Source organism: Polynucleobacter sp. TSB-Sco08W16 (genome assembly GCF_018687455.1).
GTDB lineage: Bacteria > Pseudomonadota > Gammaproteobacteria > Burkholderiales > Burkholderiaceae > Polynucleobacter.
Genome location: NZ_CP061291.1, coordinates 171744 through 287086, shown reverse-complemented (window position 1 = coordinate 287086; position 115343 = coordinate 171744). Strand labels below are relative to the sequence as shown.

Sequence of the window (115343 nt, the reverse complement as noted above, 5' to 3'; positions counted from 1 at the left end):
TCCTTTTTGGATCTTCATAGTTTGCTTGCGTTTATCGCTACCAATAGTCTCTTTTTTGTCATCTTTCAGATAACGAACATCCACGTTACGTTTGGCCATCTTGCCAAAAAGCACATCACGCACTTGACCCAATTTAAAGTCGTCGTCACCAAACAAGATAAGAGTTTCGTCTTTTTGCTCTACTCGGCTATCTGAACCCTTGAAATCAAAACGATTACTAATTTCTTTATTAGATTGCTCAATCGCATTTTTAAGCTCAACCATATCCGGTTCGCAAACTACGTCAAATGAGGGCATTTTTTACTCCTTGGTTAATCTCTTGGTTAATCTATTTAATATTGATTTAAGTTATCTTGCAATTATCTGCGCACTTGGCAGACATTCGAATAAGATTGTGGCATGAACTTTGCATCAAATGCCCATCCAAGCCCAAAATCGAGCCCAAACCTCGGTCTTAAGCATCGCAATACCTTTGGGTTTGAGGCAAGCGCAGAGCTCGCCTATGAAATTACCGCTCCCGATCAAATTCCAGCAGTGATGACGCAAATAGCCGAGAAGAAATTACCTTGGCGCGTTCTAGGCGGTGGCAGCAACGTCATTTTGCCAACGGTTTTACCCGGTGCAACCTTGTTGATGAATATCGCGGGGCAAGAAATTATTTCCTCCGATACCAATTCGACTCTGATAGCCGTTGGTGGTGGCGTAAATTGGCATAACTTTGTTGCATGGGCCTTAGAGAATAATTTGCCAGGTCTAGAGAACTTAGCTCTTATTCCAGGTACGGTAGGTGCCGCACCTATTCAGAATATTGGCGCTTATGGAGTTGAAATTGGTGAGTACATCGATTCTGTTGACGCCTACGATGCCAATAGCCATGCCTTTGTCACCCTTACAAATGAAGAATGTTGCTTTGCTTACCGCGATAGCTACTTTAAGAAAAATCCCCAACGCTTTATTGTGACAAAGGTCGTCTTTAGACTTCCTAAGCAATGGCAAGCACGTATTCATTATGTAGATTTGGCAAAACAGTTTTCCGAACAATCTAGTCCAAGCCCTGAAGAAATTTTTTTAGCGGTTTGTAAAATTCGCACTCATAAACTGCCAGATCCAAAAGTCATCGGTAATGCAGGTAGCTTCTTTCAGAATCCCATCGTACCTAATGAGCAATATGAAACCCTGCTTCATGAGTATCCAGGGCTTGCTTCTTACCCAGATGCCACCGGCAAGCGCAAGCTAGCTGCCGGCTGGTTAATTGACCAATGTGGCTTCAAAGGCCAACGTATGGGAAATGTTGGTGTCTATGAAAATCAAGCTCTAGTCCTGGTCAATCACGGTAATGGCACGGCCCAAGATATTTTGGGTCTTGCTAAATGCATCCAGGAGAAAGTTAAAAAAGAATTTGGCGTGCACTTAGAGATCGAGCCAAATATTTTGTAGTTTTGTCGTTCTTTAATTTTTTCTATTTGCATCTCTATTTTTTCAAGGCGCTGACTTTTTCAAACTGTACCGTTGCCGCGCCCTCTGCTAAGCGAATTTCATATTCGACCTGAGGATGCAAATCGCCTGGTTTGCGTGCTGCATGAAAACCTTCATTGACATTCAGTACTGCTGCATAGCCCCGCTCTAAAGTTCTTTGCGGGTTTAGCATCTCCAATTGTGATTGGTAATGAGTTTGATTGCGTTTCCAATTTTCCATTCGCACCGACCAAGCTTGATTGAGGCGCTGCTGCCAACTCGCAATTTGCTCACGCATGCGGTCTGGGTTCGGTAAAGCATGGCTTAGTCTTAAGGCAAGCTGGTCCAGGGTTTGCGCCTCACGCTCTACCCGTTGATTAATGCGCTGGAGTAGGGCCTGCATGATGGCATCGAGCTCCTGCAACATTTGATCTCTGCGAGGAGCGGCCAACTCTGCAGCCCCCGTTGGTGTTGGTGCACGCAGATCAGAAACAAAGTCAGCAATTGTGAAATCGGTTTCATGACCAACACCGCTTACCACTGGAATAAGGGAGCTTGCAATGGCATATGCCAATTGCTCATCATTAAATGCCCACAAATCTTCAATACTTCCCCCACCACGTACTAGCAAAATCACATCCACCGCTTGTTCTTTTGCTGCAGCTTTCAGTGCAGCAATGATTCCTGCAGGAGCATCAGGGCCTTGCACTAGGGTTGGATAAATCACAATTGGAATATGTGGCGCACGCCTGGCTAAAGTACTGAGCACATCTTTTAATGCTGCAGCTTGCGGTGAAGTGATGATGCCGATTGATCGCGGATGCGTTGGTATTGCTCTTTTACGATCTTCATCAAACAAACCTTCTTTTGCCAGCTTGGCTTTGAGCTTTAAAAAAGCTTCGTATAGGCCACCCATACCAGCGCGTCGTAAAGTTTGAATTGTGAGCTGAATATCCCCTCTTGGAACATACATTCCCAAGCTCGCGCTGACTTCAACCAAATCACCTGATTGCGGCATAAAACCAACCTGGCCATTGCGGCCACGGAACATCACACAGCGAATTTGACCCTCTTCATCCTTGAGCGAGAAATACCAGTGTCCACTCTCATAGGCCTTAAAGTTCGAAATCTCCCCGCTAACCCAGACAGTGTCAAAACGATCCTCCAAAGATTGAGCAATGGCGCGGTTTAGATCGCCGACAGACAGAATTTCTCTTGATATTTCCGACATTTTTTCTCTTTGCTCCCCAAGCCTTCTCGCTTAGACGGTAATAAATATCCACAGAAGCCTATTGGCCCTTGGTTTAATGCTCATAAGTAAGTAGTTACTGACCCGAAACGTCTCATAAATACTACAGTTAAAATGTAAGCCTTTGATTTATCTAATAAATTTATCCCGATATAAGACGGTGCTTTTCAGGGTTTTTCACTACTCCCACCATCAATCAAGGACTTAGAGCATCCCCAGAAAAAAGTTTTGCACAGAGTTATCCACAGGCAAGCTTTCTGAAAGAGGCTTCTTAATTCAGCTAAAGTACTGAGCTTATGTACTCCATCTTACTATCTGCCGGCTGGCCTATTTGGCCCCTTTTAATCATTTCGATCATTGGCTTAGCCATTGTTATAGAGCGCAGCTGGTATCTGCGCCAAGTTCATATTTTTCCTAAAGGTAGTCTAGAAGCGGTTTTTTCCTCTGCCAATCAGTTGCTGAGCCAAAAAACATTGCCCAATGAGCAAATGGCACAGCTAACTCAACTATCCCCGGCAAGCCCTTTGCTTGCCTGCGCTTTGCGTGAGAAATCTGCAGGCAATCATGCTCAATCGGCATTAGAAGAACTGCAAGCAGTGGCACAAGCAACTTGGCTCAAGTTTGATCGCTATCTAGGAGCGCTGGCGACGATTGCCACCATAGCCCCGTTGCTAGGTTTATTTGGCACTGTAGTGGGCATGATTGAAATCTTTGGTAGTCAAGGAGCCATCAATGGTGCTGGTAGCCCTCAACAACTTGCGCACGGCATCTCTGTTGCGCTTTACAACACTGCATTTGGTTTGATGATTGCGATTCCTGCGCTGGCCGCTTGGCGCGCATTACGTGCAATCGCAAACCAACGTCAGCGTGAGTGCGAAGAGTTCACGCGCCAGTTATTTAAAAAACTATACCCAACCGAATCAATGCAATGAGTTGGTTAGATACACACTCACAAGCAAAGGGAAGATTTTCTCTAGGAACTACAGCAGTTTCTGCTGAGCCAGAAATTAATCTCATTCCATTTATTGATGTCTTGTTGGTAGTGCTCATCTTTTTGATGATCTCCACTACCTTTACACGCTATCAAGAATTAGCAATTACTTTACCAACTGCTAATGGTAGTGAGACTCAGACAGAGAGCAAACAAGTACACGTTGCTGTGAGTCGTGATGGTCGCTTTGCAATTAACGGCAAGGTTACAGATCCATCTCAATTGAGTAATGCCTTAGCGCAACTGAGCAGCAAGGACAGCAGCCTTCAAGTCAATATCGATGCGGATGCTAAGGCTCCACATCAAGCGGTGATGACTGCCTTAGAGGCGGCACGTGATGCCAATCTGAGTAATATTGTTTTTAGTAGCCAAACAAAAAAATAGGCAACTGGAAAAGAATATGGCGCTATCTTTTTTTCGTAAAGCTCCTCAATTTTGGGAAAGACGTGGCCCAACCAGTCTCTTACTGTGGCCACTCTCATGGCTTTATGGTGTTGCCTTGCGTATTCGTAAACTGATTCATGATTTAGATCTCTCCAAGGTCAAGCCCGCTCCAGTACCCATCATTATTGTTGGCAATATTCGGGTTGGCGGCACAGGTAAAACGCCCATCGTGATTGCACTAGCAGAACAACTATCGCAACTGGGCTGGAAACCTGGAATTATTAGCAGGGGTTATGGAGCATCAAGCCAAACCTCTCCTCTGCAAGTAAGCAGTAGCTCAGACCCCGCTTTAGTAGGCGACGAACCTGCATTGATCGCAAAACGAACTGGGGATCAATTTCCGATTTGGGTTTTTCCCAAGCGTCAACAAAGCATTAAGGCTCTACTCAAACATACTCCTGAGGTCAACGTCATCATTAGCGATGATGGCCTTCAGCACCGCGGACTCATTCGCTGGCCCGCTCGTGAAGGTGGTCGCGATATTGAGTTTGTAGTCCGTGATGATCGAGGCGAAGGCAATCGCTTCCTACTTCCTGCGGGTCCACTCCGCGAGCCTGCCACACGTGAGCGCGATGCGACGCTATTTACTGGCACGCCTAAGAATCAAAAAAGCGGCATTCTGGATGAGTATTTCTTAGGTCGCCGATTGTTTAACTTAGTAAGTCGCCTAGGTACTCCATACCAACTCATCAACACCTCTAAAACGCAATCGTTCGAGCAAATTGCTGAGCAATTTTTGCCAAAGAACATGACTGCGATTGCAGGTCTTGGCAATCCAAAACGCTTTTTTAATGATTTAGCAAAGCAAGGTATTACTGGTAAACAAATTCCGCTTCCGGACCACGCCACTTACACACCAGAATTCTTTACTGCCATCAAAGCGCAATGCATCCTCATTACCGAGAAAGATGCGGTTAAATGCACAGGCATCCTAGATGAACGTATTTGGGTTGTGCCAATGTCACTGCATTTGCCAGATAATCTGATGGATTGGCTGCAATCCATTTTGCAAAGGCCAGACCCCCGTCGCTACACTTTATAAGCCTTGTAACTCTATTTAACTGTCCACTTAATACGTTAAGCGCTACACTCTTTTCTCATACCCTTTATTTGAAATAATTATGGACAGACGCCTACTTGATATCTTGGTTTGCCCTTTATGCAAAAGCCAACTGCATTTAGATGCAGAAAAACATGAACTGATTTGTAAGGCTGATCGTTTAGCCTATCCAATTCGGGATGATGTCCCAGTGATGCTGGTTGAAGAAGCGCGCAGTATGACTGCTGACGAAGTTCTCTAAGCAACTCCAAATGAGTGCAACCCAATCTCTAGACTTTTTGGTTGTCATACCAGCAAGGCTAGGCTCTACTCGGTTGCCGCGTAAACCGTTGGCTGATATTGGCGGTAAACCCATGGTAGTGCGTGTTGCAGAACAAGCTAAAAAATCTTTAGCCCAGAGCGTAATTGTTGCAACCGATTCAGCAGAAATTCAAGCAGCGTGTGATGAGCATCGTATTGAATGTTTGTTGACTAGTGAGATCCACCCGACCGGTACCGATCGCCTTGCGGAAGTAGCACAATTATTAAAACTCCCTAGCAATACTTTAGTGGTCAATGTTCAAGGTGATGAACCGCTCATACCCCCTGAATTAATTAATCAAGTGGCTCAAACTTTGGCTGATCATGTGGAATGCGCCATCTCGACAGTAGCCGTACCAATTCATGATGATGGTGAAATTCAAAATCCCAACGTCGTTAAAGTGGTCCTCAATAGAGCGGGTGAAGCCCTCTACTTTTCAAGAGCCCCCATTCCTTTTGTAAGAGATGCAAAGCCAGAGCAAAAGGTAATGCATTTGAGGCACCTGGGCATTTACGCTTATCGAGCTGATTTTTTACAGGCCTACTCTCGCTTAGAGCCTGCACCCCCAGAACAAGCAGAAGCCTTAGAGCAGCTTCGCGCCCTCTGGAATGGCTATCGTATTGCGGTTTATACAGCCACTGAGAGCCCACCAGCGGGGGTTGACACCCTCGAAGACCTCGAACGCGTTAGAAGCCTCCTGGCGAACTCCTAGCAATTGAAGGGTGGATTGCCGTTTCTCGGGGATAATCCTAGGCATTAGATATAAAGGATCCCGACAAAATACGGGACAATTACAAATCTTATAAGGGGAAAACAATGCGGTTAATTCTGCTCGGTGCACCTGGTGCTGGAAAAGGCACACAAGCTCAGTTCATTTGTGAAAAATTTGCTATTCCACAAATCTCCACTGGCGACATGTTGCGCGCTGCCGTGAAAGCTGGAACTGAACTGGGTGTTGCTGCTAAAAAAATTATGGATGCCGGCGGGCTAGTCTCTGACGACATCATTATTGGCTTGGTTAAAGATCGCTTGACTCAACCAGATTGCAGCAAGGGCTATTTGTTTGATGGTTTCCCTAGAACCATTCCTCAGGCACAAGCCATGAAAGATGCTGGCGTGCCAATCGATTACGTTTTAGAAATCGATGTTCCATTCGATGCCATCATCGATCGCATGAGCGGTCGTCGTGTTCACCCAGCCTCTGGCCGCACTTATCACATTAAGTTCAATCCCCCCAAGGTTGAAGGCAAGGATGATGTAACTGGCGATGCTTTAATCCAGCGTGATGACGATAAAGAAGAAACAGTTCGTAAGCGCCTGCAGGTATATAACGACCAAACTCGCCCTTTGGTAGAGTACTACTCCTCATGGGCAACGCAAGCTAGCTCAAGCGATAAAGTCAAGGCACCTGCTTACCGTAAGGTCAGCGGCACCGGAAACGTAGAGGACATCACTTCCTCAATCTTTGCTGCACTGAAGTAAATTGGCATCTAAAAAAGCACTCATTATTGGCATTACCGGGCAAGACGGTGCTTATTTAGCAAAGCACCTCCTATCCAAAGGGTATCAAGTAACGGGCTCTTCACGCGATGTGATGGCCTCATCTTTTAATAACCTCAATATTCTTGGCATTCGCTCACAAGTCAAATTAATTTCCGTATCGATTAATGACTTTAGAAGCGTCTTTAATGCCATCCAGGAATCCAACCCAGATGAGATCTATAACCTGGCTGGTCAAACTTCTGTAGGACTCTCGTTTGATCAACCAGTGGAAGCCATCGAAAGTATTGCAATTGGCACTTTGAATATTTTGGAAGTAATTCGCCTTCTCAACAAGCCTGTGCGTTTTTACAATGCAGGTTCAAGTGAGTGCTTTGGTGATACTGGCGATACACCAGCAAATGAACAAACGCCATTTGCACCACGTAGCCCTTATGCAGTCGCCAAATCTACCGCCAAATGGCTGATTAATAGTTACCGTGAATCTTATGGCCTATATGCCTGCACAGGTATCTTGTTTAACCATGAATCTCCCTTGCGTCCTGAGCGCTTTGTGACGCAAAAAATTATTGCCGGCGCCGCCAAGATCAAGGCTGGTCAACTTAATAAATTGCAACTGGGTAATTTAGATATATCGCGTGACTGGGGCTGGGCCCCTGAGTACGTTCAGGCAATGTGGCTCATGATGCAACTCGATCAGCCCGACGACTTTGTGATTGCCACTGGCAGAAAAGAATCCCTCAAATACTTTGTAGCTAAATCCTTTGAATACTTTGATCTGGATTGGCAAAAATATGTTGAGATCGAACCAAGCTTCTTTCGCCCTAATGAAATCGTTTCTAGTGTTGGCAACCCCGAGAAAGCCATTAAGAAATTGGGCTGGAACAAGCCAACCGATATTGATGGCGTTATTAAGATGATGTGCGCTGAACAAGCGAAGTTAATCTAAGTCTTACTTAGGCATGCACGCTTAGCTTCATGCCAAGCGCATGAACTACTTTTGCCACCGTCTCAAAACGCGGTCTAGCCTCTATCTTTAATGCCCTATACAAAGATTCGCGGGTGACACCACTTTTTTTGGCAATTTCAGTCATGCCCTTTGCTTTAGCAATATCACCAATTGCAGCAACAAATAAGGCAGGATCACCATCCTCAAGTACAGCGGAAAGATATCCTGCAATATCTTTTTCTGTTTTTAAATAATCCACTACATCAAACTTTGAAAAATTTTTATTTTTTATCTTTTTGCTAATTTTCATTTAATCCTCTAAGCTTAGAAGTAATTTCTTAACCCTCTTAATATCAGTAGCTTGGGCAGATTTACACCCTCCACCCAGCATCAAAATGATAGTTTTTCTATGTTGTACGTAATACATTCTCCAGCCAGCGCCAAAATGCTCACGCATCTCCCATACCCCAGCACCTACTGGCGCTATATCTCCCAGGCTACCAAGCGACACCTTACGAAGCCTTGAAGGCAATCGGCCGCGTGTTATGGGATCTCGAATACCACTAAACCACGCATCAAACTCATCTGTTTTATTGATTTCATACATGCATCAATTGTAATCAATTGGTTACAGTATATAACAAGTAACCTCAAGAATGGCGTGGACTTTGAAATACTTAAAAGGGGGTTTGAGAATTGCTACTACTTCAGCTCTTTGAGCGCGCTTTCAAAAGACTCGATATCTGCAAAGCTTCGGTAGACGGAGGCAAACCGAATGTAGGCCACCTTATCAAGACGCTTGAGTTCTCGCATCACCAGCTCACCTACGCGCTCACTAGGGATCTCTTTTTCGCCTAAGCTCAGAAGCTTTTCTTCGATACGCGCAATCGATTCATCCACTGAATCGGATGATACGGGGCGTTTACGAAGAGCCAATTTGAGTGAACTCGCCAACTTATCGTGACTGTATTCCACCCGGCTACCATTCTTTTTAACGATTGCAGGCAATACCAGCTCAACCCGCTCATAGGTTGTAAAACGCTTATCGCATTTGGCACAACGGCGACGACGACGAATCGTATCGCCCTCATCCGATACCCGGGTATCTAAAACCTGGGTATCGTCGTTATGGCAAAAAGGGCAGCGCAATGTGAGCTTCTTTCTCTACTGGCTTAACCGTAAACAGGAAAGCGCTTTGTTAACTCAGAAACTTGAGCACGAACCTTAGCGATATTTTCTGCATCATTTGGATTATCTAAAACATCCGCAATGAAGTTGCCCACTTGACGGGCCTCAGCCTCTTTAAAGCCACGCGTCGTCATTGCTGGTGAACCCAAACGAATACCGCTGGTCACCATTGGCTTTTCTGGATCATTCGGAATACCGTTCTTGTTACAAGTAATGTGGGCTTCACCCAAGACACGCTCAGCTTCTTTACCAGTCATCTTCTTCGCGCGCAGATCTACCAACATGACATGTGAGTCTGTACCACCAGAAACAATCCGTAGACCACGTGAGATTAAAGTCTCTGCTAATGCTTTAGCGTTGGCAACTACCTGCTTTTGATAATCAATAAAACCAGGCTCTTGCGCCTCTTTAAACGCTGCAGCCTTACCAGCGATCACATGCATCAAAGGTCCGCCCTGTAAGCCTGGGAAGACTGCAGAGTTAATGGCCCTCTCATGCTCAGCCTTCATCAAAATGATACCGCCACGTGGACCACGCAAACTCTTGTGTGTAGTGGAAGTAACAATGTCGGCATGCGGTACTGGATTTGGATAAACACCAGCCGCAATGAGACCAGCATAGTGCGCCATGTCGACCATAAAAATAGCGCCCACCTCTTTTGCTAATTTACCAATACGCTCAAAATCAATTTTCTTTGAGTAAGCAGAAGCACCAGCAATAATCAACTTTGGCTTGTGCTCGCGAGCTAAACGTTCCATTTGCTCGTAATCAATTTCTTCATTTTTGTCTAAACCGTAAGCAATCGGGTTGAACCATTTACCGCTCATGTTCAATGCCATGCCGTGGGTCAAGTGACCTCCTTCAGCCAAGCTCATACCCATAAAGGTATCGCCAGGTTTTAAGAAGGCCAAGAAAACCGCTTGGTTTGCAGATGCGCCGCAATGGGGCTGCACGTTAGCCGCCTCAGCACCAAACAAGGCTTTGACACGATCAATTGCGAGTTGCTCAGCAACATCAACAAATTCACAGCCGCCGTAATAACGCTTGCCTGGATAGCCTTCGGCATACTTATTCGTCAATTGGGAGCCCTGGGCCTGCATAACCGCTGGAGAGGTGTAGTTCTCAGAGGCAATGAGCTCAATATGGTCTTCTTGACGCTTGTTTTCGTTCTGAATGGCTGCCCATAACTGGGGATCGGTTTTGGCTAAGGTGTTCTGACGGTCAAACATGGTAATAATCCTGAAGAAGTTGGATTGCTGCGTTAATTAACTTAGTAAAATCAACCTACATCATACAAAATCCACCATGACCACCACACAAGACCTTTCATTCCTCTCCCTCGTCCTCAATGCCAGCCTATTAGTCCAGTTAGTAATGTTGTTATTACTAGGGATGTCCGTTGCCTCCTGGACCATTATTTTCAAGAAAACTGCTGTTTTGAGAGGGGTTAGGCAAGATACTGAGCGTTTTGAGCGAGATTTCTGGTCAGGCGGCGATCTCAACACCCTCCTAGAGGCTGCCCAGCGCAATACCCGCAGCGACGCTGTTCTAGAACACATCTTTGAGGCTGGAATGCAAGAGTTCATGAAAGTTCGTGAAATTGATGCCGCCCGCCGCGCCATGAAAGCAACCTACCAACGTGAAATGGATGCCCTAGAAGCCAATCTTCCATTCCTGGCATCCGTCGGATCTGTATCCCCCTATATTGGTCTTTTTGGAACTGTGTGGGGAATCATGCATTCCTTCCGCGGATTAGCCAACGTTCAGAACGCAACACTCTCTGCGGTTGCCCCTGGTATTGCTGAAGCATTAATCGCAACAGCGATTGGTTTGTTTGCAGCGATTCCTGCAGTAGTCGCTTATAACCGCGCAGCAACGGATGTTGATCGCCTCGCCATTCGTTTTGAAACTTTTATTGAAGAGTTCACGAATATTCTGCAACGTCAAACTGCAGGTCGTTAATTAGTCATGGCTGCCTCTTCTTTGCGTAAATCAAAACGTCGGGCAATGTCCGACATTAATGTTGTGCCATATATCGACGTGATGTTGGTGCTATTGGTCATCTTTATGGTTACCGCACCTATGGTGAATCCGGGCGTAGTCAATCTACCAACTGTTGGTGGAGCTAAAGTGCAATCCTTACCCCCTATCTTTTTAACCATCGATGCCAATGAAAATGTTATTGTTCGTAAAGATGGTGAGCCCACTCAAACCTTAACTCCGTTTGAGCTTGGTGCGTTTGCAAGAAGCCAAGCTGAAAAATCAGCCGATCAGCCAGTAGTAGTTGCGGCAGATAAATCAATCAAATATGAAACCGTGATGAATGTCATGTCTAAGCTCAAGGAAAATGGCGTCAAACGGGTTGGCCTAGCAGTCAAAAGTCAATAAACGCTGATGCAAGATACCGACGCAGTCTCTATTGATTAATGAATAGCGCATCTACCTTTCAATCTCCTCTCTCTCCTTTTAAGCGAGGACGCTTTACCAAACAGGAAAGCACTAAGCGAGCATTTACTTTTTCTTTAATTGCGCATTTAGGATTACTTGCCTTTTTAGTTATTGGTATTAGCTGGAATAACTCTACTCCTGCTGGAGTTGAAGTAGAGCTTTGGGATTCAACTCCTCAGGTTGAAGTGCCGCCCGAACCGGAACTCAAAACAGCCGTGAAAGAAGAGGCTGCTGATATTTCGGTTAAGAAAAAGAAAGTAGAAAAAGAGCCGCCTAAAAAGGAAGTAGTCAAAGAGGCCCCGAAAGCAGTGAAACCCCCTCCACCAAAAGAGAAGGAAAAGCCAAAGAAAGAAGAGCCTAAAAAAGTAGAGGCTCCTAAAGCGCTATCCCCAGCCGAAACAAAAGCAAATGCTGCGGCAGAAAAAGTACGCGCCGATCAATTAGCAAGACTACGAGCTGCCGCTGGTGCTGAGGGTGGCAGCGGGGGTACTGTTGGCAATGGTGTCGGTGGTGGTGGCAATGCGCCCCCAGGCTGGACAGATAAAGTAATTAAAAAAGTGAAGCCGCTTATCGTCTTTAATCCAGAATCCGTTAGCGGTAACCCTGCAGCAGTCATCCAAGTGAACCTTGCGCCAGACGGGGCTATTCTGAGTACCAGTGTCTTAACTTCTAGCGGCAACCCAAGCTGGGATCGAGCTGTGCTCTTAGCGCTTTCACGTGCAGAAAGTCTGCCTAAAGATGACAATGGCAAGATTCCACAACGCGAAGTGAAGTTGACCTTTAAACCCAAGGACTAAAGCATGTTGCAGTTAATGAAAAAAATGGTTTTTAAATTGCAATTCGTCAATATTGCACTTGCCGCTTTAGTCTTCAGTATTGCAAGTCCAGTATTTGCGCAGATGAATATTGAAATCACTGGTGTTGGTCAATCGCTTTATCCGATCGCAGTCATGCGTTTCAAAGATGAAAACAAACTACCCACTAGTGTTACTGAAATCATTCGACAAGACCTAGCGCGTAGCGGTTACTTTAAAAATACTGAGAATGGTAATGCCGTTGAGAGTGATGACGGTACGCCAAATTACAAATCATGGGCAGCACGTGGTGCAGATGCCTTAGCTGTTGGTTCGGTTGTTCAGACTGGCCCCAGCCAATTTGAAATTCATTACAAATTATTCGACATTCGTAAATCCCAAAGCCTTGGCGGCTTAAATCTCAACTCCAGCGCCGATAATTTGCGTGCAGTAGCCCATAAAATTGCCGATGACATCATCTTCAAACTCTTAGGTGAGCGCGGCGTCTTCTCTACCCGTCTATCTTATGTAATCAAGGATGGCAAGCGCTATCGCCTCGTGATCTCTGACGCTGATGGTCAAAATATTCGCAATGCGATGAATAGCGGAGAGCCGATCATCTCTCCATCATGGTCACCTGATGGCAAGAAAGTGGCTTACGTTTCATTTGAAGATCGCAAGCCTGTAATCTATGTTCATGAATTAGCAACTGGTCGTCGTATTTCTCTTTCCAACCAAAAAGGGAACAATAGTGCGCCAGCATGGTCACCCGATGGGAAACAGCTCGCCATCTCACTTTCGAAAGATGGCAATACTCAAATCTACGGCATTAATGCGGATGGGACTGGATTGCATCGCTTAACTCGTGGCAGCACGATTGATACAGAACCACAATACTCAGCTGATGGTCGTTACATTTACTTCACAAGTGATCGTGGGGGCAATCCACAGATCTATCGCATGAGTGCAGATGGCGAGCAGGTCGAAGGTGCAAAACGCGTTACCTTTAAGCAAGGCTTTGTGACATCGCCACGCATTTCTCCAGATGGGAAATATTTGGCCTACATCGCCAACATTGGTGGTGCATATCGACTCTACATCCTCAATCTCGCAACTGGTGATGCCCAAGCATTAACTGACGGTACAAGCGATGAATCACCCTCCTTTGCTGCTAATGGTCGCTATGTTCTCTACTCAACTAAAGTGAACGGGAAGCGTGTCTTAGCGGCAGTTTCCGTTGACGGCAACTCGAAGCAGGTGCTTAGCATCCCAGGATCCGATGTACGTCAGCCTTCTTGGGGCCCCTTCATGGACTAAACACCCTTTTTCAGGGTGAAATAAGCACTTTTGAGAAGCTTAGGGGCATAATATTGCTATGAGCCTAGGGCCTAATTCAATTACTTACAGAGTTTGCAGGAAAAGGAAAATCATGAAAGTTTCTATCGCACGTCGTGCCGCTACATTTGCCCTGATTGGTGCAACAGCATTTTTGATGGCGGCTTGTTCAAGCGTGAAATTAGATGACACTGACGGTGCCAATGGGAGCGGTAGTGGTAGTGGCAGCTTTGGCTCACAGCCATGGAATGATCCTAAGAGCCCACTCTTTGAGAAAAGTGTTTATTTCGGATTTGATGAATACACCGTTCAGACCAAATATCAAAAGATGTTGTCTGCCCATGCAAGCTACTTAAAAGCAAATCCAAAACAGAAGATCATCATTCAAGGTAACACCGACGAACGTGGCACTGCTGAATACAACTTGGCATTGGGTCAGCGTCGTTCAGATGCTGTGCGTAAATCATTGAACTTGATGGGCGTATCTGACGATCAAATGGAAGCAGTAAGTTTTGGCAAAGAAAAGCCAAAGGCTGAAGGTGATACAGAATCTGCTTGGGCAGAAAATCGCCGCGCTGATATTGTTTACATTACGAACTAAATGAAGAGCCCTTCTCACGCTTTCAAACAAACGCTCTCACGAGCGTTTTGTTTAAGTGCCGCACTCGTTTGCTTAAGTGCTTCCAATAGTGCTTGGGCTCTATTCTCAGATGACGAGGCGCGTAAGGCTATTTTGGATTTGCGTAAGTCTTTAGCTACCACCCAGCTTGAATTGCAGGGTGAAATTGAGAAGCTCAAAGCAGACAATGCTGAGCTACGCGGCAAGATTGAAAACCTGGAGAAACAAGGTGAAGATATTTCTTCTAGTCAGAAGACTTATTACCAAGATCTAGATACTCGTTTAGGTAATTTTGAACCTCGTACAGTAACGATTGAAGGCGTTAGTGGCACGGTGCAGCCTGGCGAGAAAAAAGCTTACGACGATGCACTTAAATCGTTCCAAGCTGGCAATCTGAAAAAGGCAGATGAAGGATTTTCTGCATTTACAGCAAAATATCCTAAGAGCCCCTACCTGCCTCTTGCGCTTTACTGGGGTGGCAATAGCAAATACGCCAACAAAGATTACGCTGGCGCTATCAACCAACTACAAAGTCTCATTAAAAAATATCCAACTCATCCACGCATTCCAGGAGCGATGTTGACATTGGGTAATTCACAGCTAGAGAGTGGTAATAAAGCGGCAGCTAAGAAAACATTTAGCGAGATCATTGCTAAATATCCAGATACTGATGCGGCTAAAGATGCGCAGCAATTCATCGCCGCTACTAAGTAATCTTCATGTCTAAGCTGTCTGCAGCCTTTCAGAATATCGCGCCACGCAAGTCTGGGGCACCTGCAGTCATTTTATTTTCGGGTGGCTTAGATTCCACTACCGTGCTTGCGCTAGCAAAAGACTTGGGCTACTCGCCTTATGCCCTATCAGTAGGCTATGGTCAACGCCACTCCTCTGAATTAGCTGCTGCGAAACATATTGCCAAACAAATTGGCGTCGCGCGTCATGAAGTTGTCAATCTCGATTTAACACGTTTTGGTGGCTCAGCATTAACGGACTCATCGATTGCTGTGCCTATCATTCCAGGCAAAGATCAAGAAATCCCGGTGACCTACGTCCCAGCACGCAACACGATTTTGCTATCTCTAGCCTTAGGTTGGGCTGAATCACTCGGTGGTTTAGATGTGTTCTATGGAGCGAACTCTGTAGACTACTCGGGCTACCCTGATTGCCGCCCAGAATACGTATCCTCTTTTGAAGCCATGGCTAACCTAGCCACTAAAGTTGGTGTAGAAGCAGTCAATAATGACCATCGCTTCCGTGTTCATGCGCCCATTATCCAACTCACCAAAGCTGAAATTATTCAGTTGGGTAGCACTCTTGGTGTGGATTACTCACAGACAGTGTCTTGCTATCAAGCTAATGATTTAGGTGAAGCCTGTGGCGAATGCGAATCTTGCCGCCTAAGACAAGCAGGCTTTAAGCAGGCTAATGTAAGCGATCCAACACGCTATCAAAAAAATAAATAAGGTAGTGAGTCAGCTCCTCTGACACTTATTTAACTTGTGTTTCAAGCATACGCGCTACATAACGCGCAATCAAATCAATCTCTAAATTTACGGCATCGCCCTGCTTGAGATTACCTAGCGTTGTATTTTGCAAGGTATGCGGGATGATATTGATATCAACGACACAGGCCTTATTACTATCCTCTGTTTTATTGACAGTCAGAGATACGCCATTGACCACGATTGAACCTTTATAGGCCAAGAATGGGGCTAATTCTTTAGGCGCCTCAATGCGTAATAGCCAAGATCCGTAGGCATCTTGAGCAATCTGGGAAAAGTGGGCAACCTTACCTACTCCATCAACGTGACCACTCACCAAGTGACCGCCAAGTCGATCGTTTAATCGAAGTGCTTTTTCTAGATTCACTGAGCCAACTTGATCTAAGCCAACAGTCTTATTTAAAGACTCACGAGAAATATCCAAAGCAAAGGTATTGCCATCAAAGTCAGTTGCTGTCATGCAGGCCCCCTGAATGGCAATACTGTCTCCAAGCGCCACATCATCCAAATAACCCGAAGGAACTTCAACAACTAAGTGCAAGCCATCGCCTTTTGCTTGAGCGCTTTTGATTTGACCTACGGCAGTGATGATTCCAGTGAACATAGCGTTAATTTTAATTCTTCTTGTTGAGATCTTTATGGGCGTTTAATTAGTCTGAGCCTGAAATCATTGCCAAGCAAGCTTTGGTCAATAATTTGCCAGTCATCTCGAGACTTTAAGGACGGCAATGCTGGTACATTTGCTATGCCAATACCTTCACCCATAAAAAATGGGGCGTAATAGAGCAAAAGCTCATCCACACAATCTTCTCTGAGCATTGAGCCATTGAGCTTAAAGCCTGACTCCACATGAATCTCATTCATCTCTCGCTCTTGCGCAAGATAAGCAAAGAGTCCCGGTAAATCCACCTTACCAGATACGTTAGCCATGGTAATTACTTCAATTCCTCTAGCCTCAAAGGCCTTGGCTTTTTCTTGTTGTTCTGCAGTATTCATGCTGGCACAAATAATCATAGCGCCAGACTGATCTAGATTATTCAAAATCTTGGCATTGGTCGGCGTCTCTAATTTAGAGTCCACAATAATTCGCCAAGGCTGACGTTGCGTTTCAACTTCTCGTACATTCAGAGAAGGATCATCCTCTTTAACAGTACCGACACCAGTCACAATTGCACAGGCTTGAGCGCGCCAATGATGCCCATCAGCCCTAGCAAGAGGGCCAGTAATCCACTGACTTTCACCATTTGGTAAAGCGGTTTTTCCATCAAGACTTGCGGCTATCTTCAAGCGTACCCACGGTAGACCTCGAGTCATTCTGGATATGAATCCACGATTGAATGCTTGCGCTTCCATTTCCATCAAGCCACATTGCACTTCAATACCCGCTGCTCTCAGTTTCTCCAGACCATTTCCCGAGACGAGCGGGTTTGGATCCTTCATTGCCGTAATGACTTTGGCTGGCTTTGCGGCAATGAGTCCATCTACACATGGTGGAGTGCGGCCGGTATGACTGCATGGCTCCAGAGTGACATAGATCGTAGAGCCAGCAGGATCTTTTCCATTTGCTTTAGCATCTGCAAGCGCTTGCACTTCTGCATGAGAACCGCCAGCGCGTTGAGTAAACCCTCGACCGATGACTTGCCCATCTTTAACGATGACGCAACCTACCCGCGGATTAGGGTTCGCCAAATAAAGTGCTTTTTGAGCCTGGGCCAAAGCCTCGCTCATCCATTGGTGATCAACAGCGGTATACATGGGTCTATTAAACCATTCAATGGCATCGCTTTGCATCCCTGGCAGGGTCACAGATGCGCCAGCGTCCACCGCTACCCAATATCAGCTGGCGCTCTAGGTCGGGAACCCTCTGATGACCAAGGACTAGGCGATTGGCTACAAATCCACCTTGGGCTGTTTTAGCTGCTCCAGCAGCATTAAAAAGAATGCCTGTCTTGCCTGTGTGAGGATCAATAAAGTGCCTAGCTCCACCTTTAAAGAAGATGGGGTCAGTCTTGCCCTGAGAAATCCATGTCTTGCTAACGCACGAGGGTTTGATAGTCTTACCAATACAAGCGCTATAGACAGCCCAACCACTTTCCCATTTGCCCAAGCTAGGCTCTAGCCTTACTGGCTCCCCCAGGTGTAATGCTTGCTGACGAGCAAAGTGAGCATGTGCAATAAATCTTCTGGCAACGAATTCAATTTCACGAATGGCAATCTGCTCTTGCAAAAGTGGCATGGTGATTATTGCTGAAATAGCCACTATCAAAATTACTGCCATCATCTCTAGCAAGCTAACGCCGGTATCAGGCTGAAAATTTTTATTCAAATGCTTGGCGCCAATTGAGGCGAGTAAGGAAACCAGATTTTTCATCTGCTAAGACATGGACCTGAATAGTTGGCTTCTCTTTACTAGATATGAGCCATTGGTTTTTTCCTGCCGGCTGAATAAAACAATCATTCTCTGTTAACGCAGATAGGTTAAGGATGTGGCTCTCGCATTTGATCACTGCAGTTTCTGCTGCCATAAATCGCTCTTGTGAAAATTCGATTGTTTTCACTTCAACTAAACGTAACACTGTCAATCGCTCTAGGTACACAATCAGAGATGAGCATAGAAGCAGTAAGGACATAACCCATGCCAAAATCATGGGAGATTTCTCGTAGTAAAAGTGCGCTCAAACGCTTTTTGAATGATGGCTCCATCAGTCATTTCTAAGGTAATCCTAAAGGACCGCTGCCCCAAGCTTGATTGGGCTCCCAGCCCCTCAATCCTCAAGGCGTTGATGCCGTTCATCAAGGTCGTATTTTGTATACGCCCCTGACGATCTAATGACTGACACATAAGCGAGCCTCCATTTACCTTAGCCCCTTTTGCTACGCCAGCCTGTTGGTTAACTAAAAACCCCTGGAGCGCTAAATCATTTTTAGTTCGTTCGCTAGTTAATACATTTCCAAGGCAATCAAAATCTATACCATCAGATAACTGATGCCTAATCACTAAGGAGTCTGATCTTTGATAACCATTTCCTTTTTGAATTTCGATTGGGGGATGTGAACTATTTCTACCGAAGCTTGAGTTATTAGATTTGATATTTTGGTAACCAGCCATTCGAATCGCGCGCCCAATTAGCTCTAATGCACGCTCTGCTTCTGTGGCTAAAGCTTGAGTTTTTTCATATTGGATTTGCTTAGCCATCAAATCACTACTTGTTTTTAAGAGCGGGTTTAATAACAGGACGCACAGAGTGATTCCGACTAGACATTCGAGAAGACTCATTCTTTAAACCTATAGATGAAGTATTAGGGGTATTACGAAGATGAGCTTGATTGCTATTGACCCTAAGTTGCTCAGCGAGTTCATAAGTATCAAAATCCAGCCTAAGTTCTGATCGTCTTCCTTCTTGCTGAGCTAGCCGCAGGGCTAGACCTTGATAAGCACCAACAGAAGTCATCCAAACGCCCAAAATGAGGCTCATTGCCACTAAAACCTCTAGCAAAATGAATCCATTCGGGGTTTCTGAGCGCATACGACATTTTCTAGGGCTTTGATAAGCTATAAAACAGGGGCTAGAGGCTCTTACCGTCAGAAAAAGAGAAGATTGCCTTAGGGGATCAACTACGAGGTTAACGACAATTGCCTGCTCAGCTTAAAATAGTAGGCTATGCCAAATACCCTTACCTCCACCGAAGAAATCATTGCCGAGCTCCGCGCTGGCCGGATGGTCATTCTTGTTGATGAAGAAGATCGTGAGAATGAAGGTGATTTAGTCTTGGCGGCAGATCACGTTAGTGCTGAGGCAGTCAATTTCATGGCCAAGCATGGTCGTGGACTTATTTGCCTGACCCTAACCCGTGAACGCTGTCAGCAACTAAATTTGCCATTGATGGTGCGCGATAACGGCACTTCAATGGGTACCAACTTCACAGTCTCTATTGAAGCTGCCAGCGGTGTGACCACTGGTATCTCTGCAGCAGATCGCGCCCTTACCATTAAAACTGCCGTAGCATCTAACGCCAAACCAAGCGACTTAGTTCAGCCAGGCCACGTGTTTCCTTTGATGGCTCAACCAGGCGGAGTATTGATTCGATCTGGCCACACTGAAGCAGGTTGTGATCTTGCTGCGATGGCAGGTTGCTCACCGACATCAGTGATTTGCGAAATCATGAAGGATGATGGCAGCATGGCGCGCTTGCCAGACTTGCTAGAGTTTGCCAAAGAGCATCAACTCAAAATTGGTAGCATCGCTGACCTCATTCAATATCGCAGCCAACATGAAAGTATTGTGGTGCGTGAAGGTGTTCGCGAATTCATCACTCCCTGGGGTAAGTTTGAAGGCATCATTTACCGTGATACCCCAAGCTCATGCATTCATATTGCGCTTGTCAATGGCAAACCATCAGAGGCTGAAGAAACGCTGGTGCGCGTACATGAGCCCGTTACAGTGCTCGACTTTTTAGATGCTAATGTCAGTACCCATTCATGGCCACTAGCTCAGGCTCTTCAACAGTTAGCAGCTGCTCCAGCAGGAGTTGCCGTTTTACTCAATGCCGCAGGCATTGCTGCCCCCAATGATGCTGATTGGTTGGCACAATTTCAAAAGCTCAATCAATCGAAAGAGGAAGTAATAAAGCCTTTGGCTCGTAAAACAGATTTCCGTAGCTACGGTATCGGCGCCCAGATCCTGAAAGATATTGGTGTGGGTAAGATGCGTTTGCTAGCCAACCCAAGCCCCGTACCAAGCCTATCCGGCTATAAGCTAGAAGTAACTGGCTACACCCCTTATCAGCCCAAGTAATTTTTACTTACCCCATCAGAAAAATATCATGACCGATTCAAGCAATGACTTTGTAGGCGTTTTAGAGGCAGACCTCAACGGCCAAGATTTACGCATTGGCATCGTACAAGCACGCTTTAATGAAGATTATTGTGTCGCACTCACACATGCCTGTATCAATGAATTGATTGCTTTAGGTGTATCGCAAGCAGACATCAAGTTAGTTACTGTTCCTGGCGCACTGGAAATTCCTTTTGCCCTTCAAAAACTTGCTGAAACAGGTGAATTTGATGGCCTTGTAGCATTGGGCGCAGTGATTCGTGGTGAGACTTATCACTTCGAGCTAGTCTCGAATGAATCTGCTGCAGGCATTACTCGCATCTCAATCGATTCTGGTTTGCCAATTGCTAATGGCGTACTTACTTGCGATACGGATGAGCAAGCGCATGAGCGTGTGAACGTAAAGGGTGCTGATTGCGCCAAAGCCGTTGTAGAAATGGCCAATCTTGCTTTAGCCCTCACTCCCGATATTGATATCCAAATGAACACTGGTGAAGAGTAAATTATTAATATGAGTAAATCCGGTATCAATCCCTCACAGTCACCAGCCTCCAAGGATGGGGCAGATGTTAAATCAGCCGCTCCAAAGCGCTCCCTGACACCACGTCGCCGCGCCCGTGAGTATGCCCTCCAAGGCGTGTATCAAAGCTTAGTAGTACGTCGTGCAGGAAGCCTGCCCAATAGCGCTGCGATTGCTAAGCAGCTCTCCGAAGATCCTGCCTTTAAGCGTTGCCAGCTGGATTTATTTACCGGAATTTTTGAGGGCGTCTTAGATCGCACGGATGAACTAGAAGCCATCATTACTCCTGCCCTTGACCGCCCCATTAATGAACTTTCTCCAGTAGAGCATGCCGCCCTTTTGATCGGTACTTACGAATTAGCTGTTGATCTTTCAGTGCCATATAAAGTTGCCATCAATGAAGCTGTTGAGCTTGCTAAGACCTTTGGCGGCACTGACGGGCACAAGTACGTTAATGGTGTTCTGGATTTGCTGGCGCAAAAATTACGTACCGTAGAAACACAGGCCAATTAAATAAACATCCCTTTATTTGGATGTCAAAGCCCCTGAGCAATTGCTTGTGGGGCTTTTTTATTTCTGAGGATAAAATCATCTAAAGCCAGACGCACCAACCCACACTCCTCAGATCGGCAAAGTTCATTATGGAAAAAATCGATATTCGTAGTTTTCTAAAAGATCACAAACTCTTCAAAGAACAGGCCTTTATTAACGGCAAATGGATTGACTCTAAAGAGCGCTTTAATATAACTAATCCAGCTACCGATGAAATCATTGCCTCCGTTAGTAACCTAGGCCCACATCAGGCTGAGCAAGCTATCGCTGCAGCCGAGAAGGCATTGCCAGCATGGCGCAATAAAACGGGCAAGGAGCGTGCTCAAATCATGCGCCAATGGTTTGATCTGATTATTGAACATACCCAAGACTTAGCGACTTTGATGACTTTAGAGCAAGGCAAGCCGCTAGCAGAAGCTGCCGGAGAGGTTGTTTATGGCGCATCATTTGTTGAGTGGTTTGCAGAAGAGGCCAAACGTGTAGCTGGATCGATTCCAGCTACAACTTGGGGCGATAAACGCATGATGGTGCTCAAGCAAGCTATTGGCGTTTGTGTAGCCATTACCCCCTGGAACTTTCCAATTGCAATGATTACTCGCAAAATTGCACCAGCTTTGGCTGCAGGCTGCACGATTGTTATTAAGCCTGCCGAGCTAACACCCTTATCTGCCCTAGCCCTGGCAGAACTTGCAATTCAAGCGGGCATTCCTGATGGCGTCATTAATATTTTGACTGCTGATGCGCAGCAATCTATCGCCATTGGTAAAACCCTATGTGCCTCACCAACTGTTCGCCATCTCTCCTTCACGGGTTCAACGGAAGTTGGGCGCATTTTGATGGAACAATGTGCACCTACTGTTAAGAAGCTCGCCTTGGAATTGGGTGGGCATGCACCCTTCATCGTATTTGAGGATGCGGATATTGACGCTGCGGTTAGTGGCGCAATCACGTCAAAATTTAGAAACTCTGGTCAGACCTGTGTGTGCGCTAATCGCTTTTATGTCCATAAAAAAGTTCAAGATCAATTTGTAGAAAAGTTTGTAGCAGCCCTCACCAAAATTAAAGTGGGCAATGGAATGGATCCAGGCGTTACCCAGGGGCCACTCATTGAAACGGCTGCCCTGGAAAAAGTAGAGAAACATGTGGCTGATGCCATTACAAAGGGCGCCAAATTGGTTGCTGGCGGCAAAAGAACTTTTGCCACAAAGAACTTCTATGAGCCCACCATCCTGTCTAACGTGACAAGTGAGATGCTGATTACCTATGAAGAGACTTTTGGCCCTGTTGCACCCATCATTCCCTTTGAAACAGACGAGGAAGTGATCGCGTCAGCCAATAACAGTCAATTTGGTCTTGCCTCCTACTTCTACAGTCGTGACATTGGGCGCATCTGGAAAGTAGCAGAAGCCCTGGACTACGGAATTGTGGGGGTCAATACAGGCCTGATTTCGAACGAGGTTGCCCCTTTTGGAGGCGTCAAGCAGTCTGGCCTGGGTCGCGAAGGCAGCATCTATGGAATGGATGAATACCTGGAAATGAAGTATGTCTGTGTTGGCTTGTAAAACTCAGTTCAACTTATTTCTTTGTATAGACTAAATCCCAGACGCCGTGGCCTAGCTTAATGCCACGGTTTTCAAACTTTGTCACTGGACGATAAGCTGGTCGCTCAACATAACCTAGATGCTGTGCACTCAATTGCTCAGCGCTGGGCTTGAATTCATTTAATTCCTTTTCAAGCTCTTGTGGCTTGGCGATATCTTCAGCGCCAAAGGTTTCTATACAGATGTGTTGGCTAGAAGTATTTTGCAGAGTTGGCTCTGCATTCAGCACCAATACCATTTGCTCTGCATAGTTATGCCAATCGGTTGCCAGATGCAAGTACCCACCCACCTTTAGGCGGGATACCAGTAATCTGACAAATTGAGCCTGTATCAGACGACGCTTGTGATGGCGCTTTTTGTGCCAAGGGTCAGCAAAGTAAATATGAATGCCATCCAGAGAATGAGGTGCAATCATATTCTGCAAGACTTCAACGGCATCATGACGAATGAGTCGTAAGTTGGTGAGATCATTTTCCCCAATCAACTTCAATAGGGCGCCTACTCCTGGGGTATGCACTTCAATTGCTAGAAAATCATCTTGGCTACGTAAGGCTGCAATCTTGGCAGTAGTCTCGCCCATACCAAAACCGATTTCTAAAATCTTGGGTTGCGTAGACCCGTCAAATGCATCCACTAAATCAAGTGGTTGATCTTGGTAAGAAATCAGAAATCGCGGGCCTAAATCATCAATAGCGCGCTGTTGCCCAGCGGTAGTTCTTCCTGCTCTGAGGACAAAAGAGCGAATTCGATCAAAACGCTTTACTTCTTTATCGCCTGCTTGATTGTGAGTCAAATTACGCTACAACCTTTTTAAAGTAGGCAATCGTTTCTTTCAGGCCATCCTCAAGATTCACCTTGGGCTGCCAACCTAACTTCGCTTTGGCTAATTCAATATTCGGTTGGCGCTGCTTTGGATCATCGGACGGCAAAGGTTGGTGAATGATTTTAGATTTGCTACCAGAGAGCCTGAGCACCGTTTCAGCCAACTGCAGCATAGTGAACTCACCTGGATTGCCAATATTGACTGGGCCAGTAAAGCCCTGCTCAGAATTCATCATTCTGACCATGGCATCAATCAAATCATCCACGTAGCAAAAGCTTCTGGTTTGCTGGCCATCACCATAAATGGTGATGTCTTTGCCTTGCAGGGCTTGCACAATAAAGTTGCTCACTACGCGCCCATCATTCGGATGCATGCGGGGACCATAGGTATTAAAGATGCGTACTACTTTGATATCGAGATTGTGTTGACGGTTGTAATCAAAAAAGAGGGTCTCAGCACAACGCTTACCCTCGTCATAGCAAGAACGAATACCAATCGGATTAACCTTACCCCAGTACTCCTCTGGTTGGGGATGCACCTCTGGGTCACCATAAACTTCACTAGTGGAGGCTTGCAAGATACGGGCCCGTGTTCTTTTAGCAAGGCCCAGCATATTAATCGCACCATGCACACTAGTCTTAGTCGTTTGCACTGGATCATATTGGTAATGCACTGGAGATGCTGGGCAAGCTAAGTTATAGATCTGATTAGTCTCTACATAGAGCGGAAAGGTCACATCGTGACGCATCAACTCTAAGTTGGGGTTGGGCAATAAATGCGCCAAGTTTGCCTTAGAGCCCGTAAAGTAGTTATCTACCACCAAGACATCATTGCCTTCTTTGAGCAGCTTTTCGGTTAGGTGTGAGCCTAAGAAACCAGCGCCACCAGTGATGAGAATTTTGTTCATATTTTTAAATGAGAGAGATGTATTAATAGTTTCTAGGGGCGCTCCAGCCGGCGGATCTATAGGCATAAACCACTTCAGCTAAAACAATCAATAGGGATGTCATGAAGGATATCAGACCCATAACAAAGGTCCAAATGACATAGCTTGTTTGCAAAGACCGTACCGCACCAGCCTGAAAGAAAAATAGCTCAAGAACTGTTAGGGAAATAAATACGCCACTTAACACGTCAAAAAAGATAGCGGCAGTACATAAGCGGCCACGGATCTTGGCTTCATTTGCCTCAACCTCCATATGCCTTAATGACTGCTCATCTTTGACGCCACCCTCATAAAGCATTTTTTGAATGGAGCGCATACGGTCTACTGTTCTGGCTAGACGGCCAGAAATTGCATTAATCAAAGTGGCAACGGCCGTTAATAAAAATACTGGTGCTAAGGCTAACTGGATATTGTTCGTGATTGCGTCAATTGATACATCCATACTGAACTTTCTAATCTATTAAATAATTAATGCGACCAGGCAATTAAGCCGGTATAGGATGTCAACAGCACCAGCAATCCAAAGGCGATTCGGTACCAGGCGAATGGGATGAAATTATGGTGTGCTACGTAATGAATCAACCAGCGCACACACACAAAGGCAGAAATAAATGCGGCGACAAAGCCAATGGCGATGGCAAGACTGAATTCACCAGAGATATTTACAGGATTTTTCCACAGCTTTAATAACTCATAAGCAGTGGCGCCTCCAATCACAGGAATTGCGAGGAAGAAAGAAAATTCAGTAGCAACAGCGCGTGGCAGGCCAAACAACATTCCACCGATGATTGTGGCTCCAGAGCGGGATGTGCCTGGAATTAATGCAGCACATTGCGCAATACCAACTTTCAGAGCATCTAAGTACGAGAGATCATCGACGGAATGGATATGACTATTAAGGTTATTGACTTTTCCCTGGCGACGTTCTGCCCAGAAAATAATTAATGCACCGACGATGAAAGCAGTTGCAACCGGTACCGGCGAAAACAATACTGCTTTAATGTGCTTTCCGAATAGGAAACCAAGACCCATCGCTGGAGCCGAAGCAATCAATAGATTCAAAACGAAACGGCGGGAATTTGCGCTAGCAAAAATAGAATGGGCAACCTTCAGGAGCTTTTCTCGAAACTCCCAGCACACTGCCAAAATTGCGCCGAATTGGATGATGACCTCGAAGGCTTTACCACGCTCATCATTGAAATCAAGCAAATCCCCAACCAAGATCAGGTGCCCAGTACTAGAGATCGGCAAAAACTCCGTGAAGCCCTCTACTACCCCCAGAATGACTGCTTTTAGCAACAATATTAGATCCATAGGGCAAATTTTATAGGTATATGAATACTCTGAGCATTTTTGGCAAAATTGAGCTCAAATACCCGTTTAAAGCAATTTAGCCTTAAACTTCATGCACTTTAAAAGTAGATGAATTTGATGACCCCAGCCCGCTTTCGCCTCTCTCGACTTGCCACCTTCGGCTTAGTCCTGACCCAGGCGCTCGGCCTAAGCTCTTGGAGCCCTGTGGTCATTGCGCAAAGCCCGAACAGTGCGACTAAGTCAGCTTTACCCACCCCAATCAGCGCCTCCTCATTGATAGGCCTGGAGCTACCACCTCAAGTCGCGCCAGCACCAACAAAAGCGGCTCTACCCAGCACTTCAGCACCCTCAAGCGTAAATGGGGGCAATGCCAATAATCAGAAGGGTCAGTTGACTGACCTCATCCAACTTTATCAAGAGGCAGCCTTCAGTGACCCCGTATTAAATGCCGCGCGCTTTAACTATGTCGCTAGCAAAGAGTTGTACTGGCAAGGTTTATCGCTTTTGCTGCCACAAGCTAGCGCTACACCTGGAGCCACCCGCTACTATCAGCATGGTGTTGGCCAAACGGTTGTAGCTACAGGCCCTGGTAACTCACGCGTATTCGACCAGAAGAATTACACCGTTACCTTGACGCAACCTATATTTAATTTGGCTTCTTTAGAAGCATTTAAGCAAGGTGACCTCAATACCAAAATCGCAGATATGCGTTTTTATTTAGCACAGCAAGACTTAATTATTCGAGTTTCACAAGCCTATTTCGATGCGCTCACTAGTCAAGATAATGTCGAGCTGTATAGGAACAAAAAAGGTCTAATCAAACAACAGCTCGATGCTGCTCAAGCAAAGTTTGATGCTGGTTTAGCAACGATAGTAGATGTCAATACTGCACAAGCAGCACTTGATTTGGCGACCTCTCAAGAAATTACTGCCCAAGCAGACCTCGTAGTAAAGCGCGGTGTTTTGGAGCAATTGGTTGGTCATCCAGTTGGCCCTCTAAGACCCCTCGTTAAGGAAGCCAAGATTGATGGTGTTTTAAAAGATCCGCGCTCCAGGAGTAAAGATGGCAAAGGTAACCCAATCGCTGAAAGTGTTAATCCACAGCTACCCCCTGGCCAAACTTTAGAGGATTGGATTAATCAAGCTGAAGCAGCCAACTTCAATGTCCTGGCTGGGCAGCTAACAGTTAGTCTTGCCGAGAGCACTTACCGGGCCTCACAGGCATTGAACTATCCATCTCTGAGTTTTGTTGGAACCGCCGGCTATAACACTTCAAACGGTACACCAAATAGCTATACACCAGCCAACACCAATGTTTATAACAATACGGTTGCCCTGCAACTTGCGATTCCTCTAGTTTCTGGTGGCTTTAATAGCTCGGTGATTCGCCAAAATGCTGCATTGGTAGATCAAGCGAAAGCGAACTATGACAATGCGCGCCGTACAGCCGCACAAAATACACGTGCAGCATTTACAGGTTTCTATGGTGGCTTAGCCAGCGTCAAGGCTTATGAGGCTGCTGAGCGCTCATCGAACTCTGCACTTGAATCTAGCAAGCTTGGATTCCAAGTCGGTACCTTGATTAATATTGATGTCCTCATCGCGCTTGATACTTTAATAACCACCAGATCTCAATTGCAGCAGGCTCGCTACAGCACCATTCTGAATGCCATTAAACTAAAATCGCACGCTGCTGCACTAACTGATGAAGACCTAATTTCGATTAATGCTTTACTACGTTAAGTAAATCAAACGAGTAGATCTAAAGAGGCTTTTTCAACCTCGTCCACGGTTGGTGGTTTTTGAATATCGCCAACATTACGAATCTTCTCCGACCAATAACCCTCGGTCTTCCATCGTGGTGAATCGCAATAAATCTCTACAGTAGGCCTATTCAATACCGCAGACAAATGAGTCAGGCCGGTATCAACACCAACCACCAATGCCGAATTTGTGATTACGGAAAATGCTTCTTCAATAGAAAAAGCATTAGGCACTAACGACCCCGGAATTTGCCTAGCTAATTCCATGCTAACTACCCTCTCATCCACACTTCCCCAAGGCAGTACCACTTGATACCCAAGGCTTGAGAGCTTCTTGCCCAACTGAGCCCAATTAGTATTAGCCCAGCGCTTAGCTTCACGTGCAGTGGAATGAAAAAATAAGATGTATGGTTTTTCCAGTGCAGCTACTTTTGGAGTAACAATCGATTCGAGGTAGTGCGCTGGATAAAATTGCACTTTTTTAGCTCTATCGATCAGAGGCCACTCAAGAGCAGAGCAAGTTACATAGCGGGAACGATCTACTGCATGAGAGTGAAATGGAACTTGAACTAACTGGTTGTAAAACGCACGGGATATTGGCTCATATCCAGAAAATTCAGTGGCATTCGCAAGCCCTGCGACTACTGCATCCGAACTCTTCTTGGCTAAGGCGCAAACTAGGGCAGACTTTAATAATCCCTGAGTTTCAATAATGAGGTCATACCTCGCCTCTTGAAGCTCTCTCTTGAAAGCAAAAAATTCCTTCCAATAATTGAGCGAGAAGAGTGATTTTTTCCAGCGCCGTAAACCAAAGGGAATAATTCGGTCGATTCCTCGAAAGCCATCTCGACTTTGTAGGGGTGTCAGAAGGTGGACATAGCCCTCTTCAACTACCCAATCAATTTGAGCATGAGGGAGACGATCGCGAATATCCCAAACAATGGGTAGGTTATGGAGCACATCCCCTAAAGAGGACAACTTAACCAATAATATTTTGGGGGATTCGCCTGAATTAACCATTAAAACTTCGGGATTTGTTCCCAAGAGAGACCCGCAGAATCTTTAGCATTGAGATTAGGCTTCACTCCTGAACTTAAGGGCCATTGAATTGCAACTGAAGGGTCATCCCATGCTAAACAAACCTCGCTTTGTGGGTGGTAGTAGTCTGTGGTTTTATATAAGAACTCAGCCGTTGGTGACATCACTAAAAATCCATGGGCTAATCCAGCCGGAATCCACAGTTGCTTATGATTTTCTGCACTTAGTTCTACTCCAACCCATTTTCCAAAGGTGGATGAATTTTTTCGTAGGTCTACAGCCACATCGTAAACACTACCTGATGTCACGCGCACTAATTTACCCTGTGTTTTCTCGAGCTGGTAATGCATGCCGCGCAAGATAGATTGACGAGAGAACGAATGATTATCCTGTACAAAATTGATGTTCAAACCAGTTGCCTCAGCGAAATCTTGCGCATTAAATGACTCAGTGAACCAGCCGCGCTCATCACCAAATAATTTGGGCTCAATAATAAGAACATCTGTAATTGCGGTGGATGTTACTGAAATCTTAGGGTGCTGTTTCAAACCTGGCATTAACTAACCTTTTTAGATGATAAAGAAATAGGTTGCGCACCACTTTTCATCTCATTCAATATTTTGATTAGATACTGACCATAACTATTCTTACTCAGTTGGGAGGCCACCTTTTGTACTGCCTCAGCACCAATCCAACCCTGACGGTATGCAATCTCTTCCGGGCAAGCAACCATGAGACCTTGGCGCTTTTGCAAGGTAGCAATAAAGCCAGCCGCGTCTAGTAAGGAGTCATGTGTTCCGGTATCTAACCAAGCAAAACCACGCCCCATAATCTCTACACTCAATTGATCTTTTTCAAGATAGATGCGATTGACATCCGTAATCTCAAGTTCGCCACGGGCACTCGGCTTAATTGAGCTGGCGATATCGCACACTTGATTGTCGTAAAAATAGAGTCCAGTAACTGCGTAATTGCTCCTTGGTTGCGATGGCTTTTCTTGAATAGAGATTGCCTTATAGTTTTTATCAAACTCCACTACACCATAGCGCTCGGGATCGGTCACATGGTAGGCAAATACCGTTGCTCCACTTACGCGCTCATCTGCGCTTTCAAGATTAGCCACTAACTCATGGCCATAAAAAATATTGTCTCCTAGCACTAAAGCGCTTGGATGATTATTGATAAAGTTTTTGCCCAGCGTAAATGCTTGAGCCAAGCCATCAGGCGAAGGTTGAACGCAGTACTCAATATTTAAGCCCCACTGCGAACCATCACCTAGCAACTCAGCAAAACGAGGTGTGTCATGAGGGGTGGAGATTAGCAAAATATCTCGAATGCCAGCTAGCATGAGAGTAGTTAGCGGGTAGTAGACCATCGGCTTGTCATAAACCGGCATGAGTTGCTTAGAAACTGCTTGGGTAACAGGATAAAGACGGGTACCTGAACCACCGGCCAGAATAATTCCCTTACGATTTTTTGTATGACTATTTGCCATCTTTACCCTTATTTAATGGGATAAAGCAAACATCAATTTACAGGTAAATTCTTGACGTAAGTGGAAACTTGCTCATCCCATGGCGTATTCCAATGGGGTAATTTTGACACAAGACCCAAGCGTTTCAGCTCAATTTGAAGCTTATCTGTGGATAACCGAGAATTCATTGGCCGTGGAGCTGGTAATGGGTATTCAGAGGCTGGTATTGGCTTAATACTGGCTGGGCTTGCCTCAAGCCTTACACCAGCATCAATAGCAGACTGGACAGCCAATTTAGCCACGCTATACCAATTGGTCTCCCCAAGCGGTACCGCATGATAAATACCCGAATTCCATTTTTTATTAGCTAGACTAAAAGCCAATTTCGTACCAAGCTCAGCCAACCACTGAGCACTTGTTGGTACACCAAGCTGATCTTCAATCACACGCAACTCTGTTCGCTCTTTTGCCAAACGAAGAATCGTACGAATAAAATTGCCGCCATCCCCGTATACCCAGCTAGTTCTCAAAATTGCGTACCGACCTTCGCCATTTACAAAAGAATTTACGATGGCGCGCTCACCCGCTTCTTTGGATTGTCCGTATACACCCAGAGGATTGGGTTGATCTAACTCCGTATACGAAGTCTGCTTTGATCCATCAAATACATAATCAGTTGAAAAATGCAGAAGCGATACACCACGCCTAGCAGCATACTGAGCCATTAATTTAGGCGCCTCAGCGTTAATGGCAAATGCTAATTCTTCTTCTGATTCAGCCTTATCTACCGCGGTATATGCGGCAGCATTAATGATCACGTCAGGGTGAGACGAGTGTAATAAGCTTCTTAGAGAATCCAGATTGCTAAGGTCACAGTCGGCACGACCCACAAAATGAATAGCATTGTCCTGACTTGCTTGGAAAGCGTGAAGTTGATCCTGAAAAGCTCGACCTAATTGTCCATCTTTTCCGAAGACCAAAATATTCATTTATTGATATTGATTAGTTTTTATATTGCTTCTCAAGCCAGTCGCGATAAGAACCCGTGACTACCCCATCAACCCAGTCTGGGTTATCCAAATACCACTGCACCGTCTTTCGAATACCCGTATTAAACGTTTCCGCAGGACGCCACCCAAGCTCTTTTTCAAGCTTACTTGCATCAATCGCATAGCGACGATCATGCCCGGGACGATCTGTTACAAAAGTAATTTGCTCGGCATAAGGCCTGCCGTCAGAGCGTGGCCGAAGCTCATCCAAAATTGTGCAAATTGTTTTTACTACATCTAGATTGGCTTTTTCATTCCAGCCACCGATGTTGTAGGTATCTCCCAATCGCCCATTTGCCAGCACTTCACGTATTGCTGAACAATGATCTCCAACGTATAACCAATCCCGAATTTGTTGACCATCACCATAAATTGGTAAAGGCTTACCATTTAAGGCATTGAGAATGACCAATGGAATCAACTTCTCAGGGAAGTGATAAGGACCATAGTTGTTTGAACAATTCGTTGTCACCACTGGGAATCCATAGGTATGAAACCAGGCACGCACTAAATGATCTGAGGCAGCTTTAGATGCTGAATAGGGGCTATTGGGCTCATAGGGATTGGTTTCACTAAAAGCAGGATCTGTTGCCGATAATGATCCATATACCTCGTCAGTAGATACATGATGAAAACGAAACGCTTCTTTTTCAGAGCTCTTCAAATTCCCCCAATACTCGCGCGCGCATTCCAATAAATTGAAGGTACCAACAATATTGGTTTGAATAAACTCTGCAGGGCCATGAATAGAGCGGTCTACATGGCTTTCAGCAGCAAAGTTGACGATGGCTCGCGGTCGGTGCTCTATCAATAGTTTTGCAACTAGCTCTTTATCGCCAATATCGCCATGCACAAAAATATGCCTGGGATCATTTTCCAAAATTTGCAAGTTGGCAAGATTACCAGCATAGGTCAACTTATCCAAATTAACCACGCCCTCAGCACTAGAAGAAGAGAGCCAATCTAAAACAAAATTGGCCCCAATAAATCCTGCCCCACCAGTTACTAAAATCATTGCTCTATCTTTATTAATTTAGCCAATTTTAACTATGGCGTTTGTAGTATTTGCAGGTATTTATTAAAGCGCTTTTTCCCAAATAAAAAGATACCCAATTTTTGCACTAATTTTAGTCCACCCTTAGGCTTAGGCAGCTGAACTTTTTCTACTGAGCCACCGGGGGTCTTATCGCAGTTAATTAAGGCAGGATTAATAAAAATACGATAGCCTTTATTTCTTAAGTCACGATGAAAAGGGATATGGTCTGCAACATCTATGCCATTAGCTTGATCATCAGTCCCTGCATATCTACCTGCTAAAAAGGCTTCACGCGTATAGATGCCTAATCCACCAAATGCTGAATCCACCTCAATAAGATCAGCCCGCGGATCAATGGGGGACTGCTTGGATCCGACGGCAATATTTTCAGCCATGTCATTTCCCAAAATATTCTCTAATTGGCGCTTTTGTTCCCAGCAATCCATTGGATTCCAATAGGGATGACTTAAACCCCAAATATCATAGTACTCACCCAACTGATTGGCTGTAATCACATCCCATGGCTCCTCCACCTCCCAGCATTGGGCAATTTTTTCCGGCGTGACCAATGAATTCATGCCATCAAGATCAGCCATTGCAATGTAATCAATATCTGCAAATTGCGGATTTGAGGCTACAGCATCAATAATAATATTTCTACACAAGGCAATGCGATCAGTGCGCCTAGGATACTTATCACTTAAGTTGCCCACACTGATATAAGAGAAGTTTTTAATGACGCCCTGTAGTTCTTCTAATTTTTTCGCGGTATTATCACTAGAATCACTTTCCACTACAAAGCAATCAATTTCTTTGAAGTTCCCAAGACTCGCAACCAAGGTTTCAACCTCATTTTGAATCGTATGCGCTACATTTCTAATAGGGCCAGCCAGCAAAATTTTGGAATCTGCAATGGCTTTGTGTTTAGAGTTTTGAAGCTTAAATAGAGTCATATCAAATGTTATTTGCCAATTACTATCAACCAGATAGGGTAAAAAATGCCTCTTTTGAGGAAATTGATAAACATCATACCTATAACCCCACTTTTACCAATAGATTACTAAGATCAGAGTTTCTAAAGCACGGGGTTGAATTAAATAATCCGGATGTTAACCAAGGCCGCGAGATCGCTTTTAGCATTTTGCATGACGGCCAAGCCTTAGATCAAATTTCTGGCAAAAAATACCTCATTGCCACCGAAAATCCCTACATTTGCCCCCCTAACCAGAACAAAACCTACCTCAGACAATTTGATGGCGTATTTACTTGGAATACCAACTTTGCTGATTTGCCGAATGTCCGCCACGTATTCATACCCAACCAAATTAGAAGCAATATCACACCATCCTTTTCCGAGAGGTCCATCTTTTCTTGCATTATTAATGCCAATAAAGCTTTTCCGAAAGGCCTTGAAAATGATCTCTATAGAGAGCGCTTAGAGGTTATTCGCTGGTATGAGAAAAATGCCCCTCAATATTTCTCACTATTCGGCCTTGGATGGGGAAAGCCTGAACCCGCATTTAATGCCTCTGAAAAAATATTGCGGCGCCTAAAGCGTTTAGCAACTCAAATATTTGGATACAAACCTTTTCCAAGTTATGCGGGAGAAGTTGTTGATAAAGAATCCATTTACCGCAAAACAAAGTTTGCCTACTGCTATGAAAATGTAGCCAATCTTCCCGACTACATTAGCGAAAAAATATTCGATTGTTTTTTTGGGGGCTGCGTACCGGTTTATTGGGGATCACACACGATTAGCAAGCATATCCCAAGATCTTGCTTCATCGACAGAAGAAATTTTAAGAATACTGAAGAAGTTCATCGCCATTTGCTTAGCATCAATGAGCTTGAATATTTAAACTATCAAAATAACATTCGTGAATTTCTTTTGAGCCCTAAGGCGATGGAATTTGATACTACTGCTTACGTAGCAACCATCATGAATCAGATTCTTAAAGACTTAAATAATGGGTAATCGATTCCTGCTGGATTACGATAACCCCGATGCGGGTATTGGCCATTCTATGGGCATCATGAATCGAGCCCTCAAGATTGCAACTCGCAACCAATTACAATTTGCCTACTCAGAAAGCCAGCTTACTAAGTCTCACAGCAATTCTTTTAAATGGAAACTCAAACAATCTCTTCGGAAACTCAGAGGAAAGCGTGGGGACGAAACACATAACATTGGGAATGATCTCAATGAAATGCTGAATCCAAAAGCATGTTTACCTAGCCGCGAAGAGATTGAAAAGAGGATTCAATATGGTGAAATTAAGCTAATTGATTTACCGGATTTTGAGATTCATATTCCCTCAAATGAGCAAAGTGACGCAGTCATTTATAAGGTAATAGATCAATTTATTCAAAGCCATCCGGAGCCCAATACTGCATTTAGGATTCGAAACAATCGTTTTGGCGATTACGAGTATGCATCAACCAAGGATTGGTTTTTGAATCTCTATTTAAAAGCAAGAGAGTCTTACCCTATTCCGCTTTTGTTCAACCGGAATAAGTTAAATATTGCCGTTCACATCAGAAGAGGCGACTTATTGCCTGGCCGTCAATTTTCAGACTTGTCATCAAGAATGCTACCGGATGCCTGGTATTTGGAGATGATTAATTTAGTAACCCAGAATACACATAAGGATTTAGCAATCCATATTTTTAGCGAGGGGAAAGAAGGTCAATATCGCTCAGAAAATGGAGCCCCCTTCTCTTGGAGGGAGCACTTCAGGGATACTTCTTATGAAGTTCATGAGTATATTGATAGTAATTTTATGAGCACCTTCCATCATTTATTAAATGCAGATGTTTTCATAGGCTCAAAAAGTGGCATGAGCCATTTAGCAGGAATGCTTGGTAAACATGTGAAGATCATGCCAAAAATGTGGCATTCCTACAGAGGCGCCGATAGATTACTTGAGGTATCAGGATTGCAATCAGAGTTAAATCAAGATCAGATTACAAAACATTTACAGCAATATCTTTAAATTAACTTGCCAAAGTTGCCCAAAGTGCCAGCAATAGACGCTCTAAGCGCGTGAAGGGTGTCCACAAACCATTTTTCCGGTACTGGAAGCGCGCATAGATTTCAGAATTAGCCTGCAGAGAAATTCCAGGAAATTGTTTATTTAAAGCACGTAGCAAACCCGCTCCAGCAGCTACCCGCTTTGGCCATGGTAGTTGGTGAGGATAAAGCTCAGGGGATATTCCCAATAATTCTAGATATTTTTTTTGCACCTCAATGGTGGTGAGCTTAAATTTATCCAGATGAATTGAGCTTGTTTGAGCTGGATATCGACGATAGGTAATAAGACGTTCTTTTAAATTCAAGAAACGATAACCTGCCGCAGCCATCTGTACCCATAGGTAATAATCTTCTGAAGTCAGAATAGAGGTGTCGTATTTAAAACGTTTAAATATTTCCGCCCTACCCATCATGGCAGAATTACAAAGTCCGCAGTAAACAGACAATAGCGAGCGTAAATCAGAGTCTCTAAATTTATCTTTTGATTTTTTTAACTGGCCAGTGGCCTCATCCAATACCCATTGCGCACTTCCACACAAATCAGACTCGCCGCTCTCCAAGCTTGCAAGCTGTTTTTCAAGGCGTGAAGGATCAGCGATATCATCTGCATCCATGAGCGCAATATATTGTCCCCGTGCCTTATCGATCATCTCATTGCGCGCTCTCACAACACCATAATTCTGATCTGAAAGAATTTTTACAATACGAGGATCACTAAAACTTTCTATCACTCGACGCGTGTTGTCTGAGGAGCCATCATCAAAAATAATTAACTCAATATTTTGATAGCTTTGATTAAGAATGCTTTTGATAGCCTCAGCTATGTATAACTCAGAGTTATAGGCGGGCATCAGCACGCTAATTAATGGCATCGCGATCATCAGATAAAACTTTGCAAGTATCGACCAAATCTTTTTACTTTTTTAAGCGCTCTAGAGTAAATCGATTTTTGGCTAGCACCGTAATCCAGACTCAAATCCCAGCTTGACTGATATATCACGCCTAAATAATGCTCTTTTATTTTGGCAGGAGTCTCACCAATTCTGCGCAGTAAAAAGTAGTGCCAATCATAGTAATAGACTCGGAAAAGCTGCTCAATTGGATGCAATGGAATGGCTTGAAAATTTAGTAAGGCCTCCAAGTAAAGCAAGGTCTCTGGATGATCTGGAGTACACAGATCCCAAAATGTCATTTCTTTTGGCTTGAGATAAGACTGTTCTAGAGATTTCCATACCTTTGTCGACCAGATAAAGGGCGGACAAGGGCAGTAGTAATTAGGCCCTTGACGACCAAACAACTGCTTTACTTGATTGCCTTCAGCAATCAGTTGCAGGGGGGCTTTAGAGAATCCACGATCAATGGCGAACTGAAAATATTCCTTATTTTGATAAATAACCGTATAAGGATTGCCGTCTGGCGCTAAAAAATCAGCCTTGAAAAAATCTTTAATAAAAATACAGTCTGAATCTAAGCAAACATAGTTTTCGCATAAACCTAGACGCCAAAATTCAGATTTAATAATTTGCTGCGTAAGACTGCCGGACTTATTTTCTTCGATACCTTTTTTTAGATTCAAATTGGCCTGAATAATCGACTCGTCTGCTACCCATTGGTAGCCTTCGCCACCAATCAACTCAATGAGCAATTCCCTATCTGCATTAGGAGTTGAAATATAAAATGGAATTTGGTCAACGTTGAATTTTGATACGGACTGCAATAGCCGCTTTAAGCGCAGAAAATCTTTGCGATAGGATTTGCAGTAAAGAACGATGTCTTTCAAGATACGGCCTTTTATTGAGCAATATGGGAAAGAATACTGCTAACCGCCTGATCAACGCCAATTGGCTGCCAAATTGGCTGTAGAAGTTGCTTTTGCCGCCAGTCTATCCAAATTTTTTCAAGGGCCATGGCAATGCCTTCTTCATCACCATCAGCGCTTAAGTACGATTTACGATCTAAAAGCATTTGATCTAGTTGCGGATTACGATGGGTGATGCCCCAAATAGGCCTACCAGACCATAAGTAATCATAGAATTTTGATGGGATGTATTCTGCACACCACTCATCATTTCCATGGAGCAAAATTAACACGTCTGCTGCTTGCATTTTTTCTGCAACGCGCTCACGTCCTGACTTTCCAGTAAGGGGATCTTTCTCTAGTCGACCATGTGCAAGCAGAACATCAGAAAAGTCATAACGATTAATAGCCTCATGAGATAGAGAATCCAGGGGGGCGCCGTAAGCATGCACGCGAAGATATTTTCTAGCCTCTGGGTATTTTTCAAAAAGCTTAACAGCCGCATTCAGAACAATGGAGAGCGATCGATCATTCGCTAAAGAACCAAAATGGCATAAATTTAAGTAGTCTCCATACCGATGTTGGGGCTCACCCTGCATCTCACCCGGAGGATTGGCACCAGGCATGATTACAAAACCAACCGCATTATTGACGGTATTTAGATTTGGATTTCTTACTTTTGCATAATGAAGGGCGCCTTCCGTAAACCACCATACATAGTCTGAGTGCTTGCAGAGCTGCCCCTCTAAATAGTGGCGAAAGCGAGCATCACGATTCTTGGGCTTCTCAAAGCCTTGATCATTAGGATTCTTACGAATAACTAGAGGATCGTGCACCTCAGATATTAATGGCAGCCCAGTTGCACGCTTTAGCCACACCCCAGCTAAATGAGCCGACCACGCACTTCCAATAGAGTAAATAACATCAACCTTACCCTTTTTAATTAAAATATAGCCACGTACAAAAGCCGGAAGAGCCCAAGACCATTGACTTGAATAACCAAGAATAAGTTTCTCAATGGCAATCAGCGGAGCCAAAAGAATGGAAACAGTTCTGGTCAGAAGCTTATAAAGGACACCGCGCCCATATTGATTTGCGACCCAGTGCCGAAAATCAAATCGAAATGCTGCCGGTCCCCACGCTAAAAATTGCTTATGTGGAAAACGATCATCTTTTATACCGGTAATAGCGCTAAAAACGATTGGCTGAACGCCAGCTTTCAAGAAATAGGGAATCTTATCGGTAATAGTCAAGCTAGCCGCCCTACCGTCCATATTGAAAGCATGGGATAGAAGAAGCCAGTTTTTCTGTTGCGCAATAGATTTAACCTTCAATCGGCACCCTCAAATCACCACTTAAAATCACGATAGTGTCTAGAATTATAGTAGGCTTCCTCTTACACATCGAATATTAAAAATGCATGTACAAAATTAAAGACTTCTTCCAAAAATTACTATTTTCACTAGCAGGAAGCGCTGACTTCATTCTTTATAAAAATCATCTTTTTTATAAAAATAAAATTTCAGTCAAAAATGATCGCATTCTCTTTTTTAAACGCTGGGGTCTTATACCTTTAAATTTAGAAACACAAAAAATGGAAGGTGAGGAATTTTATCTTTTACTAATCCCTACGGATAACCTTGCTCATTTTTTTCATGATGTTTTCTTTCCGTTCTATGTGAAATGGAGAGAAAATAGAAAACGAGTCTGCGTATCTAATAATGGAAACAAATTTCAAAGAGAGTTTCTAGAATCAGTCATTGACCCTAAGAACTTAATATTCCTTGAATATGATCAACCTTATTCTTTTTCAGATTTAATTATTTCTCCAGAAGGTAGAGATTTACGTATTTATCCAAATTTCCTAGAAATTTGCAATGAAATCAAACAGCTTTGCTTTACTAGAAACGGGTTAAATGAGTCCCGAACTAAAAATATTCTTTATGGTCGAAATGAACTGGAGCGCAAAAATCTTTTAGACATTGACATGGAATTTTTAGACCAAAATAAGATTGAGCTTGTGCATCTATCAAAACTTAACTTTGCTGAGACGATCTCCATTCTATCTAAAACAAAGAATTTTATTTACATGGTTGGAGCAGGAGTATTTTATCTCTTATTCCTTGATCGTAATGTCCATGTTCTTGAAATAAATCCTTATAAAAATAATTCCTGGGCTCAAATGTTTGGTTTAGAAGAAATATGCGATTTGAGACTTTTGATAAGTCAAAATATCAAAACATCAGATAGAGCACTGCAGGGTGATAAGTTGCTTGATAGTCACGTTTACTTTGACGAATCCGTTAAAGAAGCAATACTTCAATTGCCACTTTAATTGCCAACAACAATCGACATGACCGCCATACGCACCGCAATACCAAACGTGACTTGATTCAGAATTACGGATTGAGGACCGTCTGCCACTATAGAGTCAATCTCAACACCACGATTCATTGGGCCTGGGTGCATCACGATTGCATCGGATTTAGCAAGTGCTAGGCGTGAAGGCGTTAAACCATATTGCTTGAAGAATGAATCACCTTCGGGTACTTGACCAGCTTCCATACGCTCTTTCTGAATGCGCAAGGTCATCACCACATCGACATCTTTTAATCCTTCTTCCATGCTGTGGAAGACTTTCACGCCCAACATATCGAGATCACTCGGCAATAAGCTCTCTGGGCCAATCGCACGAATATCTTCGCAACCTAAAGTGGTCAACGCATGAATATTCGATTTAGCAACACGACTATGCACAATATCTCCAATAATCGCTACTCTTAAGCCTTTAAAATTCTGCTTAAAGTGCCGCATCGTATACATATCCAACAAACCTTGCGTTGGATGTTGATTACTGCCATCACCGGCATTCACAACGTGTACATGTGCTGGTACATGATTAGCAATTTCGATTGGCGCCCTTGAGACGCTATGACGCACCACAAAAATATCCGCCTGCATCGCGACCAAGTTATCGATAGTGTCGAGAAGGCTTTCACCCTTTGCGGTGGAAGAGGTCAAGATATCTAAGTTAATGACATCGGCCGACAAACGTTTGGCAGCAATCTCAAAAGTCGTTCTGGTACGTGTAGAATTTTCAAAGAAGAGGTTAAATACACTCTTACCACGCAATAGAGGCACTTTCTTCACTTCTCTAGAGGGATCCGTCACACTCACAAACTGTTGGGCGGTATCGAGAATATGCAGTATCTGCTCTTTAGGCAGGCCCTCTAAGGTTAAAAGGTGGGTCAGCTCTCCAGTGGCATTAAATTGATTCACTAAGTTAGCCCCAGAACCCATTATTCACGCTCCTCAAGCTGAAAACTAAATTTATTTTCTACATCTTTTTCTAAAACTAGGATTTGATTTTCAGGCACCTGAACTTGTTCGCCAACAAAGTTTGCGCAAACTGGAAGCTCCCGATTGCCGCGATCTGCAAGGACCATCAACTCGACCTGCGCAGGACGACCAAAATCAAACAACTCATTCAAAGCCGCTCGCACCGTTCTACCAGTTAGCAAGACATCATCAATCAAAATAATGTTAGCGCCATTAACTTCGTAAGGCAGATTGGTAGTCATGGTGCTTGCAGTGCGTAAAGCAGTCATGCCTTTTTCAGCATAGTCGTCACGATGAAAAGCAACATTAACCACGCCATAGTGAGGTAAACCTAAATCTTTGGCCAAGCGCTCTGCAATCCAAGCACCACCCATTGCTAAACCAGCAAGTTCAAAAGAGCCTGCCTGCGCTCTTTTGCGCAAGGCCTCAAGTAATTTTCCGTATAAGAGTTCAGCGTTCATTCGTTTACCAGTGATTCCATATTCCAATCAACCTAAGCCAGTGGTCGTTCTGCAAAATACTGCTCCAAAATCAAAGCTGCAGAATGCGCATCTAGATTGTCTCGCATCTTGGAGTCGCTCTCCAAAATAGCAGAGGTATAGCGCTCATCAACCCAAGTAACTGGCAAATTGAGCCTTCCATGCAATTGATTACCAAAACGGGTCGCTTTCACAGTCATCTCATGCTCAACCCCATCAGGGTGAACTGGACGCCCCACAATTAATTGATGAGGCTGCCACTCTTTTACAAGCTTCTGAATTTCCTGAAAAAGTACATCAATATTGGGCGCTGAAATAGTTTTTAATGCTTGCCCTACTTTGGTTACTGAATTCCCCACCGCGATACCAACGCGACGTGTTCCATAATCAAAAGCCATAACCGTGATTGCAGTCATCTCAGGCATGCCCTGTTTCACCAGAGAGATGCGACAAATCAAAGCCGAGGTGGCTCATGGTCTTTTCATAACGCTGACTTGATGGTGTATTGAAAATAATCTCCATCATTTGATCGCGCGACAAAGGCACATTCATCCAACCATTTAAAGTAATCTCTTCCTCAAGTTGGCCGGCACCCCAACCCGCATAACCCAGAGTCATCAAAAATTTTCTAGGGCCATTGCCAATAGCTACCGCCTCAAGGACATCTTTAGAGGTAGTCATAGTAAGACCCCCGGGAATAATTAACGAGGAACTATAAGAAAGATGGGGATTAGATTCATGAAGCACAAAGCCGCGCTCGATCTGAACCGGCCCTCCAAAATAGACAGGCTGCTCTAGTAAGGGTGCAATCTCCAACTTAAGTTCAATCTTGTCAAACAAATTTGCCAAGTTGACTTCGGTAGGCTTATTCACCACTAGGCCCATCGCACCCCGTTCATTGTGTTCAAACAGGTAAATAACAGAATTTGAAAAATTAGGATCTACCATTCCAGGCATAGCGATAAGAAATTGATTTGCTAGGTGATCGGCTGAATAGGAGATCAAAGACGCTGGGTCTGAATTGTGGGAGGCTTTGTTGGCCGTAGTCATATGGACTTATTTTACCGAATATCTAGATTTTTCCGGTAATCCAATAGACAAAAATACCAATTACTTCATGAAGCAATTTATTCCAATTTTGAATACCGTCCTCCAAGTCAAATGAAATCCAACTAAGGCGATGAGCCGTTTGATAATCCACGGGAACTGGAATAACAACAATGCCTTGTTTTTCAACTATCTTGACTGATCGATACATATGACTAGCAGAGGTAATCAGTAGCCAGGGCTTTAGTACCCCACTCTCATTTTTTAAGCTAATTTTCTCAATCATTGGCTTCATAAAGAGAACGTTTTCATAGGTATTGCGGGACTGATTCTCGTAATGAGCCATTTTTTCACTCAATCCCTGCTCGGCAATCAATTGCTTGAATGCATCAGCCTCAGACAATCCTTTGGGATTAATGCGACCGGAGAAACCGCTAAAAATAAAAGGGAGGTCAGGATACTTTCGAATGAGCTCAAAAGCCTTGGTTACCCTTTCGGCGGATGAGTAAATGGAAATTTCGCCACGATCTATGGCTATTTGACCAACCTCAATAGCACCACCCAAGATGATGATTCCGCCAAAATCGTTTTCAGAGAAATTTTCTAATGACGTTTTTGGAATTGCATCCTCTAGCGCCCTTAAACCTAATTCAGATGTGGGCAGCCATCCCACGATTAGCAGATCAAGTAAAGCAAGCAGTAGAAAGCGTTTGCATAAATGAGATTTTCTGAGGGAAAGGAACACTAAGCTCAGAAAAACAAAAACAACCACCCAATTTAACGGTTCTATGCAGAACTGCACCACCTTCGACAGAATAAAAAAGATCGTATCCATAATGAATTACGATCTTAACCCTTTTGGGTAGGGCCTCCCTCAACAAATTCTCTCAATTAGCCCTAATATAGGGGCTATGGAAAAAGCTCTTGTTTGGCTCCGCCGAGACCTCCGCCTGTATGACAATGCAGCGCTTCACCACGCGCTAAAAGAAAGTAAGCAAGTCTGGCTTACTTTTATCTTTGATACTGACATTCTCAAACCCTTGATTCAGGGTGAACTCGATGCAAAAGGCTTGAAACATGACCGTCGAGTGGATTTCATCTGGCAAGGACTAAAGCAAATTGATAATGAGCTCCGGTTACTTGGCGGTGGACTAATTGTTCGCTTCGGCAAGCCGACTGAGTGCATTCCTCAAATCGCCAAAGAGCTGAGTGTTGAAACAGTCTTTACCAATCATGACTACGAGCCCTCCGCAATTTCCAGAGACGAGCTAGTCAAGACTTCATTAGAAAAGTTAGATATTCAGTTTGAAAGTTATAAAGACCAAGTCATTTTTGAGAAGAAAGAAATTCTTACCAATTCAAACACTGTCTTTTCTATTTTCACTCCCTACAAAAATAACTGGCTCAAGACGCTTCAAGAAAAAGATCTCGCCGCTTATGAATGCAAACCTAAGCCAGGACAATTTGCCCCCATTCCTAAAAAGTTAGATTTGCCAATGCCCTCGCTAGAGTCTATGGGCTTTTGCCCCACAGGTATTGAAACCTACCTTCCTCCTGGGTCTGAAGGCGGGCAAGCGTTTTTGGAAGACTTTCTCTCACGTATTGACCAATACCAAATCGGTAGGGACTTTCCAGCAATCAAGGGGGTGAGCTATCTCTCAACCCATCTTCGCTTTGGCATGCTCTCCATTCGGGGTTTGGTGCGTGAAGCTCACCGTCGTATGCTTGCAGGAAGTATGGGTGCCACTATTTGGTTAAGCGAGCTGATTTGGCGAGATTTTTATTTTATGATTCTGTCTAACCATCCACGCTTAGCTAGCGGCGCTTCATTTAAACCGGACTACGACAATATCGCCTGGGAAAGTGGCGCCCTGGCTAAAAAACTATTTACAGCCTGGTGTGAAGGCAAGACAGGTTACCCATTAGTAGATGCAGCTATGCATCAACTAAATCAAAGTGGTTATATGCATAACCGTCTACGCATGGTAGTAGCAAGCTTTCTGACTAAAGATCTGGGAATCGATTGGCGCTGGGGTGAGGCCTACTTTGCCGAGCACCTCAATGATTTTGAACTGTCATCTAATAATGGTGGCTGGCAGTGGGCATCCTCGTCAGGCTGCGATGCCCAGCCTTACTTTCGCATCTTCAATCCGATTACCCAATCAGAAAAATTTGATGCTGAGGGTAAATTCATTCGTCGCTATTTACCGCAATTAGAAAAGCTCTCCAAGAAGTCAATTCACGCGCCCTGGAAAGCTGGTCATATCGAACTGGAAGCCGCTGGCCTTGTCTTGGGACGTGACTACCCACTGCCTGTGGTTGATCACGATGAAGCTCGCAAAAAGACTTTGGTACGTTATAGCGTTGTGAAAAAAGTGAGCTAGATACAGCGCACCCAACATCAATCCGTTTTAAGATAGAGTATGAGCAAGATCTACGCTGTTGGTGACATTCAGGGATGTGCGCCCTCACTCAAAGCCCTCGTTAAGAAGCTACCCAAGCAATCAAAAATGATTTTTTTGGGAGATTTAGTCAATCGTGGCCCGGACTCACTGGGAGCATTGCGCCAGCTAAAAAGCCTTCAAGAATCTGGTCGTGCAGAATGTATTCTGGGCAATCATGATCTACATCTTCTAGCAATTGACGCTGGTATTCGCAAGACTAAGGGTTTAGATACAGTAGAGCCTATTCTGAAGGCCTCAGACCGTAGAGAGCTCATCGATTGGCTGCGCAAACGTCCGCTGGCTCTTAGCAATGGCAATGTATTGACTGTACATGCTGGCGTTCTTCCACAATGGGATTTACAGCAAACAATAGAGTGTGCGCAGGAGGTTGAGAAGGCCCTACGCAACAAATCTTATAAAGAGTTTCTGGGAAATATGTATGGCAATATGCCGAATAAGTGGAGCAACTCCCTGAAAGGTTATGAACGCTTAAGAGTCATCACTAATGCTTTAACCAGAATGCGCTTTTGTACATCCGGCGGTCAAATGGAATTTGAAAGCAAAGAAGGTTTAGAGGATGGTCCAAAGGGTTACATCCCTTGGTTCAAGGTACCCAAGCGAAAAACGCAAGATACTGTCGTTTACTTTGGTCACTGGTCAACCCTAGGATTATTGCGTCAGCATAATGTTGTTGGTCTTGATACTGGCTGCGTGTGGGGCGGAAAGCTCACTGCCATGCAAATCTCCGACACCGGCAAAGATATGAAAAAGTCTGAGATTATTCAAGTGGATGGTTATGACCACCCCTTGAGGATGTAACAAATAGCTCTTTTATTTCAGTTTCTGAAATGACTTTTCTGCAGCAGAAATGATTTCATTAAGCACATCATTGTCATGCGCAATGGATGTGAAGCCTGCCTCATATGCTGATGGTGCAAGATACACACCTTCATCTAGCATTGAGTGAAAAAACTTCTTAAAAGCTTCAATATCAGTTTTAGTCACAGCCTCATATGAGCTTGGGACTGTATTGGCAAAATAGAGTCCAAACATGCCGCCAACACTATCGACTGCAAATGGCACATTGGCTTTATCTGCAGCTTGCTTTAAGCCTGCCATGAGTTTTTGTGTTTGGCCAGTGAGGCACTCATAGAAACCTTCTCTTGAGATAATTTCTAGGGTCTTCAAGCCGGCAGCCACAGCAACTGGATTGCCTGACAAGGTGCCCGCCTGATAAACATTACCCAAAGGGGCTAACTTAGACATCATTTCTTTTTTGCCACCGAAGGCTGCCATCGGCATACCGCCGCCCATGACCTTTCCAAGACAAGTTAAATCAGGAACGATACCTTGCAACGATTGAGCTCCACCAAGCGCAACTCTAAAACCGGTCATGACTTCGTCATAGATTAAGACGCCACCATACTGGCTTGTCAGATTGCGAATAGTGCTCAAAAATTCTTTTGAAGGCTGAATCAAATTCATATTGCCCGCAATAGGCTCTATGATGACTGCTGCAATTTGGTCGCCCTGTTTTTTAAATACCTCTGCAATTGCCTCAACATCGTTATAAGGCAGCACTAATGTGTGCTTGACCAAATCCTGGGGCACACCACCTGAAGATGGCGCATTCTGGGTAGAATCTGCAAAAGTTAATAAGCCCGAACCTGCTTTAACTAATAAGCTGTCAGCATGTCCGTGATAGCAACCTTCAAATTTAATAATAAGATCGCGACCGGTGTGGCCACGAGCTAAACGCAAAGCACTCATCGTTGCTTCAGTACCACTTGAGACCATACGGACTTGCTCAACGCTTGGCATCAAAGCACAAATCCGCTCCGCCAACTCAATCTCACCCTCGGTTGGAGCGCCGTAACTAAAGCTGGTTTCAGCAGCCTTTTGAACTGCCTCAACAACCTCTGGGTTTGCATGGCCTGCAATCATGGGACCCCAAGACATAATTAAATCGATATATCGTTTATTGTCAGCATCCCAAAAATAAGGTCCTTTGGCTTTAGTCACAAAACGAGGCGTTCCACCGACCTGACGAAATGCACGTACCGGTGAATTCACTCCGCCCGGTATCGTCTTTTGTGCCCGCTCAAATAAAACCTCGTTTTGACTCACATTTACCTCAATTTTTTGTCTATTTCGAATTACCACTCAATACTGCTGGGCTATTAAATCGCCATCATTTCAAAATCTTCTTTGCGAGCACCGCACTCTGGGCATGTCCAATTCATCGGCACATCTTTCCAGAGCGTTCCGGGTGCGATACCTTCATCAGGCAAACCAGCAGCTTCGTCATAGACCCAGCCACAAATCAGGCACATATAGGTTTTAAATTCCATTGATCTACTCTCCGTAATATTCTGTTACTTCGATTTATGACTCTATTTTAAAGCCCATCAATCGTTTAAATCTTCATCTTGCTCTTTTGAGGCTGGGCGCTTCTGGTGCATCTCAAACTTAAATAGACGACATTCGAGCGGACCGTTAAATAGGGGTGTACGCTTGGACTCTTTGATACGTAACTGTCCTGGCAGAGCCATGTCGGCAGTCAATACAAAGATATTCCAGCCGCCAAATGCATCCTTAAGATGTTGTCCAAACTGACGCAAGAACTCAACAAACTTAGGATCTTGCTCTTCTTGAGCCTGAAGCTTTTTAAGAGATTCACGACTTGAGCGCTTAGCGCTCTGACGCCCAGTTTCTAGATTCAGCTCAAAACGATTTTCAGGCTCCTCAGTTTCATAATCAGCATCGCGCACTCCTTTTTCCTGACCTCTACCGCCTTTGATAACCAAACGCTCTCCATAAGGGGGATTTAATAACATGACCCCTCCTTGGCTACTTACTGGAGGCTTGCTAGCCATAGCATCGATTTGGCGCACAACGGGTTGGTCAGGCAACTGTGCTCTTTGCCAATTTCCTCTGAACATCGAAACCAGCTTCTCATTAATATCACTACCGCTAATGCCCAAAGATTGCGCATTCGGATATTGCTTGCGTCTTTCTAAAATTTCGTTAAGGCAGGACTCCTTCAAGCCGGCCCAACGTTTTTGTTCTGCCGCCTCATTAAATGGCTTTAATCTCTGAAAACCAAAACCATGAGCCGAGGTAATCAATGGGCGATAAGCCAGTCTGCTAGGTTTAGCATCATCACCATACATCCCCGCACGAATTCCCCCAGGTGGAATTGCTAAGGCTATTTGTGCCGCCTCAATCAAGAAGGTGCCACTACCGCACATCGGGTCAAACAAAGTCTGCCCAGACTTCCAGCCGGTAATCGACAAAATCCCTGCTGCTAAATTTTCTTTTAAGGGAGCATCACCCTTTTCATCTCGCCAGCCTCTTTTAAAGAGAGCTTCACCGGAGGTATCTAAATAAATCGTTACTTGAGTTGCTGTTAAATGTGCTTGAACCCGAATATCCGGAAAAGCTGTATCAATACTTGGGCGATCTCCTGTGACATCACGCAAACGATCAACGATCGCATCTTTAATTTTGAGCGTTGCAAAATTTAAACTCTTTAATGGCGAACGATGTGCTGTCACATCTACGCGTAAAGTTTGCTTCGAAGTAAACCAATCTTCCCAAGCTAAACCACTAGCCAGCTTATAAAGATCGTCTTCCTGTCTATAGGGCGCTTGGGCCATTTGTAATAGAACACGGCTAGCAATTCGGGAATGAAGATTTAATGCCATAGCAGCAGAAAGCGGACCCGCAAGTCCAATACCACCAGTAGGGCTGGTTGGGGTTGGGTCAATAACCCAGGTGCCCAATGCTTTGGAATCTGGGCGCTGAGCAATTTCTGCGAGCTCCTGTGCGAGCGGCACTTCTAAACCGCCTGGGCAAACAACAAAAAATCTCATGGGGCTAACAGTCTTATATAAAAAGGGGAATCAGGAAATTCAGAATAGCTAACGGGTATTTATGGTTTAAAAATAACCAAGGCCACAATCACTAACAACAAAATAACAGGAACTTCGTTAAACCAGCGATACCATACGCCAGACTTATTGTTCACGCCAGCACGAAACTTCTTTAGTAAGCTCCAGCAAGCATGGTGATAGCCAATGACTAGAATGACAAAAAATAATTTAGCGTGCATCCATGCATCACCAGCACCAATACCGAAAAGAAGCCAAAGTATTAAACCCAACAAAACGGCAGGTATAGCTAATATGGTCATAAACCGAAAGAGCCGATCTGACATTCCCAAAAGGCGAGCATAGGCCTCAGGATTTTTCTCATCAGCTAAGTTCACATAAATTCTTGGGAGATAAAATAACCCAGCAAACCAAGAGGTGATCAGCACAATATGTAAGGTTTTTACCCAAAGGTAGGCATTCATCATGGTGTATTTACTTTTAATTTTTGCCGTGGATTAACCACGAATTTCGCCATGACCCATGACGATATATTTCAGGGAAGTTAAGCCGTCCAAGCCAACCGGACCGCGGGCATGAAGCTTATCGTTCGAAATACCAATTTCTGCTCCAAGTCCATATTCAAAGCCATCCGCAAAGCGCGTACTAGCATTGACCATGACGCTAGCACTATCGACTTCACGCAAAAAACGATCTGCTTGGGCTTGGTTATTAGTAATGATGGCATCAGTATGCTTACTGCCATAGCGCTCAATATGATTCATAGCCTCATCAATATCTGCGACTGTCTTAATAGACAAAATTGGAGCCAAGTATTCCGTTTGCCAATCTTCTTCGGTGGCATCAACCAAGTGATTGAAGCCACTAGCTTCAAGAGTTGAGCGGGTCAAAGCATCTACGCGCAACTCAACCCCTTTATCTTGATAAATTTTACAAAGCTCAGGCAAAACCTTAGACGCAATACTTTTGTTCACTAGTAGCGTTTCCATAGCATTACAAGGCGCGTAGCGCTGGGTCTTTGCGTTATCACATACTTTCACTGCCATTGCTACATCAGCATCTGCATCAATATAGGTATGGCAAATACCATCCAAATGCTTAATCATTGGGACGCGCGCTTCGGCCATTAGACGAGCAATGAGGCTCTTACCGCCACGAGGAACGATCACATCGATATATTGCGTCATGGTAATCATTTCACCGACAGCACTACGATCAGTAGTGGTCACCACCTGTACGGCATCCTTAGGCAGACCCGCAGCTGCAAGACCCTCTTGGATAATTTGAGCCAACAAGGTATTCGAATCAATCGCCTCAGATCCACCGCGTAATATCACCGCATTACCTGACTTTAAGCACAATGCTGCTGCATCAATTGTCACATTAGGGCGTGACTCATAAATGATGCCAATCACGCCTAGTGGCACGCGCATCTGACCAAGCTCAATACCAGAAGCCTGTTTTTTTAGAGCAGTCACTTTTCCGATTGGGTCCTCAAGAGAAACAATTTGCTCCAGACCCAATGCCATCGCTTCAATGGTCTTGATTGTCATAGTTAGGCGATCAATAAAGGCAGCATCTTGGCCCTTTTCTTTTGCGCGTTCTACATCAACCAGATTGACCTTTTGAATCTCATCCGCTTTTTGACGAACTAACTTTGCAATGTGCAGCAATGCTTGGTTCTTTTGCTCACCCGATGCACGAGCTATAGCACGCGATGCACTTCGTGCTCGCTTACCAATATCCTGCATCATGTCTTGAATCTCTTTACTCATTTACATTGTTCTCTATGTATTAATTCTGCTCTTAGCGCAGTAAATTTCCAAGCAAACGTAAACCATCCCATGGGTCAGCTGGCAATTCTGCGGCAGAGAGACCTTTCACCTGACGATCGAGTCCTGCAGCAACCTGCATGGCTCTGCGCAACTTCAGCGGCTGAATCCGCCTCAGGGCTGTTGGGTACAAACGCTCTTTGTTGCCCCAGATACGATTCGCCCGCATCAGCTGCTGCACAGATTCACCAGCGTCACTAGCCACCTTTAGTTTAGATAGTAGCCTAAGCTCTTCCGTCACGCTCCATAGAATGAGCACCAATGGCTCACCCTCACCTTTTAAACCATCTAGCATGCGGTTTAAGCGAGGTAGATCGCCTGCCAACATTGCCTCGGTTAATTCAAAAACGTTATAACGCGCTACCTTCAGAATGGAAGAGCGAATCTGCTCTTCAGTTAATACACCCGTGGGATAAAGAAGCCCCAACTTCAAAATCTCTTGATGTGCAGCAATGAGGTTCCCCTCAACTTGATCAGCAATAAACTCCAAAGCGCGCTGGCCTTCAGGGCCATCCTCAACTTCTTGGTTTTGCAGCTTGAGTCGACCTGCAATCCATCTCGGCAAATGGCTACGATCTAAAGAATCAATCTGCACTGCCATACCAGCATCATCTAGCGCGCTAAACCAAGCTGAAGTCTTAGTCTTACCATCTAACCTTGGCAATACAATACAGACCACCGTATCAGGACCTTCAGGACCATTGGGCTGCGACTCTATTTGAGCGGCAAATTGCTTTAAGGCGTCAGCGCCATCGCGACCAGGTTTGCCCGTCGGAATACGCAACTCTACCCAACGCTTATCACCGAACAAAGACATAGTTTGGCCAGCGCTCATGAGCGCACTCCAATCAAATCCCCGTTCTTGTAGCATTACCTCGCGCTCAGTAAAGCCTAATTTCTTGGCGGCGAGGCGTAATTGGTCCATCGCCTCCATCATGAGAAGGGGTTCGTCACCACTAAAAACGTAAAGGGGCAGCATCCCACCCCCTGCACTCAAGGATTTGAGGTGCACTTGCAAGGCATCAACTTTGACCATGCGAGTCTTAATCTCTTTTTTAAAAAGATCTACTTCGTGGCGCTTTTGCAGCAGCGGCAACGCGGCGCAAAATCTGAACCGCCAAGTCTTTGCGCATCAATGACAAGAATTGTTGCTGCTGAACATCGGTTGCCAAAACAGTTGTGTTCGAGAAGTCCATATCTCGAGTCATATAAATTTCGCTATCGGGAATAATTTCTGCGCCAGAGGTGTCGTAGGCTCTAAAACCTACACGAATATTCAGGCGATATGCAGATACCTGACCAGCTGAGTTGTAGGCCAAGATCTCTCGCCCATTAATGTCATTTGTGATCTCTAAAATTAAATCAGCATCCTTGGGACTGATTGCAACCTTCACATCTGTGCCCTGCAAAATCGATGTCTGAATATCAGCACGCAAGGGAGGTGATGGATTGCCAGTAATGGCGATTGCTTTAAAGGGCAAATCCACCATACCGCGGAGGCGATAGCCGCAAGCAAGCAAACCACTCAGTGGCGCAGTGACAATGAAGCCAAGCACGGCACGTCGAAATAGGTTGGCGCTCATATCCTCAGACTCTCTATCACTATGCAACGATATTGACTAAACGACCAGGTACAACGATGACTTTTTTAGGGACTCCGCCGTTAAGGACTTTTACTGCAGGCTCACTCTGCAAAGCCAAGGCCTCAATTTCTTCCTTACTGGCTTCTGCTGACACCTTAATATCACCTCGTAATTTGCCATTAATTTGCAACATCAAAGTAATCTCGGTTTGAATGAGGGCGGCCTCATCTACACCGGGCCATGGGACATCTAGAATAGGCCCGAAATTCTTGGCATATCCTAAATCCTTCCAGAGCACATGGGTCAAATGTGGCACAACTGGATAAAGGACACGCAACAAGATACTGAGACATTCACGGAGCACTGGCGCGCCAATTGAAGCGCCTTGCTCTAATTTAATGGGCTCAAGCACATTGAGCATCTTCATTGCAGCAGATACAACCGTATTGTATTGACGACGTTGATAGTCAAAATTTGCCTGCTTCAAAATTGAATGGACTTCGCGACGCAGTTCTTTCTCGGCATCATTTAAGTTGCTGGGAAGAGTATCCTGCGCATCACGAATAGTATTAGCTTGGCTACTCGAGTACATCCATACACGACGCAAGAAACGAGAGGCCCCATCAACACCAGCACCAGACCACTCTAATTGTTGCTCAGGTGGCGCTGCAAACATGACAAATAAACGTGCAGTATCCGCGCCATATTGATCAATCAAAGCCTGCGGATCAACGCCATTATTCTTACTCTTGGACATCTTCTCAACACCACCGATGATGACTGGTGTGCCAGAGTTGTCTCCTTTTAACTTTGCACCTTGAGGGCGACCTTTTTCATCAAGATCTAACTCAACATCCAAAGGATTTAGCCAAGTCTTTTTACCTGAAGCCTCTTCAGAGTAATAAGTCTCATTGAGTACCATGCCTTGCGTCAAGAGATTCTGGAAAGGCTCATCAAACGTAATCAAATTCAGATCACGCATGACTTTAGTCCAAAAGCGCGCATAGAGTAAATGCAGGATCGCATGTTCAATACCGCCAATGTATTGATCCATTGGCATCCAATATTCATTACGCCCATCCACCATGGTCTGCGCATCAGGTCCGGTATAGCGCATGAAGTACCAAGAAGAATCTACAAAGGTATCCATCGTGTCAGTCTCGCGTCGTGCAGGCTTGCCACACTTGGGACACTTCACATTCAAAAAGTCTGACCGTTTATTTAAAGGGTTACCGCTGCCATCTGGTACACAATCTTCAGGCAATACCACTGGCAAGTCTGCCTCCGGCACAGGAACTGCACCACAACCAGGATTTGCTTCATCGCCACAATGAATAATCGGAATTGGCGTACCCCAATAACGCTGACGAGAAATACCCCAGTCACGCAAGCGATAGGTGGTCTTGATTTGGCCAATACCCATCTTCTCTAGATCATTAGCAACCGCACTTACGGCCTCTTCATGCGAAAGCCCGTTGTATTGATCGCTATTAAAGCAAATGACGTCCTCTTTTTGGGCGTACCAATCTTCCCAGCGTGTTGCGTTAAACATGGGTGACTCACCCTTGAGAGCAATCACTTGTTTAATCGGTAAGTCGTATTTGAGTGCAAAGGCAAAATCGCGCTCGTCATGAGCAGGAACGCCCATCACTGCGCCATCACCATAGGACATCAGAACATAGTTACCCACCCAAACCGGTACAGGTTGATTAGTCAGTGGATGTGTGACATATAAGCCGGTGAACATGCCCTCTTTTTCTTGAGTGGCTAAGTCGGCCTCAATCACGCTGCCAGTTTTGCACTTCTCAATAAAAGCAGCTAAGGCTGGATTAGTGGCAGCAGCTTTAGTAGCCAAAGGATGTTCAGCCGCAACTGCACAGAAGGTTACGCCCATGATGGTGTCAGCACGAGTTGTAAAAACGTACAGCAAACCATCTTGAATAAAGTTACCGTGAGCATCTTCAATCTCATGCTTGAAGGCAAAACGCACACCCCGACTCTTGCCGATCCAATTCTGCTGCATGGTTTTGACACGCTCTGGCCAACCCAAGCCATCTAAACCAGAAAGCAATTGTTCCGCATACGCAGTAATGTTGAAGTAATAACCAGGGATCTCACGCTTTTCAACCAATGCGCCTGAGCGCCAACCACGACCGTCAATGACTTGTTCATTTGCTAAAACAGTTTGATCAATCGGATCCCAGTTCACTACTTGAGTCTTACGATAGGCAATCCCTTTTTCCAGCATCCTTAAAAAGAGCCATTGGTTCCAGCGGTAGTAATCAGGGCTACAGGTTGCCACTTCTCTTGACCAGTCGATTGCCAAACCCATCGCTGCCATTTGCTTTTTCATATAAGCAATGTTGTCGTACGTCCATTTGGCTGGAGGCACCTTATTCTGAATCGCCGCATTTTCTGCAGGCATACCGAAAGCGTCCCAACCCATTGGCATCAGGACGTTGTAGCCTTGCATGCGCAATTGACGTGTCATCACATCATTGATGGTGTAGTTGCGCACATGTCCCATATGCAGCTTACCTGACGGGTAGGGCAACATAGAGCAAGCGTAATATTTTGGTTTTTTCTTGCCGTCAGTACCGACAGCATTCTCGGCTACTTGATAGACTTGCGCAGCTTCCCAATCAGCTTGCGCTGCCGCTTCAATACTGCGGTAGTCGTAATCCTTACTCATTCAATACAACTCTTTTCTATTTTAGTTTTTAGTAGCGGAATTATTTGCGCAAGCCAAGAACGTCTTGCATGTCATAAAGTCCTGAGCTTTGCTTCTGCAAGAAACGTGCGGCACGCAAAGACCCCTGGGCATAAGATTGACGGCTTGAGGACTTGTGACTAATTTCAATACGCTCGCCATCGCCAGCAAATAAAACGGTGTGATCACCCACAATGTCGCCGCCACGAATGGTTGCAAAACCAATGGATCCTTCTTTGCGTTCTCCGGTATGACCCTCGCGTGCGTAGACGGCAACATCATCGAGCTTTTCACCTAGAGCGTCTGCAATCACTTCACCCATCTTCAGCGCAGTTCCAGACGGCGCATCAACTTTGTGACGATGATGAGCTTCAATAATTTCAATGTCGTAACCTTGATTAAGCATCTTGGCTGCAATCTCTAATAATTTAAATGTGGCATTAACGCCCACACTCATATTGGGCGCAAACACAATAGCCAAGTTCGCTGAGGCCTTCTTGAGATTGGCAATTTGATCTGACGTTAGGCCGGTTGTACCAATAATCATCTTGGTACCAGTCTTTTCTGCTACAGCCAAATGCGACATTGTGCCCTCAGGCCTTGTGAAATCAATTAGATATTCAGTATTTGCCAATACTGCAGCAACATCAGCAGAAATAACTACACCAGTCTTTTTACCTAAGAATGCACCAGCATCCTCACCTAATTGCGGGCAAGCTGAATGTTCAAGTGCGCCTACAAGCTGAGCATCTGATGTATTGAGAACGGCCTCAATCAACATCTTGCCCATACGGCCAGTTGCACCTGCAATTGCAATCTTCATCATGTATTTCTTCGCTTCAAATTAAAAGTTGCTTGGGGTAATTACTGCTTTGTTTCTGGAGTTACTGGAGCATTCAAAGCGCCTGGCCCCAAAGTTTCAGGCTGTATTACTTGACCATCTGCTGATTTTGAAAAGCTGAAGAAATCCCAGAAAGAGCCTTCGCTTGCAGCGGGCAAAGCTGGTACTGGCGCTCCGGCCAACAAGTTATCAGTCCTGCTTGGCACCATGATCTCAGGTTGCTGTAACGGCGGAGTCACCGGCGGCTTGTTTGAGCCCGTGATGACATCCCAAAATGAGCGCTTTTTCTTGGAGTAGTCATCAATCTCAGCAACTAACTCGATTTCAGTGGGCAAGGCATCGCCTTCAAACTTAACTAATTTGTCGCTGTCAAAATATACGGTCACATGACGCTCAGCACCAATACGTTGTCCGTTGCGTTTAAATTCAAAAACATAATCCCAGCGATTCGCATGGAAGTAACTTGCCAATAACGGCGTTCCTAAAATTTGGCGAACTTGTTCGCGGGTCATTCCTAATTGCAATTTGGAATATTGCTCGCTTGAAATAAAGTTGCCCTGAACAACATCAGGCACGTAAGGTCTGAAAATAGTATTCACCCAAGCACGCTGAGTGTTGTCAACCGCTGTTGAGCAGCCGACAACACCTAGCAAGCTGATCAAGGCAAAAGCAAACAGCCCTCCTCGAACGGGGGTGAATAGGCCCCTCAAAAGGGAGCTCAAAAAACGACTAAAAAATTCAAAGCAATTTTGCATGGCTGACCGTATCATTAAGTCATTGATTTTAGCTCCCAAAGCCATGAATACGAACCAAAACGCTACTCCTGAAAATTTGCGTGACATTGGCCTCAAAGCCACTGGTCCACGCATGAAAATCCTCGATTTTTTTCATCAAAATGGCGGAACCCACTTTAGCGCTGAAGACGTCTTTATGGCGCTTGCAAAAGACGATCAAGAAATTGGTCTGGCTACCGTTTATCGAGTGCTAACCCAGTTTGAGCAAGCAGGGCTCTTGCTCCGTAGCCACTTTGAGTCTAGTAAGGGTGATAGCAGAGCTATTTATGAACTCAATGAGGGTCGCCACCACGATCACTTGGTTTGCCTTGATTGCGGGCATGTGGAAGAGTTTGTGGATGAAGCTATTGAGAAAAGACAGCGCGATATTGCTAAAAACCTCGGATTTAAGCTTCAAGAGCACTCTTTAGCCATGTATGGGCATTGTCAGAAGAAAAACTGCCGAAATAAGCAAAAATAGGCCATTTTTAAGGTCTTTTGCCCTCCTTTTGGACCTGTAGATGTGAAAAAAGACCTCAATTTGAGGTCTTTTTAGTTTTTTAACAGCACTTAAATGCAGTTAACGACTTTTAATTACTATACAGCCATTAACGCTTCGGCTGCATTGAGCATTTGGACTGAATAACCCCATTCATTGTCATACCAGGCCAAAACCTTGACCAACTTGCCATCTGCGGATACCCGAGTTTGGGAAGCATCATAAATACTGGGGCGTGGATCATGATTAAAGTCGATCGAAACTAAAGGTAGAGTGTTGAAACCCAAAATGCCTTTGAGCTCACCTTCACTGGCTTCCTTCAGAATCGTGTTCACCTCATCAACGCTAGTGGCGCGACTAGCCGCAAACGTCAGGTCAACCACTGAAACGTTAATCACTGGCACGCGCATTGCGAAGCCATCGAAACGACCTGCCAATGCTGGCAAGACCAAACCAACCGCTTTTGCAGCACCAGTCTTTGTTGGAATCATGCTGGTCACTGCAGAGCGCGCGCGACGCATATCCTTGTGATAAACATCTGTCAAAACCTGATCATTTGTAAATGCATGGATCGTAGTCATCAAGCCAGACTCAATACCAATTTTTTCTAGCAATGGCTTAACCAAGGGGGCTAAACAATTTGTAGTGCAGCTTGCATTAGAAACAACAACATCGCTTGGCTTCAATACATTTTGGTTTACGCCATACACAATGGTTGCATCCACATCTTTTTCGCCAGGAGCAGAAATCAATACTTTCTTAGCGCCCTGCTCAATGTGAATCATTGCCTTCTCTTTAGAGGTGAACTTACCCGTGCACTCTAAAACCAAATCAACACCCAACTCACCCCAAGGAGTTTCTGCAGGGTTACGCGTACAAAACATCTTGATACGATCGCCATTCACCACCATGCAATCGCCATCAACAGAAACTTCCGCGGGGAAGCGGCCATGAGCAGAGTCGTATTGGGTTAAATGGGCATTGATCGCAATATCACCCATCGCATTGATCGCAACGATCTTGATATCACGGCGAGGTTTGCCATTTACTTGATCTTCATATAGGGCCCGCAACACCATGCGCCCAATACGTCCATAACCATTAATTGCGACACGAATTGTCATTTATTTCCCCTTACTAATATTGAATGTATTTCGCATTACTTATTTGTGATGCATTGCTGAACAGTCTTCGCAATTTGATCGACTGTTAAACCAAAGTATTCGTAGAGCACCGGTGCAGGCGCTGACTCACCAAAGGTATCGACACCATGCACTGCTGCACAACCGTACTTCCACCAAAAATCACTAACGCCAGCTTCAACTGCAATGCGTGGAATATTGGCTGGCAATACTTTTACTTTATAAGCAGCATCTTGTTGATCAAAAACAGTTGTTGATGGAATTGAAACTACACGAATACCGATCTTTCCTGCACTGTCTTTTTCTAAACGATCAGCTGTTTGCAATGCGAGGGCAATTTCTGAACCAGTGGCAATGATGACTGCATCAATCTTTCCAGACTGAGGATCGCGCAAGACATAGCCGCCACGAGCAATATCTTTAATCTGCTGACTGCTGCGAGAAACAAATGGGCAGTTTTGGCGACTAAAGATCAAAGCGCTTGGGCCATTCTTGCGCTCAACTGCTGAGCCCCAAGCCACGGCGCTCTCGGTCGTGTCACAAGGACGCCAGACCATCAGATTGGGGATCAAGCGCAAGCTGGCAACGTGCTCAACTGATTGATGGGTTGGTCCATCCTCGCCCAGACCAATAGAGTCGTGGGTGAAGACAAAAATACTGCGGAGCTTCATCAATGCCGCCATGCGAATCGCATTACGACTGTAATCTGAGAAGGTTAAAAAGGTGCCACCAAATGGGATGTATCCACCATGCAAGGCAATACCATTCATGATGGCGCTCATACCAAACTCGCGCACACCGTAATTAATATGGTTGCCCCACTGGTCGCCACGCACTGCTTTACATGCTGACCAATTGGTGAGGTTAGAACCGGTTAAGTCTGCAGAACCCCCCATAAATTCTGGTAAGGCTGGCGCCAAAGCTTCAATTGCATTTTGACTCGCTTTACGAGTAGCAATGGTTTCTGCTTTGGATTGGCAAGTTTTTAAATACGTGTTTAGGGTTGAAGCAAAGTCTTTTGATAAATCACCCTGCATACGACGCTGTAGTTCAGAAGCCAGTTCTGGAAATTTATTCTTGTATTTCTGAAACTCTTTATTCCACTCATGCTCAGCAGCTTGACCACGCTTTTTAAAATCCCAAGCAGCATAAATATCTTTTGGGACTTCAAATGGCGCGTATGGCCAGTTCAATGCCACACGAGTTGCAGCAATCTCAGTAGCGCCCAGTGGGGAACCGTGAACCTTGTCGCTGCCAGCCATATTGGGTGAGCCTTGGCCGATTGCAGTCTTGCAGCAAATCAGGGTTGGTTTATCGCTCTTTTTGGCTTTAGCAATTGCCTTAGAAATCGCTTCTGCATCATGACCATCTACATCACGAATAACATTCCAACCATAAGATTCAAATCGCTTCGGCGTATCTTCATTAAACCAAGAAACGACTTTGCCATCGATAGAGATACCGTTGTCATCCCAGAGTGCAATTAATTTATTTAACTTTAATGTGCCAGCCAAGGAACAAACTTCATGGCTAATGCCCTCCATCAAGCAACCATCACCTAAAAATACATAGGTGTAGTGATCGATGATGTTGAGACCTGGGCGATTAAATTCTTCAGCGAGTAATTTTTCTGCAAGCGCCATTCCTACTGCGTTAGAAATGCCCTGACCGAGTGGTCCAGTGGTAGTTTCTACACCAGGTGTAATTCCATATTCAGGATGTCCTGGAGTTTTGCTATGGAGTTGACGGAAATTTTTTAACTCTTCAATTGGTAAGTCATAACCAGAAAGATGCAAGAGTGAATACAGCAACATAGAACCGTGACCATTAGATAAAACAAAACGATCCCGATCAATCCAATGTGGATCATTAGGATTATGTTTTAAATGTTCATTCCATAATCCAACTGCAATATCTGCCATCCCCATCGGCATACCAGGATGACCTGAATTTGCCTGCTGAACTGCATCCATGGATAAGGCGCGAATGGCATTGGCCATGCGAATTTGAAGGTTTGACATCGTAAAAGTGGTCTCGAGGAAAATAAATTGGCTATATTTCAGTAATGCCTCAATTTTATCTTCCCGGACCATGGGAATCCCAAAAGCCAACTCCCCTCACCCCTGAGGTAGCTCACCATTTGCGCGTGAGGCGCATCCAAACGGGAGAAACCTTCCCAGTATTTGATGGAAATGGCCAGGTAGCCAAGGCGGAACTGCTTTCTTTGGCCGGCAAAAGTGGTTTAGCCCAACTGAGCGATATCCGTAACGATACCCATCGTGAGACTCCATACGCCATTACTTTGGCCCAAGGATTGGCTGGCGGAGACAAAATGGATTGGATTATTGAAAAAGCGATCGAAACAGGGGCTCAAATCATTGCGCCATTACAGTGTGAACGCTCGATTCTCAAACTCACCCGCTCAAGTGATCAGGAGCGCGCCCAAAAACGCTTGGTACATTGGAAGGGCATCATTCAAGCAGCATGCGAGCAATGCGATAGAACTGTATTAGCAGAACTAGAACCCATTCAAACTTTTGACAGCTATTTGCAAGCAAGTCCAAAGCCGGCACTTAAATTACTGCTTAGCCCAGATGCCACGAAAAGCATATATTCCGTTTTAATGGAAACAGATCCCCAAGACCTAGTATTAATGATTGGGCCTGAGGGGGGCCATACACCCGAGGAAGAGGCTCAAGCACAAGCTGCAGGCTATCAAATAATTTCTTTAGGGGAGCGGGTGCTGCGGACTGAGACGGCAGGCCTTGTAGCCATTGCAGCCGTCCATAGTATCTGGAACCCTGAAATGCAAAATCGCCTCAAGTAGAGGCGATTTCAAGGACTAGTAAGGCTTTTGCAGTTAAGCGAAAGAGTAGAACACGCGATACGGTGTGCGACGCTCAGCCCAATAATCAACTGCATCACGGAAAACGTCTAAGAGGGTTTCGCGAGCTTCTTTGTCGAATTTTTGCGTGCAAGGCAAACCTTCAAGCACCACTACGAATCCAGGTTGTTGACCTGCCTTATCGGTAGTTGTAGTCAATGCATCCAATAAAGGATCAAAGTTTTTTGCTTGCTGCTTGGTAAAGGAATAGGCAATAGCAATCGCCTCAAGCACCTCACCTTTGGTCATTGCATTTGCACAATTGGCGTAAATGAAATGCTGACCCAACTCAGTTGCTGCTTCCTGAAGGTCTGGTGTACGAAAAGCACGAATAGATTGCACGATGTTCGTGCGCACACTGCGCAACATAGCCGGTGGTCCGGCATCGCGAACGGCCAAAGCGGCACGCCAAGAAGCTGTCACTTTTTTCCCCGAAACTTGATTTGCTGCATAGGTTTGTAAACGAGATAAACCACCCTGGGCGTAAACATTGGCAGCGGACGATTCGGTTTCTAGGCGATCATTGCTATCCCAACTTTCAGCCCGGCTATGTTCATCGAAGCTAGCTGTATTGGTGTTTTCAGAGCGATTATTCATGATGGGTGCTAGGTTACCCTTAACACGCCATCAAATCAAGCCCAAATACAGGGCATTTTATATAAACTATTGATTTATATAGGATTTATTTATGTAAGTTATTGCTAACTTACATAAATAAAGGTCCTTAGGAAATACCTCTTGCATTGCTAGCGGCCTCTACAACAGCCAAGGTTGTCACATTGACAATACGGCGAACGGTAGCAGCTGGTGTGAGGATGTGAATTGGCTTAGCCACTCCCAACAAGAGAGGTCCAATGGCAATACCGTTACCGGCAGCGGTTTTTAGCAAATTGTAAGAAATATTTGCGGCATCAATATTTGGCAATACCAAAAGATTGGCATCACCTTTTAATGATGAAGATGACACAGCGCCTTCACGAATGCTTGCATCAAGAGCGCTATCGCCATGCATTTCGCCATCGACTTCGAGAGTTGGGTCTGCTTTTTGGAGCAAAGCCAATACTTCTCGCATCTTCACGGCAGATGGCGCGTTGCTCGAACCAAAATTGGAGTGCGATAGCAGTGCAACCTTAGGAACCAATCCTAATTTACGCATTTCACTAGCGGCCATCAACGTTAAATCAGATAACTGTTGGGCGCTTGGATCGATATTGATATGGGTATCAACCAAGAAAACTTGGCGGCCTGGAAGAATCAAGCCAGACATTGCACCATAAACATTAGCCCCTGGCTCATGTCCAATGACTTCATCAACATACTTCAAATGAGTTGCAATATTACCCACGGTGCCCGAGATCATGCCATCAGCCATACCCTTCTGAATCAGCAGGCTACCGATCAAACTATTGCGGCGACGTACTTCTAACTTCGCAAAGGACTGTGTAACGCCCTTGCGCTCAGTCAGAGTGAGGTAGGTTTGCCAGAAATCACGGAAGCGGGAATCATTCTCCGGATTAACGATTTCAAAGTCTTCACCGGGTTTCATGCGTAAACCGAACTTCTCAAGACGATGTTCGATCACAGCAGGACGACCAATGAGAATTGGGGTTGCCAGGTGCTCATCAAGAATGATTTGTACAGCACGTAATACGCGCTCATCTTCGCCCTCAGCAAAAACAATACGTTTTTGATTGGCTGGAACTCGCTTCGCAATACTGAAGAGCGGCTTCATGAGAGTGCCGGAGTGGTAAACAAATTGCTGCAACTGATTACGATATGCATCGAAATCTTTGATTGGGCGAGAGGCAACACCATCATCCATCGCTGCTTTAGCAACTGCTGGCGCGATTACTGTGATTAAGCGCGGATCAAATGGCTTAGGAATTAAATACTCTGGACCAAAAGACAAATTCTCAATGCCATAAACCGAAGTCACTACTTCACTCTGCTCAGCTTGCGCCAGCTCTGCAACGGCTTTCACAGCAGCCACTTCCATACCGCGTGTGATTGTTGTTGCGCCAACGTCTAGTGCGCCACGGAAAATAAATGGAAAGCACAAAACGTTATTGACTTGGTTTGGATAGTCTGTACGACCAGTAGCCATCACAGCATCTGGACGAACTGCTTTAACTTCTTCAGGCAAGATTTCTGGGGTTGGATTTGCCAAGGCATAGATCAATGGCTTATCCGCCATCTTCTTCACCATCTCTTGCTTCAATACGCCACCAGCAGAAAGGCCCAAGAAAATATCTGCACCAGCAATGACATCATCTAAAGTGCGCAAATCGGTTTCTTGGCAAAAAGGCTCCTTCTCGGGATCCATCAATTCTTTACGACCTTTGTAAGCCACGCCCGCTAGGTCAGTTACCCAAATATTTTTACGGGGAATACCAAGATCAACTAAAAGATCTAAGCAAGCTAATGCTGCTGCACCAGCTCCAGAGGTCACTAGCTTCACTTCGTTTACTTCTTTACCTACCACCTTCAAGCCATTGAGGATGGCGGCTGCAACGACAATCGCAGTACCGTGCTGATCGTCATGAAAGACTGGAATCTTCATACGAGCTTGCAACTTACGCTCTACAACAAAGCAATCTGGTGCTTTGATATCTTCTAAGTTAATACCGCCAAAAGTAGGCTCAAGTGCAGCAATAATTTCTACTAACTTATCAGGATCATTTTCATTGACCTCAATATCGAAGACATCAATGCCGGCAAATTTCTTGAACAGGACCGCTTTACCTTCCATCACCGGCTTACTTGCCAATGGTCCAATATTTCCTAGACCTAAAACTGCAGTGCCGTTCGTAATCACACCAACTAAATTTCCGCGCGCGGTGTATTTAAATGCGTTAGCTGGATCTTTAACAATCTCCTCACAGGGGGCAGCAACACCAGGCGTGTAAGCAAGCGCTAAATCACGTTGATTCGTCAGCTGCTTAGTAGGAGCAATCTCAATCTTTCCAGGGACTGGAAACTCGTGGTACTGAAGTGCAGCCTCTCTTAAGGCTGCAATTTGTTGTTCTTTGTTATTTTCTTTGCTCATTCACTAACTCGCTAACTCGTTTTGTCTTTTTATTGAATACTTATTAAGACATTAATTCTATTCCTCCCGAGCATTCCACTCCCAAGAGCCATAAAATGAGGCATGCATTCTCAATCTAGCCCTTTAGGTGAATTTGACCTGATCGAACGTTTTTTTAAAACGGGTGGCGGTTCGAATTCAACCCTGAGCTTGGGCATTGGTGATGACTGCGCCCTCATCAAACCCCTAGCAGGCGAAGAAATAGCGATTACCAGCGATATGCTGGTGGAAGGTAGGCATTTTTTTGCTGGTGCCGACCCTGAACAATTGGGCCGTAAGGCCCTTGCAGTCAACCTTTCTGACCTAGCAGCCATGGGAGCTAAGCCACTCGGATTTACATTGGCAATTGCGCTACCCAAAGTCGATGCACAATGGTTGGAAGGCTTTTCCAGGGGCTTATTTGCAGTCGCCAATCACTTTGATTGCCCATTAATTGGTGGGGACACTACGGCAGGCCCACTCACCATCTCGATTACTGCAATGGGAAGCATTCCTCATGGAGAGGCTATTCGCAGGTCAGGGGCAAAGGTTGGGGATGATGTTTGGGTTTCTGGAACGGTGGGCGACGCACGTCTTGCTCTTGCTGCACTGCGTCATGAAATTACACTGCCCGAAAGCGATCTAAAAACAATTGAGCACCGCATGCACCAACCCACTCCCAGGATTGAACTGGGCATGCAATTAAGAGGTATTGCCAATGCAGCCTTAGATATTTCTGATGGCTTACTCGGTGATCTCAAGCATATCTTGAAACAGTCTCATGTCGATGCCGAAATCCTTTTAGATCTACTTCCAAAATCTGAAACGCTTGGAAGGCAAAACCAAGAAGTACAAAATCAATTTGCTGCTAGCGGTGGAGATGATTATGAGTTGTGTTTCACAGCGCCAAGCTCGCAGCGTGATGCCATTCTGAATATCGGCAAAGCACTCAACTTATCTATTACTCGTATTGGCCAAATTACACCGATGATCAATAGCGCGTCAGAGGTTCGCCTAATTGGTCCAGATGGGAAGATTCTTGATAATCCCCAGACTGTAACTTTACTTAAATCTTTTGATCATTTCTCAATATGAATCAGCCCAGTAAGCCAGAAGTTCAACCTAGCGGCCAATGGATGCTTCAAAGTGCTCCCCGCACCTTAGCCTTTGGCTTTGGTAGCGGTCTGAGCCCCTTTGCCCCTGGCACTGCAGGCACCCTATGGGCATGGGCCGCATTCTTAATCGCAGAGAATTTCCTTACCTTATCAGCATTCCTTTGGATTATTGGTGGCGGAATGCTATTGGGTTGTTGGATCTGCGGTCACGTTAGCGAAGAGTTGGGTAAGAAAGATTTTGGGGGCATTGTTTGGGATGAGATGGTTGCCTTTTGGCTTGTGTTGATATTGATCACTCCCTCCAGCATCTGGGTGCAAATGATTGCGTTTGTTCTCTTTCGATTTTTTGATGCTGCCAAACCCGGTCCAATTGGCGTGATCGATCGTCACTTTAAGCATCTGGAAAACTCAGATGCGCCATCGAGCACAATGCAGCTACTTTGGCGTGGATTTGGAATTATGGTTGATGATCTTGCAGCTGCCTTATTCACACTCCTGTTAATTGCGCTAATGCAAGTCCTCGCTCTTTATATGGGCTGGATCTGAATATGAATTCACTTGATACCGTTAAAACCTTAGCAGAAATCTTGCGGTCCAGAAACTGGAAGATGGCTGCCGCTGAATCCTGTACGGGAGGTTTGGTCTGTGCCACCCTGACTGCTTTAGCCGGCTCAAGCGATTGGTTCGAGCGAGGCTATATCACCTATAGCAATGAAGCTAAAGCAGAGTGTCTGGGGGTGTCAGTAGATCTAATTGAGGATCATGGAGCGGTCAGCGAGCAAGTTGCCCATGCAATGGCTGAGGGTGCGCAACTCCAAGCGGGTACAAATGTTGCAATTTCGATCACTGGTATTGCAGGACCGAGTGGCGGCTCAGAAGAAAAACCTGTTGGGACAGTGTGCTTTGCTTGGGCGATTCGGAGCGACGCTGGTGAAAACAGAGTGCTGACAAAAACAATGCACTTTGATGGCGACCGCCAATCCATTCGTCAACAGGCTGGTGATTACGTTCTCAGCGAATTAGCAAAACTGCTCGAGAACTAGAGCTAAATTACTTCATCCATCCTTTGTGATGGAAATACCACAGTGGAATGATGGCGGAAATAACCATGGCAACAATGGCCATTGGATAACCCCAAGTAGCATCTAACTCAGGCATATGCTTGTAGTTCATGCCCCAGATACTCGCTAGCAATGTTGGTGGCATCAAGGCAACCGATACCACCGAGAAGATCTTAATAATTTTGGATTGGTTCAAGTTAATGAAACCAACGGTCGCATCCATCAAGAAGTTGATCTTATCGAATAAGAAAGCAGTATGGTTCTCCAAAGAGTCAATATCGCGCAAAATTTGGCGCGCTTCCTCTTGCTGCTCATCAGAAAGTAACTTGCTACGCATTAAGAAGGACAAGGCTCTACGGGTATCCATCACGTTACGACGAATGCGTCCATTGGTATCTTCTTCTTTGGCAATGGTTTCTAAAACCTCAGCAGCATCAGCATCATTGATGCTGTCAGAAAGCACTCGTTTTCCAGCTTGCTCAAGGTTTTCATAAACCTCTTCCAAAGCATCGGCGGAATACTCGGCATCGGTTGAATACAAATCTAGCAACACATCTTTTGCATTGCTGACTGATCCAGGGCGCAAGCGCGCACGTAAACGGACCAAACGGAATACCGGCAAATCTTCGTCATGAATTGAGAACAGGACCTGCTTAGTGAGAACGAACGCAACTCGCACGTTGCGAGAGGTCTCTTCTTCGTCCAGCAAAAAGTCAGTACGAATATGAAGGTGGCCATCATCGGCCTCAAAATAACGAGCGGAAGCCTCTAAGTCACCCAAATCATCCAACTCAGGCAAAAGCACGCCAAAAGCCTCTTTAATCCAAACGAGCTCTTCCTCCTCTGGATCAACTACGTCAATCCAGATAGGATTAGCGTATTGCAATAATTCATTGCGATCTTCTACTTGCTCTTGAGAGAGGCGGCCATTTTGCAGGACGAACAAGTTGATCATGGTGAACTCCTAAGGAATGTGCGCTAGTTTATCCTATAGAACATGACAGTTTCACTAAAATAAGCCAAATCCAATGAACTCTCGCTCAAATACCTTTACCCAGCAACTCCAGTCTGCATGGGCTTCCCAAGGCAGCATGCTGTGTGTTGGTTTTGACCCCGATCCCAAGCGCTTACCCCCAGACCTCCAAGGAAAGCCTGAAGGGATCTTTGAGTTTTGTCGCGATATCGCTGATGCCACTGCGGATTTAGTGTGCGCCTTTAAGCCTCAATTTGCCTACTTTGCCTCACAAAGGGCCGAGGCTCAACTTGAAAAGCTCATTCGCCACCTCAAAGACAAATACCCCCATATCCCAGTCATCTTAGATTCTAAGCGCGGGGATATCGGTAGCACCGCAGACCACTATGCCCTTGAGGCTTTTGAGCGCTATGGTGCTGATGCAATAACCGTGAACCCATATATGGGCTTTGACACCATTGAACCCTACCTTAAGCACACTGGCAAGGGCGTCATCGTGCTGTGTCGCACCTCCAACCCAGGGGGATCAGATTTACAGTTCTTAAATGTCTCACCAAGTGGTGAACCTTTGTATTTGCATGTAGCCAAACTCGCAGCTACTCAATGGAATAACTCAGGGCAAATTAGTCTTGTAGTAGGCGCAACCTTCCCAGAGGAGATCGCCAAGGTACGTGCCATTGTTGGTGAGATGCCCCTCCTCATTCCGGGCATTGGAGCTCAAGGCGGCGATATTAAGGCTACTGTCAATGCGGGTAGTATTGCCAGCAAACCAGGAGCCGGCATGATCATTAACTCCTCTAGGGCTATTTTGTATGCGAGCTCTGGAAATGATTTTGCACAAGCCGCCAGAAAAGTTGCACAAACGACACGCGACGCCTTAAGAGCCGCCACTGAAGACTAACTACTTGGGGTTCTTGGGAGAGGCCACGGGCGCCAATGCAACTCGACTCATATTTTCCAGAATAAATTCTTGGCGGGCAGCGTAGTTGATGCTCCCCCTACGGCAATATTGCGCCTTATCAAAGCATTTGGGTGCCGGCAACGCTGAAGCTAAAGCGGCGGCCTGATCCACATCTAACGCCCCTGGAGTAGTAGCGTAATAATGCGCAGCGGCGGCCCCAATGCCGAACACTCCCTCTCCCCACTCTACTGAGTTCAGATAGATTTCAAATAATCTTTGCTTTGGAAGGATAAGTTCCAGAAGACCAGTAATGACAAGTTCTTGTCCTTTACGGAAATAATTTTGCTCTGAGGATAAAAACAAATTCTTAGCGAGCTGCTGAGTGATGGTTGATCCACCGCGCAGTGCTGTTTTTGCTTTTCCACCAGCATGCTTTTTCTCTTGATTTTTTTGCCAGGCCTTTTCCATATCTTCTACACGCACACCTTTGTGCTGAAAAAAGATATCGTCCTCACTAACCAAAACTGCACGCTTGAGATTATTCGAAATCTTGTTGTAGGCCGTCCATTCAGAATGAACCTGGCACGACCAATGCCAACTGCATAAACGCCAACGCTCTGCCCTTTGAAATGCTGTACTGCTAGGGTCTAAGCTGGTCCACAAAGCTATCTGTACCGCAAAATAAAGCTGCATAGCCACTAGGCCACAGAATAGGCATTTGACTATGTAAGTAATCCAGCGCATGAAGAATTAGCTGCGCAGTTTTGCCAGTACGGCGCGCGGATCGATCAGCGCCCCAAGCTCGGCCCCACGCCATAGCAAGAATGCATCAGCAGCTTGCTCAACCAACATTCCTAGGCCATCGCTAATGCGAGCCCCACGCTGTAAGGCTTGTTGCATAAAAGCAGTAGTTTTTCCGTAGACCATGTCATAAGCGAATGAGCTAGGGGTAAAGATGTTCGCTACCGCAGAAGCGCTTAATGGTGACTCATCGGATAGGCCAGCAGCAGTTGCATTAATTACCAAATCAAATGGATAAGGTGTTTTTGCAGCATCCTCAAGATCAGCCAAGGCTCGGGATTCCAAGGCAACCTCTTGAACAGCGGCTTGGTTAGCAAATAATTTCACGAGCTCTACTGCTTTTGCGCTCGAACGATTGGCAATCACCAGGCACTTAGGTGATTGTTCTAGCAAAGGCCCCATCACTCCACGTGCAGCACCTCCAGCGCCTAAAAGCAAGATACGCGCCTCGTGAATCACTATGCCCTGAGCTAAGAGATCTCGCACTAAACCAGCGCCATCGGTATTGTCACCATAGATTTTGCCGCCCTCAATCCAGAGTGTATTAACCGCACCCGCCAATCGAGCGCGCGGCGTCAACTCATCCGCAAGCGCTTGAGCATCTAACTTAAATGGCACCGTGACATTCATACCCTTGCCGCCTGCTGCAAAAAAGGTTTTGGCTGCCCTAGCAAAACCATCCAGGTCTGCTTGTAAACGGCCGTAATACATAGCCTGCTTTGCTTGCTCGGCAAACCTTGCATGAATAACGGGTGACTTGCTATGAGCTATCGGATTACCAGCAACTGCATAGACGTCAAGGCCCGAGTAAAGACTTGGGTCAGTGTGCAGATCGGTAGATGTATTTGAGCTCATAGTGCTTACAGAATAAGCGAATTTATGAATAATGAATGCCGCATCAATGCTTTAATTCCAAACGATCATTGCCCTCTCGGGTGAATTCAAAGGTAGAAATCCAATCTAGCACATCGATTTGATTGCGCATTTCTGAAGGGAAGGGGCCAAAGGGGGCAGATGCACGAACGATGGCTAATGCCTGTCGATCTAGCTCTGGATTGCCAGAGCTGCGCCCTATTGAAACGCCCTCTTTTCCTTGCGCATTAGTAGTGATCCGCCCCTGCGCATCAACACTCACCACAATCACCAAGCTGCCATATAAGGGCCTGCCATTAGCACGCGGGAAAAAAGCGCTCCCATATGCCTCGATTTTTTGGCGCATCGCATCGAAATAATGGGCAAATGAGACCGCCTTTGTATTAGCGCCAGTGAGAACCTTGCGACGCGGCTCACGACCATTAGCCTGTAAACGCTTTGCTAGCTCTGCTTCCAACGAATTGAGTTGAGGAGCAATTCGTTGATCATCCCCGCTCTTGCGTCCTCCAGACTTCGCACGTTGCTCGTCTAACTTGGCCAACATTTGCTTCTGCTGTTTTTCCAAGACCTCTAGACGGGCCTCAGCTCCTAGTCTTGCTCGATGTAACGCTGTTGCATCTTGATTTTCGGTTTTTCCTCCACCCTGTAAATCCGCCTGTGCCAATTTATTAGCTTGCTTAGGGGGCGTCTTATTACTGGCATTAACCAAAACCACACTTAATGGCGTATTTAAACGGCGATTCTGAATTTCACCCATACCCCAGCGAAACGATAAGAAGAGGATATGAATGATGAGAGATACAAGAAGTGCCAGTCGAAGAGGGTAACGGCGCCAAGCATTTTGGAAGTGAGCCCATGCTCGACCTAGCTTCTCAGAGAAGGGGAACTGTTCAGACTTAATCTGGACCAACATTTTCTTCAACGCCATCAAGCAAAGCATCCGAACCTTCTTGAGTCACTTTTTCTACTGACTCCGCCCTTGCTTCAATCTCAAGAACTCTCACAGCAGCAGTCAATTGCAAAAGATCAATATTTGCCACTGCAACTTCAGCACGCGTCATACGTGGATAACTGGCTAATTCTGGAATCGGCAAATGCAGTGGTACTAACTCCACTCTCGACATGCCTTCTTTTAAATGACGTACGTAGAGATTTTTTGAATCTCCGTCCTGCGCAATCCAACGTAAACACCAATATTTTTCCAGGCGATCCTGATATTCCCCGTAGGTTTGATAAGAAGATTCAAAATCGGCTGCAATACCCATTAGCGTTGCATCTCGTGGCGGGAATGGCGCAACCATCTTGGCCATCACACCATTTTTTGCTAAGGCAATGAGCTGCCACTGATTGACTAGGTCGGAATAGCGGCGCAATGGCGATGTACACCACGCGTAGTAATCCAAACCCAGACCTTCATGAGGACCAGGCGTGGTTTGCATGCGTGTTCGCAATGGACCCCAGCCCTTCTGAGTTCTAAATAAACCAGGCAAACCATGATCTGCCAATAATTGACCAGAAGCACTATTACAAAAGATCATCCACTCAGCAACGATCGTATCCAAAATAGAGCCTCGTTGACGCGGGAGGATCTCTACGCGCTCCACCCCATCTACATCCTTGATCTGAAAATGAAAATCCCTTGCCAAGGCATTCGGATCAATGACCCCCAACTGCTCTGCACGCAAGCCATTGGCGATACGCTTTTCTTGGCGGCCCGCATGCAAAAGTTTTGCCGCACGCCAGAGCACTGCCAATTCTTTTCGATAAGGATAGCTAGAGTCCTCATCGACTAAACTTTCTTCGCTGACTAGATGCTCGATATTTTCTAGGCGAAGATTAGCCACCATCGGCACCATTTCTGCACGCATTTGTAAGGAATCGCGATTTGCAATGCCCTCTGTATCAATATCGACATAAATTGATAGCGCAGGGCGAGATGCGCCCTCATCTAAAGAAAATTGCTCAATGACTGAATCGGGCAACATCGTGATTTTGTCGCCCGGAAAATATACGGTAGACATTCGATTGCGAGCCACTTGATCCAATGGATCATCTTTTGCAATTGCTAAACCTGGTGCTGCAATGTGGATGCCAATCCGATGGCCACCATTAGGTAACTCGGTCACCGATAAAGCATCATCAATTTCAGTAGTTCCCGAGTCATCAATCGAGAAAGCCTTAACTTCCGCCAATGGAAGCTCTGCAACTGCCGCAGCATAGGTAGCTTGATCAACGCTGAGATTGGGATTATGAGTAGCACCATTGGGGAAATGAGCCTTCAAGAACATACCCTGGTGATAGGCCAAAGGAGAATCAATTGCACCACACCGAATCATTAATTGCGCAGGAGACTCGCCGGTTTCAGTGCAAGCTGCAATCAAGGCTTTATAAGCAGCAGTATTTTTGTCAGGTGAAAATAGTAACTGTTTAGCCAAAGACTTCAACGCCTCAGGAAATGATCCTGAAACTAATTCTTGTTGCCAAAGTGATTGTTGTTCTAGTTCTTTTTGCTTACGCTCAAGCGCGGCTAAACCGGCCTGCAATTGCTCTAGGGGTGCACGTTGAAAGCGTCCTCGCCCCTTGCGACGGAAAAATACTGGGGCGCCTTGCAAGGCAATAGCTAAAGCAGTTTGTTGAGGAATCGTCGCTTGAGCACCAAAATATTCAAGAGAAACATCTACGAGGCCAAACTCTTCCTCAGGTGCGCAGTCCCAAAGTAGTTGCAGATCAATATCTTTGGATAAGGTATTTGCCGCATCCATAACCGATTGCGCTTCAGGCTTATCAAAGCGCAGCCAAACTTCTTTAGCTTTGAGTTTGATTTTTTTTCCTGAAAGGCTTGTCGCTTGCCAAGACTCGGCATCTCCAGCGCCTGATGCAGACTGTACTGTGGCGATTTTGATATCGCCGCCCTCTTCGTATACAAGATTCATGCTTAGAGGGAAATCCCGCCGCTAGCCTCTAATGCAACGCCATTAACGTAACTCGCTTCATCGCTGGCTAGAAATAAGTACACATTAGCCATTTCTTCTGGCGTACCCAGACGCCCAAGCCAACTACGACGCTCAATGTCTTGCAGGATATTTTCTGGCATGGCTTTCACCATCTCTGTAGCAATAAATCCAGGACACACTGCATTGACCCGAATACCTTTGGGACCTAGCTCGCGGGCCCATGTCTTAGTGAAACCAATGACACCAAACTTGGTAGCCGAGTAATTAGTTTGGCCAAAGTTGCCATACAGACCAACCACACTAGATGCGTTGACTACTGCGCCAGAACCTGCTTCCAACATATGCGGTACAACTAATTGGGTGCAGTTAAACACCCCCTTTAGATTGACATCAATAACAGTATCAAACTGAGCCTCTGTCATCTTCACCAAACGGGCATCTTGAGTAATCCCAGCGTTATTAATCAAAATATCGATACGGCCATATTTCTGCATTACTTGATCCACTACTGCTTGGATGCTCCCGCGATCTGTGACGTTCATTGCATAGGCCTCAGCATTGGTGATTTGTGCCGCAGCGCTATTAATCGCTTCAAGATTCATATCTGCAATGATCACAATAGCGCCCTCTTGCGCAAAGCGTTGTGCCGTTGCAAAGCCAATACCCTTTGCTGCACCAGTAATGATTGCCACTTTATCTTTTAAGCGATTACCCATGATGTACCTTCAATGTTGATTTGTTAAGCCGCCTTAAACGGATACCGCTGTTAGTATTTTTTGATGAACGCCACCGAAGCCCCCGTTACTCATGACCAAAATGTGATCACCCGGCTTTGCCTCTTTGGCGACTGCACTGACTAATGCTTCCAAAGCATCGAAGGCCTGTGCTTTGCCGGCTTCTTTGACGTTGAGTGGGGACAAGACTTCCCTTAAGTCCCAGCCTAATGACTCTTTGCCGCTATTGGCACCATAAGCAAAGACCTTGTCAGCCTGTTGCAAGCTAGCGGGAAGCTGTGCTTTCATGACGCCTAACTTCATCGTGTTCGAACGAGGCTCTAATACCGCCAAGATGCGTGCTGCACCAACTCGACGACGCAACCCATCCACTGTTGTCGTGATTGCCGTTGGATGATGAGCAAAATCGTCATATACCGTGATGTCATTTGCAACACCAATGGTTTCGAGACGACGCTTCACATTCTTAAATTGAGCCAAAGCACGCGCAGAATCCGCGGGGGAAATACCAATATGATTTGCAGAAGCGATTGCAGCTAATGCATTCAGTTGATTGTGTGTGCCCATCACCCCAGAATTAGGCGCCCATTTCACAACGGCTACTTCTTTGCCTGATTGCCGAACAACAAAGCCATCTGCTGCTTGCGAAATCAGAGACCATTCATTCGCTACCGCTTGTCCAAAGCGCTCGACTGGAGCCCAAGCACCCCGGGCTACAACACGTTCTAGGGCCGGCTCTTCGCCGTTCACCACCAGCAAACCCTCGCCTGGCACGGTACGTACTAAATGATGAAACTGAGTTTCGATCGCCGCAAGATCAGCAAATATATCTGCGTGATCAAATTCCAAATTATTCAATAAAGCAGTGCGCGGTCTATAGTGAACGAACTTACTGCGCTTATCAAAAAAGGCAGTGTCATATTCATCGGCCTCAATCACAAAATATTTACTCTCACCTAAGCGTGCTGACACCGTGAAATTCAGTGGCACCCCACCAATCAAATAACCAGGTTTGTAGCCGTTAAATTCTAAAATCCAAGTCAGCATGGCTGAGGTAGTAGTTTTACCGTGGGTGCCAGCAACTGCTAAAACATGTCTACCGTATAAAACTTGTTCGCCAAGCCATTGAGGACCAGAGATATAAGGAAGTCCTTGATTCAGAATTGCTTCCATCAGTGGATTGCCACGAGAAACCACATTGCCGATAACAAATAAATCAGGCATCTTCTCAAACTGCAATAATTGATCTGGTGAGAATCCTTCAATCAACTCAATACCCTGAGATTCAAGCTGAGTGCTCATTGGTGGATACACGTTAGCGTCACAACCCGTAACACGATGTCCGGCTTGCCGAGCGATTGCGGCGATGCCGCCCATGAAAGTACCGCAAATGCCCAAGATATGTATATGCATCTGCGAATTTTAGCGAAGGAGTTGAAGTGAACCGAAGACAATGGATCATGATCGGCGGAATTAGTCTTTTGGCAGCCGCTGCGGGCGCCCTGACTTCGCAATGGTTATCCAAGACGAGCTTAGCTAGCGAGGCCAGTGTTAAGGCCTTTTTTAGCAACCCTTGGTCAAGCCCCGAGGGAAAAGAAATTAACATCCAAGATTGGCAAGGAAAGTTGCTCGTAGTTAACTTTTGGGCCTCCTGGTGCCCCCCTTGCGTTGAAGAAATGCCTGAACTAGAGAAGTTGCAAGGGGAGTTTCTGCAACAAAATGTCTTATTTGTTGGCATCGCCATTGATTCTCCATCTAACGTACGCGAATTTCTGAAAAAGACATCTGTTTCCTATCCCATTGCCATGGGTGGAATGAATGGCAGCCAAATCTATAAGGCACTAGGCAACACTCAATCCGCGCTTCCATATACCGTTGTAATCAATTCAAGTGGAAAGGCAATCTATAGTAAATTAGGGAAAATAGATGAAGAAGAGCTCAGAAAAGCTATAAAAGCTGCTTTATGATCTTTTTTATCAACACTTGAATAAATATCTCCAGGCTATAATTGCTTAATAAATAGGCAATTTAGTGAATAATCCCGCTCAATTACTTCTAAAACTATTGAAAATTTCGCCTAAGGAGGCTTGCTTTTTGATCTCCCTAAGCATTCAAGAAGGTATACTTCCTTCCATAGCAAGTGAAGCATGAGTTATCTGGGTGGCCAAAAGCCAAAACAAACAATTGACACCTAACTGCCTCTAAAAATAGGGATCTATGTCTAAAAAAGCTTCAATTCTCGTCATTCAGGGTCCAAACCTCAATCTCTTGGGTACCCGTGAACCAGAGGTTTATGGGAAAACTACCTTAGAAGATATCCATTCAAGACTGGGGAATCTCGCAAAAGCTCAGTCAGTCGACTTAAGCACCTATCAAAGCAATCATGAAGGCGAGTTAATTGACCGCATTCAGAAAGCAAAACTAGATGGGGTGGATTTCATCATCATTAATCCAGGCGCATTTACCCATACAAGCGTTGCCCTCCGGGATGCTTTAGCTGGAGTTGCCATTCCGTTTACTGAAGTCCATTTATCCAATATTCATCAGCGCGAAGAGTTCCGTAAGCATTCTTACCTATCCGATATCGCTACTGGTGTGATTTGCGGACTTGGCGCCATAGGCTACGAGCTAGCCCTCCAAGCAGCAATTGCCCGTTTACAAAAATAAGCTTATTTAAAGAATTTCAAGAGAGGACACACTCAAATGGATCTAAGAAAACTCAAAACCTTGATCGATCTCGTTTCTGAATCAGGCATTTCTGAATTAGAGGTAAACGAGGGCGAAGACCGTGTTCGTATTGTGAATGCCGGCTCTCCAGCTCCGACAGGTCATGTGGTCTACGCCAATCCTGCTCCTACACAAACAATGCAGGCTTCTCCTGCTGCCGCACCAACACTAGCTACCGCTCCCGTTGCTGAAGCGCCGCCCGCTGAAACTGGCTTCATTGCACGCTCACCAATGGTGGGAACCTTCTACCGCGCCCCAAATCCAGAATCACCAAACTTCGTCAACATTGGCGATACCGTCAAAGTGGGTCAAACACTTTGCATCATTGAGGCTATGAAGTTGCTCAATGAAATCGAATCAGAGCAAGCGGGTGTGATCAAAGAAATTCTTTGCGAAAACGGCCAAGGTGTTGAGTTTGATCAACCCTTATTTGTCATTGCTTAATTTCCACGCCATCCTTACCAATCCTTTTTACCTAACTCAGAGCCGACATGTTCGATAAGATTCTGATTGCCAATCGGGGAGAAATTGCTCTCCGCATCCAACGCGCATGCCGTGAGTTGGGAATTAAAACTGTAGTGGTCTACTCCACTGCTGACAAAGAAGCAAAGTATGTGAAGCTTGCGGACGAAGCTGTTTGCATTGGTCCAGCACCTTCTCCGCTGAGCTATCTCAACATGCCAGCAATCATTTCTGCAGCAGAAGTAACCGATGCTGAAGCGATCCACCCTGGTTATGGCTTTCTTTCTGAGAATGCGGACTTTGCAGAGCGCGTAGAAAAATCCGGCTTTGCCTTTATTGGCCCGACCGCTGCTTCTATTCGCCTCATGGGTGACAAAGTTTCTGCCAAGCGCGCCATGATCAAAGCGGGCGTTCCCTGCGTTCCTGGCTCTGAAGGTGCATTACCTGATGACCCAAAAGAAATTATTGCTACCGCCAAAAAAGTGGGCTATCCAGTCATTATTAAAGCGGCAGGTGGCGGTGGTGGGCGTGGTATGCGCGTAGTTCACACTGAAGCTGCACTGATTAATGCAGTCAATATGACTCGTGAAGAGGCGGGTCGTGCCTTTGGCAATCCCGAAGTCTATATGGAGAAGTTTTTAGAAAAACCTCGCCACGTAGAAATTCAGATTTTGGCTGACACTCATGGCAATGCAATATGGCTAGGCGAACGTGACTGCTCAATGCAGCGTCGTCACCAAAAGGTGATTGAAGAGGCACCAGCACCAGGCATTGATCGTCGTTTGATTGCCAAAATTGGTGAACGCTGCGCTGAAGCTTGCAGAAAAATTGGTTATCGTGGTGCAGGTACATTTGAATTCCTCTATGAAAACGGTGAATTCTTCTTTATTGAGATGAACACCCGTGTTCAAGTTGAGCACCCTGTCACCGAGATGATTACCGGCGTAGACATTGTTCAGGAGCAGATTCGGATTGCTGCTGGCCTCAAGCTGAGTTATCGCCAAAAAGACATCGTATTCCGTGGTCACGCTATCGAATGCCGCCTGAATGCTGAAGATCCATTTAAGTTCACACCAAGCCCAGGCAAAATTGGTTCATTCCATATGCCTGGTGGTCCCGGCATTCGCGTAGATTCTCATGCTTATAGCGGCTATGTCGTTCCATCGAACTACGACTCTATGATTGGCAAGCTCATTGCCTACGGCAATACACGTGAGCAAGCGATCCGTCGTATGCAGATCGCACTTTCTGAGATGGTTATTGACGGCATTACAACCAATGTACCTCTCCACCGCGAATTGATGCTAGATCCCAACTTCATGGAAGGCGGCACAAGCATTCATTACTTGGAGCATCGCTTAGAAGAGCAAGCTGCAAGTCGCGGTAAATCCTAGTTTATGAAAGCATCCCATGTCTTATCGTGAACTCGTTTTCACGGTAGCTGCAGAAACTGCCGAGCCATTAGGTGATGTCTTGCTCGAGCTGGGCGCACTATCTGTCACCGTGGAGGACGACGCTGCAGGTGGTTACGATGAGAATCCGCTTTATGGCGAACCCGGTCTCTCTCCTGAAGTGCAAGCATGGGATCGATCTTCTGTCACCGCCCTCTTTAATCCAGATATTGATGATTCCGGCAGCGCAGAATTCATTCCTGAGCTACTTGTCGCCTTAAAAGAGGCTGGATTTAGATTGGCCCCGCCTCAAGAAAAAACTGTTGAAGAGCAAGATTGGGTCAGGTTGACGCAAAGTCAATTCGCCCCGATTCAAATTGGTAAACGTATTTGGGTAGTTCCCTCATGGCACGACGCTCCAACCGATCCAAATGCGATTTGTTTAGCGGTGGATCCCGGGCTTGCGTTTGGCACTGGCAGTCATCCTACAACCCACCTGTGTTTGCTTTGGCTTGAGGAGCGCTCGAATTTAAAAAATCAAAGTCTGCTTGATTACGGCTGCGGCTCTGGAATTTTGGCAATCGCTGCTGCAAAACTAGGTTGTAATCCAGTCATTGGCACGGATATTGATCCTCAGGCGATGGTTGCAGCCCGCAGCAACGCTGAGATTAACCAAACTACCATTCGCTTTGTTCTTCCAACCGAAGGTGCTCCAGAGCTTGCTGCAGAAACGAAATACGACATCGTGATGGCTAATATTTTGGCCAATCCACTGCAAGTGCTGGCTCCAGCATTAGTGAATAAGATGCGCGAAGGCGGTCAAATTGTTCTGTCTGGCGTCCTGGCTAGACAAGCTGATGAGGTAATTGCAACTTACAGCCAATGGCTGACGCTTTCCGTCTGGAAGGAAAGTGAAGGTTGGGTTTGCTTGCATGGCACCCTCAATTCAGGCAAACAAAAGACCTCATCCGCTACTTTTGCTGCACCTGCTCAAAAAAAAAGTCTTAAGTTAGCACTACTGTCAGGCTTATTTCTTTTGCTTCTCATTTTTGGCGAGCATCTTTCCAGAAATTCTTTGCTCCCATTACTAGCACCTCGAATAGATGGGACATCAAATTCATTTTCAGTCAGTGCCTTTTCAATTTTGCAAGCTCTTGATGAAAAATTATGTCGCGCACTAGGATGCTTTAATCGGCCTGTAAGCGATTTTGCTGCATGGAAAATAACTTCAGCTGCACTATCGCCTGAAAACGTGCGAGAGAGCCTTAAAATCCCTGCAAATCAATCTATGTTGCAAGTTGAAATACAAAATCGTCTCGCAATTCCAATTTTGCTGCCAAATTTAGAAATTTCTCTCACTGATGCAGAAGAATCTGAATTGAAATCAATTCAACTCTCTCCAAAAGAATGGTTGCCACCCTCTTGGCAAGAATCGCATCCTGATTTTTCTAAAACTGGTGCGCCTGCAGGTGAAATTATTCAAACAGAGGTGCCGCTAACCCTGCCGCAAAATGCTGCGGGATATCGAGTGCGCATTCTTTACCCCCAATAACCCAACTTTTATTACTCCATCACCTACAGAAAGTAATTTATGGCTAGCTTGATCTGCGGCTCTATTGCCTACGACACCATCATGAACTTTGAAGGCAAATTTGCCGATCAAATTCTGCCTGAGCAGATTCATATTCTGAATGTGGCTTTTTTGGTTCCAACCATGCGCCGTGAATTTGGCGGATGCGCAGGAAATATTGCTTATAACCTGAGCCTGTTGGGTGGAGATCCCATCATTATGGCAACGGTTGGTGGTGATGCTGCACCCTATTTGAGCCGCTTAAAACAACTCAATATCGATGCGAGTCATATTCGCCAGATTGACAGTGCATTCACAGCGCAAGCCATGATCACTACCGATCAAGCCAATAACCAAATTACTGCCTTCCACCCTGGCGCGATGGGAGAGTCACACCTCAACCAAGTCTCTGCAGTGGTTGCCGAAAGAAATAAGAACTCTAAAGGAGCGGCCAAATTTGGCATCGTTGCCCCAGATGGCCGCCAAGGGATGTGGGAACACTGCCACCAACTGGCCGAAGCACAGATTCCATTTATCTTTGATCCAGGCCAGGGCTTGCCGATGTTCAACGGTCCAGAACTCTTGGAGCTGGTTGATATTGCTAGTTACTTGGCCGTCAACGACTATGAAGGCGAAATGCTTTCGCAGAGAACCGACCTAAGCTTGGCAACCGTGGCTGAACGAGTCAAGGCCTTAATTGTGACTAAGGGTGCAGAAGGTTCGGATATTTACACCAATGGCAAATGCATCTCAATTCCCCCAGTACCAGCAGCTCAAGTGGTTGACCCCACTGGATGCGGTGATGCATTCCGCGGGGGACTGCTATTTGGACTTGAAAATGGAATGGATTGGGAATCTACTGGTCGCCTGGCCAGCTTGATGGGTTCAATCAAAATCACTCATCAAGGACCACAAAATCACCAACTCAGCAAAGAGCAGATAGCCGAGCAATTTAAATCCGCTTTTGGCTTTAGCCTCTAAGACTCACCTAGACATAATCAAAATTTGAGCAATAAAAAAAGGGGTCTCGTGAGAGACCCCTTCTAGTAACACCCGTCTGTTTAAGGACGTGTGCCAGTTGGGAAGGGCCAAGCAGCGGCGGATGTTGCTAGTGCAGCTTTCTTAGCCGCGGGCTTTTTTACAGCAGCGCCCGCTTTCTTCGCAGCAGGCTTACTTACTTTTTTTTTGCTACGCGTTTTTTTGCAGCTGGACGCTTAGCAGCAGCTTTTTTAGCAGCTGGCTTCTTAGCAGCTACACGCTTCTTAGCAGCTGGACGCTTAGCAGCAGCTTTTTTAGCAGCAGGCTTCTTAGCAGCAGCTTTTTTAGCAGCAGGACGCTTCTTAGCTACTTTTTTAGCAGCTGGTTTCTTAGCAGCAGCTTTTTTAGCAGCAGGACGCTTCTTAGCTACTTTTTTAGCAGCTGGTTTTTTAGCGGCTACTTTTTTCTTAGCAGCTGGTTTCTTTGCAGCAGGTTTTTTCTTGGCGATTGCCATAGTCATACTCCTTCACGTGAGGATTGATACAAACTACCGATTAAGAAGACCCGACCACTCATTTCCGCCTGGTTTTGCAACCATTTAGAGCTGACGAGCGAGCCATTCATCGGCGCGCGGCTTGATGCTAAGTGCTGCACGCTAATGAATCTTGGAAAAAAAGCCGTGGCCCCAAAGGACAACGGCTTCTTAAATGTGCTGGAAAAAATAGAGAGAATAGCCCAGGCACCCTTGAGCAAGGGTTTTCGGATTTGAGTCTGTTTTTGCTGACTTCTTAAACTATCCAACCGTCTAATCTCCTATTTAGCCGGCTATGCGCTTACTTACTGCTGACTACTCCCAACTTAGCGCACCGCCAGTTTGATACTCAATAACGCGTGTCTCAAAAAAGTTTCGTTCTTTCTTAAGATCAATCATTTCTGACATCCATGGAAATGGATTCTCTTCATTTGGGAACATCGCGTCAAGTCCTATTTGCAAACATCTGCGATTACAAATGTATCTTAGGTACCCTTTGAACATCGGCGCGTTCAATCCGAGCACTCCACGAGGCATCGTATCTTCGGCATAACGGTACTCTAATTCGACTGCTTTTTCAAAGATAGATTTGATCTCATCTTTGAACGCGGAAGTCCATAACTGCGGGTTCTCCAGCTTGATTTGGTTAATCAAATCGATACCAAAATTGCAGTGCATTGACTCGTCACGAAGGATGTATTGATACTGCTCAGCAGCACCCGTCATTTTGTTTTGACGACCCATTGCAAGTATTTGCGTAAAACCAACATAAAAGAACAATCCTTCCATTACGCAAGCAAAAACGATGAGCGAACGGAGTAACTTTTGATCGTTTTCTAGTGTGCCAGTCTGAAAATTCGGATCAGTTAAGACATCAATAAACGGAATTAAGAATTGATCTTTAGCGCGGATCGATTCAATTTCGTTATACGCATTGAAGATTTCAGCCTGATCTAAGCCCAAAGATTCCACAATATATTGGTAGGCATGGGTATGAATTGCCTCTTCGAAAGCCTGGCGCAATAGGTATTGGCGGCACTCTGGAGCAGTAATGTGGCGATAAGTACCCAAAACAATGTTGTTAGCGGCCAAAGAGTCTGCGGTTGTAAAGAAACCGAGATTGCGCTTAATAATGCGACGCTCATCTTCTGTCAGACCGTTAGGATCTTTCCAGAGCGCAATATCGCGGTTCATATTGATCTCTTGTGGCATCCAGTGGTTTGCACAGCCAGCTAAATACTTTTCCCAAGCCCATTTGTACTTGAAAGGCACTAACTGATTAACGTCAGTCTTAGCATTAATCACGCGCTTATCAGCAGCATTTACACGTAAAGCGGCACCGCCAGACAAATTAGCGGCTGCTACAGGTGCAGCAGCTTGCGGCGCCATTGCAACTTGATCTGGCTGTGGGCGTTGTGGCTCCACCGCAACTGGCTGCGGCGCAAGACCAGCTTTCGCTAGTGCTGGAGCAACTTCTTCTTCCCAATTCAACATAACTATCTCCTAAATTCTTCTATTTCTGACCAATAAGCAAATGGCTTATTGGCACGCTTCACATTCTTCAAATCCAGCATCGCCTGGGCGCATTGTGCAAACTGGGCCATCGGCTTCTACTGCGCCAGCAGTATTTGCTGCAGCCGCATCCGTGCCATTTACCCCGCCGCCACTGGATACCGAGTTCAACTGACCGCTAGCAACGGTTGATTTCTCAACGTGAGTTGCAGCCATAGTACGGAGGTAATAGGTGGTTTTCAAGCCACGCAACCATGCCAACTTGTAAGTGTCATCCAATTTCTTGCCGGATGCACCGCCCATGTAGATATTCAATGACTGAGCTTGGTCAATCCACTTCTGACGACGGGAGGCTGCCTCAACCAACCAGCTTGGCTCCACCTCAAAAGCGGTTGCATACAAATCACGTAAATCTTGAGGAATGCGATCGATCTTAGACAAAGTGCCATCAAAGTACTTCAAGTCAGCAATCATCACTTCGTCCCACAAGCCGCGGTCTTTCAAATCACGCACCAAGTACTCATTTACTACTGTGAACTCGCCTGAAAGGTTGGATTTCACGAATAAGTTCTGGAATGTTGGCTCGATACAGGCTGAAACACCAATAATGTTTGAAATAGTTGCGGTTGGGGCAATTGCTACGCAATTGGAGTTACGCATACCGTGTTGCTTGATACGAGCACGCAAACCACTCCAATCCATGGCGGATGAATTATCTACTTCTACATAGCCACCACGCTCCTGAGCCAACAATGCTACTGAGTCTTGCGGGAGGATGCCGCGATCCCATAAGGAATCTTTGTAGGTGCTGTAAACACCACGCTCTTCAGCTAGCTCACAAGAAGCCTGGTAAGCGTAGTAACAAACCGCTTCCATTGAGGTGTCAGCAAACTTCACAGCCTCATCGCTAGCGTAAGGAATACGTTGCATGTGCAAGCAATCCTGGAAGCCCATGATGCCCATGCCGACTGGACGGTGCTTAAGGTTGGAGTTGCGAGCTTTAGCAACAGCATAGTAGTTGATATCAATCACGTTATCGAGCATACGCATTGCAGTACGTACAGTTCTTTGAAGCTTCTCGTGATCTAAGACCAATTTACCGTTTGCATCAGTAGTCATGTGCGCAGTCAAGTTCACAGAGCCCAAGTTACAAACTGCAATTTCGTCCTCATTGGTATTGAGAGTGATCTCAGTACATAAGTTAGAAGAGTGAACTACGCCAATATGTTGCTGCGGGCTACGAATATTGCAAGGATCTTTGAAAGTGATCCATGGGTGGCCAGTTTCAAACAACATGCCGAGCATCTTGCGCCACAATTGCTGCGCCGGAATTCTGCGGAATGGCTTCAACTCACCACGATCGGCTTTTTGCTCGTAAGCAACATAAGCCTCTTCGAAGGCTTTACCGAACTTGTCATGTAAGTCAGGTGTATTAGAAGGTGAGAACAGAGTCCAGTCACCATTTTCCATCACGCGCTTCATGAATAAGTCGGGAATCCAGTTAGAAGTATTCATGTCATGCGTACGGCGACGATCATCACCAGTGTTCTTACGCAATTCCAAGAACTCTTCAATATCCAAGTGCCAGGTTTCTAAGTAGGCGCAAACCGCACCTTTTCGCTTGCCACCTTGGTTCACAGCAACTGCAGTGTCGTTCACTACTTTAAGGAATGGCACAACACCTTGTGATTTACCGTTAGTACCTTTGATATGGCTACCCAATGCACGAACGTTGGTCCAGTCATTACCCAAGCCGCCAGCAAACTTAGACAGCAAAGCATTTTCTTTCAATGCTTCATAAATACCGTCAAGATCATCTTCAACAGTAGTCAAATAGCAGCTTGAGAGCTGTGGACGAGTAGTCGCTGAATTGAACAAGGTTGGTGTGCTGGACATGAAATCAAATGTCGAGAGGATTTCATAGAACTCAATCGCACGACGCTCACGGTCCATCTCATTCAAAGCCAAGCCCATCGCAACACGCATAAAGAAGGCCTGCGGCATTTCAATGCGGCGCTCTTCAATGTGCAAGAAGTAGCGGTCATACAAAGTTTGCAAACCGAGGTAGTTGAACTGCAAGTCACGACTAGCGTTCAAGGCAGCAGCTAGGCGTGGCAAGTCAAACTCACGCATACGTGGGTCCAGCAATTCTGCAGAAATACCTTCATTGATGTACTTCGCAAAATAGGTGCTGTACTCAGCCTGGGTATCACCTTGCAATACTTCCTTACCAAAGATCTCTTTACGGATCACATGCATCAAGATACGCGCAGTTACCTGGCTATAAGCAGGATCTTTTTCAATCAATGTACGGGAAGCCAAAATAGCAGAGTCATAGACTTGTGCCATTGGTACGCCATCATACAAATTTTTGATTGTTTCAGTAATGATTGGGGATGCGTCAATATGATTGCCTAGGCCTTCACAAGCAGCTTCAATGACAGTACGTAAAGCAGCCATGTCAAGCCACTTCTCAACACCATTGTCGGTAACCTTAATCCCTGACTCACCGGCCTGATTGGCCGATTGAGCGTCTTGAGAAACTTCCTGCTGAGCAGCGCGTTCTTGATTGCGCTTTTCACGATAAAGAACATAGGCACGTGCAACGTTGTGCTCGCCACTACGCATCAAAGCTAATTCAACTTGGTCTTGAATATCTTCAATGTGAAATGTGCCGCCATTAGGACGACTACGCAAGAGCGCACGCACGACTGAATGGGTGAGTTGCTCTACTTGCTCACGTACTCGTGCAGATGCTGCACCTTGACCACCATTTACCGCCAAGAATGCTTTTGTTACTGCAATGGCAATTTTGGACGGTTCAAAAGCCACCACTGAGCCATTACGGCGAATAATTTTGTAATCAGACAATTGGGTTGCTTGCGCACCACCAACACCGCCAGCCACAAAACTGGCAGAAGGAGCCTGATTCATTGCTCCTGCAGGACTCAATCCTGGGTTATTCGCTCCAGTAGGTTGACCTGCTGTCTGTGGATTAGCGTATGTCATGTTGCTCCTGCTCTTATATATAGTTATTTGGACAAAATATCGTTAAAAAACAATGGTGTATTGCTAGATTCAAACACTAGATGTAGTGTTTCGAAGTGCATTAGGCACTAAGTATAGGGAAATATTGGGGCTTTTGTAAGTTTTTTATGACAAAAACTTATTAGTATTTTTACTAATTAATTGAATAATTTGGGAGCATTTTGGTGCGTGATTTTTAGCCCTTTTTAGATAAAGGCTAAAAAAGTAAGCGTATGCTCACATACAACAATGGGTCTATCGAAAAATCAGCCCATAGGGCATCTTTTCCTCTGGAATTCCTGTCTCTTTTTGAAACTTTTTCCAATCGAAATATATTCCAGGATCCCTTTTTCTGTCGGGCGCAATGTCACTGTGCCCAGCAAATTGGAGATTGGGATAACTTGCCTGCAGCCTCTTGACCAAACTTGTCAAAGTTTTGTACTGAGATTCTTCGAAAGGTGAATCTCCATCGCCCTCTAGCTCTATTCCAATAGAGAAGTTATTGCATTTTTGTCTTCCCATAAAGGAGGAGATGCCAGCATGCCATGCCTTATCTTGAGTTGAAACAAACTGCACTAACTCACCAGAACGCGTAATTAGAAAATGGCTAGACACTTTTTGTCCGGCGATCTCTGCAAAATAAGGATGTGCATTGGAATCAAGCTTGTTCTGAAAAAAATCGATGATGTATTGGCTTGATTGTTTTGATCGAAATTGCCCTGGCGGTAAACTAATGTGGTGAATCACCACTAAATCAGGTTGAATATTTTCTGGTCTCTCATCGAAGTTAGGTGAAGCACGCCAATTCGCAGAGCCAATCCATCCCCGTTCATCAAAGACATTGAGATGGTCTTGCGAACAATAAAAACGCTGCTCATAAACTCTAGCTTCAGATCTAGGTAGATGCACTTTGCAATGCTGGCATTGCACCATCGGCTCTGGCTCCAGAGCCTTTGTAGGACTGGGATCAGAGGATTTTTTCAAACCCTCTTTAACCTGCTTTTGTTTCTTCAACCAAAGGTAGAAAAAATAGCCAACTGCTAAAAATAAAAGCCACTTAAACAAGGGTCATACTCTTTGAAGAATCACTTCTAATACAAAACGGCTACCGACATAAGCGAGCAGTAGCGCAGTGTAAGCACTTAGGACCCAACGCACTGCAGCACGGCCACGCAAACCAACGCGCCAACGCGCTAATAGTAGTCCGGCAAATAAGAACCAAGAGATCAGCGCAAAAATAGTCTTGTGATCAAAGACCAGGGGTTTACCGAACAATGTTTGTGAAAATAGCAATCCAGAAAATACTGTCAGACTTAAAAGTGCAAAACCAACATAGAGCAAGTTAAATAACAAACTCTCCATGGTCATCAATGGGGGTAAATCTTCAAGCCAATGAGAGAGACGACTATCGGGAACAATCGCAAGTTGACGGTGTAGTGCACGATCTTGAACGCTCATGAGCATGGCATGCATTGCGGCCAAGCTGAGCAAGCCAACAGAAATCGTCGCTACGATGAAGTGCCCCTTAAACCAAGGATCAGAAACTGCCTTTGGCGAAATCAATGTGCCAGGGAAAAGGTTGGGAAGCAGAGAGCAGACCAAGGCAAATAAAATTGCCAACCAACGCAAGCTCGAAATAGGCAAAAACCATGACTGAAACCAGTAAAAAGCTAGCCCAACCCAAGCAATGAGAGATAAATCTTGGGCAAAGCCAAATATGAACCCTTGAGGCGTAAAGACGGAATCATGTAATTCCATTCCATGAACTACCAAAATTACAAAAATAAAGGTTTGCACAAGTCCTGCCGAGAGCGCAGACTCCTCGCCCCGCTTTGCTTTGACGCTCAAAAAGAGCAATAGCAGTAAATAAAGTACGGGAGCAAGCATTCCGTAAGCTGGGTGACCTAAAATATCCATCTGGAAAGTCTAATCGATAAATGCTAGAAAACCTCACCGATCGTCTATCTCGCGTTGTTAAAACAATGCGGGGGCAAGCCCGCCTTACCGAGGCGAATACCGCAGAAATGCTGCGGGAGATTCGTTTGGCCCTGCTGGAGGCCGATGTAGCACTCCCCGTTGTTAAATCTCTCCTAGAGCAAATTAAATTTAAAGCCCTAGGCGAAGAGGTTGTAGGTAGCCTCAGTCCAGGCCAAGCACTTGTTGGTGTGGTGCAGCGCGAACTAGCTCAAGTGATGACGGGCGAAAGCAAGCAAAGCGGTGAGCTCAACCTAGCAACTCAGCCACCCGCAGTGATTCTGATGGCAGGTTTACAGGGTGCCGGTAAAACCACCTCAGTCGGTAAATTAGCTAAGTGGTTACAGGAAAAAAAGAAAAAGAAAGTGCTCACAGTTTCTTGTGACGTTTATCGCCCTGCCGCTATTGAGCAGCTAGAGATGGTGACCAAACAGGTTGGTGCAGAGTTTTTCCCAAGCAACGTTAATCAAAAGCCTAACGATATTGCAACTGCCGCCTTAGATTGGGCACGTCGTCATTATTTTGATGTGGTGATTGTTGACACAGCAGGTCGCCTGGGAATTGATGAAGCGCTCATGCAAGAAATCAAAACTTTGCATGCCAGCTTAAACCCAATCGAGACCTTATTCGTAGTAGATGCAATGCTTGGTCAAGATGCCGTTAATACCGCCAAAGCCTTCCATGAAGCGCTCCCCCTAACTGGCGTCATCCTCACTAAGCTAGATGGGGATTCACGCGGGGGTGCCGCTTTATCTGTTCGTCAAGTTACGGGTGTGCCACTCAAATTTATTGGTGTGGCCGAGAAGATGGATGGCTTGGAAGCGTTCGATGCAGAGCGTATGGCCAACCGCATCTTGGGTATGGGCGATATTCTGGCTTTGGTTGAACAAGCACAACAACATGTAGATGTTGCTAAAGCAGAAAAATTAGCTAGCAAGATTTCTAAGGGCGGATTTGATCTGGAAGACTTTCGGGATCAACTCATGCAAATGCAACAAATGGGTGGCATGGCAAGTTTGATGGACAAGCTACCTAGCCAGGTGGCTCAAGCTGCGTCTAAAGCAAATCTGAGCAACGCAGACAAACAAACTAAACGCATGCGTGGAATCATTGATAGCATGACACCACGTGAGCGGACGAAACCTGAGCTGCTAAAGGCAAGTCGCAAGCGTCGCATCGCTGCGGGCGCTGGCGTAGAGGTACAAGAAGTCAATCGCCTACTCGCACAATTTGAGCAAATGCAAACCATGATGAAGCAATTCAAAGGCGGAAAAATGGCGCGCACTATGGCTGCAATGGCTGCCAAAGGAGCCGCCAAAGGCATTGGCGGACTCTTTAAAAAATAACCGAATAATTGTTGTAAAGCGCTTAAGCCAGTGAATTAACTCACTGTGCTCTTTGCTGCTTGAACGGCGGTAATCACTTTGTCTTTAATTTGTGCCAGAGCAATATTTTGTGAGTCGGTATCGGTGCGGCCTTTAAATTCCACTTGAGAATCAGCCAAGCCACGATCACCAATAACAACGCGGAATGGGGCGCCAATCAGCTCCCAGTCAGCAAACATTGCACCAGGACGCTCATTGCGATCATCCAAAATCACATCAATGCCAGCAGCCAATAACTCAGCATGCAATTGATCGCATGCTGCTTTGACCTGTTCTGACTTCTCGTAACCCATTGGACAGATGACTACTTCAAATGGCGCCATAGAGATTGGCCAAATAATGCCCTTCTCATCGTGCCCTTGTTCAATTGCCGCTCCAAGTAAACGCGTAACGCCAATGCCATAGCAACCCATAACCATCGGCTGCGCTTTACCTTGTTGATCCAAGTAAGTACATCCCATTGCTTCTGAATAGCGCGTACCTAATTGAAAAACATGACCCACTTCAATTCCACGGCAGATATCAACGATACCTTTACCGTCCGGCGAAGGGTCACCAACTACCGCATTACGAATATCCAAAACAAGTGGTTCTGGCAAATCGCGTCCCCAGTTCACACCAGTCAGATGATGGCCAGCATCATTAGCGCCACAAACAAAGTCAGACATATTCGCAACGGTACGATCCGCCGCGACAGTAACATCAGCGCTCACGCCAACGGGGCCTAAATAGCCAGCAGGTGCGTTACAGGCTTGTTTGATTTCAGCTTCAGTAGCAAAGCGAGACTCTGCCATTCCAGGGATCTTGCTAGCCTTAACCTCATTGAGCTCATGATCACCACGAACTAACAACATAAAGAGTTTTGCTGGGCCTTTTTCTTGATCGGCAGCGAATAACAAGGACTTCACTGTTTTTTCTAATGGGATGTTTAAAAACTTTGCAACCTCTGTGCAATTTGTCTTATCAGGTGTTGGTACTTTTGCCATCGCTTGAGTTGCAGCAGCGCGCCCCGCCAGCAATGACAAAGACTCAGCAGCTTCTAAATTAGCAGCGTAATCAGAGCTCGGGCAATACACAATGGCATCCTCACCGGTATCTGCAATCACATGAAACTCTTGGCTGCCTGATCCACCGATGGCACCATTATCAGCGGTCACTGCGCGGAACTTCAGCCCCATGCGCTTAAAGATACGGGTATAGGCATCAAACATGATTTGGTAAGACTTCTTCAAGCCTTCGATGTCACGATCGAATGAGTAAGCATCTTTCATGCTGAACTCGCGACCGCGCATGATTCCAAAACGAGGGCGACGCTCATCGCGAAACTTAGTCTGAATTTGATAAAAATTAATTGGTAACTGTTTATAGCTCTTAATTTCATTACGAGCTAAATCAGTAATCACCTCTTCTGAGGTTGGCTGAATCAAAAAATCACGATCATGGCGATCTTTGATACGCAGCAACTCTGGACCCATTTTTTCCCAACGACCAGTCTCTTGCCACAATTCAGCAGGCTGAATCATTGGCATGAGTAATTCAACTGCACCAGCGCGATTCATTTCTTCGCGAATGATGTTTTCCACCTTGCGAATCACCTTTAATCCAAGAGGCAAGTAGTTATAAATACCAGCACTCAGTTTGCGAATTAAACCTGCACGCACCATGAGCTTGTGCGAGACCACCTCTGCGTCAGAAGGGGCTTCTTTTAGCGTGGCTAGAAATGATTGTGATGCTTTCATGTATGGATATAATCAAATCATTGATTTTAAAGGATTTGGGGCACGATCATGCTTGACCGTGAAGGGTATAGACCCAATGTCGGCATTGTCCTCCTTAACAGCCGTAACGAGGTTTTCTGGGGAAAACGCGTTGGGCAGCATTCGTGGCAGTTCCCGCAGGGCGGGATAGCTCATGGCGAAAGCCCTGAACAAGCAATGTACCGCGAATTGCATGAAGAGGTTGGCTTGCTGCCGGAACATGTCCAAATTATTGGACGAACCAGGGACTGGCTCCGCTACGACGTCCCTGAGGAGTACTTACGTCGCCAACATGCAACTAGGATTCACCGTGCAGCCTATCGAGGTCAAAAACAAATCTGGTTTTTACTGCGCTTAGTAGGGCTAGATAGCGACATTCAATTACGAGCTACCGAGCATCCAGAATTTGATGCATGGCGTTGGGTTCCATTCTGGATCGAGCTTGATGCTGTAATTGGCTTTAAGCGAGAAGTCTATCAACTGGCTTTATCCGAACTGGCGCGCTACCTTGCAAAAGGCGTGCGGATGCAGCAACTTGCGTGGGGAACCCCTCTTGATTTACTTCAATCCTTTTACTCCATAGGCGATGAAAGCCCCCAAGAATCAACTAAATCGGATAAACCAAAATAATGCCTTCAATACTTCGAGCTTTGAATCTTTATATTTGCTGCATCTGTACAGTTACTGTGTTATCTGCATGCGCCGGCGATCCCATGGAAAGCGGTCTAGATCCATTTGCGCCGATGGTATTTAAGGAGGGGTCAACAAAAATGCCACTCAACCCACCTAATCCATTAACTCTACAAACGTTTTATGTATCACCGCAAACTATCTTTAAGTTTGCCGTTGATACCAATTCCATCATGATTGGCGCAGATGGCGTTACTCGATATATCGTTGTCCTTACTAGCCCAAACGGAAACCAGCAATCCCAATACGAGGGAATTCGTTGTGATTTGTATCAATGGAAACTTTACGGAACACTAGAAAACAATTCCTGGAGAGAGAATCCGCTTGGAGCCTGGAGAGATATCAAGCTGCATGACCCCAATCGCTACCAAGCTGCCCTAGCTCAAGGCGCATTTTGCAACTTCAACTCTCAAGAGAAAAGTTTGAGGGCAGTAATTCAAGCACTCAATCCAAGCGCATTTACGGGTGGTACAAAGCCAACAAACTCTTTTGGCATTGAATAAGAGCCTGCGGAGCTTATTAAGGGCTTAAGCAAGTACCAATTTTCTCTCCAGCCAAAAGTCGAGTTAAGACATCTGGCTCACGTCCCGAGGCAATCACTGTGGATGCGCCTGTTTGCACCGCAATCTTTGCTGCCAATACCTTAGTAAGCATTCCGCCCTTACTCAGCTCACTAGCTGCCCCGCCCGCCATCTTCTCTAAAGCGGGATCACCAGCGATGGCATCAGCCAACAAGATTGCATCTGGATTTTGACGTGGATCGGCAGTAAATAAGCCACCTTGATCGGTCAGTATTACTAGTAAATCTGCATGAACCAGGTTTGTTACCAAAGCAGCCAAGCTATCGTTATCACCAAATTTAATTTCATCGGTAACCACCGTGTCATTCTCGTTAATGATGGGTACTACACCCAACTTCAACAATGTATCTAAGGTACCTTTTGCATTAGCATTGCGCTCAGCATGTGCCAGGTCAGCATTCGTCAGCAAAACCTGTGCACTGCGCAAATTAAATCGCGCAAAACAACTCTCATACACCTGCACTAAACCCATCTGCCCAACTGCAGCTGCAGCCTGAAGCTGATGAATTTCTTGTGGGCGCTTTATCCAACCTAATCGCTGCATACCTTCTGCAATAGCACCTGAGCTCACCATCAGCACCTCGTGACCAGCCTTTAGTAAGCCTGCAATTTGCTCGGCCCACATGGCAATAGCGGCATGATCTAAGCCCTCACCATTATTGGTAACCAGGCTTGAGCCCACTTTAACAACGATACGTTTAGTTTGTTTCAGGTTCATGGCAAATGAAGGTACTTCATCAGACTTTAATCTAGTGTCTTATCTTGGTTTTTTACTTCGTCTTGATCTTGATAACGAGGATCTGCTGCGCGCTCCTCAGCATCATCGCGATCACGGCGTACAGAATCCAAATAGTCTTGCAAGGAATAGCAGAGCTTATCGCAACCCAAGCCAGTTAAGGCCGAGATTTCAAATACGGGGCCTTTCCACTTGAACTGTTTCACAAAGTCAGCCACTACTTTTTTACGATCCTCTTCAGGAATCATATCAACCTTATTTAAAACCAGCCAGCGTGGCTTTTCAACCAAAGCTTCATCATATTTACGTAATTCATTCACGATCGCTTTAGCATCGGCCACTGGGTCCACATTCTCATCAAATGGCGCCAAATCAACTAAGTGCAAGAGAACGCCAGTGCGTTGCAAGTGGCGCAAGAAACGATGGCCCAAGCCAGCACCTTCTGCAGCACCCTCAATCAGTCCTGGGATATCAGCAATTACAAAGCTACGCTCATTACCTACACGTACCACACCTAAATTAGGGTGGAGTGTTGTAAACGGATAGTCGGCAATCTTTGGTCGCGCATTAGAAACTGCGGTAATTAAAGTAGACTTACCGGCATTAGGCATACCGAGCAAACCAACATCGGCCAATACCTTTAGCTCCAATTTGAGCTTACGACGCTCGCCAGGTTTGCCGTTTGTTTTTTGTCTAGGCGCTCTATTTGTAGAGCTCTTAAAGTGAATATTGCCCCAACCTCCAACACCGCCTTGAGCCAAACATAAGCGCTCACCGTGAGTGGTTAAGTCAGCAATTGGCTCACCCGTTTCGTAGTCAGAAATAATCGTACCAACCGGCATACGCAACTCAATATCATCGCCTGCGCGGCCATAGCAATCTGCGCCACGCCCTGGCTCACCATTTTTAGCGGTATGCGTTTTAGCGTAGCGGTAATCGATCAGCGTATTGATGTTGCGATCAGCAGTTGCCCATACGCTTCCACCCTTACCACCATCCCCGCCATCAGGGCCGCCAAATTCAATAAACTTTTCGCGGCGCATAGATGCGCTCCCGGCGCCACCCTGGCCGGCTATGACTTCAATGCGTGCTTCGTCTATAAATTTCATGAATAAAAAAGGCCTCGCTTAGCGAGGCCTGTTCCTAAGAGTTAAATTCGGAATAAATCTGAATCAAACGAGTCTCAGTCAGGCGCCTTATGAACGAGGCAAGACTGAAACTTGGGCCTTCTTCAAAGCACCCTTAACGCCGAATTCCACTTGACCGTCAATTAAGGCGAACAAAGTGTGATCTTTACCAATACCAACGTTAGCACCTGGATGAACACGTGTGCCGCGTTGACGAATGATGATGCTGCCAGCATTAATATGCTCGCCGCCAAATACCTTAACGCCTAAGCGTTTCGATTCTGAGTCGCGGCCATTTCGTGTTGAGCCGCCGCCTTTTTTCTGTGCCATATCTTTCTCCTACCCTGAATTAGGCTTTAATCGTGTTGATCAAAATTTCAGTGAAATTCTGACGATGGCCTTGGTGCTTTTGATAATGCTTGCGACGGCGCATCTTAAAGATTGTCACTTTATCGTGACGTCCCTGGGAGACGACAGTGGCCATCACAGCTGCACCATTAACCAATGGATCACCTAATTTCAGTGAAGCGCCTTCGCCAACGGCGAGGACTTGGTCAAGAGTGATTTCGCTGCCGATTTCCGCTGGTATCTGTTCTATTTTCAATTTTTCGCCTGCAGCAACTTTATATTGTTTGCCACCGGTTTTTATGACCGCGTACATGGTTTGAAACCTCAATTAATATCTACATTTAAGCTAATCCACCCTGGATGAGCTAAGCCCATTATTATATCTTGCATGCCGAGCACTGTCAAAACCAATGACTTAAGCCAAATTCTGGCCCCTATTGCTATAGATTTCAAGGGCTTAGACGAGGTGATTCGCCTCAAATTGGCCTCGAAAGTGGCCTTAATTGACCAAATCTCAACTTATATCATCCAGGCCGGCGGAAAACGGGTAAGACCAGCCCTCTTGATGCTTGTAGCCAAGGCCTTAGCCAATGGCAAAGCAACCCCTCACACCCTAGAAATGGCTGCTGTAGTGGAATTTATCCATACGGCCACCCTACTCCATGACGATGTAGTCGATGAATCCACCCTCAGAAGGGGGCGCGAGACCGCAAATGCCGCCTTTGGCAACGCTGCAAGCGTTTTAGTCGGTGACTTCCTCTATTCAAGGGCATTTCAGATGATGGTTGGCCCAAATGATCTTCGGGTAATGCAAATACTGTCAGATGCCACTAATACGATTGCTGAAGGTGAGGTTTTGCAACTTCTTAATATGAATGACCCAGAGGTTGATGAAGCAAGCTACCTACAAGTGATTCGCTACAAAACTGCCAAATTGTTTGAAGCCTCTACCGAGCTTGGAGCGATTTTGGCAAACAGTACCGATTCACAACGTGAACAGGCTGGTGCGTTTGGTCGTCACATCGGAACGGCATTTCAATTGATGGATGATCTTTTGGACTACACAGCAAGCGCTGCTCAAATGGGAAAAAATGCTGGTGATGATTTACGTGAAGGTAAGCCGACCTTACCTCTTATCTACCTGCTAGAAAATGGCAGCAATGAAGAGCGCTTATTGGTTCGCGCTGCTATCGAACAAAATCAGGATTTACCGGACGATGTCTTTGCGCAGATTTTGGCCGCAGTGCAAACCTCTGGCGCTCTTGATTACACTCAAGCTGCTGCAAAACGCGAAGCAGACCTAGCATTGGAATGCATCAACGACTTTCCAAGCAATGAGGCAACCACTGCATTACGGGCCTTGTGCGAATACTCACTCGCACGACAGACTTAAAAAATTAATTTCCCACGCTGTTCATTCTGAGTTCGCGGGCTGTAATGCGAGCCTGCTCAGCTTCATCGCGAAGCCTTTCCACCTCTTGCTTAGACAATTTTTCGAGATTGGAATAATCCGACTTCCAAGACGGGTCTGAAGCCCAAATCAGTGGCGACTGTAAGGTGGTTCGGGGTGCTGGAGCCGACTCCAGCAAACGCAAAGCCAATTCAAAATTGAGACTTTGGGAGTCAGGATCATTTGGTCTCGCTGCAGCATTTCCCAATGGAAAATCGCTAAATAAAAATCTAGGCACCCCACAGTACTCAACGATATCTTTTGCAGCACCCATTACCAATGTGGGAATACCCTCTGCCTCAAGATATCTCGCCAATAAGCTTTGGCTCTGATGGCAGATGGGACAGTTTGGAATTAAAACCGCAACATCCACTTTATCTGCACGAAGCATTTGCAAAATAGTTGGTGCATCAACATCCAATGTGTGACGCTGACTGCGATTGGTTGGCAAACCATAAAAATGGGGTGACAGCGCCTGAATTCTCTCCGCATTAACGGCCTGCCTTGCAGCCGCCAACGGAAACCAGCAGTTGCTATCTTCCATATTGGCATTTTTGCGATCGATACCAACATGAGCAATTCTCAAATCAATTTCAGCATCAATCCTCATTTGATAAGGCTGATAAAACTTGGCAGCGGCATTGTAGGATGCACCAGGACCCTGATTTCCCTTCGCGGAATCAAAAGGTACTGCTGTAGTAATTAAACCTAAAACAGACTGATTGAGCGGTTTCTTTAGCGGAGTAAATGGCACATGAATGTAATGCGCCCAAACATAGGGGTTGTCATATCCCAAACCCAAGTAATAACTTCGGGTGCGTTCGATATAGCGAACTGGCTGATCCAATTCTGGTGCAAAAACAAGTTCGGAAGTCTGAGACATCAATCCACCCCTGTAAGATATTGACTATCAAATATTTAAATTTATAGGAACTCATTATGGCTCAATGGCTCAGATTTCATCATCAGGGAATAAGTAGCTTGGGACTGTTGCAAGGCGATCAAATTGCCGTGTATTCAGGCGATTTATTCAATCAACCCAAGGCAACTGGCGAGCTGCTTAAACTTGCGGATGTCACTCTGGATATTCCTTGTGTTCCATCAAAGATGGTGGCAATGGTGGATAACTTCCATGCCCTAGTGACTAAGCTCGAACATTCAGTACCGCCTGAACCCCTGTACTTTCTCAAAGGAAATAACTCTTTCTTAGCTGCTAACCAAGTGATTCGGACACCCAAATCGTATTCAGGGAAAGTCGTCTACGAGGGTGAATTGGGGATCGTGGTTGGTAAGCACATTTACGAGGCAGATGAATCTGAGGCTGCAAAAGCTATTTTTGGATATACCTGCATCAACGATGTGACTGCAATTGAAATTCTTAACCGTGATCCTGGGTATGCTCAGTGGACTCGGTCAAAAAGTTTTAATACTTTTGGCGTTTTTGGTCCCTACATCACCACCGATGTTGACCCGAGCAAGCTAACCATCAAAACGATTCTGAACGATCAAGAGCGTCAGAATTACCCGGTTGCAGATATGATCTTCCCACCAGCTAAATTGGTAAGCTTGATTTCTCAAGATATGCCTCTGGAAGCGGGCGACATCATTGCTTGCGGCACCTCGGTGGGTGTTGGCTCCATGAAATCTGGCAGCAACGTCAGCATCATCATTGAAGGTGTTGGGCAGTTGGATAATCGCTTCGAATAAATTGATCGCCCTTAAAACAAAAACCCTTGCTATGCTCAATAGCAAGGGGTTTTTTAATGCCAAAGTTAACTGCTAATCTTTTTGCTTTTAATAACCAGAAACTGATGGTAAAGCCAAGCTGCCTTTAGAAGCTTGTACGTTTTCATCTAAGTATTTTGTTAAAGCAAATACGGTATTTAAACAAGGAGTGGGTGTCTGAGTAATCTTACCCAGCTCAATCACTGAACCCAAGAGTGCATCGATTTCTAAACTACGGCCAGCCTCCAGGTCTTGCAGCATTGAGGTCTTATGCTTACCCACTTTTTCTGCACCAGCAATGCGACGCTCAATATCGACGCGGAATGTTACGCCTAGTTTCTCAGCAATCGTTTGCGCTTCAGCCATCATGCTGCGCGCCAATTCTTTCGTAAGCGGGTACTGGCAGATACCCTCCAGGGTTCCATGAGTCAAAGAACTGATTGGATTGAAAGTCATATTTCCCCACAGCTTGAGCCAAATCTCAGAACGGATATCGTCCAAGATTGGTGACTTAAAGCCGGCAGCGCTCATCATCTCTGAGATCTTTTGAATGCGCTCCGTTGTCTTGCCATCCAACTCACCTAACGGAAAGCGATTACCCTCTACGTGGCGAATGACGCCGGGAGCTTGGGTGAACGTTGCTGGATACACAACGCACCCAATGATGTTGTTTGGATTAATTGCTTTTTTTGCGAGTCCGCCAGCATCCACTGTTTCAACAGAGTGGTCTTGATACTCACCACCCAATTTTTGGAAATACCACCAAGGAATACCGTTTTGCATTGGAATCAAAATCGTTTCAGGGCCCATGATGGCAGCCAAGTCATCAATGATGGGCTCCACTTGATGGGCTTTCACTGCCAAAATTACCACATCCGGCGTTTCAGCATCTCTCATTTTTTCTACTGCTTTGACTTGCGCAACTAATGGCTCTGGCTGATCATCCATGATCAGTGCCAAACCACGTTCTTTAATAGCGGCTAAAGTTGAGCCACGAGCAACCACGGTGACGTCATTGCCCGCTCTGGCCAACATGACAGCTAGATAACCGCCTATGGCACCACCTCCACCGATCACACAGATTTTCATAGGAACCCCATAAGAATTAAAATTTTTGTATTAACTCCATATTAGAGGAGAACATTTTGCAGTGCAACAATTTTGATTGCCTAATTTATAAGCAAATAAGGCTTTAAACTGCCTTTAAAGAGTCTTTTGGCACTAGGCTACCCAAAATCATGCCGGCAATACTGGCCAATAAGCCTGCCAATTGCGGTGGCAAGATGGCATTAGGGGCCAAAATTTCGGAGCTAATCCAGATTGTCAGGCCCCCAACTACCGCCAACAGGCCACCTAAGGAGTTTGCTCTAGGCCAGTAGACCCCAAAAGCGAGTGGTACAAAAGCAGCCACTAAGGTGACCTTATAGGCACTCTCCACCATCTTAAAAATAGATAACTCAGAGTTCACAGCAAAAAAGGTGACAACTACTGCAAAACACAAGACAGTAATCCGCATGATTTTCAGCAAATGACGATCTGACAGGTGCTTGAAAAAACCTCTCACAATGTTTTCTGCAAAAGTCACTGAGGGCGCTAGCAAGGTGGCACTTGCGCAACTCTTAATTGCAGATAGCAAAGCACCAAAGAACATCACCTGAGCAATAAGTGGAGCATGGTTCAAGATGAGCTTTGGCAGAATCATTTGAGGATCCGTATTCAAATATTGGTTCACCAAATCAGGACTAATTAAAGTTGCCGAATAAGCTAAATACATCGGCACAAAAGCAAAGATAAAGTACAGCACGCCGCCCAGAATGGCAGCATTTACGGCAATATTCACATTTTTGCTTGAGGTAATTCGCTGGAAGACGTCTTGTTGCGGAATAGAGCCAAGCATCATCGTACACAGTGCTGCAACAAATCCTAAGATTGATGCTAGATTCATTTCAGGCCAGAAATTACTAAACTGCCCAGCAGCTGCAGCATGCTCGATGACTACCCCAATACCACCGGTCTGCACGGTCATCTCGCCGCCAATATAGAGCATGCCAATCACAATAATGATCATCTGAATAAAGTCAGTAATCGCCACTGACCACATGCCACCAAATAGGGTATAGATCAAGACGCTAGCAGCGCCAATCATCATGCCACCAGTCTGAGAGATGCTGCCTTCAGAAACAACATTAAACACGAGACCCAAAGCTTTGATCTGAGCAGCTACCCACCCTAAATATGAAACAACAATACATAGCGTTACTAAAACTTCAACGGTACGTCCATACTTCTCGCGAAAGAAATCACCGATAGTAAGCATGCGACGGTTGTACAGGTGCCGCGCAAAAAAGAGACCCACCAAGATGAGGCAAAGGGAGGAACCAAATGGGTCTGCAACGACACCACCTAAACCTTCTTTTAAGAAGGTTGCTGGAATACCTAAAACTGTTTCCGAACCAAACCAAGTTGCAAAAACCGTAGCTGTCACGATAGGCATTGGAAGACTATGCCCTGCTGCTGCGAAATCAGCAGTGTTCTTGACGCGCAAAGCAGCCCATAGGCCAATGCCAACTGAGACTACCCAGTAAATGATGACGAACCAAATCAGCACGCCCGATTTCTCCTTCCAGAATTTGGTGAAATTATATGGCTATGTCACTTTTGTTAGTAAGGAAATAAGTGCCAATTTAGAGCACGCTGGTCTGACATAATTGATAGGTGCCTTCAGCCAAATTAAACCTACTCGAAAGCCTTGATGCCGATCTAGCCTATCAAAAGGCTATTTTGAGCTCGGTATCCCGCACCTTTGCGCTCACCATTCCCCTATTGCCACCCGCTATTGAAAAAGTAGTTGGCAATACTTACTTACTTTGCAGAATTGTTGACACCATCGAAGATGCAATCGATGTCAAACCGGAAGCCAAGCAAGCACTCTCTAAGCTATTTCTAGATGCTGTTTTAGAGACCGCACCAGTACAGTCCTTCGTTGAGCCTTGCCTGGTAGAGCTCAAGAATTATGGCAATCAAGATGAGCTTGATTTAATAGCTCACACTCCAACTGTTTTGCGAATCTTACATACCTGCTCTAGCCAAGATCAAGCCGCCGTTAGTCGATGTGTTTCTATCATGTCTGAAGGGATGTCCCGATTTCATGGCAAGCAAACTGAAAAGGGCCTACAGGATCTAAAAGAATTTGAAGAGTACTGCTATGTCGTAGCTGGTGTGGTTGGAGAGCTTCTTACCAGTATTTTTAGTAATCACTCAGCTTCATTTGCAAAGAATATGAAAGGGCATGAAGCCCTAGCGATCGACTTTGGTCAAGCCTTGCAGATGACTAACATCCTCAAAGATTCACCTGAAGATAAAGCCCGGGGTGTTTCTTGGAAGCCAATCAATACCAGCCAGCCTGAGCTCCTGAGGATTGCCTATCAAAAGCTTCAAGCCTCCATGGACTACATCCTGCTAATTCCAAAGGAAGAGTTAGGGATGAGACGTTTTTGCTTCTTAGCATTTGGTCTTGCAGTAATGACGCTATCCAAAATTGCCACTCGCAATCAATTTAATAGTAAAGCGGAAGTTAAGCTCTCTCGCAAAACTGTAATGATGTTTTATAGCTTTACTAAATTTGCAGTTCATAGTGATGCACTCATGAAGATGTTCTTTTATGCATCATCCAAGTCACTCAGAAAATAAATCAGGACTTAGAGCACCCCCTCGTGCCTTAGAAGCCAAGTCTTAATCTCTCGATAAAGGCCTGGAACATTCTCTTTCATGAATCCGCCTATACCCTGAGCGGATAACACGCGATGGCATGGAGTGATCAAGGGGTAGGGATTTGCGCCGCAGGCTGTACCTACTGCCCTTGGACCGCTTTTAATGGCTTTTGCTACCTCACCATAGGTCCGTGATTGACCAAGAGGTATCTCCCGAATACGCTTCCAGACTTTTTGCTGATGGGCAGTGCCTAGCGGCTTCATCGGCAAATCAAATTGAAAATGTGGATCCTTAAAGTAAGCCTTGCATTGCTTAGCCACTTCTTTAGCCAGTTGATTCTGAGGTGGTGAAAGAGGGGTGTTTGCAGATAGATAGTCAACCCTTGAGAGCATGAGGCTCCCATCGACTATCTCAGTCAGAATACCTAGCCTCCCAAAAGGGGCCTCAATGACACAGTAATCAGCACTTTTAGCCAGGGAAGATTTTTTTGATGGGGCCATAGGAATGATTCTCACATAATTTAAATCAAGAATATGACAAGCATTTCTACCCTAGCTATAGCCTATGAATATGGCTAGTGAAAGCTTACTTTGCTATATTGAATCATCATTCATTTTTGCAGGCAAGCTTGATGGACAACTTTTTTGACGATTGGCCCCTTTACAGCCAGGCTGCTTTAGTCCTATTTTTGCTCGCACTATCGGGCTTCTTTTCGATGGCTGAGACGAGCATGCTTTCATCAAACCGTCATCGCCTTCGTGCGATGGCCAATAGCGGAAACTCAGGCGCGGCCCTAGCTGAAAGACTTCTCAAACGAATTGACTCACTACTCTCAGTGCTGTTGATTTCAAATAATCTCATCAACACCATCCTTCCCATCTTGGTTACTGGGATTGCCCTGCATCTATTTGGCGAAAGCGGACTCGTTCTTTCTATCGCAACTTTAGTGGTTGCTTTACTCATCATCATCTTTAGTGAGATCACCCCCAAGGTAATTGGAGCTGCTTTCCCGGAAAAGATTGCATCTAACGTTGGATGGCTTATTTTGCCATTGACCTTTTTACTAAAACCTTTGCTTTGGCTAATTAACAATTTTGTTTCTGGCTTGATGAAAGCGTCAGGCTTGCAATCCTCCTCAGATAGCAGGGCAATGAGCAAAGAAGAGTTGCGTAGCCTAGTTCTAGAATCGAATCGCTTTGTTTCAACTCATCATCGTAATATTTTGCTCAACCTATTTAACCTAGAGAACATTAGCGTTGATGATGTAATGACCCCAAGGTCAAAAATTGAGGTTTTGGATCTTGCTAGACCGATTGATGAGGTTGTTCAGCAACTGGAGACGTGTTATCACAATAAATTACCCGTATGTGATGGTGATTCTGAGCGGATTGTGGGGATCTTATCGGTCAAAAAAGCCCTATCTTTATTAGGCGACTCCGACTTACAGCATGAAGACTTCAGGTCTCTCATCAATGAGCCTTATTTCATTCCTACTGGCACACCTGTTCTGCAACAGATGCAATTCTTTCAAGACAATCAACAGCGCTTAAGTTTGGTGGTCAATGAATATGGTGAGGTGCTAGGCCTAGTCACATTCGAAGATATCGTAGAAGAGCTGATTGGTGAATTCACAACCTCTTTCTCCAATCTGTCGACTGATCCTCACTGGCTGGCTGACGGAACCTATCTTGCCAGTGGTGGAGCCTCTTTAAGGGATCTGAATCGACTCCTCAATTTGGATCTCCCCTTAGATGGCCCTCGAACTTTAAACGGTCTTATCTTAGAAAAACTTGAAGCAATACCCGGCCATGATGTGAGCGTCAAAATTGCCGGTATCGTCATGGATATCGTGCAGTTTGATGACCAAGGCGTGAAGACCGTCAAACTCTATCGCCCAAGCCCCAACCTAGACCAAGCTTGAGCGTTTCTCATGATGACTCACTCATAATTCGCACCTGGTATGAGATCGCAACTGTTGCGCTTCATGCCAGAGCTAGCGATATTCACATTGAGGCTGGAACCCTAAATAGCCTTGTCCGTATTCGAGTAGATGGCTTATTACAATTAGCGTCCCAATATCCCGCTGATCTGCATGAGCGACTGATTACGCGCATCAAAGTATTAGCACGCTTAGACATTGCCGAGAAGCGCATCCCACAAGATGGACGTCTTTGTATTGGTCTGGATTTTTCAAAACCCGATATTGATTGCCGTGTTTCGATACTGCCAACCCTGTATGGCGAAAAAGCAGTGATTCGAATCTTGCCCAACAAGCTAGATGGGCTTGCACTAAATCAAATTGGGTTACTCCCTGAACAGCTTTGCATTCTTCAAAAGACAATTTCACAACCCAATGGGTTAATTCTGGTCACAGGACCAACGGGGAGCGGTAAAACCCGCACGCTCTATAGCTGCTTGAATACACTCAATCAAACTCATCGCAATTTGTGCTCAATTGAGGATCCTGTTGAAATCCGCTTACCTGGCGTTAATCAAGTGGCGTATCACCCTCGTGCAGGCCTTGATTTTGGAACAATCATTAAGGCCCTTCTGAGGCAGGATCCCGATGTCATCATGATCGGAGAAATACGAGATGCTGCTACAGCACAACTGGCGATTCAAGCTGCACAGACCGGCCATCTTGTCTTAAGTACCTTGCATACTCGGGATGCTAGAGGAGCACTGGCTAGATTGAAAAATCTCGGGGTAGATGAAGAATCGTTGGTATCTTGTTTGCGAAGCGTTAGCTCCCAAAGATTGATTCGCAAACTATGCCATGAATGTAAAAAATCTGTCGCGAAAGCTATGAGTAGCTGCTCAAAATGTAAAGGCAGCGGTTACTTTGGGCGCATTGGTGTTCATGAAGTTTTAAGTAGCCGACATTTATTTGATTCTTTCTTGCCCTCTCTGAGTATGAGTGAAGCGGGATCACAATACGTCAAAGCTGGTCTTATTGATCAAGCCAGTCTAGATGCCGAGGTTAGCCAATGGCACTAAGTAAACAATCTCAATGGGATTTTGCACAGCAATTGTTGACTCTGTTTCATGCTGGATTAGCGCTTCTAAATGCTATCGAACTCATTCAATCCTCGGCTCCAAAAGACTGGCAACCCTGGTTAAAGGCAATCCAAACTCATCTGAAGCAAGGCAATAGCTTTTCTCACAGTCTAATGGCACAAGACAATCTATTTTCCATGGAGTTTATTAACTTGATTCGAGTAAGTGAGCGCACTGGCGATATTTCTCTCGCTCTCAAAACGATATGCCAGCAACTAGAAGCTCAAATTGAATTAAGACGTAAAGTGCAACAAGCCCTGAGCTACCCCCTTATTACCTTAGGCAGCTCATTCCTATTGGTGATCGTCATGATGATTTGGGTTGTTCCTGTTTTTAAGGATGTTTTTGGGCATTTTCAGGCAGAACTGCCACCGCCCACAAAAGCGCTCATTCAAGCTTCATCACTCTTAAACAACTTTGCCCTAGAAATCAGCATTTGTCTTATCACCAGTATTTTCATTTTCTTGGGTGCCTGGTTCAAATCCTCCGCCTTCCAAAAGAAGTGTGATGAATGGAGTTTTCGTATTCCCCTAATAGGAAAATTGCTGCGCCTAGCAGCCTTAACTTACTGGTGCCGAACCCTAAGCCACCTTCTAGACTCAGGATTACCACTTCCAGATGCATTGCGAGTGACCGCACAATCATCCAACCATTGGCTGAGCCATGACTTGAGTGCAGAAGTTTTTAAACAATTAACCCGAGGGTGGCCTTTAGGGGATGCCTTGAAAAAAGCTGATCCAAAATATGGCTTTTTTGATCCCGAGACCTTGCAATTACTTCATATCGCATCTGAAAGCGGCCTTCTTGCGCAAATGCTTAGCAAGCGTGCCCACACCTTAGGATCACAACTAAGTAACCGACTTAATAACTTGAGTCAAACTTTGGAACCTTTGCTCATTATTATTGTTGGTGTAATTATTGGTAGTCTTGTCACCATCTTGTATCTACCGATATTTAATTTAGGGCAAATCGTTTAATGCATTTTTTCACCATCATCGATCTAGTGCGAGCCTTCCTCATCATGACCTTGCTATGCTTGGCCTATATTGATCTACGCACGTTTCGACTGCCTGATTTCATGACCATTCCCATGATTTTTTTTGGACTGATATTTAACGGTATTGGATGGGGTTTTACTAACGTTGAAAATGCCATTGCAGGGGCAATTATTGGATATGCTTTTTTATGGGCTCTCAACCTAGTCTATCTTTGGATTAAAAAACAAAATGGCATCGGCATGGGGGATGCCAAACTATTGGCCGCTCTAGGGGCTTGGCTAGGTGTGAGTGCTTTACCAGAGATTCTCTTCTTAGCCTCAATCACCGGTCTATTGGGAGGGCTTCTTTGGCTTCGACTCCACCAGCAAGGTATGCGGTCAGCATTTCCTTTTGGACCATTTCTTGCTATTGCTGGCATTATTGAGCTGTTATGGCCACAGCTTCTCCAATCTTGGTTTCTGAGCAACCCGATTTAAGCAGATTAAAGGGGCGCATTCCCTTGATCGGCTTAACTGGAGGCATTGGTTCGGGCAAAACAGCGGTCAGCGATTTATTGGGGAAATTGGGCGCCGGAATTATTGATACTGATCTGATTGCCCATCAGATCACTGCTCCAAATGGAGTGGCAATTTCAGCCATCAAGAAGCAGTTTGGCACCGAGTTTATTGACCTCAATGGGGCTCTAGATAGAAGCAAGATGCGCACCCTAGTGTTCGCCAAACCTGAAGCCAGAAAAGCCCTTGAGGAGATTACCCACCCCTTTATTCGACAAGAAACCTTAAAACAGGCTAATCAGCTAGCGACTGCAAACGCACCCTATCTCGTATTTGTGGTGCCGCTTTTGATTGAATCAGGTACTTGGGAAGGTCTAATTGACGATTTAGTGGTGGTGGACTGCCCTGAGGAGCTCCAAATTGCAAGGGTGATGCACCGCAGCAATTTAGCCCGGGCTGAAGTGGAAAGAATTCTTCAGGCTCAAGCATCCAGAAAAGATCGTCTTGCTCGCGCGGATTTCGTTCTTGAGAATCAAGGCGACTTTGCGGAACTCGAAGCCGAGGTCAATCAATTGCACCAAAAAATTCTGCAGATTAAGAAAGATCAGCTCAGTTCGTCATAGAATATGGGCTTGTGATTGTCTACGAATACCCCTTCAATGAATTAGTTCGAAGCATGCTTCGACTGGAGTATTTGTTCGCCCGTTTCAATCATTTCTTACGATCTGATGATCCAGAACTTCATCACAATGCAATCTCAATTCTGTTTGATCTTGGTGACATTGGTGCACGTGGTGATATTAAGTCACTATTATTAAAAGAATTTGAGCGTCAAAAATATGCGCTTAATGGACTCAAGTCTTCCCAAAAAGTAGATCAAGAAGCGCTGTCTCAAACACTCGCAGAAATTGATTCTGTTGCCAGCAAAATAAATCAATCGGCAGGTCGCCCCAATTTAATCATTTCTGAGAGCGAGTGGCTCAATGGCATACGCACTCGCTTGAACATTCCTGGTGGCACGAGTCCAATTGATTTGCCAAGTTATCACGCATGGAAAAATAGTCCATCACCTGAGCGTCGCAAGCTATTAGAAAATTTTGTTAGTCCACTATTGCCATGGCAAGATGCTTGCCAATTATTTTTGCGCTTATTACGCCAATCTGGTGAAGCAAAAGATGTAGTGGCGCACAATGGATCATTTCAACAGGCACCATCTGGAAAAGTCTATCAATTGATGCGCATTGCAGTCGAGGACGATACTCTCTTCTCTGAAATTAGTGCCAATAAATATTTGTTGTCCGTACGCTTTATGCAATCGGACCGAGACAAAAAAGCGCAGCCTGCTGCTACGGACATACCATTCAAGCTAACGCTCTGCCAGTTCTAGGGCAATAAGGCGCGCAGCCTATCCAGCATTGGCCAAGCGGCCGGTAATAGTGGTTCAACACTGGGCTTTTCTGAGCCCAATAACTCCCAAGATAAAGCCTGACCTTCGCAGCCTTTTGGAATGCCGGACCATTCTCGAATAATGCTGACATGTAGTCGTACATAAGCATGTGGATAGTCATGCTCGAGAACTGTTAATTCTTCGCTAGATTGAATATCAATACCGAGCTCTTCTTGCAGTTCGCGCTTAAGCGCCTGGAAAACAGTTTCACCTTTTTCAATCTTGCCACCTGGAACTTCCCAATAACCAGCATAAGGCTTGCCTTCTGGTCTTTGTCCCAAGAGATAGTGACCGGCCTTATCTAGCAATATGCCAGCAGCCACTTCAGTAACGGGTCGATTGATATCACTCATGAAAATAAAGCTGTATTAGGCCTGTGAACCAGCCCAATGCTTTGCAAACTGCCAAGCAACACGACCAGAACGAGAGCCACGCTCTAGCGCCCATACGAGCGCCTCTGAGCGAGCTGCCTCAATTTGTGAGGTACTCAAACCAAAATGTTCCAACCAATGGGCAACAATCGCCAAGTACTCATCTTGTTTTGGGGGATAAAACGAGAGCCACAGACCAAAACGCTCTGATAAAGAAATCTTCTCTTCAACTACTTCACCTGGATGAATCTCGCCATCATCGCCATGAACATAGCCCTCGTTATCTTTCATATACTCAGGCAATAAATGACGGCGATTTGATGTCGCATAAATCAAAACATTGTCTACCTGGGCCGAAACAGAGCCGTCTAGCGCTGACTTCATCGCCTTGTACCCTGACTCACCGTCCTCAAAAGAGAGGTCGTCACAAAAAACAATAAAGCGCTCAGGGCGATCTGCCAATAGCTCAGTGATATCTGCCAAGTCGGCTAGATGTTCTTTTTCTACCTCCACTAAGCGCAGCCCTTGATTAGCGAATTCATGCAAGCTTGCCTTAATCAGAGATGATTTTCCTGTTCCCCGAGCACCGGTCAGGAGAATATTGTTGGCCGGTTTTTTCTGTATAAAGTTTTTGGTGTTATCTCGAATGGCATCTCTCTGACGATCGATGTTTTGCAGATCCTCAAAGGTGATATCGGATACATGCTTTACGGGTTGCAAGAAGCCAATACTGCCAAAGATGCTATCTCTACGACGCCATCTAAATGCAGGGGAGGATTTCCATTGCTCATCCGTTAACGGCTTAGGTAAAAAAGTATCAAGGTGGTCTAAAAGACGGTTTAATTTTTCATTCATCTGATTTCAGTCTTTTAAGAGCGATAGTCTGCATTGATTGATACGTAGTCATGCGAGAGATCACAGGTCCACATAGTTTGTGAAGCTGTACCGCGCCCTAAATCAATCTTCACAGTTATTTCTGGGGCTTGCATCACTCTTTGACCATCCGCCTCTTGATAACTTGGATTGCGTCCGCCATCTTTTGCAACCCAAACATCGCCAAGCCACATTTGGACATGATTAACATCTAAGTCTTGAATGCCCGCATAGCCAATGGCTGCAAGGATGCGACCTAGATTGGGATCGCTAGCAAAGAAGGCTGTTTTTACTAATGGAGAGTGCGCTACAGCCTTAGCCACTAGACGACATTCTTCAGCAGTTTTGCCGCCAAGGACTTCAATAGTCATAAACTTCGTAGCACCTTCGCCATCACGCACAATCATTTGCGCTAACTTTCTAGCCAGCCCAATCAATGCTTCGCGCACGACAACATAATTTGGATCGCTAATTGATTTGATTTGTACTGACGACTGCCCCGTCGCCATAATGATGAAAGAATCATTGGTAGAAGTATCGCCATCAATCGTAATCGCATTAAACGAAAGATCAGCAACTTCTCGAGTGAGATTGCCCAATAAACCAGGCGCAAAACCAGCATCAGTTGCAATGAAGCCCAACATCGTTGCCATATTGGGATGAATCATTCCTGCGCCCTTACAAATACCCGTGATCACTACCTGACCTGCAGGTGTTTGAATGGTGACAGAACTCGCTTTTGGCTGAGTATCTGTAGTCATAATGGCTTCGGCAGCATCAAACCAATGATCTTCCCCTAAATTAGCTACTGCTTTTGGAAGCGCACTAGTAATTTTCTGAATGGGCAAAGGCTCAAGAATGACCCCGGTTGAAAATGGCAAGATTTGCTCAGGCTTAAGCTTAAGATCTTTAGCTAAGGCGTCACAGGTCTCTAAAGCATGCCTCATACCCTGCTCGCCTGTGCCAGCATTTGCATTGCCGGTATTGACTACCAACGCCCGAATTTCTCCATTGCGCCCCTCTTGTGCCAAATGCTCTCGGCAAACCTGAACAGGAGCAGCACAGAAGCGGTTCAGAGTAAAAACACCAGCAACCTGAGATCCAGGCGCAAGAGTCATTACCAATAAATCTTTGCGATTCGCTCTCTTAATTCCGGCTTCAGCAATGCCCATCTCAAAACCTTTAACAGGCTTGAGGTCAGCTTTTAGGGGGAGGGGTAGATTAACTGTCATAGTCTGATAATTGTAGATGAGGCTCAAAAACAAAGCGCGCCATTATCTGGCGCGCTTTATCTTCTCCTGAAGGCCTAAATCTAGGCTTTTACTGGCAACTCTCGAAGTCGCTTACCAGTTGCAGCAGCAATGGCATTGGCTAAGGCAGGGGCCACCAAAGGAACCCCGACCTCACCTAATCCACCTGGCTTCTCTTGACTAGGGATCAAATGAACCTCAATTACCGGAACCTGGTTTTGACGCAAGCTTGGATAGTTATTAAAGTTGTTTTGCTGAACACGGCCATTTTCAATCGTGATGGCGTTACCCAAGGCAGCACTTAAACCATAAATTACTCCGCCCATGAGCTGCGCCCTCGCTTGATCTGGATGTACCGCAATTCCGCAATCAGAAACGAAAGTGATCTTCTTCACCTTCGTTTCAGGTGCCGAGGTATCCAACTCCAAAATACAGGCTGAATAGGTGTCATAGCATTCCATTTGGGCCACACCAAATCGTTTGCTACCAGAGGTATAACCAGACTTTTTCACGGCAGTTTCAAGAACATGCTTTGCTCTTGGGTGCTTACCTAAAGAGGCGAGACGGAAAGCTACCGGATCTTTACCGGCAGCGCTTGCTGCTTCATCCACAAAACTCTCAATTGCAAAAGCGTTTAATGCATTACTCACTGAGCGCCAGTACCCGACGCGAAGGCCAGTATCTGTAATGACATTAGTAATTTCAAGATTGGGAATGTCATAAGTAATGTTATTGGAGCCTTCCACCATAAAAGGATCGAAACCATCCTTAACAAATCCTGGGAATGCGCGAGCTGTAACAGACTGTGAAACCATCTTCGCTTTCATGCTTGCCAGTTGACCATTGGGACCTAAAACTCCATCAACCCGATGAATGCTCATTGGACGATAAAAGTCATGGGTGATGTCGTCTTCTTTGGTCCACAGCATCTTCACTGGCATACCAGCTGCTTTCGAAATTTCTGCAGCCTGGCGAATAAAGTCAAGCTCTAGCTTTCTTCCAAAGCCTCCACCAAGAAATGTAGTTTGAATCGTGACATCCTCTGGCGTTACACCTGCCGCTGTAGCTGCAACCGCTTCACCACCTTGCTGAAATTGAATAGGTCCGATGATTCTGCACTTACCATTAGAAACATCTGCAGAGCAATTGACTGGCTCCATAGTAGAGTGGGCCAAGTATGGCAAAAAGTACTGCGCACTAATGGTCTTGCCATTAGGAACTGCAGTATTGGCATCGCCCACCGTTTTGATAACAGCGCCCTTCTTGGATAAGCCATCTTCTAGCGACTTACGAACCACTGCATTATTTAGGTTCGCGTTGGGACCTTCATTCCAAGTAATCTTTAGAGCATCTCTACCTTTGCGTGCAGCATAGAAATCTTTGGCCAACACCGCCACACCATCGGAGATCTGCACGACTTTAATCACACCGGACACCTTAAGGGCGGCTGATGCGTCATAAGAGGTCGGGGTACCGCCAATCACAGGGCATTGAGCCAATGATGCAATCGCCATTCCGGGAATCTTCACATCAATTCCATACACTGCTTTGCCAGCCACCTTGGCAGGAGTATCCAGACGACGCATCGTCTCTTTGCCAATCACCATAAAGTTTGCCGGTGACTTCAGGGCTGGCTTTTCTGGTAGCGGTAACTTAGCAGCATCAGCAGCCAATTCACCATAAGTAGCAGACTTACCACTGGAGTGGCTTACTTTGCCATTCATTGCCTTGCAGTCTGCAGCTGCGACATTCCAACGTTGAGCTGCAGCTTGAATCAAGACCGAGCGTGTAGCAGCGCCTGCTGTTCTTAGCTTATCAAAAGCTTCGCGAACCGAAGTAGAGCCGCCAGTGATTTGACCTCCCAACATCGCATTGATATAAACAGGGGCAACGCCGGCAATTTCTACTTGGATCATTGACAGTGGGAGGTTTAACTCCTCAGCAAGCAAAGCCGGCATAGAGGTGTAAACGTCTTGGCCCATTTCAGAGCGAGCGCAAATTAAGGTAATTTGATTGCTAGGCGTAATTCGAACCCAGGCATTTGCTAAGGCTGGCTGGTCATTCCCAGCCGTTGCAGCCTCACTAGATAAGGGCAAATACATGCCGAGCACGAAGGCACCACTAGCAGCAGCACTGTGTTGAATAAACTGACGGCGACTTTGATTCTTTAACGAATTATTTTTCATGTATTTATCCCCTTAGGCCAATTTATCAGCAGCACATTTAACTGCTTTTTCTATACGGGAATACGTTCCACATCGACAAATATTGCCACTCATGGCATTTTTAATGTCGTCACTGCTAGGTTGTTTTTTCTTAGCTAAGAGATCGGCCGCAGACATCATTTGCCCAGTCTGACAGTAGCCACACTGAGGCACATCGAATTCGATCCAAGCGTCTTGTAGGGCTTTGCCAACTTTGGCAGACAAACCCTCGAGAGTGGTCACTTTTTTACCATTCGCTGCAGACACAGGAGTCGAACAAGAACGAATGGCGGCGCCCTCAAGATGAACCGTACAGGCCCCACACAAACCAGCACCACAACCATACTTAGGACTAGTGACATCTAAATGATCGCGTAAGACCCAGAGAATTGGGGTTTCTGGATCTCCATCAAAATTAACTGCACTACCATTGAGAGTAAAAGATAAGGCCATAAGATCCCCTTAGTGGAATTCAATATTCATAAATAAACTGCCTGTGTTGGCACTCACAAATCATGACAGATATGTCAGATTTTCGCTTGGATAAAAAATTAGGGATTCCACCAAGAAAAATGGCTCAGAGAAATCTGAGCCATCAAAAATAACAAATTTTTTATATGGGTTAAGTCAACGCCCCATGACAATTTTTATATTTCTTACCACTACCACACGAACAAGGATCATTACGACCAATCTTAGGTCCTGCGCGAACTGGTGCTGGCTGAATATCAATGGCAGCACCACGGTCACCGGTAGAACCAGCAACCTCTAAGTCGGCATCTGCATGTTGGTACTGAAGATCTTTTAGTTTCGCTAAATCTTCATTCATCGACTCGGAAGCGCGATCTAGTTCACTGGCGCTACGAATTTGCACTGTCGTGATGCTCTTAACAACATCATTCTTGATGACATTCAAGAGTTCGCCATAAAGTTCAAACGCTTCACGGCGATATTCTTGCTTTGGATCTTTTTGTGCATAGCCACGCAGATGAATGCCTTGACGCAAATGATCAAGAGCAGCTAAATGCTCACGCCAATGGGTATCAACACTATAAAGAAGAACGGAACGCTCGAAGCCTGCAAAAGATTCGCGACCAGAGAGCTCAACCTTCGCGTCATAAGCCTCTTTAGCAGCAGACAATACACGCTCTACGATTTCTGAATCGTCAATGCTATCAGCGCCCTCAACCCACTTCTGGAGATCAACCGTCAGACCCCATTCATTGGCCAATACATGCTCAAGACCAGATAGGTCCCACTGCTCTTCCATAGATTCGAGAGGAACATAGAAGGAGCACACGGTGCGTAATACATCTTCGCGCAAATTAGCGATGAGATCACCAATATCAGCACTCTCAAGCACTTCATTGCGGAGGCGATAAGTTTCTTTCCGCTGATCATTTGCAACGTCATCGTACTCAAGCAACTGCTTACGCATATCAAAATTACGGCCCTCAACCTTGCGCTGTGCAGACTCAATAGACCGCGTCACCATACCAGCTTCAATCGGCTCGCCATCAGGCATCTTGAGACGCTCCATAACGGCGCGTAAACGATCACCCGCAAAAATACGCAGGAGAGGATCGTCTAAGGAAAGGTAGAAACGCGAAGACCCTGGATCGCCTTGGCGACCAGAACGGCCTCTTAATTGATTATCAATACGGCGACTCTCATGGCGCTCTGTACCAATGATGTGTAAGCCACCCGCATTTAACACTTGATCGTGGATGTCTTGCCATTCGTCATGCAGTTGCTTAATCTTGGCAGCTTTTTCTGAATCAGAAAGCGCTTCATCAGCTTCAATCAAAGCAGACTGTTTACCAACATTACCGCCAAGCACGATGTCAGTACCGCGACCAGCCATATTGGTAGCAATCGTGATCATTTTTGGACGGCCAGCCTGAGCAATAATCTCTGCCTCGCGAGCATGCTGCTTTGCATTTAAGACCTGATGCGGCAATTTACGTTTATCAAGTAAGCCAGCAATTAATTCCGAGTTTTCAATCGAGGTGGTACCAACTAATACCGGTTGACCGCGCTCGAAACAATCTTCAATATCTTTAATCACAGCATCATAGCGTTCGCGTGATGACTTATAGATTTGATCTTGTTTATCTTTTCTTTGGCTGATGCGATTTGGAGGAATCACCACCGTTTCAAGGTTGTAAATTTCCTTGAACTCATACGCCTCTGTATCTGCCGTACCAGTCATACCAGCCAGCTTGCCGTACATCCGGAAATAATTCTGGAAGGTAATCGTTGCTAATGTCTGATTCTCATTCTGAATCGGCACACCTTCTTTAGCTTCAACTGCTTGATGCAGGCCATCAGACCAGCGACGACCTTGCATCAGTCGACCCGTGAACTCATCAACAATGATAACTTCATTATTCTGAACAACATACTGCTGGTCACGGTTATATAAGGTATGTGCACGTAAGGCTGCATACACGTGATGCATCAAAGTAATATTTTGCGGAGCATACAGAGAGTCGCCATCATTTAAGGCGCCAATCTGGACTAAAACTTGCTCTGCCTTATCGTGGCCCTGCTCTGTTAAATAAACCTGCTGAGACTTTTCATCTACCCAGTAATCGCCTGGCTTTTCAACCCCAGTGCCATCGGCTTTCTCTTCACCAATTTGACGCTCCAAATAAGATGGAAGGGCGTTGATCTTGACATATAAATCGGTGTGATCATCTGCCTGACCAGAAATAATGAGTGGCGTACGCGCCTCATCAATCAAAATAGAGTCAACTTCATCAACAATGGCATAAGCTAAGCCACGCTGTACACGCTGATCCACATCCTGGACCATGTTGTCACGCAAATAATCAAAACCGAATTCGTTATTAGTGCCGTAAGTAATGTCCGCAGCATAGGCGTCTTGCTTAGTCTTGTGATCCATCTGTGACAGATTCACACCAACGGTCATACCTAAGAAGTTGTATAGCTTGGACATCCATTCAGCATCGCGTTGTGCCAAATAATCATTCACGGTAACAACATGAACACCCTTGCCAGTCAATGCATTCAAATAAACGGGTAGCGTTGCAGTTAAGGTCTTTCCCTCACCAGTACCCATCTCAGCAATCTTGCCTTGATGAAGTGCGAGGCCGCCCATTAGCTGGGCATCAAAGTGACGCATTTTCATAACGCGCACACTGGCTTCGCGAACTACCGCAAAAGCTTCGGGCGCAATGTCATCTAAAGCCTCGCCGCCAGCCAAGCGAGACTTAAACTCTGCAGTTTTAGCAGCAAGTGCGACATCATCCAAAGATTGCAAGCTTGGCTCGAAAGCGCCAACCTTGGCAACAACTTTGCGATACTGTTTTAAGAGGCGGTCGTTACGACTGCCGACCAGGGTTTTAAGAAGACCGATTACCATGGGATATTGAAGAAAATTAAG

Annotated in this window: 119 protein-coding genes and 2 pseudogenes (1 of these 121 only partly in view); 50 read left to right on the top strand and 71 right to left on the bottom strand. The window is 45.5% G+C overall.

Annotation, left to right across the window (positions count from 1 at the left end):
* Positions 1-297, bottom strand: partial view of a YajQ family cyclic di-GMP-binding protein gene (locus FD961_RS01535; RefSeq protein ID WP_068947903.1) — the 5' portion only. It extends 189 nt beyond the left edge of the window; 297 of the gene's 486 nt are visible here — the first part of the coding sequence; it begins with the start codon at positions 295-297; its stop codon lies off the left edge, out of view.
* Between the two features lie 102 nt (positions 298-399).
* Between FD961_RS01535 and murB the strand changes: the two genes are divergently transcribed.
* Complete coding sequence (murB, locus tag FD961_RS01530; RefSeq protein ID WP_215393816.1) at positions 400-1437, top strand: UDP-N-acetylmuramate dehydrogenase; 1038 nt, start codon at positions 400-402, stop codon at positions 1435-1437.
* Between the two features lie 34 nt (positions 1438-1471).
* Here the strand turns inward: murB and xseA are convergent, their stop codons facing one another.
* Positions 1472-2686, bottom strand: a complete 1215-nt coding sequence (gene xseA / locus FD961_RS01525) for an exodeoxyribonuclease VII large subunit (RefSeq protein ID WP_215393815.1) — start codon at positions 2684-2686, stop codon at positions 1472-1474.
* A 314-nt stretch (positions 2687-3000) separates the two neighbouring features.
* On the opposite strand from xseA, the gene FD961_RS01520 reads away from it, so the two are divergent.
* The 7 genes from FD961_RS01520 (at position 3001) to FD961_RS01490 (ending at position 7949) form a co-directional block, all read left to right on the top strand.
* Positions 3001-3636 carry a MotA/TolQ/ExbB proton channel family protein gene (locus FD961_RS01520; RefSeq protein ID WP_215393814.1) on the top strand — a complete coding sequence of 212 codons (636 nt, stop codon included), beginning with the start codon at positions 3001-3003 and terminating at the stop codon, positions 3634-3636.
* The gene (locus FD961_RS01515) at positions 3633-4079 is read left to right on the top strand and encodes a biopolymer transporter ExbD (RefSeq protein ID WP_215393813.1); all 447 of its coding nucleotides are present in this window, start codon (positions 3633-3635) and stop codon (positions 4077-4079) included. Before FD961_RS01520 ends, FD961_RS01515 begins: the two co-directional genes overlap by 4 nt.
* Before the next feature lie 16 nt (positions 4080-4095).
* Positions 4096-5181, top strand: coding sequence for a tetraacyldisaccharide 4'-kinase (lpxK, locus tag FD961_RS01510; protein ID WP_215393812.1), 1086 nt, complete (start codon positions 4096-4098; stop codon positions 5179-5181).
* Positions 5182-5260: 79 nt separating this feature from the next.
* On the top strand, positions 5261-5440 hold the full coding sequence (locus FD961_RS01505; protein WP_215393811.1) for a Trm112 family protein: 180 nt from the start codon (positions 5261-5263) through the stop codon (positions 5438-5440).
* Between the two features lie 10 nt (positions 5441-5450).
* Positions 5451-6212: a 3-deoxy-manno-octulosonate cytidylyltransferase gene (gene kdsB, locus FD961_RS01500; protein WP_215393810.1), complete on the top strand. Its 762-nt coding sequence runs from the start codon at positions 5451-5453 to the stop codon at positions 6210-6212.
* Between the two features lie 104 nt (positions 6213-6316).
* Positions 6317-6982, top strand: coding sequence for an adenylate kinase (adk, locus tag FD961_RS01495; RefSeq protein WP_215393809.1), 666 nt, complete (start codon positions 6317-6319; stop codon positions 6980-6982).
* Between the two features lies 1 nt (position 6983).
* Complete coding sequence (locus tag FD961_RS01490) at positions 6984-7949, top strand: GDP-mannose 4,6-dehydratase (protein WP_215393808.1); 966 nt, start codon at positions 6984-6986, stop codon at positions 7947-7949.
* 7 nt (positions 7950-7956) lie between these two features.
* Here the strand turns inward: FD961_RS01490 and FD961_RS01485 are convergent, their stop codons facing one another.
* From FD961_RS01485 to glyA, 4 genes are all read right to left on the bottom strand, one after another.
* Positions 7957-8259, bottom strand: a complete 303-nt coding sequence (locus FD961_RS01485; protein ID WP_215393807.1) for an addiction module antidote protein — start codon at positions 8257-8259, stop codon at positions 7957-7959.
* Positions 8260-8556, bottom strand: a complete 297-nt coding sequence (locus tag FD961_RS01480; RefSeq protein WP_215393806.1) for a type II toxin-antitoxin system RelE/ParE family toxin — start codon at positions 8554-8556, stop codon at positions 8260-8262.
* Between the two features lie 95 nt (positions 8557-8651).
* Complete coding sequence (nrdR, locus tag FD961_RS01475) at positions 8652-9098, bottom strand: transcriptional regulator NrdR (protein ID WP_011902126.1); 447 nt, start codon at positions 9096-9098, stop codon at positions 8652-8654.
* Between the two features lie 23 nt (positions 9099-9121).
* Positions 9122-10366 (bottom strand): serine hydroxymethyltransferase, encoded by a 1245-nt coding sequence (gene glyA, locus FD961_RS01470; RefSeq protein ID WP_215393805.1) that lies wholly within the window; start codon positions 10364-10366, stop codon positions 9122-9124.
* 76 nt (positions 10367-10442) lie between these two features.
* Here glyA and tolQ point away from each other — a divergent pair, with 76 nt between their 5' ends.
* From tolQ to queC, 7 genes are all read left to right on the top strand, one after another.
* A complete protein-coding gene (gene tolQ / locus FD961_RS01465; protein WP_215393804.1) occupies positions 10443-11099 on the top strand; it encodes a protein TolQ in 657 nt (218 codons plus the stop codon).
* 6 nt (positions 11100-11105) lie between these two features.
* Complete coding sequence (gene tolR / locus FD961_RS01460) at positions 11106-11525, top strand: protein TolR (protein ID WP_215393803.1); 420 nt, start codon at positions 11106-11108, stop codon at positions 11523-11525.
* Positions 11526-11563: 38 nt separating this feature from the next.
* Positions 11564-12382, top strand: a complete 819-nt coding sequence (locus tag FD961_RS01455; protein ID WP_215393802.1) for an energy transducer TonB — start codon at positions 11564-11566, stop codon at positions 12380-12382.
* A gap of 24 nt (positions 12383-12406) precedes the next feature.
* Complete coding sequence (gene tolB, locus FD961_RS01450; protein ID WP_256438057.1) at positions 12407-13696, top strand: Tol-Pal system beta propeller repeat protein TolB; 1290 nt, start codon at positions 12407-12409, stop codon at positions 13694-13696.
* A gap of 112 nt (positions 13697-13808) precedes the next feature.
* The gene (gene pal / locus FD961_RS01445; protein ID WP_215393800.1) at positions 13809-14315 is read left to right on the top strand and encodes a peptidoglycan-associated lipoprotein Pal; all 507 of its coding nucleotides are present in this window, start codon (positions 13809-13811) and stop codon (positions 14313-14315) included.
* Positions 14316-15047, top strand: a complete 732-nt coding sequence (gene ybgF / locus FD961_RS01440; protein WP_215393799.1) for a tol-pal system protein YbgF — start codon at positions 14316-14318, stop codon at positions 15045-15047.
* 5 nt (positions 15048-15052) lie between these two features.
* Positions 15053-15796, top strand: a complete 744-nt coding sequence (gene queC / locus FD961_RS01435; protein WP_215393798.1) for a 7-cyano-7-deazaguanine synthase QueC — start codon at positions 15053-15055, stop codon at positions 15794-15796.
* Positions 15797-15821: 25 nt separating this feature from the next.
* On the opposite strand, the gene FD961_RS01430 is transcribed toward queC, so the two are convergent.
* From FD961_RS01430 to FD961_RS01405, 6 genes are read right to left on the bottom strand one after another with little or no spacing between them, the layout of a single operon-like run.
* A complete protein-coding gene (locus FD961_RS01430) occupies positions 15822-16439 on the bottom strand; it encodes a riboflavin synthase (RefSeq protein ID WP_215393797.1) in 618 nt (205 codons plus the stop codon).
* A 32-nt stretch (positions 16440-16471) separates the two neighbouring features.
* The gene (ribD, locus tag FD961_RS01425) at positions 16472-17590 is read right to left on the bottom strand and encodes a bifunctional diaminohydroxyphosphoribosylaminopyrimidine deaminase/5-amino-6-(5-phosphoribosylamino)uracil reductase RibD (RefSeq protein WP_215394310.1); all 1119 of its coding nucleotides are present in this window, start codon (positions 17588-17590) and stop codon (positions 16472-16474) included.
* 16 nt (positions 17591-17606) lie between these two features.
* Positions 17607-18161: a GspH/FimT family pseudopilin gene (locus FD961_RS01420; RefSeq protein ID WP_251371300.1), complete on the bottom strand. Its 555-nt coding sequence runs from the start codon at positions 18159-18161 to the stop codon at positions 17607-17609.
* Positions 18154-18465, bottom strand: a complete 312-nt coding sequence (locus FD961_RS01415; protein WP_251371299.1) for a hypothetical protein — start codon at positions 18463-18465, stop codon at positions 18154-18156. Before FD961_RS01415 ends, FD961_RS01420 begins: the two co-directional genes overlap by 8 nt.
* Positions 18466-18479: 14 nt before the next feature.
* A complete protein-coding gene (locus tag FD961_RS01410; RefSeq protein ID WP_215393795.1) occupies positions 18480-19031 on the bottom strand; it encodes a hypothetical protein in 552 nt (183 codons plus the stop codon).
* Between the two features lie 7 nt (positions 19032-19038).
* Positions 19039-19362, bottom strand: a complete 324-nt coding sequence (locus FD961_RS01405; RefSeq protein WP_215393794.1) for a hypothetical protein — start codon at positions 19360-19362, stop codon at positions 19039-19041.
* Positions 19363-19497: 135 nt separating this feature from the next.
* On the opposite strand from FD961_RS01405, the gene ribBA reads away from it, so the two are divergent.
* The 4 genes from ribBA to FD961_RS01385 all read left to right on the top strand — a co-directional run bounded on the left by ribBA (position 19498) and on the right by FD961_RS01385 (position 23304).
* Positions 19498-20631, top strand: coding sequence for a bifunctional 3,4-dihydroxy-2-butanone-4-phosphate synthase/GTP cyclohydrolase II (gene ribBA / locus FD961_RS01400; RefSeq protein ID WP_215393793.1), 1134 nt, complete (start codon positions 19498-19500; stop codon positions 20629-20631).
* A 28-nt stretch (positions 20632-20659) separates the two neighbouring features.
* Positions 20660-21172 (top strand): 6,7-dimethyl-8-ribityllumazine synthase, encoded by a 513-nt coding sequence (gene ribH, locus FD961_RS01395; protein WP_215393792.1) that lies wholly within the window; start codon positions 20660-20662, stop codon positions 21170-21172.
* Positions 21173-21181: 9 nt separating this feature from the next.
* Positions 21182-21703 (top strand): transcription antitermination factor NusB, encoded by a 522-nt coding sequence (nusB, locus tag FD961_RS01390; RefSeq protein ID WP_215393791.1) that lies wholly within the window; start codon positions 21182-21184, stop codon positions 21701-21703.
* Positions 21704-21831: 128 nt separating this feature from the next.
* Positions 21832-23304: an NAD-dependent succinate-semialdehyde dehydrogenase gene (locus FD961_RS01385; protein ID WP_215393790.1), complete on the top strand. Its 1473-nt coding sequence runs from the start codon at positions 21832-21834 to the stop codon at positions 23302-23304.
* A 13-nt stretch (positions 23305-23317) separates the two neighbouring features.
* Here FD961_RS01385 and trmB read toward each other — a convergent pair whose 3' ends face one another.
* Genes trmB through FD961_RS01365 form a run of 4 tightly spaced genes read right to left on the bottom strand, consistent with a single transcriptional unit; the run spans position 23318 to position 26426 of the window.
* Complete coding sequence (trmB, locus tag FD961_RS01380; protein ID WP_215393789.1) at positions 23318-24136, bottom strand: tRNA (guanosine(46)-N7)-methyltransferase TrmB; 819 nt, start codon at positions 24134-24136, stop codon at positions 23318-23320.
* 1 nt (position 24137) lies between these two features.
* Positions 24138-25073, bottom strand: a complete 936-nt coding sequence (locus FD961_RS01375) for a UDP-glucuronic acid decarboxylase family protein (RefSeq protein ID WP_215393788.1) — start codon at positions 25071-25073, stop codon at positions 24138-24140.
* A 22-nt stretch (positions 25074-25095) separates the two neighbouring features.
* A complete protein-coding gene (locus FD961_RS01370) occupies positions 25096-25554 on the bottom strand; it encodes a DUF2721 domain-containing protein (protein ID WP_071464614.1) in 459 nt (152 codons plus the stop codon).
* A gap of 26 nt (positions 25555-25580) precedes the next feature.
* Positions 25581-26426, bottom strand: a complete 846-nt coding sequence (locus FD961_RS01365) for an undecaprenyl-diphosphate phosphatase (RefSeq protein ID WP_215393787.1) — start codon at positions 26424-26426, stop codon at positions 25581-25583.
* A 108-nt stretch (positions 26427-26534) separates the two neighbouring features.
* On the opposite strand from FD961_RS01365, the gene FD961_RS01360 reads away from it, so the two are divergent.
* A complete protein-coding gene (locus FD961_RS01360) occupies positions 26535-28169 on the top strand; it encodes a TolC family protein (RefSeq protein ID WP_251371298.1) in 1635 nt (544 codons plus the stop codon).
* Positions 28170-28174: 5 nt separating this feature from the next.
* Here FD961_RS01360 and waaC read toward each other — a convergent pair whose 3' ends face one another.
* From waaC to FD961_RS01330, 6 genes are read right to left on the bottom strand one after another with little or no spacing between them, the layout of a single operon-like run.
* Complete coding sequence (gene waaC / locus FD961_RS01355; protein WP_215393786.1) at positions 28175-29209, bottom strand: lipopolysaccharide heptosyltransferase I; 1035 nt, start codon at positions 29207-29209, stop codon at positions 28175-28177.
* Positions 29209-29784: a dTDP-4-dehydrorhamnose 3,5-epimerase gene (rfbC, locus tag FD961_RS01350; protein WP_215393785.1), complete on the bottom strand. Its 576-nt coding sequence runs from the start codon at positions 29782-29784 to the stop codon at positions 29209-29211. The genes waaC and rfbC overlap by 1 nt, the downstream gene beginning before the upstream one ends.
* Complete coding sequence (gene rfbA / locus FD961_RS01345; protein WP_071464610.1) at positions 29784-30722, bottom strand: glucose-1-phosphate thymidylyltransferase RfbA; 939 nt, start codon at positions 30720-30722, stop codon at positions 29784-29786. The genes rfbC and rfbA overlap by 1 nt, the downstream gene beginning before the upstream one ends.
* 32 nt (positions 30723-30754) lie before the next feature.
* Positions 30755-31690 (bottom strand): dTDP-4-dehydrorhamnose reductase, encoded by a 936-nt coding sequence (rfbD, locus tag FD961_RS01340; protein WP_215393784.1) that lies wholly within the window; start codon positions 31688-31690, stop codon positions 30755-30757.
* Between the two features lie 13 nt (positions 31691-31703).
* Positions 31704-32765, bottom strand: a complete 1062-nt coding sequence (gene rfbB / locus FD961_RS01335; protein ID WP_071464608.1) for a dTDP-glucose 4,6-dehydratase — start codon at positions 32763-32765, stop codon at positions 31704-31706.
* A 32-nt stretch (positions 32766-32797) separates the two neighbouring features.
* Positions 32798-33739, bottom strand: a complete 942-nt coding sequence (locus FD961_RS01330) for a hypothetical protein (RefSeq protein ID WP_071464607.1) — start codon at positions 33737-33739, stop codon at positions 32798-32800.
* A 5-nt stretch (positions 33740-33744) separates the two neighbouring features.
* Between FD961_RS01330 and FD961_RS01325 the strand changes: the two genes are divergently transcribed.
* Positions 33745-34761 (top strand): glycosyltransferase family 10 domain-containing protein, encoded by a 1017-nt coding sequence (locus tag FD961_RS01325; RefSeq protein ID WP_071464606.1) that lies wholly within the window; start codon positions 33745-33747, stop codon positions 34759-34761.
* Positions 34754-35779, top strand: a complete 1026-nt coding sequence (locus tag FD961_RS01320; protein ID WP_071464605.1) for a hypothetical protein — start codon at positions 34754-34756, stop codon at positions 35777-35779. The genes FD961_RS01325 and FD961_RS01320 overlap by 8 nt, the downstream gene beginning before the upstream one ends.
* A gap of 1 nt (position 35780) precedes the next feature.
* On the opposite strand, the gene FD961_RS01315 is transcribed toward FD961_RS01320, so the two are convergent.
* Genes FD961_RS01315 through FD961_RS01305 form a run of 3 tightly spaced genes read right to left on the bottom strand, consistent with a single transcriptional unit; the run spans position 35781 to position 38949 of the window.
* Complete coding sequence (locus FD961_RS01315) at positions 35781-36689, bottom strand: glycosyltransferase (RefSeq protein WP_215393783.1); 909 nt, start codon at positions 36687-36689, stop codon at positions 35781-35783.
* 8 nt (positions 36690-36697) lie between these two features.
* Entirely contained in the window at positions 36698-37597 is a 900-nt protein-coding gene (locus tag FD961_RS01310) for a DUF6492 family protein (protein WP_251371296.1), read from the bottom strand.
* 11 nt (positions 37598-37608) lie between these two features.
* Positions 37609-38949 (bottom strand): hypothetical protein, encoded by a 1341-nt coding sequence (locus FD961_RS01305; protein WP_251371295.1) that lies wholly within the window; start codon positions 38947-38949, stop codon positions 37609-37611.
* Positions 38950-39035: 86 nt separating this feature from the next.
* Between FD961_RS01305 and FD961_RS01300 the strand changes: the two genes are divergently transcribed.
* Positions 39036-39950 (top strand): glycosyltransferase 61 family protein, encoded by a 915-nt coding sequence (locus FD961_RS01300; RefSeq protein ID WP_215393782.1) that lies wholly within the window; start codon positions 39036-39038, stop codon positions 39948-39950.
* Here FD961_RS01300 and FD961_RS01295 read toward each other — a convergent pair.
* From FD961_RS01295 to FD961_RS01275, 5 genes are all read right to left on the bottom strand, one after another.
* Complete coding sequence (locus FD961_RS01295; RefSeq protein WP_215393781.1) at positions 39947-40915, bottom strand: aspartate carbamoyltransferase catalytic subunit; 969 nt, start codon at positions 40913-40915, stop codon at positions 39947-39949. The genes FD961_RS01300 and FD961_RS01295 overlap by 4 nt on opposite strands.
* Complete coding sequence (pyrR, locus tag FD961_RS01290; RefSeq protein ID WP_215393780.1) at positions 40915-41415, bottom strand: bifunctional pyr operon transcriptional regulator/uracil phosphoribosyltransferase PyrR; 501 nt, start codon at positions 41413-41415, stop codon at positions 40915-40917. The genes FD961_RS01295 and pyrR overlap by 1 nt, the downstream gene beginning before the upstream one ends.
* Positions 41416-41447: 32 nt before the next feature.
* A complete protein-coding gene (gene ruvX, locus FD961_RS01285) occupies positions 41448-41858 on the bottom strand; it encodes a Holliday junction resolvase RuvX (RefSeq protein WP_215393779.1) in 411 nt (136 codons plus the stop codon).
* Entirely contained in the window at positions 41851-42390 is a 540-nt protein-coding gene (locus FD961_RS01280; RefSeq protein ID WP_251371340.1) for a YqgE/AlgH family protein, read from the bottom strand. Before FD961_RS01280 ends, ruvX begins: the two co-directional genes overlap by 8 nt.
* 115 nt (positions 42391-42505) lie before the next feature.
* Complete coding sequence (locus FD961_RS01275; protein WP_215393777.1) at positions 42506-43315, bottom strand: YdcF family protein; 810 nt, start codon at positions 43313-43315, stop codon at positions 42506-42508.
* Between the two features lie 76 nt (positions 43316-43391).
* Between FD961_RS01275 and FD961_RS01270 the strand changes: the two genes are divergently transcribed.
* Both FD961_RS01270 and FD961_RS01265 read left to right on the top strand, forming a co-directional pair.
* A complete protein-coding gene (locus FD961_RS01270; RefSeq protein WP_215393776.1) occupies positions 43392-44864 on the top strand; it encodes a deoxyribodipyrimidine photo-lyase in 1473 nt (490 codons plus the stop codon).
* Positions 44865-44903: 39 nt separating this feature from the next.
* Complete coding sequence (locus tag FD961_RS01265) at positions 44904-45743, top strand: symmetrical bis(5'-nucleosyl)-tetraphosphatase (protein ID WP_215393775.1); 840 nt, start codon at positions 44904-44906, stop codon at positions 45741-45743.
* 12 nt (positions 45744-45755) lie between these two features.
* On the opposite strand, the gene hemL is transcribed toward FD961_RS01265, so the two are convergent.
* Genes hemL through FD961_RS01215 form a run of 10 tightly spaced genes read right to left on the bottom strand, consistent with a single transcriptional unit; the run spans position 45756 to position 56583 of the window.
* Complete coding sequence (gene hemL, locus FD961_RS01260) at positions 45756-47051, bottom strand: glutamate-1-semialdehyde 2,1-aminomutase (RefSeq protein WP_215393774.1); 1296 nt, start codon at positions 47049-47051, stop codon at positions 45756-45758.
* A 53-nt stretch (positions 47052-47104) separates the two neighbouring features.
* A complete protein-coding gene (locus tag FD961_RS01255; protein WP_071464595.1) occupies positions 47105-47275 on the bottom strand; it encodes a rubredoxin in 171 nt (56 codons plus the stop codon).
* A 57-nt stretch (positions 47276-47332) separates the two neighbouring features.
* The gene (locus FD961_RS01250; protein ID WP_215393773.1) at positions 47333-48799 is read right to left on the bottom strand and encodes a class I SAM-dependent RNA methyltransferase; all 1467 of its coding nucleotides are present in this window, start codon (positions 48797-48799) and stop codon (positions 47333-47335) included.
* A 59-nt stretch (positions 48800-48858) separates the two neighbouring features.
* On the bottom strand, positions 48859-49284 hold the full coding sequence (locus tag FD961_RS01245) for a CopD family protein (protein WP_215393772.1): 426 nt from the start codon (positions 49282-49284) through the stop codon (positions 48859-48861).
* 30 nt (positions 49285-49314) lie between these two features.
* On the bottom strand, positions 49315-50592 hold the full coding sequence (locus FD961_RS01240; RefSeq protein ID WP_215393771.1) for a glutamate-5-semialdehyde dehydrogenase: 1278 nt from the start codon (positions 50590-50592) through the stop codon (positions 49315-49317).
* Between the two features lie 31 nt (positions 50593-50623).
* On the bottom strand, positions 50624-51685 hold the full coding sequence (gene holA / locus FD961_RS01235) for a DNA polymerase III subunit delta (protein WP_215394305.1): 1062 nt from the start codon (positions 51683-51685) through the stop codon (positions 50624-50626).
* 19 nt (positions 51686-51704) lie between these two features.
* The gene (lptE, locus tag FD961_RS01230) at positions 51705-52232 is read right to left on the bottom strand and encodes an LPS assembly lipoprotein LptE (RefSeq protein ID WP_215393770.1); all 528 of its coding nucleotides are present in this window, start codon (positions 52230-52232) and stop codon (positions 51705-51707) included.
* A 19-nt stretch (positions 52233-52251) separates the two neighbouring features.
* Positions 52252-54924 (bottom strand): leucine--tRNA ligase, encoded by a 2673-nt coding sequence (gene leuS, locus FD961_RS01225; RefSeq protein WP_215393769.1) that lies wholly within the window; start codon positions 54922-54924, stop codon positions 52252-52254.
* A gap of 40 nt (positions 54925-54964) precedes the next feature.
* Positions 54965-55765 carry a 4-hydroxy-tetrahydrodipicolinate reductase gene (gene dapB, locus FD961_RS01220; RefSeq protein ID WP_215394304.1) on the bottom strand — a complete coding sequence of 267 codons (801 nt, stop codon included), beginning with the start codon at positions 55763-55765 and terminating at the stop codon, positions 54965-54967.
* Between the two features lie 41 nt (positions 55766-55806).
* On the bottom strand, positions 55807-56583 hold the full coding sequence (locus FD961_RS01215; protein ID WP_251371294.1) for an outer membrane protein assembly factor BamE: 777 nt from the start codon (positions 56581-56583) through the stop codon (positions 55807-55809).
* Between FD961_RS01215 and fur the strand changes: the two genes are divergently transcribed.
* Entirely contained in the window at positions 56582-57037 is a 456-nt protein-coding gene (gene fur / locus FD961_RS01210) for a ferric iron uptake transcriptional regulator (RefSeq protein WP_071465096.1), read from the top strand. The genes FD961_RS01215 and fur overlap by 2 nt on opposite strands.
* Positions 57038-57153: 116 nt before the next feature.
* On the opposite strand, the gene gap is transcribed toward fur, so the two are convergent.
* On the bottom strand, positions 57154-58179 hold the full coding sequence (gap, locus tag FD961_RS01205; RefSeq protein WP_215393768.1) for a type I glyceraldehyde-3-phosphate dehydrogenase: 1026 nt from the start codon (positions 58177-58179) through the stop codon (positions 57154-57156).
* A gap of 35 nt (positions 58180-58214) precedes the next feature.
* Entirely contained in the window at positions 58215-60218 is a 2004-nt protein-coding gene (tkt, locus tag FD961_RS01200) for a transketolase (protein WP_251371292.1), read from the bottom strand.
* Positions 60219-60262: 44 nt separating this feature from the next.
* Between tkt and FD961_RS01195 the strand changes: the two genes are divergently transcribed.
* On the top strand, positions 60263-61024 hold the full coding sequence (locus FD961_RS01195) for a 16S rRNA (uracil(1498)-N(3))-methyltransferase (RefSeq protein ID WP_215393767.1): 762 nt from the start codon (positions 60263-60265) through the stop codon (positions 61022-61024).
* A gap of 33 nt (positions 61025-61057) precedes the next feature.
* Here FD961_RS01195 and FD961_RS01190 read toward each other — a convergent pair whose 3' ends face one another.
* Both FD961_RS01190 and FD961_RS01185 read right to left on the bottom strand, forming a co-directional pair.
* Positions 61058-61678, bottom strand: coding sequence for a barstar family protein (locus FD961_RS01190; protein WP_215393766.1), 621 nt, complete (start codon positions 61676-61678; stop codon positions 61058-61060).
* 127 nt (positions 61679-61805) lie between these two features.
* Positions 61806-64127 carry an NADP-dependent malic enzyme gene (locus FD961_RS01185; protein ID WP_215393765.1) on the bottom strand — a complete coding sequence of 774 codons (2322 nt, stop codon included), beginning with the start codon at positions 64125-64127 and terminating at the stop codon, positions 61806-61808.
* A gap of 102 nt (positions 64128-64229) precedes the next feature.
* Here FD961_RS01185 and thiL point away from each other — a divergent pair, with 102 nt between their 5' ends.
* The 3 genes from thiL to FD961_RS01170 are packed head-to-tail and all read left to right on the top strand — an operon-like array spanning position 64230 to position 66303.
* A complete protein-coding gene (gene thiL / locus FD961_RS01180; RefSeq protein WP_215393764.1) occupies positions 64230-65240 on the top strand; it encodes a thiamine-phosphate kinase in 1011 nt (336 codons plus the stop codon).
* The gene (locus tag FD961_RS01175) at positions 65237-65806 is read left to right on the top strand and encodes a phosphatidylglycerophosphatase A (RefSeq protein WP_215393763.1); all 570 of its coding nucleotides are present in this window, start codon (positions 65237-65239) and stop codon (positions 65804-65806) included. Before thiL ends, FD961_RS01175 begins: the two co-directional genes overlap by 4 nt.
* Before the next feature lie 2 nt (positions 65807-65808).
* Positions 65809-66303 carry a CinA family protein gene (locus FD961_RS01170; protein ID WP_215393762.1) on the top strand — a complete coding sequence of 165 codons (495 nt, stop codon included), beginning with the start codon at positions 65809-65811 and terminating at the stop codon, positions 66301-66303.
* 7 nt (positions 66304-66310) lie between these two features.
* Here the strand turns inward: FD961_RS01170 and corA are convergent, their stop codons facing one another.
* The gene (gene corA / locus FD961_RS01165) at positions 66311-67276 is read right to left on the bottom strand and encodes a magnesium/cobalt transporter CorA (protein ID WP_071464579.1); all 966 of its coding nucleotides are present in this window, start codon (positions 67274-67276) and stop codon (positions 66311-66313) included.
* A 73-nt stretch (positions 67277-67349) separates the two neighbouring features.
* Here corA and pyrF point away from each other — a divergent pair, with 73 nt between their 5' ends.
* Entirely contained in the window at positions 67350-68195 is an 846-nt protein-coding gene (pyrF, locus tag FD961_RS01160; protein WP_215393761.1) for an orotidine-5'-phosphate decarboxylase, read from the top strand.
* Here the strand turns inward: pyrF and mtgA are convergent, their stop codons facing one another.
* The 6 genes from mtgA to mpl are packed head-to-tail and all read right to left on the bottom strand — an operon-like array spanning position 68196 to position 74970.
* Complete coding sequence (gene mtgA / locus FD961_RS01155) at positions 68196-68939, bottom strand: monofunctional biosynthetic peptidoglycan transglycosylase (RefSeq protein ID WP_215393760.1); 744 nt, start codon at positions 68937-68939, stop codon at positions 68196-68198.
* Positions 68940-68945: 6 nt separating this feature from the next.
* Positions 68946-69851: a shikimate dehydrogenase gene (gene aroE / locus FD961_RS01150; RefSeq protein WP_215393759.1), complete on the bottom strand. Its 906-nt coding sequence runs from the start codon at positions 69849-69851 to the stop codon at positions 68946-68948.
* Positions 69852-69894: 43 nt separating this feature from the next.
* Entirely contained in the window at positions 69895-70797 is a 903-nt protein-coding gene (locus tag FD961_RS01145; RefSeq protein ID WP_251371291.1) for an energy transducer TonB, read from the bottom strand.
* Complete coding sequence (locus tag FD961_RS01140; protein ID WP_215393758.1) at positions 70766-72802, bottom strand: ribonuclease catalytic domain-containing protein; 2037 nt, start codon at positions 72800-72802, stop codon at positions 70766-70768. The genes FD961_RS01145 and FD961_RS01140 overlap by 32 nt, the downstream gene beginning before the upstream one ends.
* 2 nt (positions 72803-72804) lie before the next feature.
* The gene (gene fabG / locus FD961_RS01135; RefSeq protein WP_215393757.1) at positions 72805-73539 is read right to left on the bottom strand and encodes a 3-oxoacyl-ACP reductase FabG; all 735 of its coding nucleotides are present in this window, start codon (positions 73537-73539) and stop codon (positions 72805-72807) included.
* A gap of 33 nt (positions 73540-73572) precedes the next feature.
* Positions 73573-74970: a UDP-N-acetylmuramate:L-alanyl-gamma-D-glutamyl-meso-diaminopimelate ligase gene (gene mpl / locus FD961_RS01130; protein ID WP_215393756.1), complete on the bottom strand. Its 1398-nt coding sequence runs from the start codon at positions 74968-74970 to the stop codon at positions 73573-73575.
* Positions 74971-74996: 26 nt separating this feature from the next.
* Between mpl and FD961_RS01125 the strand changes: the two genes are divergently transcribed.
* The 7 genes and pseudogenes from FD961_RS01125 (at position 74997) to FD961_RS01100 (ending at position 80688) form a co-directional block, all read left to right on the top strand.
* The gene (locus FD961_RS01125) at positions 74997-75524 is read left to right on the top strand and encodes a TlpA disulfide reductase family protein (protein WP_215393755.1); all 528 of its coding nucleotides are present in this window, start codon (positions 74997-74999) and stop codon (positions 75522-75524) included.
* A gap of 250 nt (positions 75525-75774) precedes the next feature.
* Complete coding sequence (aroQ, locus tag FD961_RS01120; RefSeq protein WP_215393754.1) at positions 75775-76224, top strand: type II 3-dehydroquinate dehydratase; 450 nt, start codon at positions 75775-75777, stop codon at positions 76222-76224.
* A 36-nt stretch (positions 76225-76260) separates the two neighbouring features.
* Positions 76261-76728, top strand: a complete 468-nt coding sequence (accB, locus tag FD961_RS01115; RefSeq protein ID WP_215393753.1) for an acetyl-CoA carboxylase biotin carboxyl carrier protein — start codon at positions 76261-76263, stop codon at positions 76726-76728.
* Between the two features lie 47 nt (positions 76729-76775).
* Positions 76776-78140, top strand: coding sequence for an acetyl-CoA carboxylase biotin carboxylase subunit (accC, locus tag FD961_RS01110; RefSeq protein WP_215393752.1), 1365 nt, complete (start codon positions 76776-76778; stop codon positions 78138-78140).
* Between the two features lie 16 nt (positions 78141-78156).
* A pseudogene (gene prmA, locus FD961_RS09490) lies at positions 78157-79077 on the top strand (50S ribosomal protein L11 methyltransferase); the annotation flags it as partial.
* Positions 79066-79689 carry a DUF3426 domain-containing protein gene (locus FD961_RS09485; protein ID WP_251371339.1) on the top strand — a complete coding sequence of 208 codons (624 nt, stop codon included), beginning with the start codon at positions 79066-79068 and terminating at the stop codon, positions 79687-79689. The pseudogene prmA and the gene FD961_RS09485, both read left to right, overlap by 12 nt.
* A gap of 39 nt (positions 79690-79728) precedes the next feature.
* The gene (locus tag FD961_RS01100; RefSeq protein ID WP_215393750.1) at positions 79729-80688 is read left to right on the top strand and encodes a carbohydrate kinase family protein; all 960 of its coding nucleotides are present in this window, start codon (positions 79729-79731) and stop codon (positions 80686-80688) included.
* Positions 80689-80881: 193 nt separating this feature from the next.
* Here FD961_RS01100 and FD961_RS01095 read toward each other — a convergent pair whose 3' ends face one another.
* The 5 genes from FD961_RS01095 to FD961_RS01075 all read right to left on the bottom strand — a co-directional run bounded on the left by FD961_RS01095 (position 80882) and on the right by FD961_RS01075 (position 87673).
* Positions 80882-81199 carry a histone H1-like repetitive region-containing protein gene (locus FD961_RS01095; RefSeq protein ID WP_251371290.1) on the bottom strand — a complete coding sequence of 106 codons (318 nt, stop codon included), beginning with the start codon at positions 81197-81199 and terminating at the stop codon, positions 80882-80884.
* A gap of 333 nt (positions 81200-81532) precedes the next feature.
* A complete protein-coding gene (locus FD961_RS01090; protein WP_071464565.1) occupies positions 81533-82711 on the bottom strand; it encodes a ribonucleotide-diphosphate reductase subunit beta in 1179 nt (392 codons plus the stop codon).
* 45 nt (positions 82712-82756) lie between these two features.
* Positions 82757-85663 carry a ribonucleoside-diphosphate reductase subunit alpha gene (locus tag FD961_RS01085; protein WP_371817163.1) on the bottom strand — a complete coding sequence of 969 codons (2907 nt, stop codon included), beginning with the start codon at positions 85661-85663 and terminating at the stop codon, positions 82757-82759.
* Between the two features lie 348 nt (positions 85664-86011).
* Positions 86012-86821 carry a 1,6-anhydro-N-acetylmuramyl-L-alanine amidase AmpD gene (gene ampD / locus FD961_RS01080; RefSeq protein ID WP_256438056.1) on the bottom strand — a complete coding sequence of 270 codons (810 nt, stop codon included), beginning with the start codon at positions 86819-86821 and terminating at the stop codon, positions 86012-86014.
* A gap of 3 nt (positions 86822-86824) precedes the next feature.
* Positions 86825-87673, bottom strand: coding sequence for an inner membrane protein YpjD (locus tag FD961_RS01075; protein ID WP_071464564.1), 849 nt, complete (start codon positions 87671-87673; stop codon positions 86825-86827).
* A gap of 20 nt (positions 87674-87693) precedes the next feature.
* Here FD961_RS01075 and ffh point away from each other — a divergent pair, with 20 nt between their 5' ends.
* Positions 87694-89076: a signal recognition particle protein gene (ffh, locus tag FD961_RS01070; RefSeq protein WP_215393748.1), complete on the top strand. Its 1383-nt coding sequence runs from the start codon at positions 87694-87696 to the stop codon at positions 89074-89076.
* Between the two features lie 35 nt (positions 89077-89111).
* Here ffh and FD961_RS01065 read toward each other — a convergent pair whose 3' ends face one another.
* Positions 89112-90854, bottom strand: coding sequence for a proline--tRNA ligase (locus FD961_RS01065; protein WP_215393747.1), 1743 nt, complete (start codon positions 90852-90854; stop codon positions 89112-89114).
* A 48-nt stretch (positions 90855-90902) separates the two neighbouring features.
* Here FD961_RS01065 and FD961_RS01060 point away from each other — a divergent pair, with 48 nt between their 5' ends.
* On the top strand, positions 90903-91502 hold the full coding sequence (locus tag FD961_RS01060; RefSeq protein ID WP_215393746.1) for an RNA pyrophosphohydrolase: 600 nt from the start codon (positions 90903-90905) through the stop codon (positions 91500-91502).
* A complete protein-coding gene (locus FD961_RS01055) occupies positions 91502-92065 on the top strand; it encodes a CNP1-like family protein (RefSeq protein WP_215393745.1) in 564 nt (187 codons plus the stop codon). Before FD961_RS01060 ends, FD961_RS01055 begins: the two co-directional genes overlap by 1 nt.
* A gap of 25 nt (positions 92066-92090) precedes the next feature.
* Here FD961_RS01055 and proB read toward each other — a convergent pair.
* The 4 genes and pseudogenes from proB to rplU all read right to left on the bottom strand — a co-directional run.
* Positions 92091-92861, bottom strand: a pseudogene (proB, locus tag FD961_RS01050) (glutamate 5-kinase); the annotation flags it as partial.
* A gap of 26 nt (positions 92862-92887) precedes the next feature.
* Complete coding sequence (obgE, locus tag FD961_RS01045; protein WP_071464558.1) at positions 92888-93988, bottom strand: GTPase ObgE; 1101 nt, start codon at positions 93986-93988, stop codon at positions 92888-92890.
* Positions 93989-94075: 87 nt separating this feature from the next.
* A complete protein-coding gene (gene rpmA, locus FD961_RS01040; protein WP_011902041.1) occupies positions 94076-94336 on the bottom strand; it encodes a 50S ribosomal protein L27 in 261 nt (86 codons plus the stop codon).
* 19 nt (positions 94337-94355) lie between these two features.
* Positions 94356-94667 (bottom strand): 50S ribosomal protein L21, encoded by a 312-nt coding sequence (gene rplU, locus FD961_RS01035; protein ID WP_011902040.1) that lies wholly within the window; start codon positions 94665-94667, stop codon positions 94356-94358.
* A 75-nt stretch (positions 94668-94742) separates the two neighbouring features.
* Here rplU and FD961_RS01030 point away from each other — a divergent pair, with 75 nt between their 5' ends.
* The gene (locus FD961_RS01030) at positions 94743-95747 is read left to right on the top strand and encodes a polyprenyl synthetase family protein (RefSeq protein WP_215393743.1); all 1005 of its coding nucleotides are present in this window, start codon (positions 94743-94745) and stop codon (positions 95745-95747) included.
* A gap of 4 nt (positions 95748-95751) precedes the next feature.
* On the opposite strand, the gene FD961_RS01025 is transcribed toward FD961_RS01030, so the two are convergent.
* On the bottom strand, positions 95752-96687 hold the full coding sequence (locus FD961_RS01025; protein ID WP_215393742.1) for a hypothetical protein: 936 nt from the start codon (positions 96685-96687) through the stop codon (positions 95752-95754).
* A gap of 56 nt (positions 96688-96743) precedes the next feature.
* Here FD961_RS01025 and FD961_RS01020 point away from each other — a divergent pair, with 56 nt between their 5' ends.
* Positions 96744-97511: a fumarylacetoacetate hydrolase family protein gene (locus tag FD961_RS01020; protein WP_215393741.1), complete on the top strand. Its 768-nt coding sequence runs from the start codon at positions 96744-96746 to the stop codon at positions 97509-97511.
* Positions 97512-97598: 87 nt separating this feature from the next.
* On the opposite strand, the gene FD961_RS01015 is transcribed toward FD961_RS01020, so the two are convergent.
* On the bottom strand, positions 97599-98618 hold the full coding sequence (locus tag FD961_RS01015; RefSeq protein ID WP_215393740.1) for a 2-dehydropantoate 2-reductase: 1020 nt from the start codon (positions 98616-98618) through the stop codon (positions 97599-97601).
* Positions 98619-98721: 103 nt separating this feature from the next.
* The gene (locus FD961_RS01010) at positions 98722-100137 is read right to left on the bottom strand and encodes a sodium:solute symporter family protein (protein ID WP_215393739.1); all 1416 of its coding nucleotides are present in this window, start codon (positions 100135-100137) and stop codon (positions 98722-98724) included.
* Between the two features lie 107 nt (positions 100138-100244).
* Here FD961_RS01010 and FD961_RS01005 point away from each other — a divergent pair, with 107 nt between their 5' ends.
* On the top strand, positions 100245-101219 hold the full coding sequence (locus FD961_RS01005) for a squalene/phytoene synthase family protein (RefSeq protein WP_215393738.1): 975 nt from the start codon (positions 100245-100247) through the stop codon (positions 101217-101219).
* 8 nt (positions 101220-101227) lie between these two features.
* Here the strand turns inward: FD961_RS01005 and FD961_RS01000 are convergent, their stop codons facing one another.
* Positions 101228-101740 carry a methylated-DNA--[protein]-cysteine S-methyltransferase gene (locus tag FD961_RS01000; RefSeq protein WP_215393737.1) on the bottom strand — a complete coding sequence of 171 codons (513 nt, stop codon included), beginning with the start codon at positions 101738-101740 and terminating at the stop codon, positions 101228-101230.
* 131 nt (positions 101741-101871) lie between these two features.
* Between FD961_RS01000 and FD961_RS00995 the strand changes: the two genes are divergently transcribed.
* The 6 genes from FD961_RS00995 to zapD are packed head-to-tail and all read left to right on the top strand — an operon-like array spanning position 101872 to position 107176.
* On the top strand, positions 101872-103161 hold the full coding sequence (locus FD961_RS00995; protein ID WP_215393736.1) for an HlyC/CorC family transporter: 1290 nt from the start codon (positions 101872-101874) through the stop codon (positions 103159-103161).
* The gene (locus FD961_RS00990; RefSeq protein WP_215393735.1) at positions 103158-104237 is read left to right on the top strand and encodes a GspE/PulE family protein; all 1080 of its coding nucleotides are present in this window, start codon (positions 103158-103160) and stop codon (positions 104235-104237) included. Before FD961_RS00995 ends, FD961_RS00990 begins: the two co-directional genes overlap by 4 nt.
* Complete coding sequence (locus tag FD961_RS00985; protein WP_215393734.1) at positions 104228-105274, top strand: type II secretion system F family protein; 1047 nt, start codon at positions 104228-104230, stop codon at positions 105272-105274. The genes FD961_RS00990 and FD961_RS00985 overlap by 10 nt, the downstream gene beginning before the upstream one ends.
* Complete coding sequence (locus tag FD961_RS00980; RefSeq protein ID WP_215393733.1) at positions 105274-105771, top strand: A24 family peptidase; 498 nt, start codon at positions 105274-105276, stop codon at positions 105769-105771. Before FD961_RS00985 ends, FD961_RS00980 begins: the two co-directional genes overlap by 1 nt.
* Positions 105726-106412, top strand: coding sequence for a dephospho-CoA kinase (gene coaE / locus FD961_RS00975; protein WP_371817156.1), 687 nt, complete (start codon positions 105726-105728; stop codon positions 106410-106412). Before FD961_RS00980 ends, coaE begins: the two co-directional genes overlap by 46 nt.
* Before the next feature lie 11 nt (positions 106413-106423).
* On the top strand, positions 106424-107176 hold the full coding sequence (zapD, locus tag FD961_RS00970; protein ID WP_215393732.1) for a cell division protein ZapD: 753 nt from the start codon (positions 106424-106426) through the stop codon (positions 107174-107176).
* On the opposite strand, the gene FD961_RS00965 is transcribed toward zapD, so the two are convergent.
* The 6 genes from FD961_RS00965 to secA all read right to left on the bottom strand — a co-directional run bounded on the left by FD961_RS00965 (position 107173) and on the right by secA (position 115322).
* On the bottom strand, positions 107173-107589 hold the full coding sequence (locus FD961_RS00965) for an NUDIX domain-containing protein (RefSeq protein ID WP_215393731.1): 417 nt from the start codon (positions 107587-107589) through the stop codon (positions 107173-107175). The genes zapD and FD961_RS00965 overlap by 4 nt on opposite strands.
* A gap of 15 nt (positions 107590-107604) precedes the next feature.
* Positions 107605-108462, bottom strand: a complete 858-nt coding sequence (locus tag FD961_RS00960; protein WP_215393730.1) for an ATP-binding protein — start codon at positions 108460-108462, stop codon at positions 107605-107607.
* A 14-nt stretch (positions 108463-108476) separates the two neighbouring features.
* Positions 108477-109712: a bifunctional glutamate N-acetyltransferase/amino-acid acetyltransferase ArgJ gene (argJ, locus tag FD961_RS00955; RefSeq protein WP_215393729.1), complete on the bottom strand. Its 1236-nt coding sequence runs from the start codon at positions 109710-109712 to the stop codon at positions 108477-108479.
* 80 nt (positions 109713-109792) lie between these two features.
* Positions 109793-111916: a molybdopterin cofactor-binding domain-containing protein gene (locus FD961_RS00950; protein WP_215393728.1), complete on the bottom strand. Its 2124-nt coding sequence runs from the start codon at positions 111914-111916 to the stop codon at positions 109793-109795.
* A gap of 12 nt (positions 111917-111928) precedes the next feature.
* Entirely contained in the window at positions 111929-112387 is a 459-nt protein-coding gene (locus tag FD961_RS00945) for a (2Fe-2S)-binding protein (protein ID WP_215393727.1), read from the bottom strand.
* A 169-nt stretch (positions 112388-112556) separates the two neighbouring features.
* Positions 112557-115322, bottom strand: coding sequence for a preprotein translocase subunit SecA (gene secA, locus FD961_RS00940; protein WP_215393726.1), 2766 nt, complete (start codon positions 115320-115322; stop codon positions 112557-112559).
* Positions 115323-115343 lie beyond the last annotated feature (21 nt).

Bases quoted from the DNA above. Each gene is read 5' to 3' on its own strand.
- ribH (WP_215393792.1), top strand. From the start codon at position 20,660: ATGACCGATTCAAGCAATGACTTTGTAGGCGTTTTAGAGGCAGACCTC.
- ribD (WP_215394310.1), bottom strand. From the start codon at position 17,590: ATGTATACCGCTGTTGATCACCAATGGATGAGCGAGGCTTTGGCCCAG.
- FD961_RS01315 (WP_215393783.1), bottom strand. From the start codon at position 36,689: ATGCCATTAATTAGCGTGCTGATGCCCGCCTATAACTCTGAGTTATAC.
- FD961_RS00950 (WP_215393728.1), bottom strand. From the start codon at position 111,916: ATGAAAAATAATTCGTTAAAGAATCAAAGTCGCCGTCAGTTTATTCAA.
- FD961_RS01410 (WP_215393795.1), bottom strand. From the start codon at position 19,031: ATGGCTAAGCAAATCCAATATGAAAAAACTCAAGCTTTAGCCACAGAA.
- FD961_RS01265 (WP_215393775.1), top strand. From the start codon at position 44,904: ATGAGCAAGATCTACGCTGTTGGTGACATTCAGGGATGTGCGCCCTCA.
- FD961_RS01365 (WP_215393787.1), bottom strand. From the start codon at position 26,426: ATGGATCTAATATTGTTGCTAAAAGCAGTCATTCTGGGGGTAGTAGAG.
- tolQ (WP_215393804.1), top strand. From the start codon at position 10,443: ATGACCACCACACAAGACCTTTCATTCCTCTCCCTCGTCCTCAATGCC.
- FD961_RS01505 (WP_215393811.1), top strand. From the start codon at position 5,261: ATGGACAGACGCCTACTTGATATCTTGGTTTGCCCTTTATGCAAAAGC.
- ybgF (WP_215393799.1), top strand. From the start codon at position 14,316: ATGAAGAGCCCTTCTCACGCTTTCAAACAAACGCTCTCACGAGCGTTT.
- lptE (WP_215393770.1), bottom strand. From the start codon at position 52,232: ATGAGCGCCAACCTATTTCGACGTGCCGTGCTTGGCTTCATTGTCACT.
- FD961_RS01415 (WP_251371299.1), bottom strand. From the start codon at position 18,465: ATGTCCTTACTGCTTCTATGCTCATCTCTGATTGTGTACCTAGAGCGA.
- pyrF (WP_215393761.1), top strand. From the start codon at position 67,350: ATGAACTCTCGCTCAAATACCTTTACCCAGCAACTCCAGTCTGCATGG.
- FD961_RS01360 (WP_251371298.1), top strand. From the start codon at position 26,535: ATGAATTTGATGACCCCAGCCCGCTTTCGCCTCTCTCGACTTGCCACC.
- FD961_RS01300 (WP_215393782.1), top strand. From the start codon at position 39,036: ATGTACAAAATTAAAGACTTCTTCCAAAAATTACTATTTTCACTAGCA.
- obgE (WP_071464558.1), bottom strand. From the start codon at position 93,988: ATGAAATTTATAGACGAAGCACGCATTGAAGTCATAGCCGGCCAGGGT.
- FD961_RS01330 (WP_071464607.1), bottom strand. From the start codon at position 33,739: ATGACTCTATTTAAGCTTCAAAACTCTAAACACAAAGCCATTGCAGAT.
- thiL (WP_215393764.1), top strand. From the start codon at position 64,230: ATGCATTCTCAATCTAGCCCTTTAGGTGAATTTGACCTGATCGAACGT.
- FD961_RS00965 (WP_215393731.1), bottom strand. From the start codon at position 107,589: ATGAGTGATATCAATCGACCCGTTACTGAAGTGGCTGCTGGCATATTG.
- rfbC (WP_215393785.1), bottom strand. From the start codon at position 29,784: ATGCCAGGTTTGAAACAGCACCCTAAGATTTCAGTAACATCCACCGCA.
- FD961_RS01170 (WP_215393762.1), top strand. From the start codon at position 65,809: ATGAATTCACTTGATACCGTTAAAACCTTAGCAGAAATCTTGCGGTCC.
- FD961_RS01240 (WP_215393771.1), bottom strand. From the start codon at position 50,592: ATGAGTAAAGAGATTCAAGACATGATGCAGGATATTGGTAAGCGAGCA.
- holA (WP_215394305.1), bottom strand. From the start codon at position 51,685: ATGGTCAAAGTTGATGCCTTGCAAGTGCACCTCAAATCCTTGAGTGCA.
- adk (WP_215393809.1), top strand. From the start codon at position 6,317: ATGCGGTTAATTCTGCTCGGTGCACCTGGTGCTGGAAAAGGCACACAA.
- FD961_RS01175 (WP_215393763.1), top strand. From the start codon at position 65,237: ATGAATCAGCCCAGTAAGCCAGAAGTTCAACCTAGCGGCCAATGGATG.
- mpl (WP_215393756.1), bottom strand. From the start codon at position 74,970: ATGCATATACATATCTTGGGCATTTGCGGTACTTTCATGGGCGGCATC.
- FD961_RS01100 (WP_215393750.1), top strand. From the start codon at position 79,729: ATGGCTAGCTTGATCTGCGGCTCTATTGCCTACGACACCATCATGAAC.
- fur (WP_071465096.1), top strand. From the start codon at position 56,582: ATGAATACGAACCAAAACGCTACTCCTGAAAATTTGCGTGACATTGGC.
- FD961_RS01000 (WP_215393737.1), bottom strand. From the start codon at position 101,740: ATGGCCCCATCAAAAAAATCTTCCCTGGCTAAAAGTGCTGATTACTGT.
- FD961_RS01455 (WP_215393802.1), top strand. From the start codon at position 11,564: ATGAATAGCGCATCTACCTTTCAATCTCCTCTCTCTCCTTTTAAGCGA.
- leuS (WP_215393769.1), bottom strand. From the start codon at position 54,924: ATGAGTAAGGATTACGACTACCGCAGTATTGAAGCGGCAGCGCAAGCT.
- FD961_RS01325 (WP_071464606.1), top strand. From the start codon at position 33,745: ATGTTATTTGCCAATTACTATCAACCAGATAGGGTAAAAAATGCCTCT.
- FD961_RS01430 (WP_215393797.1), bottom strand. From the start codon at position 16,439: ATGTTCACTGGAATCATCACTGCCGTAGGTCAAATCAAAAGCGCTCAA.
- murB (WP_215393816.1), top strand. From the start codon at position 400: ATGAACTTTGCATCAAATGCCCATCCAAGCCCAAAATCGAGCCCAAAC.
- FD961_RS01190 (WP_215393766.1), bottom strand. From the start codon at position 61,678: ATGAATAATCGCTCTGAAAACACCAATACAGCTAGCTTCGATGAACAT.
- coaE (WP_371817156.1), top strand. From the start codon at position 105,726: ATGGCCACAGCTTCTCCAATCTTGGTTTCTGAGCAACCCGATTTAAGC.
- FD961_RS01090 (WP_071464565.1), bottom strand. From the start codon at position 82,711: ATGTTGAATTGGGAAGAAGAAGTTGCTCCAGCACTAGCGAAAGCTGGT.
- FD961_RS01025 (WP_215393742.1), bottom strand. From the start codon at position 96,687: ATGTCTCAGACTTCCGAACTTGTTTTTGCACCAGAATTGGATCAGCCA.
- rpmA (WP_011902041.1), bottom strand. From the start codon at position 94,336: ATGGCACAGAAAAAAGGCGGCGGCTCAACACGAAATGGCCGCGACTCA.
- lpxK (WP_215393812.1), top strand. From the start codon at position 4,096: ATGGCGCTATCTTTTTTTCGTAAAGCTCCTCAATTTTGGGAAAGACGT.
- argJ (WP_215393729.1), bottom strand. From the start codon at position 109,712: ATGACAGTTAATCTACCCCTCCCCCTAAAAGCTGACCTCAAGCCTGTT.
- FD961_RS01065 (WP_215393747.1), bottom strand. From the start codon at position 90,854: ATGAAAGCATCACAATCATTTCTAGCCACGCTAAAAGAAGCCCCTTCT.
- rplU (WP_011902040.1), bottom strand. From the start codon at position 94,667: ATGTACGCGGTCATAAAAACCGGTGGCAAACAATATAAAGTTGCTGCA.
- nusB (WP_215393791.1), top strand. From the start codon at position 21,182: ATGAGTAAATCCGGTATCAATCCCTCACAGTCACCAGCCTCCAAGGAT.
- FD961_RS01405 (WP_215393794.1), bottom strand. From the start codon at position 19,362: ATGCGCTCAGAAACCCCGAATGGATTCATTTTGCTAGAGGTTTTAGTG.
- FD961_RS01075 (WP_071464564.1), bottom strand. From the start codon at position 87,673: ATGGATATTTTAGGTCACCCAGCTTACGGAATGCTTGCTCCCGTACTT.
- FD961_RS01085 (WP_371817163.1), bottom strand. From the start codon at position 85,663: ATGAATCAGGCTCCTTCTGCCAGTTTTGTGGCTGGCGGTGTTGGTGGT.
- rfbB (WP_071464608.1), bottom strand. From the start codon at position 32,765: ATGATTTTAGTAACTGGTGGGGCAGGATTTATTGGGGCCAATTTTGTT.
- FD961_RS01485 (WP_215393807.1), bottom strand. From the start codon at position 8,259: ATGAAAATTAGCAAAAAGATAAAAAATAAAAATTTTTCAAAGTTTGAT.
- queC (WP_215393798.1), top strand. From the start codon at position 15,053: ATGTCTAAGCTGTCTGCAGCCTTTCAGAATATCGCGCCACGCAAGTCT.
- mtgA (WP_215393760.1), bottom strand. From the start codon at position 68,939: ATGCGCTGGATTACTTACATAGTCAAATGCCTATTCTGTGGCCTAGTG.
- FD961_RS01055 (WP_215393745.1), top strand. From the start codon at position 91,502: ATGCCTTCAATACTTCGAGCTTTGAATCTTTATATTTGCTGCATCTGT.
- FD961_RS01095 (WP_251371290.1), bottom strand. From the start codon at position 81,199: ATGGCAATCGCCAAGAAAAAACCTGCTGCAAAGAAACCAGCTGCTAAG.
- corA (WP_071464579.1), bottom strand. From the start codon at position 67,276: ATGATCAACTTGTTCGTCCTGCAAAATGGCCGCCTCTCTCAAGAGCAA.
- xseA (WP_215393815.1), bottom strand. From the start codon at position 2,686: ATGTCGGAAATATCAAGAGAAATTCTGTCTGTCGGCGATCTAAACCGC.
- tolB (WP_256438057.1), top strand. From the start codon at position 12,407: ATGGTTTTTAAATTGCAATTCGTCAATATTGCACTTGCCGCTTTAGTC.
- pyrR (WP_215393780.1), bottom strand. From the start codon at position 41,415: ATGAACGCTGAACTCTTATACGGAAAATTACTTGAGGCCTTGCGCAAA.
- aroQ (WP_215393754.1), top strand. From the start codon at position 75,775: ATGTCTAAAAAAGCTTCAATTCTCGTCATTCAGGGTCCAAACCTCAAT.
- ffh (WP_215393748.1), top strand. From the start codon at position 87,694: ATGCTAGAAAACCTCACCGATCGTCTATCTCGCGTTGTTAAAACAATG.
- fabG (WP_215393757.1), bottom strand. From the start codon at position 73,539: ATGGGTAATCGCTTAAAAGATAAAGTGGCAATCATTACTGGTGCAGCA.
- rfbA (WP_071464610.1), bottom strand. From the start codon at position 30,722: ATGGCAAATAGTCATACAAAAAATCGTAAGGGAATTATTCTGGCCGGT.
- FD961_RS01015 (WP_215393740.1), bottom strand. From the start codon at position 98,618: ATGAAAATCTGTGTGATCGGTGGAGGTGGTGCCATAGGCGGTTATCTA.
- FD961_RS01295 (WP_215393781.1), bottom strand. From the start codon at position 40,915: ATGGGTTCTGGGGCTAACTTAGTGAATCAATTTAATGCCACTGGAGAG.
- aroE (WP_215393759.1), bottom strand. From the start codon at position 69,851: ATGAGCTCAAATACATCTACCGATCTGCACACTGACCCAAGTCTTTAC.
- FD961_RS01255 (WP_071464595.1), bottom strand. From the start codon at position 47,275: ATGGAATTTAAAACCTATATGTGCCTGATTTGTGGCTGGGTCTATGAC.
- ribBA (WP_215393793.1), top strand. From the start codon at position 19,498: ATGCCAAATACCCTTACCTCCACCGAAGAAATCATTGCCGAGCTCCGC.
- FD961_RS01215 (WP_251371294.1), bottom strand. From the start codon at position 56,583: ATGGCTTTGGGAGCTAAAATCAATGACTTAATGATACGGTCAGCCATG.
- tolR (WP_215393803.1), top strand. From the start codon at position 11,106: ATGGCTGCCTCTTCTTTGCGTAAATCAAAACGTCGGGCAATGTCCGAC.
- FD961_RS00960 (WP_215393730.1), bottom strand. From the start codon at position 108,462: ATGAATGAAAAATTAAACCGTCTTTTAGACCACCTTGATACTTTTTTA.
- FD961_RS01270 (WP_215393776.1), top strand. From the start codon at position 43,392: ATGGAAAAAGCTCTTGTTTGGCTCCGCCGAGACCTCCGCCTGTATGAC.
- FD961_RS00985 (WP_215393734.1), top strand. From the start codon at position 104,228: ATGGCACTAAGTAAACAATCTCAATGGGATTTTGCACAGCAATTGTTG.
- FD961_RS01520 (WP_215393814.1), top strand. From the start codon at position 3,001: ATGTACTCCATCTTACTATCTGCCGGCTGGCCTATTTGGCCCCTTTTA.
- FD961_RS01140 (WP_215393758.1), bottom strand. From the start codon at position 72,802: ATGAATCTTGTATACGAAGAGGGCGGCGATATCAAAATCGCCACAGTA.
- FD961_RS01250 (WP_215393773.1), bottom strand. From the start codon at position 48,799: ATGAGATTTTTTGTTGTTTGCCCAGGCGGTTTAGAAGTGCCGCTCGCA.
- FD961_RS01245 (WP_215393772.1), bottom strand. From the start codon at position 49,284: ATGATGAATGCCTACCTTTGGGTAAAAACCTTACATATTGTGCTGATC.
- FD961_RS00945 (WP_215393727.1), bottom strand. From the start codon at position 112,387: ATGGCCTTATCTTTTACTCTCAATGGTAGTGCAGTTAATTTTGATGGA.
- dapB (WP_215394304.1), bottom strand. From the start codon at position 55,765: ATGAAGATTGCAATTGCAGGTGCAACTGGCCGTATGGGCAAGATGTTG.
- accB (WP_215393753.1), top strand. From the start codon at position 76,261: ATGGATCTAAGAAAACTCAAAACCTTGATCGATCTCGTTTCTGAATCA.
- ruvX (WP_215393779.1), bottom strand. From the start codon at position 41,858: ATGCCTGAGATGACTGCAATCACGGTTATGGCTTTTGATTATGGAACA.
- FD961_RS01370 (WP_071464614.1), bottom strand. From the start codon at position 25,554: ATGGATGTATCAATTGACGCAATCACGAACAATATCCAGTTAGCCTTA.
- FD961_RS01280 (WP_251371340.1), bottom strand. From the start codon at position 42,390: ATGCCTGGAATGGTAGATCCTAATTTTTCAAATTCTGTTATTTACCTG.
- gap (WP_215393768.1), bottom strand. From the start codon at position 58,179: ATGACAATTCGTGTCGCAATTAATGGTTATGGACGTATTGGGCGCATG.
- FD961_RS01195 (WP_215393767.1), top strand. From the start codon at position 60,263: ATGCCTCAATTTTATCTTCCCGGACCATGGGAATCCCAAAAGCCAACT.
- FD961_RS01320 (WP_071464605.1), top strand. From the start codon at position 34,754: ATGGGTAATCGATTCCTGCTGGATTACGATAACCCCGATGCGGGTATT.
- FD961_RS01275 (WP_215393777.1), bottom strand. From the start codon at position 43,315: ATGGATACGATCTTTTTTATTCTGTCGAAGGTGGTGCAGTTCTGCATA.
- FD961_RS01375 (WP_215393788.1), bottom strand. From the start codon at position 25,073: ATGAACAAAATTCTCATCACTGGTGGCGCTGGTTTCTTAGGCTCACAC.
- secA (WP_215393726.1), bottom strand. From the start codon at position 115,322: ATGGTAATCGGTCTTCTTAAAACCCTGGTCGGCAGTCGTAACGACCGC.
- FD961_RS01480 (WP_215393806.1), bottom strand. From the start codon at position 8,556: ATGTATGAAATCAATAAAACAGATGAGTTTGATGCGTGGTTTAGTGGT.
- FD961_RS00995 (WP_215393736.1), top strand. From the start codon at position 101,872: ATGGACAACTTTTTTGACGATTGGCCCCTTTACAGCCAGGCTGCTTTA.
- glyA (WP_215393805.1), bottom strand. From the start codon at position 10,366: ATGTTTGACCGTCAGAACACCTTAGCCAAAACCGATCCCCAGTTATGG.
- pal (WP_215393800.1), top strand. From the start codon at position 13,809: ATGAAAGTTTCTATCGCACGTCGTGCCGCTACATTTGCCCTGATTGGT.
- waaC (WP_215393786.1), bottom strand. From the start codon at position 29,209: ATGGTTAATTCAGGCGAATCCCCCAAAATATTATTGGTTAAGTTGTCC.
- FD961_RS01515 (WP_215393813.1), top strand. From the start codon at position 3,633: ATGAGTTGGTTAGATACACACTCACAAGCAAAGGGAAGATTTTCTCTA.
- FD961_RS01060 (WP_215393746.1), top strand. From the start codon at position 90,903: ATGCTTGACCGTGAAGGGTATAGACCCAATGTCGGCATTGTCCTCCTT.
- FD961_RS01385 (WP_215393790.1), top strand. From the start codon at position 21,832: ATGGAAAAAATCGATATTCGTAGTTTTCTAAAAGATCACAAACTCTTC.
- rfbD (WP_215393784.1), bottom strand. From the start codon at position 31,690: ATGAATATTTTGGTCTTCGGAAAAGATGGACAATTAGGTCGAGCTTTT.
- tkt (WP_251371292.1), bottom strand. From the start codon at position 60,218: ATGTCAAACCTTCAAATTCGCATGGCCAATGCCATTCGCGCCTTATCC.
- FD961_RS01020 (WP_215393741.1), top strand. From the start codon at position 96,744: ATGGCTCAATGGCTCAGATTTCATCATCAGGGAATAAGTAGCTTGGGA.
- FD961_RS00980 (WP_215393733.1), top strand. From the start codon at position 105,274: ATGCATTTTTTCACCATCATCGATCTAGTGCGAGCCTTCCTCATCATG.
- FD961_RS01145 (WP_251371291.1), bottom strand. From the start codon at position 70,797: ATGGCGTTGAAGAAAATGTTGGTCCAGATTAAGTCTGAACAGTTCCCC.
- accC (WP_215393752.1), top strand. From the start codon at position 76,776: ATGTTCGATAAGATTCTGATTGCCAATCGGGGAGAAATTGCTCTCCGC.
- FD961_RS01030 (WP_215393743.1), top strand. From the start codon at position 94,743: ATGCCGAGCACTGTCAAAACCAATGACTTAAGCCAAATTCTGGCCCCT.
- FD961_RS01185 (WP_215393765.1), bottom strand. From the start codon at position 64,127: ATGAGCAAAGAAAATAACAAAGAACAACAAATTGCAGCCTTAAGAGAG.
- kdsB (WP_215393810.1), top strand. From the start codon at position 5,451: ATGAGTGCAACCCAATCTCTAGACTTTTTGGTTGTCATACCAGCAAGG.